Genomic DNA, 115,343 nt, shown 5'->3' with positions numbered 1-115,343 from the left:
CCTTTAAACAATTATTAATGGTGGGTGGTTTAGATAAGTATTTTCAAATCGTTAAGTGTTTCCGTGATGAGGATTTACGGGCAGATAGACAACCTGAATTTACACAGATTGATTGTGAAATGTCCTTTGTAGAGCAAGAAGATATCTTAACTATTTTCGAAGGAATGACTCGTCATTTATTAAAAACCATTCATGGTATTGAATTAGATCAATTCCCTAGAATGACATTTGATGAAGCTATGCGTACGTATGGAAATGATAAGCCCGATATTCGATTTGGTATGAAGTTCGGGGAATTAAATGAAGTGGCTCAACATAAGGATTTTGCGGTTTTCAACACGGCGGAATTAGTCGTAGGTATCGCTGTTCCTGCTGCTGCAAATTATACAAGAAAGCAAATCGATGAGTTAGTAGACTGGGTGAAGCGACCTCAGGTAGGTGCTTCAGGTATGGTATATGCAAAATATGAAGCGGAAGGTGCTATTAAGTCCTCCGTAGATAAGTTCTATGATCAAGAAGATTTAAGCCAATGGGCTGCCATTACAGGCGCACAGGTAGGTGATTTAATCTTAGTGTTGTCTGGACCAGCAAACAAAACAAGAGCGCAGCTTAGTGCATTGCGTATGGAATTAGGCAATCGCTTAGGGCTACGCAAATCGAATGAGTTTGCACCATTATGGGTGGTTGATTTTCCATTATTGGAGTGGGATGAAGACAGCGAGCGTTTCCACGCCATGCATCATCCATTTACCTCACCAAAATTAGAAGACATGGCATTATTAGATACAGATCCTGGAAAAGTAAGAGCAAATGCCTACGACTTAGTCTTGAATGGAAATGAAATAGGGGGTGGTTCTATCCGGATTCATGATAGAGATATGCAAGCTTTAATGTTTAAACACCTTGGATTTACACCTGAACAAGCACAAGATCAATTTGGATTCTTGATGAATGCCTTTCAGTTTGGTGCTCCTCCTCATGGTGGTTTAGCATTTGGTTTAGATCGACTTACCGCAATCTTGGGTGGACAAGAGACCATTCGTGATTTCATTGCATTCCCGAAAAATAATTCAGGTCGTGATGTGATGATCGATGCTCCTGCGACGATTGAAAAAGCACAATTAGACGAATTGAATATCTCCCTGTTGCGTACACAACAATAAGTAATACGCTAATCGCGTTAAGTAAATATTAAATTACTATATTTAAAAGTTGACTTAATTAAAGTCAACTTTTATTTTTGCAGAATAACGACACTCATTCCTATGGCGCAAACTACCGCTGATAAATTCTTACAAGAAAGTGCAAGCAAATCTTTTGATATGCAGCATCGTCAGATTATTCAAACTGCGATAGATAAATATACAGTGAGTGCAGAGGTAGGCCAACAAAAGTTTTTTGATTTAGACAATGCCAAGACCAAGGCGAATCTAATCAAGTGGAAAACCATGGAAAACCTAGACCGTTATTTGCTAGATTTTGAATCTAATTTTACCGCTAGAGGAGGGAAAGTGATTTGGGCAAATGATGCCAATGAAGCCCGAGAAGAAATTGCTCGGATCATGGAAAGGCATCAAGCGAATTCAGTTGTGAAATCAAAGTCTATGGCTACGGAAGAAATTGATTTAAATCATTTTCTAGCATCCAAGCAAATTGAATGCATTGAGAGTGATTTAGGTGAATTCATCATCCAGTTACTTGATCAAAAACCCTATCATTTTGTCACTCCAGCGATGCATTTAACGTTGGAAGAAATCGCCAAGTTATTTCATGAAAAGTTTGAGACCCCATTAGAGGCTACCGCGGAAGATATTACCATGAAAGCCCGGGAACTGCTTCGTGAAAAATATTTAACAGCCGATATTGGAATTACGGGTGCGAACTTCCTCTTAGCAGATTCAGGAAGTATAGCCATTTCTGAAAATGAAGGTAATGCCCGACTAACGACAACCTTTCCAAAAGTACATATCGCCGTTGTCGGTATAGAGAAAGTGATCCCAAGCATAAAGGATCTCGATTTGTACTGGCCTTTATTAGCTACCCATGGAACAGGTCAAAACTTAACCGTTTATAATTCAATAATTAGTGGGCCTAAATCACCTACGGAACGGGATGGTCCAGAAGAAATGTATGTTATCTTATTAGATAACGGAAGGACGAATGTATTGGAACAAAAGGAACAGCGACAAGGTTTATATTGCATACGCTGTGGAGCTTGCCTCAATGTATGCCCGATTTATCAAAATATTGGAGGCCATACCTATAAAACTACTTACCAAGGACCTATAGGATCCTTAATTTCTCCACATCTGAGTGGTATGAAAGAATTTAAGCATCTTAGTTATGCTTCCTCATTGTGTGGCAAATGCACAGAGGTGTGTCCAGTTGGTATTGATATCCAAAAAATGTTATTACTCAATCGTCGAGATGCGGTTCAGCAAGATTTAGTGAGTAATGTAGAAAAGAAAGGTTGGTCTTTATTTACTTGGGCAATCCAGAAAAGATCAATTATCGATCTTTTCGGAGGAAAGTTTAAGAACTTTTTTGTTAAGCGATTTTTTAAAAAGGCTTGGGGCGAACAGCGGGAGCTACCTCCAATAGCTGCAAAATCATTTAGCCAACAATGGAAAAAGAAACATAAAAAAGACAAATAAATGAAACAGGGTTATTCAAAAAATAACCCTGTTTTATTGAACTCGAATTCGTTTTATTCTTTCATAGTTTTTACAGCTACCTGATTTAAACCCATTAAAGACTTGCTGTTTTCAGCCATACGAATAAACTCCGCGCGATACCCTTCATCATCCTTTCCTTTCGACTGTTTCGCTCGGGCTATTAATTGATCAAAGTTGGCTTGCTGTTTATAATCCGATTGTCGAAGGAGCATACCTAACTCGGCCACTGAAGTCGCAAATCTGAAATCCTCCGAAGTAGAATTTAGCGGTGTTACGGTGTTTTTTACGACAACAAGTTGCATTTTACTTTGATCACTGGTAGGTTCTTTATACCTAAATTTAACCGTTGCTAACTCCGCATTGTTCGAACCTTTTTTACCAGGCGTATTTTGTTGGTACTTTAAGGGATCAATAGCCCCACTCCAATTGCTTTGAACCCCAACAGGAACAATTTCATAGATAGCAGTTACGGCATGTCCAACCCCCATATCACCTCCTAATTTTTGGTCGTTATTAAAATCTTCAGCAGCTAGCAGTCTATTTTCATAGCCTAGCAAACGGTACGCTTGCACATATGCTGGGTTAAACTCGACTTGAACCTTGACATCCTTTGCTACAGTGAATAACGTGCCTCCAAATTCGGTCACCATGGCCTTTCTAGCCTCTGCGATGTTATCAATATAAGCGTAGTTTCCATGGCCTTTATTTGCTAATAATTCCATTTTGCTATCTTTTAAATTGCCCATTCCAAAACCTAACACGGTGAGGTGAACCCCACTCTTTCGCTCATTGGTAATCAAAGACTCCATATCCTTATCACTGGAAACACCAACATTGAAATCTCCATCGGAAGCTAAAATAATTCGGTTATTACCTTGATCTTTAAAATTTTCTTTTGCCATTTGATAGGCCAGCATTATACCAGCAGCACCTGCGGTAGAACCTCCAGCCTGTAATTCATCAATGGCTTGTTTAATCTTCATCTTTTGAGAACCCGATGTACTGCTCAGTTTTATTTGCGAGGTACCTGCATAGGTCACAATCGCTACCTGGTCCTGAGGCCTTAATTGATCCACCAATAATTTTAAAGACGATTGAACTAATGGCAATCTGTTATAGCCATTCATGGATCCCGATACATCAATGAGGAAAACAAAATTTGATGCCGGTAGATTTGTTGAGGGGATATTTTTAGCCTTTAAAGCGATGCGTAAAAGTTGGTGCTTCGTATTCCAAGGGGCTGTAGTTAATTCGGTGTAAATCTTTACAGGATCACCATTGGTAGGAGCTTGTAGGTCATATTGAAAATAATTGATCATTTCTTCAATCCGGATGGCATCTTTTTCAGGTATACTTCCTGAATTTATAATGCGCCGAACGTTACTGTAAGAAGCAGCGTCTACATCCACAGCGAATGTAGATAATGGTTCTTTAGTAGGACTCATGAATTTGTTTTCTTCAATAGTTCCATAGGTTTCTGAAGAAGCCGCTGTTTGCAATCCTTTAAATACTAATCGTTCAGGCCTAACGCTATAGTTTCCCTTGGTCCTGATATTCGCTGTTAAAATGTTAGGCGAACTATAGGCAGCAACGACCACTTCTTCATCCAACAGAGTAGGGGCAGAAGTACTTATTGGAGAAAGATATATAATCAGTTTATTTTTCTTGCTCACTTGCACCGTACTGTTGTTGAAACCTAACAAGCTGATTGTCAGTTTATCATTTTCATCGGCTTCTATTTTAAAGTTTCCATCCTTATCCGTTGTGCTGTGAATGTGTTTATTCACTACCGTAATTGTAGCACCTGCTAATCCTATTTTTTTCTGGTCCATATGTCTTACAGATCCTATTATTTCTTTTGCGAAGCCAGTCTGCCATCCTACTAAGGACAAGAGCAGCATGATTATAATTGTTAATCTTTTCATGTTTATTCAATTTTTACAGAGGATGCAGGAAAAATCAAATTTCCATAAGCGAAAAGAAATATTTAATTTTCCAATTCATTTATAGCTAAATACACCTTGCGCAAGCTGACAAATCATACGGATGAAGAATTATTACAAGCCTATTTGGGCAATAATGACCTTCAATATTTAGGAGACTTGTATCAAAGGCATAGTGAAATGGTGTATTATGTATGTTTGCGTTATTTCAAAGAAACAGAAAGAAGTAAAGATGCAGTCATGCAAATTTTCGAAGAACTCATCCTAAAAGTAAAAAAACAAACCATTCAAGATTTCCCCCGTTGGCTTTATGTGGTTAGTAAGAACCATTGCCTCATGGCCCTAAGGTCTAAAAAGGGAAAAGTAGAAATTATAAGTGATAATTTTGTGGAATTTACTGTAAACCTGCATCAAGAGGAAAACGATGCAGAAAAGGAATTGCAATTGCAAAATTTAGAAAAGTGTATTGAACATTTGGTAGCACAGCAAAAAACGAGTGTTCAGTTGTTTTTTCTGGAACAAAAGTGTTATCAAGAAGTTGCTGAATTGACAGGTTATAGCTTAAAGGATGTGAAAAGTTATATTCAAAATGGAAAGCGAAATTTAAAGAATTGCATGGAAAGGAGGGGCGATGAATAATCATTTTGACTTGAATTACTTACGGAAATACATTCGCGCCGAATTAAGCGCGAAGGAAATGTATGAAGTAGAGCGCGCATCTCATGAAGATGAAATGTTAGCAGATCTAATAGCTGGGCTTGAACAAGAGCAGCAATTAAATGAGACTTTTCATAAAACGGATATTGATTCTGCCATTTATGAAAGAACGCATCCCAAAAAGAAGAACTTCCAAATTAATGTTAAATGGTTAGGTATTGCCGCTAGTTTGCTGGTATTACTGGGCTCCATATTAACTATATACTTGCAACAACAACCAGAACCGGTAGCCGCTGATGCTGTTATTGCTAGTGCTCCTCAGGAAGAAATTACGGCAGATTCCGCTTGGAATGATGTAGAAGTAGATAGTATAGACCAAGATCAGGTAGAAATTGCGGCAATTGCGCAACAAAAAAAGAATACGAACAGTCAGAAAGGCAATTTAAGTAGCACAACAACGGAAAAAACAGTCGAGAAGAAACGTATTGAAGAGTTATTAGCTGCGAATTTATCAGCAAAAAAGAACCCTGTTAATCAGGACTTTTTGAAACAAAGTGATCCTAGTTTGTTGGATGAAGACTTACAAGGGCGTGTAGCTGGTATAGCCAATAAAAAGAGCAATTACACAGCCAATTTGATGATCCGTGGAGGTGTTCCGCAAAATTCAAAAGAAGGAGAAAAAAACACAAACTCTTCGATTATAGTCGTTAATTTTGGCACTCAGCCTAAAAGCAATGTTGTAGGAGCTATTGCAGGGAGTAAAGTTTCATCAAATCAAAATAATGTCAGCTTTGCAACGGGTAGAGTTTTAGATCGATCCTCTGGTCGCCCGATTATAAATGCATCCATCAAAGATTTACAAAAGAACATGTTGGTCGTAACAGACTCTACCGGTCAATATGTATTACCTATCTCAAGTCCCAATGCAGAAATTGAAATTTTGTCCCTGGGCTATGAAGCGCAGCGCGTCATCGCTAGCACAAATAAAATAGTACAGCTTAGTCCCGAATCAAATTCGATCGATGAGGTCGTGGTTGTCGGTTATTCAGGTAAAAGTGAAAAATTTAAATCTGAACCTATAGTCGGTTGGGATACGTATAAAAAGTACCTCACAGAAAATGCCAGCGAATCGTTATTGGGCAGAGGAACGGTCACCCTAGTTTTTGATATTAATCCGTTTGGAAGACCTATGGATATAGTTATTAAAAGAGGAGAAACAGACGCGCTTAATCAAAAAGCCATACGCCTGGTTCAAGATGGTCCAGATTGGAGAAAAGGAAATGACGGTAAAAAAGTCGAAGTAAAGATCTCGTTTAAATAATCGGGGGAGGTGGAAATTACGGTGTTAACGTATCTTGAATCATTCATCATACGAAGCATCAACCAATCAAGATTTCTTTTTGGACCAGCGAAGAAAAGATTTCCCTGGCCCATCCTGACTAATCTTTTTCAATAGTTTATTTCGATTCTCCTTGTTTCAAAATTGCGAGGATTATTTTTTCAGGCTTTACAGCCATCGCACAGAAATCAATTCAAAACTTTCAATTCGAATAGCTCAACGCTATAGGTTTATAGCTCCCAGTTAATCGCTAAGAAACATGCATCCGAGCCATGGGAGCAATATCTTGCCCCACAAAATCTTGAGTTAAATATTTATGGTACCCGGCTATAGAAATCATAGCGGCATTATCGGTACAATATTCAAATTTTGGAATAAATACATTCCAATGATATTTTTCCCCCATTTCTTGCAAAGAGGTACGAAGACCAGAATTTGCAGAAACACCTCCAGCGATTGCTATATTTTTCACGCCAGTAATTTTGGCCGCTTTTTTAAGTTTGTTCAATAAGATAGATACAATCCGATCTTGTACAGATGCACAAAGGTCATTCATTCGCTCTTCCAAGAAATGCGGATTAGACTTCATTTCTTTTTGAACTAAATATAAAATAGCGGTTTTCAAACCTGAAAAACTAAAGTTTAAATCTGCTATTTGAGGTTCAGGCAATTGAAATGCCTTTGGATTACCAAGTGTTGCATGTTTATCGATTAATGGCCCACCTGGATAAGGTAGATTTAATATTTTAGCGGTTTTATCAAAGGCCTCACCTGCGGCATCATCCAAGGTTTCACCTAACAATTCCATTTCAAAATAATCTTTAATCAAAACTATTTGTGTATGTCCACCAGAAACGGTGAGGCACAAAAATGGAAATGTAGGTTTAGGGTTTTCAATAAAATGCGCCAAAATATGCGCTTGCATATGATTTACCTCGATTAATGGGATATTCATAGCCAAGGCGAAAGATTTTGCAAAGGAAGTTCCAACCAGTAAGGATCCTAAAAGTCCTGGACCACGTGTAAAAGCCACTGCATCTATCGCATTTTTGTGTATTTTTGCTGCAGCAATAGCTTGGTCTACCGTAGGAATAATATTTTGTTGATGCGCTCTAGAAGCTAATTCAGGTACAACGCCACCATAGATCGCATGGATATCTTGATTGGCTATAACATTTGATTTAATTTCTCCATCTATACAGATCGAGGCAGATGTTTCATCACAAGATGATTCAATTCCGAGTATGATTGCCATTTTAGGGAAGTAATAAATAAAGTACAAAAGTATCAAAAAAATACTTAAAATAACGTTAATTAGCTTGCTCAGCATGTTGGCCGTGTTGTCTATTTTGCTGTTTTCACTGCAATTTGCACCTGTGCAAACTTTTCTAACGAAGAAAGTCGCCAATTATCTTGCACAGGAACTTCAGGCGGAGGTATCCATAGCTCGTGTATATATCAAGCCCTTTTCTTCCATAACGCTGGGTGGATTATCCTTATCCGATCAAAAAGGACATACCATCCTTAAAGCGAAGGAATTGCATGCCAATGTAAGACTAAGACAACTTTTAAAAAATAAACTAATCATCGAAAAATTGACGCTTGATGAGGGTTTTGTGGATTTTCAAATTCATGAGGATGGTTCAAACTTCAAATTTCTCATTGATTATTTTTCGGATAAGAATACGACAGCCGATCAACGTAAAAAAGGTATTCAGTTACAGCTCCACCATATCGTATTTAAGAATAACCATTTCAAATACATTAATCACCGCAAAACGCATCATCAAAAGGGTGTGGATTTCAGTGATATTGAAATTCAACATTTGAATGGTGAAATTGCAAGCATTTCCTTGGATAGCACTCAATTTTCAGGAGATGTCAAGCGCATTAGTTTTGTAGAAAAGTCGGGTTTTCAGGTCAAGGAATTGAGTACTTCTGCAATCATTGGTGATCAATCCATGGAATTTGATCAACTAAAATTAATGACCAATCATTCCACTGTTGGCAGATACTTGAAATTCACCTATACCGATTTTAGCGATTTTTCAGACTTTATTCAAAAGGTACACATGGAAAGTACTTTTGATGATGTCTATGTAGATTCGCGGGATATTGAATATTTTGCTCCCGATCTAAAGTTTGTGCGTTTTAAAGCCAACTTATTGCAAGGCAAAGCAAGTGGTACGGTAAGTAATTTGCATGCGCAGCATGCACACATCAAAACGGGTAAGGAAACCGAGTTAATAGGCGATTTTAATATTGTAGGGCTTCCTAATATCAACGAGACCGTTTTTGATTTTCAGTTGCAATCCTTAAAGAGCTCAGCTACGGATGTAGAGCTTTTGGTTCCTCAATTGGCCAATCGTAGTCAATTTAAACTGCCTCAGCAAGTGCATCAATTTGGTAAAATAAATTATCAAGGGACTTTTCATGGTTTTTACAATGATTTTTCTGTGAATGGGAATTTCCAAACGGCTTTAGGCGATTTGACAACCAAAACAGGGATTAACTTAAAAAATAATATTGCCTATTCGGGGAATTTAATTGCTCCTGAATTTCAGCTTGGGAAATTGTTATTGAGCAACTCTTTACGTAATGCGAAATTAGATTTAAACTTTTCAGGAGAAGGCTTAACCCTAGCAAACTTAACTTTACAAGTAGATGGCGCAATAAATCATTTTCAATATGGCAACTATCAGTACGATAGCATAGCGGTACATGCTGATTTAGCCCATCAATTATTGTCTGCCCATGGGGATATTACCGATCGTAATGTAACGCTAGCTTATGAATCCCAAATTGATTTTCAGCACGATGAAACGGTCTATGATATCAATGCAGCCATTGATCAAATAAACTTTAATCGTCTAGGCTTATTTCAGCAGGACAGTATTATTGTTTTTGATACCTATATCAGTACCCAGCTTAAGGGAAATAACCTTAATAATTTAAATGGTAACCTTTCTACTGGTCAGATTTCTATGGCCACCAAAAGAGGAGAATTTACGATTAATAATTTATTCTTTTCTGCAGAAGGGAATGAAAAAGATCGCTTATTAATACTTACGTCAAATGTGCTTGATGCAGAAATGAAAGGTGTTATTGACTTGAACAGCATTGTCCCCTATTTTAAAGCCCTGGCGATGCGGTATGCTCCGGCCATAGGCTTCGATATGGAACCCTATCGGGAACAAGATTTCGACTTGAAGGTTAATATTAAATCTTTTGACCCAGTATCCGCATTTTTAGATCCAAATTTAACCTTACAGGATGGCGCACGATTGAATGCGCAATTTTCATCTAATGATTACACGGCTAAATTTTTGGCCTTTAGTCCTTTGGTAAAATATAAAGGATTTCATTTGCAGAATCTGGAAGTGGAAGAAAGTGCGGATGAGCAGGAATTTTCCTTAAAATTAACCGCCGATAAATTCTTCTTGAGTGATAGTCTATTTGTTAATAAAATTGTCATCAATAATGTATTAGCAAAAGATAGTTTGTTTTTCCAAATAAATGCTTCGAATGAAAATGACCCTAATATCTTACGATTAAATGGAAATATTCATTTTGCACAAAATAAACCTGCCTACATTCAATTTAATAAATCGGATATACTTATCAATTATGAACCCTGGGCTTTGAATACCGATGCCCAATTGCGGGTTTCGAAAGGGAAGTTTTATTTGAATAACTTAAGGGTGAGCCAAGGAAAGCAATTGGTGGCGTTAGACGGCATTATCTCCAATGAAGATGATCAGCTGAACGTAAGCTTTGACCATTTTAACCTGCGATCCTTAGCCTCTATGTTAGAGCCTTTGGGTATTCAATTAGATGGGGAGTTAAACGGAAATTTTGAATTGCATTCTATTTTCAAAAAACCCTATTTATCAGCCAATATTCATACTTCTCCTTTAGTCTATAATAAAATACCTATAGGCCAATTGAAGCTTTTGGCTGATTATGTACCGGAACATAAGAAGGCGAATTTGGATATTCAATTATTGGACGATCGTAATCGTGGATTAAATCTGAAAGGATTTTATCAGGAAGACAAAGGAGATCAATCGATCCAATTGGCTGGCAGCCTGAAAGAAGCGGAGTTGATTTTATTGCAACCATTTGTGAAGAATTTAGCGTCTAACCTAGAAGGGAAAGTCAATGCTGATCTTGAAATTGGAGGGACCCTAAAACAACCCAAAATAAAGGGAATTGCTAAAATTCAATTTGCTTCCTTAATGGTCAATTACCTTAAAACGACCTACCAACTTCATAATGAAACGGCAATTATCGATCAGAACAATATTTTGATTAATAACTTAAAGATTGCGGATGCAAATGGTCATTTGGCACATGCTTCTGGTATTATCAATTTGAATAATCTTCGAAATCCTTACATCGACGTGGACATATCCACGAATAATTTCATGATATTAAATACCAATTACAAGGATAATAACCTGTATTATGGGAAAGCATATGCAACGGGAACATTTGCATTTAAAGGGCAAACTTCAGCGATAGATATTAATATCAAAGCACGATCGGAAGATAATACCTCGATCAGCATTCCGTTTAATAATGCGATGACGGTTACCGACAGTGATTTCATCTATTTTGTCAGTAAGGATTCAAGCGAAAATAAAGTCAATGCTTCTAAATATTTCTTAAAAGGCTTGACCATGAACATGGATTTGACCTTTATGCCTAGTGCGGAAGTGAATTTACAAACAGACTTAGGTTCGTTGAAAGGGAATGGAACAGGCGAGATCAGTCTGAAACTTTCTACCTTGGGCGATTTTGAAATGTTTGGCGATTATGTAGTAAATTCTGGAAAATTCCATTTTACGGCGCAAGATTTCATCAATAAGTATTTCGATATCAAACAGGGAGGTACCATTCGTTGGACAGGTTCACCTTCAGCTGCTACGATTAATTTGGTGGCCATTTATCAACAACGAACATCTATAGGAGCATTGTATAATGCAGCAGGACGAGCAGGGCAGGATGAACGCGTATTGGCTCAAGCGGATATGAATATTAAAGGAACTTTAAGTAGGCCCGATGTAACTTTCGATTTAAATTTTCCTCAAAACCCCTATGTACGCGATGAATTACAAACCTATTTGTTAGATGCAAATAATGTCAATCAGCAAGCGCTCAGTTTAATCGTGCGCCGTAGTTTTACAGCAAGTTCCTCCAATGAAATTGGCCGGGAAGTGAATAATACCTTATTGTCTGCAGGAACTGAAATTGCCTTTAATCAGCTCAACAATATCTTAGCGCAATCGCTTAATATTAACTTTTTAGATTTTAACATCCGTTCCCTAAATGACGCTTCAGCATCCTTCCGGTTCTTTAATGATCGATTAGTACTAACGGGAGGAATTGTTGATCGAAGGAATATACAAACCACCGATTTAACGTTCTTTTCTAATCAAGTTGCTACAGATGCTGAATTAACTTATAAAGTTCGGCGAGATGGAAGTTTAATGTTTAGAGCTTATAACCGCTTGAATACCCGCAATATTCTATTTACACCAACGGATGACTATATCAATGCCGTGGGTATTGTATACCGGCAAGAATTTAATACCTTACGGGAGTTCTGGAAAAAAATGTGGATGATTCGTTTGCGCAAGGAATCGGAAACTTCCATACAAAGAAGTTTGGATTCAGCACCGCAATCCAATTAAGGCAGTAAGCTGCTTATTAATGCATCTCTTTCTTCCTTTAAATCGAGTCGACATTCCGGTTGTTTGGCGCGATTATACCAATACCTTGCATTCCATTGATCTCCTTCTACACGGTGCAAATAGGCATGAACATGTGCTGATTTGCGATCTTCTAATAGATCTACTAAATCATGCGCATTTTTCCAATCTCCTTTGGCGTCAAACCATAAAGATTGAAGTTGAACCGACCAATGTTTGGCTGGTTGATCCTCCGATAGGCTGTGGTAAAAATCTGCTAGAGTCATTGCTTAAAATTACTATAAATTATTAAAAAAAATAGCCCTTTATCCTTATAATTCCCGATTTAGGATGCTAAGATGGGTCAATAAGACCATGACTAAACCTATTCCTTTAATTATTTCTAATGAGGATGCGATGGCCTTTTCTATGCAGGCTTTGGAACTTAAGAATCGTGTAAAAGGGTGGTTTTAGTCATCGATCTGCTTATCCGTTCATTAAACTTAAGCGCATTTTAGACGGATCTACTTTGGATCTCCATCGGATCTTCTTCGGAAAAAAGCGAATCATCTCCGAAGGAGATACGTCGATGAACCTATGGATGTTCCTAATAATACAGATGAAATTTGGGAAGTAGGACCGAAGATTTAGGGCAAGGTATACAGCAGCAGAAGGAGTGGGAAAGTAGGAGATTTTCATCGTCAGAATTTTGTTTTTTTTAATAAATATTTAAATATGTCATGATATTTTTAATCAATACTAATCTTTGATAAATTTTGCTAAAAATTTAGGTTTAAGGGTCAGCAAAAGACCTCGGAATTTTAGTAAATCTATACCTTAATAAGGCTTGTTTTTAACCACTACCACTTTGCCCCACTACAGCGATATTTTTCGAATTTTTCTTCTGAAATAGAGTGATTTAGCGCTTTAAAATAGGGGGAAATAAAGGAAATGATACAAAATCTAATGGGTTGAAATTCAATAGTATCCTTGGTTTTTACGGTCTCTGAGCGAATTTTTGTGGTTAAATCTGTATGTGGAAAACTTTTTTGTGGGGCATTGTGGGAGATTGTGGGAGAAAGTGTATACTTTTACATTATAATTAATGTAGGGTAATACTATATGATTCAATTAATCGGAGAATTCGAATGCAAGTTGGACACCAAAGGAAGAATGGTGGTTCCTGCTGCGCTTAAACGGCAACTGCCGGAAGCGGAGCGGGAGGGGCTTGTAGTGAATCGCGGTTTTGAGAAAAATTTAGTGATTTATACCCGAGAGGAATGGAATAAGAAAATGCAGCAATTAGCGAAGTTGAATCAATATAATTTGAAGAACAGAAATTTTGTTCGGCAATTTATGCGTGGTGCAACCGAGCTTGCTTTGGATGCTGCGGGTAGGGTTTTGCTTCCGAAAGGTTTGTTAGAATATGCAGGCATAGAGGGGGAAGTGGTGTTGGCATGTCAATTTGATAAAATTGAAGTGTGGTCAAAACCTGTATACGATCAATTGATGGGTGAAGATATGGGCGAAGACTTTGCGGCACTAGCGGAAGAAGTAATGGGTGGATTTGATTTTGGAGGTATGGATAATGAATAAGGAAATCGAATATCATGTTCCTGTGATGTTGCAGGAATGCATAGAGGCATTGGCTATTAATCCAAATGGTATTTATGTGGATGTTACGTTTGGTGGCGGAGGTCATTCAAAAGAAATTATAAAGCATTTGGGGCCTAAAGGTCGATTGATTGCTTTTGATCAGGATCCTGATGCTATTCATAATGCCATTCAAGACGATCGCTTTACGCTGATTCATCAGAATTTTAGGTTCTTAAAAAATTATTTACGTCTGGAGGGGGTGAAGCAAGTGGATGGGATTCTGGCAGATTTGGGCGTCTCTTCGCATCAATTTGATGCAGCGGATCGCGGTTTTTCCATTCGGTTTGATGCAGATCTGGATATGCGTATGGATCAGATTTCCGATTTAGATGCCAGAAAAGTATTGCAAACGTATTCTGAGGAACAGTTGCATCGGATATTCGGGATGTATGGAGAAATCCAAAATGCGAAATCGTTGGCAAAAACTATTGTTACAGCAAGATTGACGCGTGAAATACAAACCGTTGATGAGTTGAAATCGGTTATACAAAAACACGTTCCTAAAGGAAAAGATCATAAATATCATGCGCAAGTGTTTCAAGCTTTGCGTATTGAAGTAAATAAAGAGTTAGAGGCTTTACAAGAATTTTTAACACAAACGACGGCTGTTTTAAAAGAAGAAGGACGCTTAGTCGTGATGTCGTATCATTCGTTAGAGGATCGCTTGGTGAAGAATTTTATGGCAAAAGGAAAATTCAAAGGAGAGGTGGAGAAAGATTTTTTTGGCAATGAAATTAAACCCTTTAAAGTAATAAGTAGAAAAGCCATTGTTGCTACTTCGGAAGAGGTGCTTCGAAATAATAGAGCGCGAAGTGCGAAGCTTCGAATTGCGGAGAAATTAAACGTGGAGGAATAAATGGCGAAGCAGAATACGATAAAACAAAAAGAGCTCAGTGAAGAAGTTCAGGAGGAATTGTCGGATGCTGTAGAAGAGAAAGTCGAGGAGACGGAAAATTTTATAAAAACGTTTTTTTCTCAACAAAAAATCTCTGCCTACCTCGTAACGAAGAATTTGCCATTTGTGGCATTTCTTGCTTTTTTAGGGTTATTGTATATCAGTAATAGGCATTTGGCAGAAAATACCGTTAGAAGAATTGATAAGTTGGGGCGAGAAGTGAAGGAATTAAGTTGGGATTTTAAATCATTGAATGCGGAGTTGATGAAATTGACTACGCAAACGGAAATAGCAAAACGTGCGGATACCTTAGGGTTAAAAGAACGCACAGAACCACCTATAAAACTAGAAATTGTAAAAGAAAACAACTAAAGCGTACCAATAAATGAATATTAGGAAATCCATATTGATTAGGGTCTACCTGGCGTTCGGGCTAATGGTATTTGGTGCTTTGTTGGTATTCGGGAAATTATTGCATTTACAATACATTGATGGAGACCGATGGCGCGATATCGCAGATAGTTTGACCATAAAAGAGCGCGTAGTTGAAGCGGCTAGAGGGAATATTTATTCCAACGATGGCAGTTTATTGGCTACTTCAGTTCCGGAATACGATATCCGTTTTGATGCGATGGCAATCCCTATTACGCATAATGATGTGTTTAATGCTCATGTAGACTCCCTAGCGGTACGGATGTCTAAATATTTTGCTGATAAATCTTCTAGGCAATACTTGGCGCAATTGAAAGAAGCGAGAGCCAAAAAACAACGTTATGTTTTGTTGAAACGTGCGGTAAGTCATCAGACTTTAAAAGAATTGCGGAAATTTCCATTATTCAAAACCTTTAAAGAAGGGAAGCAGCGGTTTTCAAGTAGTTTAATTGCCGTACGTGAGAATAAACGCATTTTGCCATTTACCAATCTTGCAGCGCGAACTATAGGCTATAAGAATACAAAAGGAGATACGGTACGTGTAGGATTAGAGGGGGCGTACGGAGATTATATCGAAGGAAGAAGTGGGGTGCAGTTGATGCAGCGTATAGCAGGTGGGGTATGGATTCCTGTAAATCGGGAAATGGAAGTAGCACCAACCGATGGTTCTGATATTATTGCGACGATCGATGTAAACATGCAAGATATGGCGCAAAGGGCATTGGAAAAACAATTGATTGAAAGTGATGCCGATAATGGTTGTGTGGTCTTGATGGAAGTGAAAACGGGTGAGGTTCGAGCAATAGCCAATTTTACAAGAGATGCTGAAGGCGTGTTTAGGGAGAAGTTTAATTATGCCATTGCGCAAGGAGCGGATCCTGGCTCGACTTTTAAAGTTGCCTCCTATTTGGTCGCCTTGGATGATGGAAAAATAGATACCAATACGATTGTTGATGTCGGTAATGGCACATATAAAGTACCAGCACATACGATTAAAGATTCGCATGCACCAAAAAAATCAAGAATGACAGCCAAAGAGGCTTTTGAAGAATCTTCGAATGTAGGTGTTGCGAAATTAATAAATCAGCATTATGGGAATGATCCAGCAAAATTTACTGGAAAACTACATAAATGGGGATTAAACCAACCCTTAGGGCTTCAAATTCCTGGGGAAGCGAATCCTTGGGTAAAAATGCCAAGTAGTCGTTCATGGAGTAAATTATCATTAGTTCAGATGGCTTATGGGTATGAATTGAAATTTACGCCTTTGCAAATGTTAACCTTGTTTAACGCAGTAGCCAATGATGGAAAAATGATTGCACCATTATTTGTAAAAGAAATTCAACATTTAGGAAGTACCGTTAAGAAATTTGATGCACGCGTGATAAATGATCAAATCGCGTCTAAAGATGCAATCAAGAAAATGCAAGAGATGATGGTTGGAGTGATGGAAGAGGGGACTGGAAAGCGGTTAAGAAGTCCATTATACACTTCTGCTGGAAAAACGGGAACAGCGCAAATGGCGGATGGTGATCGGGGATATGGCGCAAGACGGTACCAGTCTTCATTTGCAGGATACTTTCCCGCGGAAAATCCGAAATACTCAATGATCGTAGTCATTCGTAACCCTAGGAAAGGATATTATGGAGGAGCGATTGCTGGTCCCGTATTTAGAGAGCTTGCGGATATGGTATATGCAAATGATTTATCCCTACATCATACTTTTAATCAACGGGTAGTAAATAGTAGCGGCTCAAAGACGCCTTATACATTGAAAGGTTCCAAAGAAGCTACAGCGAAAGTATATGAACAACTAGGTTTTAAAACGATAAACTGGAATGCCATAGTGCAATCAGAAAAAGATAGTGCCAATCAAGTTGCGGCGGCATTTACCGAAGTACAATTTCAAGAAGGAGTGGTACCTAATGTCAAAGGGATGGGATTGGTAGACGCGTTGTTTGCCTTAGAAAACTCAGGATATAAAACAACTGTCAAAGGAAAAGGAAAAGTGGTCAATCAATCATTGGCTGCGGGTCAACGTTTAAAAACGGGAACTCCGGTCTTAATCGAATTGAATTAATATGATTTTAAAAGAACTGTTACACGCTATACCAGTAAGGGACTACAAGGGTGACTTGGAGACTCCAGTAGAAAGTATCTGCTTGGATTCTAGAAAAGCTGCTCCCGGCGGATTGTTTGTTGCAGTTCGTGGTCATCAAACAGATGGGCATCTTTTTGTTGAAAAAGCTATTGCAGCTGGTGTTTCTATTGTGGTAGTCGAAGAATATCCAAATACCTTCTTAGCCGATCGAGTGTACATTTTAGTCGATGATTCTTCCTATGCATTAGGGGTTATATCCTCTAATTTTTATGGTAGACCTTCTAACAAATTAAAGTTGGTAGGGGTAACAGGTACCAATGGGAAGACGACGATTGCTACACTTTTGTTTAATTTATTTAAGAAATTAGGCTATCAAGTAGGATTGCTTTCCACTGTTCAGAATCAAATTGCTGATCGAATAATCCCATCTACCCATACGACTCCAGATCCGGTGTCCTTAAACGCTTTGTTGCAGGAAATGGTGGAAGAAGGCTGTGATTATTGTTTTATGGAAGTCAGCTCACATGCCATCATTCAACAGCGTATCGCTGGACTTCGATTTGCAGGTGGAATTTTCAGCAATATCACGCATGATCATTTAGATTTTCATGGTACTTTTTCTAATTACATTGCAGCCAAGAAAAAGTTTTTCGATGATTTGGATCGCTTTGCTTTTGCATTAACCAATACCGATGATAAGAATGGGATGGTGATGTTGCAAAATTCATTTGCACATAAAAAAACCTATGGTTTACAGCAATTAGCGGATTTTAAAGCGAAGATTTTAGAAAATCATTTTGACGGGATGTTGTTGGATATAGATCATCAACAGGTCTGGGTGAAATTGGTGGGTGAATTTAATGCCTATAATATCCTAGCTGTATATGGAGCTGCGATTCTTTTAGAGCAAGAGACGATCAAAGTGTTAACTGCATTAAGTGAGGTTTCAGGTGCTGAAGGAAGATTTGAAACGCTCAAATCTAGCCATGGAGTGATTGCTATTGTCGATTATGCACATACGCCAGACGCTGTTGAAAATGTATTGGAAACCGTTCAAAAATTACGTCAACCGAATCAGCAGATTTTTACGGTTTTGGGTTGTGGAGGCGATCGCGATAAAACGAAACGTCCAGAAATGGCCGAAGTGGCAGTCCGATTAAGTAATAAAGTGATCCTGACCTCTGATAATCCAAGATCTGAAGATCCCAATGTGATTATTAAAGAAATGGAAGCAGGTGTGCCAGTAGATCAAAAAAAACATGTCTTTTCTATTACGGATCGTCGCGAGGCAATTCGTGCGGCTTTTCATTTGGCGCAACCAGGAGATGTTATTCTAGTGGCAGGAAAAGGGCATGAAAAATACCAAGAAATAAACGGAGTGAAAAACCACTTTGATGATAAAGAAGAACTAATAAAGATTTTTAACGAACATAACGCATAGCATGTTATATTATTTATTCACTTGGCTTAACGAACATATTCATATACCTGGAGCTGGACTATTACAGTACATCTCCTTCCGTACGGCTATGGCGGTGATTGTGTCGTTATTGATTACAACCGTTTATGGTAGTCGATTAATTCGATTATTGCATCAAAAGCAAGTGGGAGAAACTATTCGTGATTTAGGATTAGAAGGAGAAAAAAAGAAGCAAGGTACCCCAACGATGGGTGGTTTAATTATTATAGCAGGTATATTAATTCCCACCTTGTTGTTTGCCAAAATTACCAACATCTATATCATTTTGATGATTATAACGACTGTTTGGATGGGTGCTATTGGTTTTTTAGATGATTATATCAAGGTTTTTCGTAAAAATAAAGAAGGACTAGCGGGTCGATTTAAAGTTATTGGTCAGATCGGTTTAGGGATTATTATAGCTTGTACGATGTATTTTCATCCGGACATTGTCGTTCGTCAACAAGTTACGAACCCTACTTCTTCTACACCAGTGGAGGTTATTATTAATCCATCTACAGGGGAAAAGACCTATGCAGAGAATGTAAAGTCTACAAAAACAAATATTCCATTGTATAAGAATAATGAGTTTGATTATGCAAAGGTGTTGAATGTATTTGGGTTGAATAATCCTTGGGTAACCTTTATGTTGTTTTTAGTGGTTATTGTATTCATCATTACGGCCGTTTCCAATGGCGCGAATCTGACCGATGGAATAGACGGATTGGCCACGGGCACTTCAGCCATTATGGGTATTACATTGGCCATCTTAGCGTATGTGTCGGGTAACATTATTTTCTCTGATTATTTGAATATTATGTATATCCCAAATTCCGGCGAGTTGGTAATTTTCGCAGGAGCATTCATAGGAGCATGTACTGGGTTTCTATGGTATAATGCCTATCCAGCTCAAGTTTTTATGGGCGATACGGGAAGTTTGACTATTGGAGGGATCATCGCCACATTTGCTATTTTAATTCGTAAGGAATTATTAATCCCAGTGCTGTGTGGAATCTTCCTAATTGAAGAATTGTCGGTAATTATTCAAGTGGCATATTTTAAATACACGAAGAAAAAATATGGGGAGGGAAGGCGTATATTTTTGATGTCGCCTTTGCATCATCACTATCAGAAAAAAGGATATCACGAGTCTAAGATTGTGACCCGATTTGTTATCGTGTCCATCATCTTAGCCATATTAACAATAGTTACATTAAAAACGAGATAAGTATTACAGGAATGTCAAATATTGCACATACATATTATCCACAAACAGGTCGCTTAGTCATACTAGGTGCAGGAGAGAGTGGCGTAGGCGCAGCAATTCTTGGAAAAGATAAAGGCTTCGATGTGTTTGTCTCTGATATGGGCATGATCACTGATCATTACAAAGCACTGTTGAATGAAGAAGGTATTTCATTCGAAGAAGGGATCCATACGAAAGAAATCATTTTACAAGCGGACCTGATTATTAAAAGTCCTGGGATTCCTGAAAAGGTGGCATTGATTCAAACAATTCGTGAGGCAAAAATTCCCATGATTTCGGAGATTGAATTTGCAGCACAGTATACGGATGCAAAATTATATTGTATTACGGGATCGAATGGAAAAACGACCACCAGTATGCTGACCTATTACTTGTTAAAGAATGCAGGTGTGGATGTGGGTTTAGCGGGGAATATCGGGAACAGCTTTGCTTGGCAAGTGGCTCGTGAACAACATGAGGTGTATGTATTGGAAATATCCAGCTTTATGTTGGATGACATGTATCACTTTCGTGCAGATGTGGCTGTGATCTTAAATATTACCGCAGATCATTTAGACCGATACGATTACCAGTTGGAAAAATACGTGGCTTCTAAATTTAGAATGATACAAAATCAAACTAGCAAAGACGCCTTTATATATTGCTTAGACGATCCAGAAACGATGAATGCTATTCAACGTTTTCAAACTCCTGCTATGCATTTGCCTTTCACCCAAGAAAAAGACTTGAGTCAAGGAGCTTATGTTGACGCAGATCATAATTTAAAAATTATACTACCTAATAGCGAGATTTTTACCATGAATATTGAAGAATTATCATTACAAGGAAAGCACAATGTGTACAACAATAGTGCAGCGGGATTGATTGCCAAAGTACAAGAACTTCGCAATCAAACGATGAAGGAGAGTATGGGTTCCTTTGTGAATGTGGAGCATCGTTTAGAGCATGTTGCAGGTATTGGTGGGGTTAATTATATCAATGATTCTAAGGCAACGAATGTTAATTCCGTTTGGTATGCATTGGAAAGTTTTCCTGCAGACATCGTTTTAATCATGGGGGGTGTAGATAAAGGTAATGATTATGAAATGTTGCGGGATTTAGTACGTACTAAAGTGAAAGCAATTATTTGTATAGGTAAAGATAGCACTCGTATTCATGAGGCTTTTGAAGATGATACAGATGTAATTGTAAATAGCGCTTCCATGAGTGATGCTGTTCAAATAGCTTCGCACTTGGCGAAAAAAGGTGATACCGTTTTGTTATCCCCTGCATGTGCAAGCTTCGATTGGTTCAAAAATTATGAAGATCGAGGAGATAAATTTAAAGCGGCTGTAATGACTTTGTAAAAATGAGTATGGATTTAATTTTTTCTAAACTTAAGGGCGATAAATGGATTTGGATAATAGTTATTCTATTGTCTATCTGGTCTCTATTGGCCGTTTATAGTTCGGTAGGTACACTTGCTTATAAAGAAGGCAAAGGGACAGAGATGTACCTGTTTAAGCACTTTTTTATCATAGTTGCCGGTTTAGGATTAATGTATTTATCCCATAAATTAGATTATCGGTACTACGCAGGCATATCCAAATTACTGATGGTGATTACGATTCCATTGCTGTTTTACACGTTGGTTTTTGGAGAACAGGTGAACCAAGCGAGTCGTTGGTTGACCATTCCGATTATCAATCAAACGTTTCAAACATCGGATTTAGCCAAGTTAGCGTTAATTACTTTTTTAGCTCGGATGCTATCTCGTAAACAAGAGGAGATTAAGGATATTAAAAAGTCATTTATCCCCATTATGGGTGCGGTATGTGCGGTTTTTGTATTAATCGCATTAGCAAATTTATCGACAGCACTGATGCTGTTTAGCGTGAGCATCCTGTTATTAATGATTGGACGGATAGACTTTAAACAAATTGCTGTGGTTTGTGTTGGAGGCGGTTTGTTATTGACTTTAGTAGTTTTCTTAGGACCTAGAAGTGAAACCTATGTGAGTCGTGTGAATGGATTTTTTAATAATGAGCAGGTTCATGCAGGGAAAAGTAGTTTTCAAGATGATAAAAACTTTCAGGCGAATAATGCCAAGATAGCTATTGCTACAGGACAATTATTTGGTAAGGGAGCTGGAAATAGTGTGCAGCGGAATGTTTTACCTCACCCGTATTCAGATTTTATTTTTGCAATCATTATTGAAGAGTATGGGACCATAGGAGGGGCAGTACTTTTGTTTTTATACATCGCACTCATGTACCGTTGTATTCGAATTGTCACCTTAAGTCCTAGGGCATTCGGCGCATTTTTGGCAGCAGGCTTAGGGTTTAGTTTAACCATTCAGGCATTAGCGAATATGGCTGTTGCAGTAGGCTTGGGTCCTGTAACAGGAGTTCCACTACCCCTAGTTAGTATGGGTGGAACGTCTATCTTATTTACATCTGTGGCCTTAGGGATTATCTTGAGTGTGAGTAGGAATATTGAAGAATTGAAACAAAAAGAAGATTTAGTACCTACGAGAGGTTCGAAAAAAGTCGTAGTAGGCACTATTTAATATAAAGAAATATGGCGCATAAAGTAATTATCAGTGGTGGCGGTACAGGAGGACATATCTTCCCGGCTATTGCTATTGCCAATGCGTTAAAACAAATTGCTCCAGATACTGAAATTTTATTTGTTGGCGCAAATGGAAAAATGGAAATGGAACGGGTACCTGCGGCAGGCTATGAAATTGTAGGTTTGGATATCGCAGGAATCAACAGGCAATCGATGTTGAAAAATATCGCTTTACCTTTCAAAATGCTTAAAAGTTTATGGAAGGCTAGAAAAGTTCTCAAACAGTTTAAAGCAGAAGCGGCAATAGGAGTAGGTGGATATGCTTCAGGTCCCTTGTTGATGATGGCCAACATGATTGGTTTGCCAACCATTATCCAAGAACAAAATTCATATGCTGGATTGACGAACAAGAAATTAGGTCAAAAGGCTAGGAAAATTTGTGTTGCTTATGAAGGTATGGAACGTTTTTTTCCTAAAGAACGGATTCTTTTAACCGGAAATCCTATTCGTAAAGCGGCTGTAAAAATAGCAGGTAAACGTGAGGAAGCTATTCATGCCTTTCAAATGGATCTGAATAAGAAAACCCTCTTAGTTACTGGCGGTAGTTTGGGCGCTTTGACATTAAATGATTGTATCGAAGCTGGAATACCGCAATTGGTAGATGCGGGTATCCAAGTGATATGGCAATGTGGTAGTTATTACTATGAACAATTGCAAGCAAAATGGGGTGAAAATCTACCGGTAGAAGTAAAGCTTATGCCATTTTTAGATCGTATGGACTACGCCTATGCTGCAGCAGATATCATTGTAGCTAGAGCAGGTGCAGGAACTATTTCTGAATTATGTGTGATTGGTAAGCCAGTTGTATTGGTTCCATCACCAAATGTTTCGGATGATCACCAAACGAAAAACGCAATGGCACTCGCGAATCATCATGCAGCAATCGTTGTTAAAGATCAAGATGCACGTCAAGATTTAATTCAACAAATAGTGCATTTGATTAATCATCCGAATGAACAAGCGGTATACGGAGAAAATATAAAAAAATTAGCATTGCCTGATGCAGATGAAGTTATTGCAAAGGAAATATTAAACATTATAAAGAACTAGGTAAGATGAAAATCGATCAAATAAAACGTGTTTATCTGTTGGGTATTGGTGGAATCGGGATGAGCGGATTGGCACGGTATTTCTTTCATTTGGGTTGCGAAGTTGCGGGCTATGACCGTACCTCTACTGAATTGACTAGAACTTTAGAATCTGAAGGTATTTCAATTAGCTATACAGATGATCAGGAGACCGTACCTACTGCGTTTCAATCGTTGAACGATGATATCTTGTTGATATTTACGCCTGCTATTCCAAAGGATTTGCAACTCAAGGCTTATTTCTTGGGTTTAGGATTTGAGTTGTATAAACGTTCTCAGGTACTGGGCTTGATCTCGGAAAGTAGGTTTACCATTGCGGTCGCAGGAACGCATGGGAAAACGACGACTTCGAGTATGGTGGCTCATATCTTAAAAGACAGCGGGTATGATTGTTCGGCCTTTTTAGGAGGAATAAGTACGAACTATAATAACAATGTGCTATTTGGGGACAATAATGTGGTGGTAGTGGAAGCCGATGAATATGATCGTTCATTTTTAACATTACATCCTAATATTGCCATCGTAACTTCTGCCGATGCTGATCATTTGGACATTTATGGTGATGCCAATGAATTGATTACATCGTTTAAGTTGTTTTTGGATCGAGTAGTTCCAGGTGGCGAGCAAATCGTGAAAACAGGCTTACCTTTTTCAGGAACCATCAGTTATGCTAGGGAACAGCTGGCAGATGCTTATGCAACGAATGTACAAGTTCAAGATGGAACATTTTACTTCGATTACATCGCTGCCGATTATCAAATAAAAAATATAGCCTTGGGGATTCCGGGTTTGCATAATGTAGAAAATGCAGTGGCTGCAATTACAGTTGCTAAATTATTAGATATTTCTACAGATAAAATTGTTCAAGCGCTAGGAAACTTCAAAGGAGTTAAGCGTCGTTTTGAATACCTGGTAAAATCCGATTCTTCGGTTTACATCGATGATTATGCGCATCACCCTGAAGAGTTGAGGGCATTTTTAACATCCATGAAAAAACTGTATCCGAACAAAAAATTGACGGTTGTTTTTCAACCACATTTATTTAGTAGGACCCGAGATTTTGTCGATGGATTTGCGGAAGTATTGGCATTGGCTGATGAGTTAATGTTGATGGAAATTTATCCGGCACGAGAATTACCAATCGAAGGGGTAGACTCTTCTTGGTTATTAGCTAAAATTAACATGGAGCATAAACGCTTGGTTAGTCCTGAAGCTGTGCTACAAATCATAACAGAAGAAAAACCGGAATTAGTCGTAACGGTAGGTGCAGGAGATATCGATAAATTAGTCAAACCCATAAAAGAAATACTTTCATGCTAGAACGTATTAAAAACATCCAATGGAAGCAAGTTGCTTTTTTCTTTCTGGGTCTAGTGGCCTTAGGAGGGATTACGATGTTGATGAGTTTAGTGGGTAAGAAAGATGAAGTTCAAGTATGTACTTCCTTAAAAGTGTTGGTGGAGGGAAAGGAAACATTTATCGATCAACAAGATATTTCGACGATTATCAAAGAGAAATTTGGGACAGTGGTTGGTCGCTCCTTAAAGGAAATCCCATTGCAACAAATTGAAAATGAATTGTTGAAGTCACCTTACGTATCGGCTGCAGATGTGCATATGGATATGGATGGTAAAATGCAGGTGGCTGTGCAACAAAGGGATGTCGTAATTCGAATTATTAACCAGCAAGGTCGTGAGTATTACGTGGATTCAAACAATCAAAAAATACCGGTGACTTTAAAATATGTTCCGCATGTAATGGTTGCTAATGGAAATATTTCAGAAGGATATCAAAAGGCTTTAGAACCAGTGAAGTCGAATTTGGTAAAGGATTTAATAAAGATAGTGCAGGAGACTAAAGAAGATGATTTATGGTCCAATCAGATCGTTCAATTATATGTAAATGGGGACCGGGATATCGAAATTGTTCCAAGGGTTGGAAATCAACAATTAATCATTGGAAATGCAGATTCCTTGCATTATAAATTGGATCGATTAACCACATTTTATAAACACATCTTACCCAAAGTGGGTAGCGATGCGTACAGCAAAGTGAATGTGAAATATGGAGGACAAATTGTTTGCGAACGTAAAGGAGATTGGTTCATGGATAGTTTGCAAATGAAAATGAATAAGAAAGTATTATAAGAAATTGAGTAAAGTAATATACAGCATCAAACACAGCATATGAAACCTAGAATTGTAGAAAATGAAAAAGAAAATCCAATCGTAGTTGGATTGGATATCGGAACAACAAAGATTTGTGTTACGGTAGGTCGTCGTAGTGGTTCTAATAAGGTGGAGTTATTGGGTGTAGGTAAAGCGGAGTCTGCAGGAGTTAATCGTGGTGTGGTTGCCAATATCCAAAAAACCGTAACTAGTATTCGAGAGGCCGTATCGGTGGCAGAAGGACAATCGAATGTGGATATCAAGATTGTGAATGTGGGCATTGCGGGGCAGCACATCAAAAGTATTCAGCACCGGGGAATTTTAACGAAAAATGACGATGATGAAATCGGTCGTTTGGATATAGAACGATTAATTTCGGATATGTTCAAATTGGTTTTACCTCCAGGAGAAGAAATTATTCATGTTTTGCCTCAGGAATTTACCATCGATAATGAACCGGGAATTAAGGAGCCGATTGGAATGGCTGGAAGACGTGTGGAAGCGAATTTTCACATCATCTCTGGTCGTGTAACCGACATTAAAAATATTAAACGTTGTGTAGACAATGCAGATTTAGAAGTTTCAGAATTAATTCTGGAGCCTTTAGCCTCTTCTGAAGCTGTATTGGATGAGGAAGAAAAAACTGCAGGCGTTGTACTCGTGGATATTGGTGGTGGTACTACGGATGTCGCTATTTTCCATGAAGGTATAATTCGTCATACGGCTGTAATTCCTTTAGGAGGAAACATCGTGACGGAAGATATTCGTCAAGGATGTGCTGTATTACGTAACCAAGCAGAACAACTTAAGGTTCGTTATGGTTCGGCATTAGCGGATGAAAATAAAGATAATGAAGTGATTTGTGTTCCTGGAATTCGTGGTAGAGATGCAAAAGAGATTTCGATTAAAAATCTAGCGTATATTATTCAAGCTAGAATGGAAGAAATTATCGAGCACGTATACTATGAAATTAAATCTTCTGGGTATGAAAATAAATTGATTGCTGGTATAGTAATCACTGGTGGTGGAGCACAATTAAAGCATTTAGTTCAGTTGGTGGAATACATTACAGGGATCGATTGTAGAATCGGTTATCCAAATGAGTATTTAGCGAAAACGGACATGCTGAATAAACAAGCATTGGAAGAATTAAAGAGTCCACTATATGCAACAGGTATTGGTTTATTAATAAAAGGTATTCAGTCCATTGAGGAAGATGAGAAACGGAATGAAGAGAAAATTGTTAAAAAAGCAGGTCCTGTAAACGAAAAAGCGAAAGCTGGCGTTAAAGAAATAATGGATACGAAGAACAGAACAGACAGTTGGTTGACTCGTATTTTAGGAGATTGGATTAAGGATGGTGCCGACATTGATGACGATACTTTTATCGGAAAAAAATAATTATCCACATGCCTATGTTTTTTCCACATTCTAACAAATGTGGAAAACTGTTGTTAAGAATTTGCTAATATTACATTAGAATTGTTGAGTCAAGATACGTAAACGTAATCGATTGATGAAGAATTAAATAGGAAAATTATATGTCGATACAATTTGAGATGTTAAAGGAGAATTCATCAATTATCAAGGTAATTGGTGTTGGTGGTGGCGGTGGAAATGCCGTTAATCACATGTACAAGCAAGGAATAAGTGGTGTAGATTTCATCGTATGTAATACGGATGCGCAAGCATTGGAATTAAGCCCGATTCCAAATAAGGTACAATTAGGAGTTAGTTTGACAGAAGGTATGGGTGCGGGTGCAGATCCAGACGTAGGTGAGAACTCAGCGATTGAAAGTATTGAAGATATCAAACGTATGTTAGGTACCAATACCAAGATGTTGTTTATTACTGCGGGTATGGGTGGTGGTACCGGTACTGGAGCCAGTCCTGTCTTAGCGAAAGCTGCGAAGGAGTTAGGTATCCTTACGGTGGCTATAGTTACTACTCCCTTTACATTTGAAGGAAAAAGACGACGCATGCAAGCCGAAGATGGTTTGGAAGAATTGCGTAAGTATGTAGATTCCTATTTAGTAATTTCAAATGATCGTTTGCGTGAGATCTTTGGTAATTTAACGATGACCGCTGCTTTCGCAAAAGCAGATGATATTTTGACTACAGCGGCAAAAGGTATCGCTGAAATAATCACCATTCCTGGCTATGTGAACGTCGATTTTAAAGATGTTAGAACGGTTATGAATGATAGTGGTGTCGCCATTATGGGTAATGCTGTCTCTAAAGGTGAACATCGCGCATTGGAAGCGGTAACTGGCGCATTAGCTTCGCCATTATTAAAAGATAATGAAATCGAAGGAGCTCGCTATATCTTATTAAACATTACCTCTGGAACGCGTGAAGTGACGATGGATGAGGTGGCTATTATTACAGATTATATCCAAGAAAAAGCAGGCTTATCTGCTGATTTAATTTGGGGTAATTGTATTGATGAAAATTATGAAGAGGAACTTTCTGTTACCATTATTGCAACGGGTTTTCAAACCGCAGAACAGCGTGTAAAAGAGAAAGAAAAGGAGAAAATTGCTATTCCCTTAACTCCGGAAGTGCAAACTTCAGCCTTCGTAAAGCCCGTAGTAACGAATCAATTTGCAGAACGTACGGCTGTTAATCCAAGTAATTTTGTGAAAGCAGCTCAGCCGGTAGAAACGACGACACCAGAACCTCCTCAAACGGATTTGTTCTCAAACAAGGTGAATGTACCTACACAAGCGGTTGTTGTTGAAAGTGCAGATCCTCAGTTGATTCGCCATACCTTGGAAATGGATCAAACATCAGATATGGAAGAGGTAGAAGAAGACCCTAATCCACATGGATTTGAGTTAAAAACTTCGGCATCTTTATTTGAGTTTAAGTTGCCTACCGTATTTGATGCCTACCAATCTACTGCGCAAGAGGAACAAGAATTAGAAGAATTTCAACCCAAAGCGGAACTAGAATTAGAAGAAGCAAAAATAGAAGAGTCTAATTTTGAAGATCAACTGCTAAAAACTAAAGAACGTATTTTGCGTTTGAAAGAATTAAGCATGAAATTGAAGTCTTCAAATGGCCTTCAAGAATTGGAAAGTGAGCCAGCTTACAAAAGGAAACAAAAGACCTTAGATGATGTGCCTCATTCTTCACAGTCTCAAGTTTCTCGTTTTACATTATCATTTGATGATGGTGAAACAGAGATTAGACCAAACAATTCATTCTTACATGATAATGTAGATTAACATAATCCTATTTAATTAAAAAAGGGCAATCATTCGGATTGCCCTTTTTTGTTTTTTATTTTTAAATATCAAAAAAGATATTAATTTTAAGGTAGTTACTATAAATTAATAAATAAATCTTAAAGTTATGGCAAGTATTGATAAGTTTAAAGAATTGAAGTCTCTAATAGACGGTTTGGAGGGTGATGCGGATAAATTTTACAGCAAAGGAAATAGTACTGCAGGTACGCGAATCAGGAAAGGATTGCAAGACATTAAAAATTTGTCGCAATCGTTGCGATTGGGAATCCAAGAGTTGAAAAATAAGAAATAGTATTTTTTATACTATGTACAATAAAGCCCATTCATGGGCTTTTTTTCTGTAATGCTAGCTGTAAATTAGGCTTGTTAATCTTTTCCTACTTAGGTTAATACTGGTTATTTTTGTTTAAATCAGAAATTATAAAAAATTGAATGAATAAAATACAAAATCCGATCTGGTTGATGAGTTCGGCATACAACCAACTGACACAAGATGAATTGTTGCAAAGTGCGCGTGAAAGTGGAGCTCAAGGGATCGATCTATGTGTCTTTCGAAAAGATGGATCTCGTGTGGATCATACAGCGACCCACCTAGACTATGAGGGCTTTGCCTTGGAACAAGCGAAAGTCACCTTGTCAAAGTTTAATGAGGCTGGTCTTCGTTTATCGCTAGGAGCATTTGAAAATATGATTGGTGGTCCTGAAGACGAGCAATTAAAGAATCAAAATCATTTGTTAAAATTGATTCGCATAGCTTATTTACTAGGCGGGGATGAAAATGATGTTAAAGTTGGAACTTTTGTAGGCTATAATCATGAACTTGGTAATGAGATTGATGGCTTTCAGAAGAATTTAGACAAGTATAAGCGTGTTTTTTCTCCGATTGTAAAGTATGCGGAAGACTTAGGGGTAACCCTTGTGTATGAGAATTGTCCGATGGAAGGTTGGCGTTCAGCGAGGTATTCGACGACCTATAATAATTTGCCTGGGGTGTTGGCTGCACGCAAAATAATGTATGCGATGATCCCTAGTCCTGCTCATGGGGAAATTTATGATCCTTCGCATGATATATGGCAAAATACCAATCCTGTGGACGTAATTCAATTAATGGATATTGATCGATTAAAACGCATTCATGTCAAGACCACTCGAATGAATCATGGGAAATCATTGACCGAGTGGGGAGGGATGTATCCGATGCAAATGCTCGATGAGGACTTGGCAGCGATCGCTGGGGTAAGTATTCCGCAGCATGATTGGGATAGACACCATTATACAGCCATGCTGCCGGGTTTTGGCGGAACAGACCATATGGACTGGAGCAGTTTTGTGAACGTTCTCCATAAGCGAGGATTTGCGGGTGTATTTGAAATTGAGAATGAGGCTAAGAATTCCAAGGATACGCATAATATGGCGGCGATCAATCAAGGGGCTAAGGCCTGTATAAATTTCTTAGCACCATTGCTCTGGGAATTAGGGGAAGAGGGGTATCAATATACTGAACAAAAAGCGCTGAAGGAAATTAATCGCGCAGATATTCCTGTGCGCACCATGTCCGAATTTTAGTTGTATAAGGATAAAAAAAAGGAATAAGTTAAACTTATTCCTTTTCGGTATTCATTTTAAACAGGGATATTAAATCTGGAATATTGGTAACCCCTAGTTTTTCAAATATTCTGCTTTTATAAGTACTCACAGTTGAAGAGCTGAGGTTTAAACGGCTAGACACTTCAATGATACCTAATCCTTCGATCAGATGCCTAGCAACGTCCATTTCGCGGTTAGATAATTTAAACAAAGGGTTTAAACTGTCTACTTTAGATTTGCTTGTTGTTAACTTTTGAACGTAAAGGTCTTTTATGGCATCAGACATATACCTTCCTCTTTCGAATATGGTATTGATGGCATTGGTGAACTCAGTCATGCTGGTGGTTTTATTGACGTATCCAGCAGCTCCAGCTTCAATATACCTTAAGGCATAGAGGCTTTCATCATAAGAAGAAAAAACTAAAATCTTTAAATCAGGTTGAATTTCTAATAATTCTTTAATCACCTTTATATTGTTTCCTCCTGGCATGTTGATGTCCAAAAGTAAAAGATCGTATCTATTGTTTTTAAGTTGCTCAAAAACTTCGTCATAAGTTTGAGCGTGGGTGATTTCGACAGATTTAATGGTTTCTTTAATTGCTGTCGAAACTCCTAAGCGTACAATAATGTGGTCGTCAGCTATTAGAATTTTTTTCATATGTTGATTGTCGCATTACTAGCTAAATATATTTTCAAGTAAGAAGTGTAATAAGTTTTAGCGGCTGAAAAATTGTTTTTAGCAGTTAATTAGTTTCTTCAAATATAATAAATTTAGTCATATTCGAATGGTTTTAATTTTTTTTTGATATTAGTAAGCTAATTAAAATTCTAAAGTAATATTTATTTTTAAAATAATTTTATTTTACGGTATTAAAGCATTTTTTTTGTTAAAATTTTATATTTTAATAGTTGCAATTAGCTATTTTATTCACAATTAATTCAATATAGGAAATGGGATTTTTAAAAGAGTTTAAAGAATTTGCAATGCGCGGTAGCGTCATTGATTTAGCAGTCGGTGTGGTAATTGGAGGGGCATTTGGTAAAATTGTGACCTCATTAGTGGATGATATTATTATGCCTCCAATTGGATTTGTCACTGGAGGGGTCGACTTTTCTGCATTGAAATATGTATTAAAGGAAGCTAATGAAGCTGCTGGCGTCACAGAGGTAGCGGTAAACTATGGTAATTTCATCAATGTATTAATCCAATTTATCATTGTTGCATTCTGTATTTTTATGGTGATCAAAGGGTTGAACTCGATGAAGAGAGAGAAGCCTGCGGAACCTGAGGTGGCTCCGGCTCCAACTAAGGAAGAAGCATTGTTGACGGAAATCAGAGATATTTTAAAGAATAAATAAGCTTGATATTCAAGCTTTGAAGCAAGTAAACCAAGATTAATGGCTTGGATTTACTTGCTTTTTAAATTTAAATCCAATATAGTGTTGCGGAATTGTGAAATAAACTTTATTTTTGCATTCCTGTTTAGGGACAGATATTGAATAAACGTATTAAAACAAGCATACAAGCGTCATGAAGAGAACATTTCAGCCTTCACAAAGAAAAAGAAGAAATAAGCACGGTTTTAGAGAGCGTATGAGCTCAGCTAATGGTAGAAGAGTATTAGCTTCTCGTAGAGCTAAAGGTAGAAAACGCCTTTCAGTTTCTGACGAATACCGTCACAAAGGTTAATTTTAAATTCGCCGGTGATAGGAAGACCGCGCTAATATAGCCGGATTAATGGTCATCGAGATGAAAAAAAATACATTTACTAAAGAAGAACGATTATGCAGTAAAAGGAGCATAGACTACCTTTTCCTTAATGGTTCTTCTTTTGTTGTGTATCCTTTTAGGATTGTATATACTGTTTCCTCCCAGGAATCGACAGGAGCAATTCAAGCCATCATTTCAGTTTCAAAGCGTAGATTTAAACGTGCAGTAGCTCGTAATCGGATAAAGCGTCTGATGCGCGAATGCTATCGTTTAGAAAAACACAAGCTATATGATTTTTTGGCGGATCAATCCTTACCTTTGTTATTAGCTATGCAATACATCGGGAAAGAGGTTCTTCCCTATGAGGAACTTCGAGAAAAGATGCATAAGCTATTAGATAAATTAGCAAATGAATTGGATAAATCTAATTTGGGAAAAGGGGATTAAATTACCTATTAAGTGGGTTTTCCTTCTTATTATTCGGTTTTATCAACTATTTATATCTCCATTGTTGGGGGCCAATTGTAGGTATACACCAACATGTTCTCAATATGGGAAAGAAGCAATTTTAAAACATGGTCCATTTCGAGGGGGGTGGTTAACGCTTAAGCGAATTGTTCGTTGTAATCCTTGGGGTGGTCATGGTCATGATCCAGTACCTTAATTTATGTCTACTACTTATATTTTATCGATAGAAACTGCTACTCCTGTGTGTTCTGTTTCTTTATTCTCGGAGCAACAGCTAATACATACCGTTCGCGCATCTGCTGAAAATATGCATGCAAATGAGTTGACCCTATGCATGCAGCGATTACTTGATGAAACGGAAGTCTCGTTTAATCAACTAAGTGCCATTGCCGTAAGTAAAGGTCCTGGTTCTTATACCGGATTAAGAATTGGAGTATCAGCGGCAAAGGGATTATGTTACGCATTGGATATTCCATTAATAGGGATCAATAGTTTATCGGCAATGTTAGGGGGTTACCGGTCGAATAATCCGAATGATGATACAAACCTTTTGTATTGTCCGATGATTGATGCGAGAAGACAAGAAGTTTATACCCTTATGCAGCATGGAGAACTTGGTTTAATAAAAGAAACACATGCATTAATTGTAGATGCAGATACGTTTACATCTTACACAGATCAGGGATGGAAGCCCGTGTTATTTGGGTCTGGGGCAGATAAATTTATCCCGCTATTTGAAAACAATAAGCAAATTCAAATTATACCTCAATTTGAAAGTTTAGCATCGTACCAGATGGAAATGGCTTATGCCTGCTATCAGGCTAAACAGTTTGAAGATATCGCTTATTTTGAACCTTATTACTTGAAAGATTTTATTGCCACTCAGCCTAAGAAAATCTTGTTATAACCATCGTTTTCTTTTAAACCAGATGAAAATGATAAAAGAAATTAAGATCATCACGACCATTAGAAAAGGGTAACCATAATACCATTCTAATTCAGGCATGTTTTTGAAATTCATGCCATATACGCCTACAATAAAGGTTAAAGGCATGAAGAATACAGAAATAATGGTCAAAATACGCATGATTTCGTTTGTATGGTTCGACTCAATATTGAAATATAAGGAAAGTAATTGGGCGGTATTTTCTCCAGTGTTTCTATACAAAGTGTTTGTCCTGGAGTAAATATCGCGTAGATCTTGGGTATAGATGTTTTTATACTCCGGCATATGAAAATAATCTACAATGTCTTTATAAAGTGTTATAATGATTCGGATAAGATCAATCTGCCTTTTGAGGTAATATAATTTTTGGAGAAATGGTTTCCTTCGACTATGTAAAAATACGATTTCCTCATAATCATCTAATTTCAGCGATAAATCTTCAATAATGAGCTTCTCAAAGGTTTTTATTGAAGAAGATACCAGGGAGTTTACGAGACTTTTGCTAGATTTTAATCGTTTGTTTGTTTTATCTAGGTTGATGAGTTCAGAAAGCAAAGAGAGTTGATGCCGATGGACCGTAATGATAAAATCTTCATTGTAAAAAATGGAAATTCTGTTGGTTAAGTCTGTGAGCGTATCGGAGTTTTCAGGGAATTTTTCAGCAATGGAGCGAATAATCAAAAAGTGATAATTCTCAAATTCTTCAATTTTTGGCAAATGACCTATTTCTAAGCAATCTTTGATGGATGCATCATGCAGTTTGAATTTGTCCTTAAGGGTTTCAAAATCCTCCATGCTTGGATTAAAGATATCATACCAATCATAACCATGCTCTTCTTTACTATTGATTTGAGTTATCATAAGTTGTTATTACAAATAGGAAATTAAATAGATTTTATCAACATTCAAAACGATATTCAATTTTATCGACTTAAAAAGTTAAAGTCCTTGCTGATCGTAAAAAATAAAAGCGTTGTTTGATTTCTTCAAACAACGCTTTTAAAAAGGCATTTACTATTTTAATTATTTTTTAGCCGCTTTTTTCTCGGTGTATTCTTTGTTTAACGCATCTACAACAGTGCTGGTGATATCCATAGCAGGATCTGCATAAAGTACAGTTGGATTTGTTTTAGAATAGGTCAAGACGATTTTATAACCTTTTTCTTCGGCATGTTTTTTCATGTAGTCCGTAATCGCGGTATAAACTTTCGTCATTTCAGTTTGTTCTTCTTGCGCTATAGATGAGGAAGCATTCTGGTCCATTTTACCAAGATCATTTTGATGTCTCACTAATCTTTCTTCAGTTGCTTGACGTTCAGTTGCACTCATAGTCGCAGCCTTTTGTTGGTAATCTGCTAATTCTCTTTGGTATGCTTGGCCTTTAGCTTGTAAGTCAGCTTGTGCTTTTTTCACTTTCGCTTCAAGAGTAACACGGATATCTTTAAAATATTGGTATTTCTCTGAAAGGGTGTCAGAATTTACATATACAATTTTTTCTGGTTGAGGGGTTGCTTCAGTAGAAGCAGTAGGCGTTGTGGCCGCAGTTTCAGCACTAGGCTTTTGATTACAAGACATCATTGCTGCAGTAGCTACAATTCCTAAAGTCAGGTTTAAAAATTTATTCATTCTTATCGTATTTTCATTTTTTATTAAACAACAAACTTAAGATAATAAAATGAATTTTTACAAATGCAGGATTAAAACATGAAAAAATAGCAGAATAATAGGGTTATTTTTTATGCGTGTTTTAGCTGTTTATTTGACATCTTAAAGTTTGATAATTAGCCATTAATTTCGTATTTTTGAAAGTTAATCAACAGTAATTTTAATAGTTTTTCATGAGCGAAGAAAATAAAAAAGCATCAACGTATTCTGCCGATAATATTCAGGTTTTAGAAGGATTAGAAGCCGTACGTAAGCGTCCTTCTATGTATATAGGTGATACTGGGGTTAAAGGCCTACATCACCTGGTTTATGAAGTGGTCGATAACTCCATCGATGAAGCTGTTGCGGGTTATTGTAACGATATTCTAGTCACTATACATCCAGATAACTCCATATCTGTAAAAGATAATGGTCGCGGTATTCCGACTGGTATCAATAAAAAAGAAAATAAATCAGCATTAGAATTAGTAATGACTGTGCTCCATGCTGGGGGTAAATTTGATAAAGATACTTATAAAGTTTCTGGAGGATTGCACGGTGTGGGTGTTTCCTGTGTGAACGCATTATCTACGCTATTGCGTGCTGAAGTGTATCGTGATGGAAAGATTTATGTTCAAGAATATGAAAAGGGTAAGCCAAGATTTGATGTGAAGGAAATTGGCGAAAGTGATGTTACGGGTACAATAGTAACCTTTCATCCAGATCCTGAAATTTTCACCACAACCGTTGTTTATAATTACGATACATTGGCCAATCGCTTACGCGAATTGTCTTTCTTAAATAAAGGAATTACATTGACTATTGTGGATGAGCGTGAGGTGTTGGATAATGGTGAGCTTAAATCACAAGTATTCTTCTCTGAGGGTGGACTTCAAGAATTTGTTAAGTTTTTGGATGGTAACCGACAATCCATAATACCAGATCCAATTTATGTGGAGGGTATAAAACAAGGGGTTCCTGTGGAATTGGCCTTACAATATAATGATACCTATACGGAGAATGTACATTCTTACGTCAATAATATTAATACGATAGAAGGTGGTTCACACGTAGCTGGTTTTCGTCGAGGATTAACCCGTACCCTTAAAAAGTATGCGGATGACTCGGGTTTGTTAAAGAATTTGAAAGTTGATATTACAGGAGATGATTTTCGTGAAGGATTGACCGCTGTAATATCTGTAAAAGTTGCTGAACCGCAGTTTGAAGGACAAACAAAAACGAAATTAGGTAACTCTGAAGTAATGGGTGCTGTGGATGTAGCGGTAGGTGAAATCTTAAGCTCCTATTTAGAGGAAAACCCACGTGAAGCGAAGCAGATCGTTCAGAAAGTAGTAATTGCTGCGCAAGCACGTGCAGCAGCACGTAAAGCTAGAGAGTTAGTTCAACGTAAAACGGTGATGGGTGGCTCTGGTTTGCCTGGTAAATTAGCCGATTGTTCTGATAATGATCCTGTAAAATGTGAAATATTCTTCGTGGAGGGGGATTCTGCAGGGGGTACTGCAAAACAAGGTCGTGATCGTAAAACGCAAGCAATTATGCCTTTAAGGGGTAAGATATTGAATGTTGAAAAAGCGATGGAACATAAGATCTATGAAAACGAAGAGATCAAAAATATGTTCACTGCCTTAGGCGTTAGTATTGGTACTGCTGAGGATTCCAAGGCTTTGAATATAGATAAATTGCGTTATCATAAAATCATCATCATGACGGATGCGGATGTGGATGGTTCTCACATCGCTACCTTATTGTTGACTTTCTACTTCCGTTATATGAAAGAGTTAATTGAGCGTGGATATGTTTACATTGCTACGCCTCCTTTATATATGGTGAAAAAAGGGAAAGAGTTTGAATATGCTTGGACTGAGGATCAACGTTTATCAGCCATTCAGCGCTTAAGAGGAGCTGGAAAAGAAGATAGCGTTCACGTTCAACGGTATAAAGGACTTGGAGAAATGAACGCAGAACAATTGTGGGATACGACCATGGATCCAAATAGACGTACCTTACGTCAAGTTACGATAGACAATGCGGCGGAATGTGATCGTATATTTTCGATGTTAATGGGCGATGAAGTTGCTCCACGTCGAGAGTTTATTGAGAATAATGCGCGATATGCAAAAATTGATATTTAATCAATGAAATATAATTTAAAGTAAAGCCGGCTATTTATAGCCGGCTTTATTTTTTGTATCGATTTAGGCCACTCAGCTAAACCAAACTTTTAAGTCAAATATTATTAATTTAAAAGATAATTAATTTCAAGTAAATTTAAGTCAGTTACCTTTAGTCTAATGATCGATTTTGCTCATTATTTTGTCTTGTAGGTATGTCTGCTTCATTTTGGTTGACTATTGTTTTTTTTCTTGCATCCCATAGAATTCTTGCCCAACAGGATATGGAGGACGTTTTGGCGTTTCAATTGTTGGCATCTATGAAGGATGAAGAAAGTTATGAATTCTATTCTGAACGATTGAAAGAATTGATCCTTCATCCGTTGGATTTAAACCAGGTAAACGAAGAAAATTTAGCCTATCTTTTTTTTCTTAGTCCTTATCAGATTCAACAGTTGCTAGATTATCGATCGTTTGCAGGGCCTTTCTTTTCCCCATTGGAATTGCAAGCCATTCCAGGTTTTACGTTAGAAACTATTCAATTGATGCTGCCATTTGTACAGGTAGGAACCGGTGTTTCCAGCAGTAAATTGATGAATACGAATTGGAAATCCAATATTAATGGTTCTTTAATGAGCACTTACAGCCGGGTTTTACAATCGCAAAGAGGATATGAAATAACCGACCCTCATCGGTCTGCATATTTGGGTAGTCCTGATCGATTAGCCATCCGATTGAGGATGTCCATTCAAAAGTATATGCAATTGTCTTTGAATATGGAGAAAGATGCGGGAGAGCCATTCTTTGCCTATAAACAACGAATGGGATTTGATCATTATTCAGGATCCATTTTAGTTAGACCTGGAAAAAGAATAAACAAAGTACTGGTTGGGGATTATAATTTACAATTTGGACAAGGCCTTTGGTTGTGGACAGGGAATCGATATTCGGCAGGGGAAGGTGTTGGGCAAGTAATCAGTCATCCAAATGGTATTATCCCGCATACCGGCATGGCAGAGAGTAGGTTTATGCGGGGAGTTGCCAGCAGCGTAACATTTGGACAATTGATGCTGTCCCCATTTTTGGCGTATAATCAATACAGCGCTACGGTTCAACAACATGAGGATGGTTTTGTGCGTAGTATCAATTATTCTGGATTGCATCGTACCCCGAGTGAACAACGGAATAGAAAGGCTTTGGGGCAGTGGGTTATGGGGACTCATCTTTTGTTTACGACAGGTTCTTGGAAATTTGGAACTGGATGGTCCAGTTTGTTTTTTGATAAGGAAATTAGGCCCAATACCAGCAATAATTTAGGGTATCGTTTTCAGGGAGATCAATTGGAATCTTTCTCTTTAGACTTTCAATACCACTGGAAGCAGGTTTTAATTTTTGGGGAATCCGCACATAGTGTGGGAGCTGGATTTGCGCATTATTACGGTTTGATTACTGGATTGGGAGAGAAGTTTTCTATCGCTGTGAGTTATCGGGATTACCAGAAAAACTACCTGCAATTTTTTGCTCAATCATTTCAAGAACAAAGTAATTTGGGAAATGAACGCGGCTTGTTTTTGGTGGTTGATTATCATCCTTCCAAATGGATGACCTGGAGTCATAGTATAGATAGAATGTACGCTCCGGGAATTAGGTTTCGTGCAAAGGAACCGAGTTATGGTTGGCGATTTCAATCGCAGTATACGTATCGCTGGCATAAAAGAGGAATTCTAAAATTGAAATATCAGATTAAATCCATGGAAGAGAATTACCGGTCTAACCTTCAAATTCCTGAGGGTTTGGCGGAGGTGACTAGGCATCAATTTCGAGTGATGAATCAACTTAAATTAACGGAAACTTGGCATATTGCTCATGGGTTTGAATATAAATTTTTCTCCAAGGATGCTGAAGATGATTCTCAAGGCTATTTAATTTATCAAGATATTTTATGGAAGAATGTATGGAACTGCTTTTATGGCAATATTCGTTTTTCCTATTTTGATACTTCGGACTATAATTCAAGAATTTATATTTATGAACGGGATGTATTGCATGCCTTTTCTTTTCCCGCATATTATCGAAAGGGAATAAGGCTTTACAGTAATCATCGATTTAAAGTAATAAGAAACCTTGATTTTTGGGCTAAGTTTGGTTGGAGTAATTATTTTAATGAAGAATCCTTAGGTTCTGGGCTGGATATTATCAAGGGGCCGAATAAATCAGAAATTAAGTTTCAAATTCGATATTCCTGGTAGTTATGGATGTTCGGAAACTTTCCATTGGGCACCTGCCTTTTTTGCGCATATTATTGATTTATATGCTAGGTTTAGAATTGGGATCAGGAATACCCTGGACACAAAACCTTCAAATAAATTTTATTGTTGCTGGATTTTTTAGCTTAATCATCCTTTTGATGCTGCAAGCATTCGGGGAGAAGAGGGTTTTGACATTTAGTTGCTATTTTGTATTGTTCGGACTATCCCTCTTGTGTGGTTCCAAAAATTATGCAATGGGATATGATGAAACAGCTAACAAAGGGCAGTTTATTGCGGAAGTTGTTTCTTTAGCTTCTGAAACGCAACATCAAATTAGGGTTGAGGTTGTATTGAAAAAACAAATCAAAGATGCAGGGGTTCATGCTATTCGTATCCCTGCATTGGCCTTGTTCTGGAAGGATGCTGAAAATATGCAGGACTATTCAAGCGGAGATCTTATTCAATTTGAAGGACTATTGACGCCAGTACAAGGGCCTTTAAATCCCCAGGAATTTGATTATGCAAATTATTTAAAAGGGAAATCGATTAGGTTTCAAGTCCAAGGTTCGGCTAAAGAGCTCCGTTTATTAAGGAAGTCTACTTCATGGTCTATTTATAATACAGGTCAGCATATTCAACAAATACTGGCGGAAAAGTATAAAAAATTTTTTCAAGAGGAAGAGGTATTTCAAGTCATCGCTGCCATTAGTATTGGTTTAAGGACAGATTTTTCAAAGCAACTTTTGAAAACCTATATTAATACGGGTACGATCCATGTATTGAGCGTGTCTGGCATGCATATAGGCTTATTGTACTTAGTATTAACATTTCTTTTAAAACCAATCGATTACCTTAATCATGGTCGAAATATGAGGTTTTTATTGACTATGCTATTCATTTGGTTTTATGCAATGATCTGTGGGTTTTCACCTGCAGTTTTGAGGGCTACGGTGATGTATAGCTTGTTGTTATATGGGTATTGGAAACATCAATCCATTATCTCGTTTAACCTGCTATTTGCCTCTGCTTGGATTTTATTAATCATAGATCCAGATATGCGTTATGATATAGGTTTTCAATTATCCTATTTAGCGATTTTGGGAATCATGCTTTTTGTTCCCATTTTTCAAAAAATAGGCTACTCTTCTAAAAAATGGAAAAAATCACTACTGAATTTAATTTACAGTGCTATTGCAGCTCAACTCATCTGCAGCCCTTTAACCTTATATTATTTCCATCAGTTTCCGCTTTATTTTCTCGCTGCAAATATCTTGATGGCAATTCCATCAGCAGTGATTTTATACCTTAGTTTAATTCTTATGCTTTCTCCATTTCAGGTTTTAAATGAAATACTTGCAACTTGCATGACTCAGTTGATAGAAGAAATTCATATGCTGTTAAAATTTATAGAAGGACTTCCATTTTCAAGTTTTGAAGGTATTCATTTTAGCTTTTCCATGATGATAATAAGCTATGGTGCCTTGTTGGCATTTTTCTTTTCATATGCGTTAAGGTATAAATATTTATTTCTACTGGCCCAAATGTTCATGCTTTTTTTGATCGTCTTGTTCTGTTTTGGTATTTATCAAGATGCCGTGTATAAAGGATTGATTTTTTACCAAGTGAAAAAGGATATTGCAATTTCATATATCCATCAAGGGGAAGTCTTATTGGTATCAACTTTTGATTCCCTTCAGCATAATCAACTTCAGTATGCAGTAATGCCTCATTTAAATCGATATCAACAGTTTAAACCTTGGAAGGATAATCAATTGATCAAATTAAGTCGGAATCAAAATGTTAATGAATTGTTGACTTTTGGATCTTCTTTAAAATTGTTTATACTGAACCAAACTTGTCAAAGGATTCCAGAGGTTGATGTCTTATTGATTCGCAATAATAGCGAGTTGGATTCCATACCATATTCAAAAATATGTATTCTTGATGGTTCAAACCATGATGAATACCTAGTCCAACTTAAATTGAAAATGGATTCCATAAAGCAACCCTATTACCTATTGAAGGATAATTTTGCGTATGTTTGGGATAGGTAGTTATCATGGAACAAACGGCATTATCAATTTTAAAACAATATTGGGGTTATGATAAATTTCGTCCTTTACAAGAAGAAATTATTCATGATGTATTATTAGGAAAAGATACCCTTGCTTTGTTGCCAACAGGTGGTGGTAAATCCATATGCTTTCAAGTACCCGCCCTATTAAAGGAAGGGATTTGTATCGTCATAACACCTTTGATTGCCTTGATGAAGGATCAGGTTGAAAACTTGCGTAAAAGGAATATTCCTGCTATCGCCATCTTTTCGGGCATGTCTCCCCGGGAGGTTGATATCGCTTTAGATAATTGCATATTTGGTCAAATAAAGTTTCTCTATTTATCCCCAGAACGATTATATTCTGATTTAGTACAAGAACGCATCAGGCATATGAAGGTTAATTTATTTGCGATCGATGAAGCGCATTGTATTTCTCAATGGGGTTATGACTTTAGACCGCCATATTTAGAATTGGTTAAACTTAGGGACTTACAAGCTCAAACAACTTTTCTAGCATTAACAGCTACGGCTACGCCTTTGGTTGTGGAAGATATTCAAGAAAAGTTGGGATTTAAAGAGCAGCATGTTCTTTCTAAAAGTTTCAAGCGAGATAACTTAGGATATATGATCTTTGAGGAAGAGGATAAGATGGGTAGAATGATGCGTATCGTTCAGAAAATGGGCGGCACAGGCATCATTTATGTTCGTAACCGACGAGAAACGCAAGAGGTCGCCCAATATCTTTTCAATCATGGTGTTTCCGCAGATTATTACCATGCAGGTTTAGATTTGGCTATTCGAATGAAAAAGCAAGAGGCATGGACTGCAGGGAAAACTAGAATCATTGTCGCCACAAATGCATTTGGAATGGGGATTGATAAGGCAGATGTTCGATTTGTAATTCACCTGGATATTCCGGACTCTTTAGAGGCTTATTATCAGGAAGCTGGAAGGGCAGGAAGGGACGGTAAGAAGGCCTATCCAGTTCTCTTATATAATCAATCGGATCGCGATGGCCTATGGGAAAATATTGAATTAAATTTTCCGGAAATTTCATTTATACAACAAGTGTATCATCAGCTTTGTAATTATTTTCAAATCGCTTTTGGAGCTGGTAAAAATATGACCTTTGATTTTGATGTGCTGGATTTTTCGAAGAGGTATAAATTGGAAGTTTTAAAAACTCTTGCTGCGTTAAAGTTTTTGGAAGGGGATGGTTGGATCACATTGACAGAAGCGGTATACATCCCAGCACGATTTAAATTTGAGGTAGATTATCAAGAGTTATACAAACTTCAAGTTCAAAGTGCAATTTATGATCCCATTATTAAGGCTATCCTTAGATTTTATGGGGGAGTATTTGATTTTTTTGTTCCTATTAATGAATTTGAAATAGCGAAGAAATTAGGCAAGTCCTATGATGAAATTGTACAAATTCTCCAAAAATTACAACAGCTTGAATTAGCTACCTATATCGCAAAAAAAGATTCTCCTCAATTGCAATTCTTAGCGTCAAGAGTAGATTATAAACATTTACACATTGATGCCCAATTCATAGCCAGCAGAAGGCAATTAAAGCAGGAACAAGTAAAAGCTATATACGGTTATTTAGATCAGAAAACCTGTAGGAGTATTGCTTTACAGCGCTATTTTGGAGAAGAAACTGATGAACCTTGTGCTGCATGTGATTTATGTTTGGTTAGGGTACATCAAACTAATCAAGCTAAAGTAATTGAAGAGCAATTCAAAAATTTGCTGATTGAAAGGCCTTTGTCTTTACATAATTTAATAGAGTCAGCCACTGTAGGAAAGGAAAGTTTACGTTTAAAAGTCCTCAGAACGTTAATAGATCAAGAAAAAATCTTAGTCGATAATGATTTATACTCTTGGAAAGCATTCTAACTATTTTTAGTCCAAGTAATCATAGGAATGCATCTAATTTTACCTTAGCTGCCAACTAGTAAATACTGTTTTTAGTTGGTAAATTATTAATATTGAGTAAAATACACTATTTTTAATTAGCGTTGTGGAATCCCGTTATTTTCTGCATCCATAAGGAACATGTATCAAATTGTTCTATCAAACTAACATTTAAATTATGAAAAAAGTCTTTTGGATTTTTGTTTTCATGCTTCCTATTTTAATCATGGGGCAGACTAATAAAACGGATTCTACACAAATAAAACGATGGTTAGAAGTTGAACGTTTAATTAGCATAAAGAACTATGCAGAAACGATGCCTATCTTACAAGATATCAAAGCGCAAGCTAAGCAAGAAAAGGATGAGGCTACTCATATCAAAGCGACGCTTGCGTTATTCCATACTTTCAAAATTAATAACGGAGATGCCTTATCTTTTGAAAAGGTAGTTGAAAGTTTTGAGCAAGAAATAGGGAACGCTAAGGGCGTTACAAAAGCCTTGTATTATAACCTTTTTGCAAGTTACCTACTGGCTAATAACTATCGAAATGCGAGTAAAAGTGATCATTTTTTTATTAAGGAAAACAACAAGGGTAAAACGCGAATTATTGATTCTTTATTTCAATTGTCAATTCAAGAGAAAACCTTATTGGAAAATGAACAGACAAAAGATTGGTTAGAATTATTTGAGGATAGTACAAACAGGATTTTAACCCCTACATTATTCCATTATGTAGGCTATAACTATATTAATTTCTTAGGGACTTCGACGATTGAGCAAAATCAACCTAAAATTGATTCAATTAGCGCAAGTTTATCAACAATCAATGAAAGTAGGAACTTTCCTGATGCGGAATCTTTTCTTCGATCTCAACGCTTGATAGATTTAAAATCAAATAATCTACTATGGTTTGAAGCTATCAGGAAGCAGATTGATTCTTATAAAAGTGATTATAATGTATTTTTATTGTATGAGCTAGCAACGGCCAAAAGATTTATTTCTAAGGCCTCAGAGATCCTTAATTTAATTGATGAAGGACGTGAAAATTACCCTAATTCACCTTGGTTAATTAATTTGGAAAATTTGTATAAGCAAATCAAAAAAGTTCAATTATCTCATTCTCATAAAAATTTTCATCCTGCTGATCAATACATTCCAATTAAAATTTCTGTTAAAAATGTTGATTCAATATATATTAGGGTTTTCAACACGAAACAAACACTCAAAAATCCGAAGAAAATTGTAACAAAGTATGATTCTTTAAGTCATCGTGTTACTTTGGCAGCAGAAGTCGTTTATGAAGAAATACTAAAATTAAAACATTTCGATGATGAATTGCTGCATGAAACCATTTATAAATTGAATCCATTACCATATGGCCATTACACTGTACATATTTCTAATAATAAAGATTTTATAGATGATGGTTTATACCAAGAAGTCTCAAAAAGTGAAATTTATTCATCCGATATTTTTATATCAAGCAGCTTGGAAAAAGAATCAAAGAACATTCAAATTTTCAATGCATTGTTAATTAACAGGAAAACCGGTAAACCATATGCAAATAAACATGTGAAGTTATATGAATTGTACAAAGATGAACCACTAAAAAAAATTATTAAATTAACAACAAATCAGCAAGGTATCTTTGAATTTAAATCAAAAGATGCTAAAGATCATTCAGCATTAGATGATTATTTGTTATACCTCGAAGATGAAAAACAATTAATAGATTTATTTGAACTGAACCATATTTCAGATGATTTTTCAAATAAAAATCACATTGACAACAACGATTATCTTGTTGCTACCGTATTAACTGACCGTGCCATTTATAGACCAGGACAGCAAGTTTTTTTTAAAACTATCCTATATAATAATCATTATACAAAAGGCGCGGTACTGGCCAATAAAAAATTTAAAGCGATTCTATTAGATGCCAATAGAAAGGCTGTAGATACTATTGAAATAAAGAGCAATGCTTTTGGGTCAGCTGATAGTAGCTTTTTTATTCCTAAAATAGGTTTGAATGGATGGTTTCGAATCGTAATAAAAGATAAGGAAGATGATTTAGGAAATCAAAGTTTCCAGGTTGAAGAATATAAACGACCAACTTATAAGGTTCAATTTGAGATCAATAAAGAGACTTATACGAAGAAGGATACCGCGAAGTTTATTGGTTCCGCTGAAATGTTATCAGGTGCTAAAGTGATTAATGGAGAGGTGCGCTATAAAGTTCATATCAACGGTATTCAACCATGGTATAGAAATCAATTATATGCAGATAGTACTGTGTTTACCGATGAGTCTGGACGATTTGTAATACGCATTCCATTGATGGATACGATATTCAAAGATTTTAAGGAATTCACTATTCAATTGGTTGCCGATGTGGTTAATCAAACTGGTGAGTTACAATCTACCAGGATGAATTATACTTACAGTTCTAAACCTTGGATGATATCTATTGAAACCCCAAATCAGTTAGAATATCCAAATTGGAAATCAGTGAAGATTAATACCACGAATAAGAATGGTCAACCTTTTCAATTTTCAGGAAAAGTTGATGTGTATAAATACAAAAGCACTGACGCTGTAATCACCAATGAGGAACGATTATTTTTTGCCAACACAGGGTATCATTTGTTAAGCACTGCCGATTATAAAAAATACTTCCCTACGATTTTCGATGAACTGATTTTAGATAGTAATAAAAAAGAGTTCATTAAATCGTATAATTTTGACACCAGAGATACGAGTGTTTTGCGGCTTGATTCCAATCTATTTACTTCAGGGAAATATTACTTGGAGGCTTACACGATGCAAGGAGAGGATACAATTCGTACAGTCCGAGATATTTCAATTTTAGATCCAATAACAAAAAAATCTGACAGCAGTACCTTTTTCACGTATCATTTTGATAAAGAATTTTATGACGAAGGGGATATAGTTACTTTGACTTTTCAGACGGATGCCAAGGCAGCACAGGTTTTGTATTTATATAAATTAACGGGTAATGGTAAAAAAGAACTGAGTTTACATCCATGGAAGGAGGGTAAAATAACCCATCAATTCAAATTAAGTAAGGAGGAAACGGATCTAAATTTATCCTTTCAGTCTATTTTCTTAGTAGAAAACAAGTTGTCAAATGTCAATATTTATGTTCCTATTTTCCGTTTTGATAAAAATCTTCATATTACTAAAACAACTTTTCGAGATAAAATTACTCCTGGTCAAAAGGAAACTTGGAGTTTTACAGTACTTCAAAAGGATACAGTAATAGCTACCGAAGTTCTAGCAACAATGTACGATAGTTCATTAGACGACTTTAGGAACCATTCATTCCCCTCTCAATTTATGAGAAAGTATCCTAATTTTAGTTATGCTAATTTCTATCATATAACCAATGAATTTTATGATCTTAAAACCTCATACGACATTTTTAATCAAGATTTAAATATATTATCAAGAGGAAATGAAATCATTCAAATCAATAATTTCAATCTGTGGTATATCCATAAATTTATGAACTATTCTGTCGGAAAAATTGGAAGAAACGTTCAATTTGACAGTGAAAATTCATTGGATGAGGTGGTTGTAGTCGGATATGGATCGTTGAAAAAAGAGTCTGTAGTCGGTGCAGTAGAAGGTAGGGTATCTGGTCTTGCAGTAAATCAATCAGCAGGCAGTCCCGGTAACAATTTTTTTATTCGAGGTAATAACGACTTTGGTTCTAATCAGAAGCCTTTAATCGTGTTAGATGGTGAGATTTTTGAAGGTGATATGCAGTCAATAAATCCAGAGGATATCGAAAGTTTTTCGATCTTAAAAGATGAAAAATCAACTTCGATCTATGGTTCTAGAGGAACTAATGGTGTCATATTGATTATTACCAAATCTGGGAAAAAGAAGTCGGACCTTTTAAATCAAGTCCAAGCAAGAACCAATCTGCAAGAAACAGCTTTCTTCTATCCAACCTTGTATACGAATGAAAAAGGAGAAGTTAGCTTTCAGTTTGACAGCCCAGAGGCATTGACGAAGTGGAAATTGTTATTATTTGCACATGGTAAGAACTTAGAGGCGAGTTCAGGTATGTTTTTCGCTCAAACACAAAAACAGCTTATGGTAAGACCGAACTTACCTCGATATTTTAGGGAAAAAGATGAAATAGTTATCAAAGCGCAGGTTCAAAACCTCAGTGAAAAAGGGTTGAAAGGCGTCGCTAGAATTGAACTATTGGATCCTGAAACGAATCAAAATATCAATGCAAAATTTGAATTGACTAGCGTTACAACTGAATTTGAAGTTGCTGCTGAGAATAATACAATCGTTTCATGGCGCATAAAAATTCCGGAACATCAACATATGGTTCATGTGAAAATTATTGCAGCGAATGAAGAGTTTTCGGATGGCGAACAAATAGAAGTACCTATACTTTCCAATAAAATCTTTATTACAGATTCAGAGAAAGTAATATTAAAATCGAGTCAGCAAAAAGAATATAAATTGGAAATCACATCCAAGGATAATGTGCAGGCTAAAATACAAATTCAAAGCAATCCAATTTTAGAAATTATTTCAGCATTGGATTACTTGAAAAATTATCCATATGAATGTTCGGAGCAATTAACCAGTAAATGGTTTGGACTGCAAATGGTTCGTTACATAGATAAGTTTTATCCAAAGATCTCCACATACTTCAAGTCATTGAATGTAGAAGAATCTACTAGTAAATTATCGAAGGGTAGCTCACTTAGTGAACTGCAGCTGAATGAAATGCCATGGTTAAGGGAAATTGAAAACGATGAGCAGAAGATCAAAGAATTAGCGACATTATTCAATAGCAATATCAATGAGGAAATCTCCGATTTAGAGAAGAAAATGTTTAAAAAACAATTGAAATCTGGAGGATTTACCTGGTTTGATGGCGGTCAAGAAAACATCTCCATTTCCATTCGTATTTTGGAGATCGTTGGAAAGGTTCTGTACTTAGACAAATCGCTTGTTAGGAATGAAATGCATGCTGCTATGAAGAAATTAAGTGAATATTTGGATCAAAATGAAGAGATCTATGCAGCAAAAGCTTCAGCAGAGGTCGCATTGGATTATTTATTTGCACGCAAATATTGGACGGCATTCTTCCCTCTTGAAGAAAAAAATATCGAAAAACTAAAAGTACGAATTGCTGCAGCACCTTTTCTTACTGCGGAGCAACCTGCAGGTTTAGCTGCGAAAGCATGGATTGTCAATCAACTATTTGGTGCTAGCAAACAATCCAATGAAATTAAGAATCGGTTAAGCCAAGAAGTGATCTTTGATGCAGATAAGGGGATGTATTGGGAAAGTAATGATAGGAGGTATAACAATGTCAGTTTACATTCCTACATGGTAGAAGCTTATAAATTAAATGACCCTAGTCAGTTAAATGAAATTACACAATGGTTGTTCTATAAGAAAGAATCTACTTACTGGTATAGTACTTGGATGACTGTTGATGCCATATATGCTTTGTTATTAGCGAATAATCCAGAAGATTTTGCAATGGAAAATACCGTTAATGTATGGGTAGATGCTAAAGAAGTTCCGATGGATAAATCCAGTTTAGGACAAGTGGAGAAAGTACTAAAGAAAGAGGATTTAAGTTCAAATAAGTTAATTGCTATTAAGAACAATAATATTAGGACAATTTATGGAGGAATCTACCATCAATATTTTGTTGCCGCAGAGGATATAAAAAGTAGTGCTAATAGCATATCTGTTCGTAAGGTGTTCTTAGTGGAACGAAATGCTGTTTGGGTGGAAACAAACACGGCAAAAATAGGAGAGAAAGTGAAAGTGAAAATAACGGTGATCAATGACAACCCAATTCAGTATGTGCACTTAAAAGATAACAGGCCGGCGGGTGTTGAACCTGAGTTTGTAGCCTCTGGTCAATCCTGGTGGAGAGGGTATTACTTCACGCAGAAAGATGCCTCGAATAATTATTTCTTTGATGTAATGAATAAAGGGAAATTCGAATATGAATATATCGTGAAGACAAATAATGTAGGCGTGTTTAATTCAGGAATAACGACGATATCCTGTATGTATGATCCAACAGTGAATGCGCGGTCTGAAAACATCATGTTAACCATCGAAGAATAATACGTAAGAAATACCTATTCAAAAGAAAGGCTTCTGAATGTAATTCAGAAGCCTTTCTTTTGAATAGCTACGGGTTAATAATTTACTTTTTTAATTGATCAACCACGACTATTTTTTCCTTAAGGATTTCTTTACTGTTATTTTTTGCATGATTTACTGTATGACCTCCAAGAATAGGTGCAATGACTAAACCTACCAAACAAGTTAATTTAATCAATATGTTCATGGAAGGGCCTGAAGTATCTTTGAATGGATCACCTACCGTATCTCCAGTCACTGCCGCTTTATGGGCATCTGAACCTTTATAGGTCATTTCTCCATTGATCATAACACCTGCTTCGAAGGATTTTTTCGCGTTATCCCATGCTCCACCGGCATTGTTTTGAAATATCGCCCACAACACTCCGGATACAGCAACTCCCGCCATATAAGCGCCTAAAGCTTCTGCGCCCATAACAAATCCTACGATGATAGGAGTAATGATGGTCATTGCTCCCGGCAGCATCATTTCGCGCAATGCAGCTTTGGTCGAAATATCCACGCATTTTTCATAATCTGGTTTTCCAGTTCCTTCCAAAATACCAGGAATTTCCTTGAATTGCCTACGTACTTCATTCACCATGTCCATGGCAGCCTTACCTACCGATTGCATAGCAAGCGCAGAAAATACCACCGGAATCATCCCGCCTATAAACAAAGCCGCTAATACATCAGCCTTGAAAATATTGATGCCGTCTATGCCCGTAAAAGTAACATAGGCGGCAAATAAAGCGAGGGCAGTCAAGGCTGCGGAAGCAATCGCAAAACCTTTTCCTACAGCGGCAGTCGTATTCCCAACCGAATCCAGCACATCCGTGCGTTGACGTACCTCCTTTGGAAGCTCACTCATTTCGGCAATACCACCAGCATTATCAGCAATAGGACCAAAGGCATCTATAGCCAATTGCATGGCTGTAGTAGCCATCATCGCGGAAGCTGCTATGGCTACACCATAGAACCCTGCTAAGGAATACGAACCCCAAATAGCAAAGGCAAATAATAAAACCGAAGAAAAGGTGGATTTCATCCCTGTAGCTAAACCAGCAATAATATTAGTCGCTGCTCCTGTCGAGGAGTTTTGAACAATATTAAGTACAGGTTTTTTACCTAATCCTGTATAATATTCCGTAAATGCAGAAATTAAACCTCCCACTGCTAAACCCACAATGGTAGAATAAAAAATATTGATCCTAGGAATATCTTTAAATCCTTCACCGAAAAATTTCATATGGATAACCTCTGGAAGCATGTATTGAATTAAGAAAAAACACGACAGTACCGTTAATAAGATAGAAACCCAATTACCCATATTTAAGGCTTTCTGAACTTGCGCTTCTTTAGCGTCGTTATTGCTTATTTTAACAAAGAAAGTCCCTATGATGGAGGCTAATATCCCTACACCAGCAATCACTATCGGTAATAAGATAGGTCCCATACCGTTGAAAGCATCAGTGTACACGGTGCCAGTAGATTCCGACATTTCTTTTATAATGTAATTCCCTAATACCATAGATGCCAATACCGTTGCGACGTATGAGCCAAATAAATCAGCACCCATGCCTGCAACATCACCCACATTATCCCCTACATTATCCGCAATTGTTGCTGGATTTCTTGGATCATCTTCCGGAATTCCGGCCTCTACCTTACCGACTAAATCCGCGCCCACATCTGCCGCTTTCGTATAAATACCTCCACCCACACGCGCAAATAAGGCTATGGATTCCGCACCTAAAGAGAAGCCAGCTAATGCTTCCAGCACTATGGTCATTTCATAATTGAAATTACCTTGATCGGTGATGAACATGTTTAGAAATAATAGGAAAAAGATACTTAAACCTAAAACGGCTAATCCAGCTACCCCCAGTCCCATCACAGTGCCACCTGAAAAGGAAACTTTTAAGGCTTGAGGTAAGCTCGTTCTTGCGGCTTGTGTTGTTCGCACATTTGCTCGTGTCGCTATGCGCATCCCGATATTGCCTGCCAAGGCGGAGAAAAAGGCACCAAACACAAAGGCAACAACAATAATCCAATGTGTGGTTTCCACGACCGTAGAAACTACAAATAGTGCGATTGAAGCAATGATTACGAAAATAAATAAAATTCGATACTCGGCCTTTAAAAAGGCTAATGCACCATCTTGAATACTTTTGGAGATCGTATGCATACGACCGTCCCCCGCATCTTGTTTAGCCACCCAACTTGCTTTCGAAAGCATGAAAAGTAAGCCTAAAACCGCTAGGCAAGCCGGTAAATAGATTATAAATTGTTCCATAGAAAGTTTATTTGGTTACTTCTAAAGTTATTAATTTTTTTATCAATAACGTGTGTTTAGAGCGAAGATTTTTAAGGACTTAGCTTATTTTGCAGATCGGTGGATTGCGCGGTTTTAAGCTGGTTTTTTTAAAGAAATTACCCCTTATTCGGGACTGGAAGTAGGTTGTGTAACTGGATGTGTTTTATAAAAGATTAGGCTACTCCATTTATGGAGTAGCTGATTTTATTTTTTTAATGGTGTTTAGGACAAAGGGAACTGCTGGATTTAGATTATCACTATTCCAGATTAAGTATAAGGTAGTTCGCTGCGGTATATGGTTCAATTCGATAAAATCTACGTGTGTATAATAACCTTTTTTTAGGGATGTCGGCACGATAGCCACGCCTAAGCCTTGACTAACCAGATTAAATATACTTAATGCATTGACTGTTTTTAAGGATACATGAGGTTCAAATCCATGATCTTCAAAAATGCTCATCACCAATTCATAATAAGAATTACTATAATCTTTAGAAAAGAGAATAAACGACTCCTGTTTAAAATCACGTAGGTCTACAGGTTTGTTTAGTTTATTCCTGAAACCTTTTGGAACGACTAAGGCGAATGGATCAGTCATGATGGGTATAGATTTTAGGGGTTGAGGGCAATTCTTTGTCCGTACAAACCCAAAATCCAGCTCATTGCGCATGAGCATCTCCAATTGTCTTTCGTTCGGTAGTTCATTCAAGGATATTTCCAACTGTGGCTGTTCTTTCTTAAGCGTAACCAATAGTTCTGGCAATATGACTTGTACAGCAGAACCTATAAATCCAAGCTGGAGGGTTTTGATCAAACCCGAATCTATTTTTCCAATTTGATTTTTAATAATTGCTAAATCTAAAAAAAGCTGTTCTAGATTTTTTTTCAAAAATACACCTGCATCCGTCAATTTAACATTCCGGTTATCTCTGATTAATAAAGCTGTCTGGTAATACTGTTCCAATTCTTTGATCTGACGAGACAAGCCTGGTTGTGAAATAAACAAGCGTTCCGCTGCTTTCCTGAAATGCAATTCTTCCGCCAATACCGCAAAATATTGAAGGTGTCTAAGTTCTATTTGATAATTCATAGTTATCAATTGTTGATAAAGATGGTATTATTTATAATCAAATATACCCGCTAATTTTGATAAATACATACGACAATATGAAAATATTTAGATACGGCGAAGACTATTTAACTAGTTCATTAGCATTGGATATTGCATCGGGCAATGTTCAGGGAATTTTAACCGAAGAAACCAAAATCCGCATTCATCAAAGTGCAACCTATGTGCAGGCCATTGTCGATGCAGGGCAAGTAGTTTATGGGATTAATACAGGTTTTGGACCTTTATGTACGACCCTTATTGATGCACAAGACAGCAAGAAATTGCAAGAAAACATTTTAAAAAGCCATGCAGTTGGTCTAGGAGAACCTATTAGTAAAGAGTTGAGTAAATTGATGCTCATCCTAAAGGTGCATGCATTAGCTAAAGGGTATTCAGGCATCCAATGGAGTACCATTGAACGAATATTATGGCATATTGATCAGGATGTTATTCCAATAGTTCCCAAACAAGGTTCTGTTGGTGCATCCGGAGATTTAGCACCACTTTCCCATTTATTTCTTCCATTGATTGGTTTAGGAAGGGTATGGGAAGATCAAGAAATAGTTTCTACAAGTACCAGTTTAAGCAAACATGGTTTACAACCCATTACTTTGGGGCCAAAAGAGGGTCTTGCACTCATTAATGGCACCCAATTTATGGCGGCTCACGGAGTTAAAGCGGTGGCTGAAATGAAGCGTTTAATGCATCATGCAGACCTCATTGCTACCTTGATGATTGAAGGCCTCAATGGATCTATAAAACCCTTTTTTGCCGAGTTACATGATTTAAGGCCTTTTAAAGGAAATCGATATGTAGCTTCTCATATCTTTCAGCTATTAGATGGATCTGATGTTTTGGCATCGCATAAAAATTGTTCACGTGTACTGGATCCTTATTCCTTACGCTGTATTCCACAAGTGCATGGAGCCAGTAGAAATGCTTGGCTACACTTGAAAGAAACCATAGCAATTGAAATTAATTCGGTTACGGATAATCCTATTATTATTAACGATGAATTGACGATCAGTGGAGGTTCATTTCATGGGCAACCCATTGCTATGGTTATGGACTATGCCACGCTTGCTGTTTCTGAAATAGGTAATATATCCGACCGAAGAGTTTATTTATCCTTGGCAGGCGAAACCAATGGAGTACCTAAATTATTAATGAAGAGTACCGGTTTGAATTCAGGGTTTATGATTTTGCAATACACTACAGCCGCGATTGCAAGTGAAAATAAAGGCTTGTGTTTTCCGGCAAGTGCAGATAGTATCCCGACTTCTTTAGGCCAAGAGGACCATGTTAGTATGGGTTCAATCGCTGGAAGAAAATTACTTCAAGTGATTGACAATGTTGATAAAATCTTGAGTATTGAATTGCTTTGTGCTGCTCAAGCTAAAGACTATCATCAACCGTTAAAATCTACACCTATCATGGAAGCGATCCACCAACATATTCGTAAAACCATTCCGCATATCGAAGAAGATCAAGCCATGGAAAATATGCTGACTGAGGCCTTGCGACTTATACAGTCAGGGGAAATCATTGAAACGGCGAAGCAAATCCAACAGCAACAAGCAACCTTGTTAGTTCCTATCGAGGCATCTACCTTTGAAAACTACTAGCTATGGAAAATCAAATCAAACTGATAGGTCCATTTAAACAACTGTTGACGATGGATCATCTTCCTGAAAAAGGAGCAATTCTAGACGCTCAGTTGGAAATTATTGATGCAGCTGCTATCTGTATTTCAAATGGAAAAATAATCGATATAGGCCATTTCCAAGCGCTCCAGGACAAATGGGCCAATCAGGCGCAAATGATCGTTTTGGAAGCTGATTATGTTGCTTTACCCGGATATATTGATTGTCATACACATATTGCATTTGGAGGAAATCGAGCCCAAGATTTTGCCATGCGCAATGCAGGACAATCTTACCTTGCGATTGCCGCTGCAGGGGGTGGCATATGGAGCACTGTGGCACATACCCGTGCCTGTCATCAAGCTGAATTACGCGATTTAACCATCATGCGGTCCAGAGATTTAATGAAGCAAGGCATTACAACCATAGAAGTCAAAAGCGGCTATGGATTGTCCATACTGGAAGAATTAAAGATCTTGAGGAGTATTAAAGAAGCCAATGAAGCCTGCGAAGTAGACTTAATTAGTACCTGCCTAGCGGCGCATATGAAACCAAAAGATTTTGACGGTTCTGCAGAAGCTTACTTACAGGAAATTGCTGAGGAGCTATTTCCTGTTTTAATCGCTGAAAAGTTAACCCATCGTATGGATGTATTTATCGAAGAATCTGCATTTACTGCAGAAGAAGCCAAAGGGTATTTGCTTCGGGCAAAGGATCTAGGATTTGATATTAGCATACATGCCGATCAATTTACCAATGCAGGTTCTGCTTTAGCAGTGGAATTAAAAGCGGTATCAGCAGACCATCTAGAAGCTTCTAAAACGACTGAAATAAATCGAATTGCCGATTCTGATGTAGTCGCTGTCGCATTGCCAGCAGCATCTTTAGGATTGGGATGTGCATTTACTCCTGCTCGACAATTACTGGACGCAGGTGCCTGCTTAGCTATTGCCTCCGATTGGAATCCCGGATCTGCACCAATGGGTAGATTGATGGAAGGGGCAAGCATATTGGCCAGCATGGAGAAATTGTCTAATGCGGAGGTACTTTCTGCACTAACTAACCGTGCTGCGAAGGCTTTAAGATTAGCAGATCGAGGCAAACTCAAGGTAGGTTTAATCGCTGATTTTATGCTGTACAAAACAGCTAATTATCAAAATATTACGTACCTGCAAGGTGGTCTTCAACCAGAACAAGTGTGGAAGAATGGGCAATTAATCTATACGAATAAAACCAAAAGCTAATGAAAGAAATCACGTTTATAGAACTCATAAAACAAGGTATACCCCTAAATTTACCCGAAAAGTTGCCATTGGATCCAACCGTTAGTCATGCTCCAAAGCGGAAATCCATATTGAATTTCGAAGAAGAAAAGTTAGCTATTCGTAATGCATTACGATATTTTCCTGAAGCTTGGCATCAGGAATTGGCGATCGAATTTTTAGAGGAATTACGAACCTATGGAAGAATCTACATGTACCGATTTAGACCAAGTTACGACATGTACGCTAGACCCATTACAGCTTATTCGACCACGAGTCTGCAAGCAGCTGCAATTATGTTGATGATACAAAATAATTTAGATCCTAAAGTTGCGCAGCATCCGCATGAATTGATTACCTACGGCGGAAATGGTGCAGTCTTTCAAAACTGGGCCCAGTATCTTTTGACTATGCAGTATTTAGCGATGATGGATGATAGACAAACCTTGCATATGTATAGTGGACATCCTATGGGTTTATTTCCATCTTCGGAGTTGGCCCCTCGGGTAGTGGTGACCAATGGAATGATGATTCCCAATTATTCCAAGCCAGACGATTGGGAGAAATACAATGCGCTAGGAGTTACTCAATATGGTCAAATGACTGCTGGATCCTATATGTATATTGGTCCACAGGGCATTGTTCATGGCACGACTATCACCGTAATGAATGCCTTTCGTAAGGTCTTAAATTCGTCAGATTCCATGGCAGGTCAAGTATTTCTGACTTCTGGTTTAGGAGGTATGAGTGGGGCGCAACCAAAAGCTGGTAACATCGCAGGTTGTATTACAGTTTGTGCGGAGGTAAATCCTATCGCTGCACGTAAAAGACTTGAACAGGGTTGGGTAGATGAATTAATCGAGGATTTCAGCCAATTGGTGACCCGTGTACAGACTGCTGTAATTCATAAGGAAGTTATTTCTATCGCCTACATTGGGAATATTGTGGATGTTTGGGAAGGTTTTTATGATGCTCAAATTTATATTACTTTAGGATCAGACCAAACTTCTTTGCACAATCCTTGGTCAGGCGGATATTACCCGGTTGGACTATCGTATGAAGACGCAAATAGCATGTTAGCTCATCATCCTGATCAGTTTAAAATCGCTGTACAGCAAAGTTTAATTAGGCAGGTAGAAGCGATCAATAAACATGTGGCGAAAGGAACCTATTTCTTTGATTATGGGAATGCCTTTTTGTTAGAAGCCAGCCGTGCAAATGCCGATATATTTGCAAAGGATGGAGTCAATTTTAGGTATTCATCTTATGTTCAAGATATATTAGGCCCCATGTGTTTTGATTATGGCTTTGGTCCATTTCGTTGGGTATGCACTTCTGGAGATCCTGAAGATTTAAAGGTTACCGATCAGATAGCATTAACAATCCTTCAGGAGCTACATCAAAATTCTTCCGATCATATTAAACAACAAATGGCCGATAATATCCGTTGGATTGAAGAGGCCGATAAAAATAAGCTAGTCGTTGGGTCTCAAGCACGGATATTGTATGCAGATGCGCTTGGAAGAATGAAAATTGCTGAGGGATTTAATGATGCTATTCGAAATGGATTGCTCAAGGCACCGGTAGTTTTAGGCAGAGATCACCACGATGTAAGTGGGACAGATTCTCCTTATCGTGAAACCAGTAATATTTATGATGGAAGTCGCTTTACTGCCGATATGGCCATTCACAACGTCATTGGCGATAGTTTTAGAGGAGCTACTTGGGTGTCCATTCATAATGGTGGTGGCGTAGGTTGGGGAGAAGTGATTAACGGTGGCTTCGGACTCTTATTAGATGGCAGTGTAGCATGTGCCGATAAACTGCGGCAAATGTTGTTTTTTGACGTGAATAATGGGGTTACTAGACGAGCTTGGGCTAGAAATAAGGAGGCGCAAGAAGCTTTGACTACGGAACTTGAACGTAGTCCTAATTTTAAAATTACCCAAGCAAGGATTGTAGAAGATCAAATTATAGAAGATTTATTTAAACAAGTTTAATATGCATCGAGATCAGGAAACCTGTTACGAGCCAGTAGACATTAATCTATGGCAGGGTCGAATAGATGGCGATGAAACGGATTATCAACGTTGGCATCAAGTCATCGGCGTCCATGATATACGTAAAAATCCCGATATGCAAGGAGCTGCGGTATTTTTAGGTTTTTGTTGCGATGAGGGAGTTCGAAGAAACCAAGGAAGAACTGGAGCTAAAGCAGGTCCAGATCATCTAAGGAGAGTTCTAGCGGGCTTACCAGTTCATTTTTCTCCTACATTAAGGCTTATGGACATTGGTAATATTAGTTGTCATGAGGAGGAGATGGAAGCAGCTCAAGGAATGCTATCCCAGTGTGTGGAATACCTGATTAAGGTTCATGCATTTCCGATTGTATTAGGTGGTGGGCATGAAATCACCTACGGACATTTTAAAGGTATTCGTAATGCCAAAGCTGGAAAAATTGGAATCATAAATATAGACGCCCATTTAGATATACGGCAAACAGAACATCAGCAAGGAAACTCAGGAACAAGTTTCTATCAAATAGCTGAGGAGGCAGCTTTAAACAATGAGGAATTTCATTATTTAGCGATCGGTATACAGGATATTTCAAATACCAAAGCACTCTTTAATTATGCAGCCGCTAAATCAGTGGCCATGATAAAAAGGGAAGATATTTATGCCGATAAGCTACCTGCCTTGATCAATCAAATCTTAGCGTTTGCGCAATCGGTCGATCATATTTATTTGACTATTGATTTAGACGCATTTTCTGCAGCACATGCCCCTGGAGTGAGTGCGATTTCTTTTAATGGGATCATACCAGATCATAGTTTTCATCGTTTGTTTTCCACCCTTTTGCAATTGCCCAATTTGATTTCTGTTGATATTGCCGAGTATAATCCGCGATTTGATATCGATCATAGAACCGCTAAATTAGCGGCAGACCTCATTTTTCAGATTGTTCAAAAACGCTAAGTTTTTGTTAGCTTTAAAGAATGTTCACACTAAGAAGTACATAATATGTCAAATATCGATTTTATCAGAGAAGAAACAGCGGCTAATATTGGTAATTTTATGGTGGGGAGATTACTTCCATTTCGCCAAAAAAGATCGATTGGCCCTTTTGTTTTTATTGATCATATGGGCCCAGCTTGCCTTGCAGATCATGAAAATTTAGACGTTGGTCCTCATCCGCATATCGGTTTATCTACATTGACTTATCTTTTCGATGGATCTATTTTTCATCGAGATAGCTTAGGGACTGCGGTAGAAATTCAACCGGGTTCGGTAAATTGGATGACCGCAGGGAAGGGGGTCGTGCATTCCGAACGTACACCTGAATATTTGAGAACGAAAGACAAGTTCCTTCATGGACTACAAATCTGGGTGGCATTACCAAAAGAGTTGGAGTTTATGGAACCTGAGTTTCACCACATCGAAGCGGCCACTATTCCTGCTTGGACTGATCAAGGCGTTCACTATAAACTGATAGCAGGGGAGGCTTTTGGTCGAAAATCACCAGTGCCAGTGTACAGTCGCTTGTATATGATCGAAATAAAGGTTGCTGAAGATACATTTATTGACATCCCAAATGAATTGTATGGGGAAAGTGGATTGTATATTTTAGAGGGGGAAGTTGTACAGAATAACATCAGTTATGGCGCAAAGCAGATTCTAATCACGTTAGATGCTCATTTATGCTCATTCACATTGAAAGGAGGATCAACGGTATATTTATTCGGAGGAGAACCTTTTCCTGAAGAACGATTCATCTATTGGAATTTTGTAGCCACGAGTAAAGAAACGATTGAGGAAGCTAAGCTGAAGTGGAAGAATCATGAATTTCCAGCAGTACCAGATGACGATGGCTATGTGCCTTTGCCTGGGTAAGCCTACATTTCGATAGCTAACTAATCCTGAATACCATGAACTCGTGTTCAGGATTAGATTACTAGCATGCTATTTTTCTATCCTAGCCTTGGGATCTGACGCCCATTCTGTCCATGAACCATCATAAACTGAAATTTGCCTATGACCTAGGTGATAAGCAGCTAATGCTAAAATGGAAGCTGTAATGCCAGAACCACAACTAAATATGGTTGGCTTATCGCGTTGAATACGATCCTCAAACAATTTTTTCAATTCGAGGTCATCTTTAAAATAATAGCCATGAAGGAGCTTATCGAAAGGAAGATTTTTTGATCCAGGAATATGACCTGAGGGTAATCCTGCTCTCGGTTCTGCAGCTGTAGCGTCAAATCGACCTTCACTTCTGGCATCTAAGATTTGGGAGGTATTCGAATCCAAAAGCTTCTCGATAGCTTCTTTTGTTGTTAGCCATGCTTGCTGAGCTTTTGCCGTGAAATTCCCTGGTTTTGAAGCTTTGCTATACGCATGTGCTATCGATCGACCACTTTCCTTCCACGCAGGCAGTCCTCCATGTAGCACAAATACTTTTTCAAGCCCCATGTAGGTTAACATCCACCATGCCCGAGGACTGGAATACAGGCCCCATCGATCATAGACAATAACTACTGAATCTTGATTAATACCTATTTCCTGCATCACTGCAGTGAAAACCTGTTCATTGACCATGCTGTGGGGCAAACCGGTATTATGATCGGAGAGCGCACCTTCGATATCAAAAAAATACGAATTAGGTAGGAGCTCGATAGGGTTGTTGTCTAATTTTTCATTGACTTTATCAATACTAGCATCTAACAGTATAGCGCCCTTTTGAATAAGATCAGCAGCTTCTGAAACTGAAATAATAGGGGAAGTATTCATGGTTTAATACATTTTTAGCATAAAACTAAGGATTTATTCCAACAATAAAAAAGCCCCGATCAAAACGATCGGGGCTTTAGGAATATTTGAAAATCTAATTATTTAGATTTTTTTTCATCATCTTCCATTTGCTCTTTTAATTGAGCAAGAACGTCAAGATCTCCTAAAGTAGATTTCTCTACAGAATCTTTCACTTTCTTCACTGCAGAGTTAGCTGCTTTAGCTTCTTTCTTGCGAGCGTTGAACTCTTCGATACGAGCTTCTGCTTTAGCATCTTCCCAAATACGAGAGTGTGAAATCACTAAACGTTTGTTTTCTTTGTTGAATTCAATGATTTTGAATTCAGCAACTTCGTCAACTTTCAATGAAGAACCATCTTCTTTTACAGAGTGTTTGTTTGGACAGAATCCTTCAACACCATATTGTAAAGCTACGATATCTCCTTTGTCACCAACTTTGATTACTGTACCTTCGTGAACAGATCCTTCAGTGAAGATTGTCTCAAAAGTATCCCAAGGGTTTTCTTCTAATTGTTTGTGACCTAAAGAAAGTTTACGGTTATCTTCATCTAATTCTAATACCACAACATCTAATTTCTCACCTACTTTAGTGAATTCGTTAGGGTGGTTAACTTTCTTAGACCAAGATAAATCAGAGATGTGGATTAAACCATCGATACCATCTTCTAACTCAACGAATACACCGAAGTTAGTCATGTTTTTAACAATTGCTGATTGTTTAGAACCGATAGGGTAACGCTCAGTAATGTTTTTCCATGGATCTGGAGTCAATTGTTTAATACCTAAACTCATTTTACGCTCTTCGCGATCTAAAGTTAAGATTTCCGCTTCGATCTCATCACTAACTTTCAAGAACTCTTGTGGAGAACGTAAGTTTTGTGACCAAGACATTTCAGAAACGTGGATTAATCCTTCTACACCTGGGATGATTTCTAAGAAAGCACCATAATCAGCTACAGTAACGATTTTTCCTTTTACTTTAGAACCGATTTCTAAACCTTTATCTAAAGATTCCCAAGGATGCTCAGATAATTGTTTTAATCCTAATGCGATACGTTTTTTCTCATCATCAAAATCAAGTACTACCACATTGATCGTTTGATCTAATGCTAATACTTCTTTTGGATGCTCGATACGACCCCAAGAGATATCAGTAATGTGAAGTAAACCATCAACACCACCTAAATCGATGAACACACCGAAGTCAGTAATGTTTTTAACAGTTCCTTCTAATACTTGACCTTTTTCTAATTTAGAAACGATTTCAGATTTTTGGTTTTCTAAATCGTCTTCAATTAATACTTTATGTGATACAACAACGTTTTTGAATTCGTGGTTAATTTTTACCACTTTGAATTCCATTGTTTTACCTACATAAACATCGTAATCACGAATAGGCTTAATGTCGATTTGTGAACCAGGTAAGAATGCTTCAACACCTTTGATATCTACGATTAAACCACCTTTAGTACGTGATTTAACGAAACCATCAATGATTGCATCATTTTCTAATGCATTGTTGATATCTTCCCAAGATTTTTGTGTTTTAGCACGTTTGCGTGATAATACCAATTGACCGTTTAAGTCTTCTTGAGACTCAACGAATACGTCAACCGTATCACCAACTTTTAAGTCAGGTAAGTCACGGAACTCAGATAATGCTACAAGACCGTCTGATTTGAAACCGATGTTTAAAACAACATCTTTATTATTGATAGATACCACGATACCTTCAATAATTTCGCCTTGATTGATTTGGTTGAATGTGCCAGCGTATTCTTCTTCTAACTTTGCACGTTCTGTTTCGCTGTAATTACCGAAAGCCTTCTCATCAAGATCCCAGTCGAAGTCTCCTGTTGGAGTACTCCAGGTATTAGATTTAATCTGATCGATTAAATTTGAATCTGCCTCAGACTCAATCTTTTCAGTGTCTTTCACAACTTTTGTGTCAGCACCTTGTAGCTCTGCGTTTTTCGCCGCTAATTCTTTTTCTGCTTCTTGTTTTTTTGCCATTAATTAATAATCTCCTTTTCCCTACTGTGTAGGGACTGCAAAGATACGAAAAACTTTTATTTACAATAGTTTAGATGAAAAAAAGTTTTATTTAACTCCTTTAATCCCTAAGACCTCATTCGAATCTTCAAATATTGGATAGATGGTTTTCAAAATAACCTCGGTTAATTTTCGCTCATTAAATGGCTTGATTAAGATCCCGTCAAATTTCACCTTTCTTTCTTTCTCTAGTTTTTTAACCTGCTCATTATCAGATGATGTAGCAATTATTTTGATTTGATTATGGACTGGGTTATTCCGGATATTCCAAAGTAATTCATCCCCCCGCATGATCGGCATGTTAATGTCTGTTACCACCACATCAATGGTTTCCTTCTCGATAATATCCAAGGCTATTTTTCCATTGATCGCAGTAAAAACGTGCTCATGTGCGGAGAAAAATTGTTTGAGGTATAATAAGTTTAACGCGTTGTCATCTACGATTAGCCAATTGATGTCTTTTGGCAAATCATTTATCTTATGGATGTTTAACGTGGTTTTACGTCTGAATTTTGGTTCGGGTATGGGTAATTCTACCGTAAATGTGGTGCCTGATCCAAAGGTAGATTTAAACGTAATTTTACCATTCAACATGTTGACAATGTTTTTAGTAATGTATAATCCCAAGCCAACACCACTTTCAATTTTAGTGGATTTATTTACGGTATAATATTTTTTGAAGATATTTTTCTTAAGATTATCTGGTATCCCTTGGCCTTCATCAGAAACAACGATTGTTAAAATATGATCCTCCGTAATATGGATGTTGCAATTAACAGTTCCTTTGGCGGAATATTTAATGGCATTACTAACTAGGTTGCTTACAATTTGCCTAATTTTTATTTCATCACTAAATACGATCGAGGGGCTATGGCCATCGATCTCATACGCTAATCGAATATTTTTTTGTTCGGCCTGATTTTGATGGCTTTCAATTATTTCTGAAAATAAATCATTGATATCAAAGTAATTTGCTTCTATACTATCGTGCTGATCAATTTTACTCAGATTTAAGATATCATTGATGGTTTTGGAGGTAGAGACAATGTTTGAATAGGCGGAGTCCAATAATAAGATGTCTTTGGCCTCATACAGGTCTTTACGGCTTTTTAAAAGATCAACGATTCCGATAAGTGAGTTTAATGGTGTTCGAATTTCATGCGTTATTTCCGCTAGGATATCTGTTTTCTGTTCGGCAAGTTTGGATGCGTAAATGCGCTCTTCCATTAATTTACGTTCATAATACGCCGAGAAAAATTGGTAATAAACCAAAATACAAATCATGATAAATACGAAGGTGAGGGAAATAATAATTTGCCATTTGAACGTATCTGTATTCGTGATTAAGGTGTTGAGCTCCCGATCGGTGTTTTCGCGTTGTATTTGTATCCTTACATCATGAATTACCCGGATGAGTTGATTCGCACTTCGCAATAACGTGAAGTTATCTGCTAATAAAGACCGTTCATTTTTGCGCAACTCAGATAAGGTCATCTGAAGTTCATTCAACTTCGCTTTCGTGAGTGCATTATTCTTATTGATTGTTTTTTGATAGGATTGTTTTACTTCCGTCTGTTGGGTTTGATAAGAATCAAAATTGTCTATGCGGATGGTATCTTTCTTTTTTTGAAATACACGTTTGAAAAAAGGCTTTCTTTCAATGACCACTTCCGTGGACTTTGGTTGAACTTGGATGTTAGTTACAGTTTTTTGAGTGCCTGGAATTTGAAATAGCTTTTTATCGTTATTTTCTAAATGAAAATCCTTCAATTGCTCAGACGCCATAAGGATGGAGTCAAGTTTAGTATTTAAAGACTGATATTTCGGTACTAATTCTTTGATCTTTAATTCCTGCTCATTCGAATATTTTTGATTCGCTTGAATCGCATTTCTATGCTGGCTTAATGAATCTACAGAAGACTTTAGTTTGATTAAGTGCTCCCGATAAGATAAATAATCCTCATGATCATAGGTGATCGAGAAAATTCTAAAATGATTTTCGGTTTCGTTAAATAAGTTTAATAATTCACTAAAATCATTTTTATCGTTGTTGATCGCATGATAAATATTCTGTATTCGGGTATGAATAGATTTATACTGGATATACGAAAAAATGAATACTATTAGGAAAGTAACAAATAGTATTAAGATAGATATGAGTAATACATTTCTAACTTTTTTGTTGCGCTTACTATTACTGAGCAATTCTTTATCTTCCATGGATGATGATTGTAGATTTCAATTAAAATTATTAACCCATTTGGGTAATAATTTTAGGGTTTAAAAGAATTATAAACTCTAGGTTTTACAATTTTAATGCTTTGTTTTGATAGGGCAATGCTTGCGTTTAATTCGAATCCAATAATTAAGATAAGGGCATTAATATACATCCAGATCATGACCACGATTAACGTGCCTATGGAACCATACAATTTATTGTAAGCTCCAAAGTTATTGATGTAGAATGTGAAGAAGGAAAAAGATAACATGGCAAGAAGGGTGGCCAAAGTTGCTCCAGGTGTAAAAAGCTTCCATTTTTTACTAGAGCTTGGTCCAAACTTGTATATTAAACTTACGGTAAAAAAATAAATACTGAATAAAATTAACCATTGAGCTAGTTTGATTAACATAGCCCAAAACCATTTAAGATCGTATTCTATATGAGTTTTTAAATAATTAATCAAATAATTTGACGAGGCATATAAGGCAATGCCTACGGCCAATGCAAAAACGATCGCTATGGATAAACCCAATGCGATGATTCGCCTTTGACCCCAAGTTCTCGATTCTTTCGATAAAGATGATTTATTAAAAGTCATCATGAGGGTCGTCATGCCATTGGTGGCGAAAAAGGTACATAAGATAAAACCCGCTGATAATAATTCTCCATTTTGCCTTTTAATAATATCTTCTAAAGTAGCTTGAAGTATAGCAAAGGCATTGTCTGGAATAGCCAGCTGAATTAAATCCAACAATTGTTCTTGAAAATTATCAATTGGAATATAAGGTATTAGCGTAAATAAGAAAATAATTCCGGGGAAAACGGCCAACATAAAATTATAGGCCAGGGAAGACGCTTTATTGATAATGGATTCACGAGCAATTTCTTGAAAAAAAAAGACCATCACCGTATATAGGGGCAATTTGCCAAAACCTGGCAAAGTAGCTCCTTTAGTCCATTCGATCAGTTGATCGTATGGCTTTACATACAATAGACGTTGATGAATTTTTTTCATTTATTCTCCAAAATACGGAGCCATCTTCTCTTGGAAAATTTTTGGAGGTCTACAGGGTCTATTTTTAATCATATCCACAAAAACTAATTGAGTAGAACCGGTATTTAATAATTCTCCATCCTGGTTAGATAGCTCATATTCAAATTTAATTCGAATACTTGGTTTTTGTCGAATATAGATATTAATGGTAATTAAATCATCATACTTTCCGGGTTTTATAAAATTACATAGTAATTCAACCACAGGAAGCATAACTCCCATCTCTTCCAGCTCCTTATAGGAAAGCCCGGTACTGCGTAACATTTCGGTTCTAGCTTCCTCATAATAACTAGCGTAATTGCCATAATAGACATAGCCCATTTGGTCTGTTTCTGCGTAACGGACACGGATTTGATGTTGAAAGGAGAACATATTATTTATTTCTTAATATTTCTTTCGTCTAATGCTTTTTGAAATTTACGGGCGTTTAGTAAGTGATCAGCCATATTATCAGCAAATAAATGATATCCTGAAAAATCATCTTTCGCACACATGTATATGTAATTATGATGCTCATAATTCAGTACAGCATCGATAGATGCGATACTAGGCATCATGATAGGCCCTGGAGGCAAACCTTTAAACCGATACGTGTTGTATGGATTATCAATGGTTAAATGTTTATTCAATACGCGACGAATCGTAAAATCATTGTTTGCAAATATCACAGTAGGATCCGCTTGTAATAGCATTCCCTTCTTTAATCGATTGAGGTAAAGACCTGCAATTTTAGGCATTTCATTAACATGTAAGGCTTCACCTTTTACGATCGAAGCAAGTGTACTGACTTCTTGCGTTGTTAAATTTAAGGCCTTAGCTTTGGCTTTTCGATCTTCATTCCAAAATTTATCGTATTCGCTCGCAAATCGTTTTACAATTTCCTGAGGTGCGCTATTCCAATAAATTTCATAGGTATTGGGAATAAACATGGAAAAGAAATTATCTTTTGTAAATCCATATTGTGCTGCCAACGCAGGATCATTTAATAAATTTATAAATACAGTAGAGTCAGATTCGAAGTTTTTTCCTAGTAAACCTGCAAAATTTTCTTTTAATCGAATGTTTTGAAACCGAAAGGCTACTGCTTCTTGATATCCTGCCCGTAGATTACCTATAAATCTTCGGTTGCTTAAATCGGAAGAAAGTTTGTATCGACCCGCTTTTATTCCAGATTCCTTCAAATCCATCAACTGACTTGCATAGGTGAATAACGGAAAGGATTTGACGATTCCTTCCGATTCGATTCGTTGGAGCACCTGCTCATACGTTTCTTCACTGTGGACATAGAAATACTTTTCCTTTGTCGCAATACTTGCTGCAAAAAATGTGTAGTAAGCTAATGCTGCAGCGGTAATGCCTGCAAGGAAAATTAAAATTCCGATGGCTAAAATCCCTTTATTGTTTTTCTTGTGCTCTGGCATATTATGGTGTTTGTGGAACAGTAGACGATGGAGTTGAGGGTTTAGATAAAGTAACATGGACAGCACTTCCAATGGAAATAATTCGAGCGCTGGTGTCTGGGTTTTGGCGAACAATCACCGAATTAATGCTGTCTTTTATTCCGTCAGAAAAACTAACAGAGCCTAACGTTAAACCAACTCCTGCCAATGCAAATTTAGCCTCATCCAAAGAGAATCCTACAAGATTTGGAATTTCCACTTCACTATCTCCACGTCCATTTCCTAAAATCAAACTGATATTCGACCCTTTTGAAACCATTCGACCTGCTTTTAATGGCTGCCCAGCAAATTTTACATCCAATACAACATCCTTAGCGATATCATTGATATAAGATGTATCTGCAATTTTTAAGGAATGATTTTTTAATATCGCGGAAGCCTCAATGAACGTCTTGTCGATTATTTCCGGGAAAGCGATTTCTGGAGCACTCTGGGTAATAATGGTCAAATAAATAGTTCTTCCACTTTTAACATGGGATTGGGGATCTGGATCTTGATCTATCACTATGCCTGGTTTGGCATCCAATTGATACACCGAGTCGATTTCATATTCTAAACCTGCTTGATCTAAAATCTCTAATGCTTTACTAATGTGTAATCCTTTTAATACTGGGACTTCTTGAGAATCTCCGTGTTTGGTATACATCTGTAGACCAAAATAAATTAAAACAAATAGGAATAATAAGAAAATTAATCCGCCGATTAGGTTTTTTCTAAAAACTGCGGTTTGTAAGTATAAAAAGAATTTAGACATTGATATCTTGCTTTTTGGTATATCTTCTAACAATATTAATTCCACTTTTGCTATTCACTTGTGGAGAGTGTAATATTAAGGCAAAAATATTCGTTTTTCCTCGTATCGCAAATTATATTTGTTACTTGATAAATACATATGAAAACTAAAGTAGCATTAATCACGGGTGGATATACCGGAGAAGCGGAAATATCCTATAAAAGCTCAGCCTTTGTCTATTCAAAAATAGATCAAGACAAATATGATGTTTATTTAATTAACATTGGGATCAATAGCTGGTTTTATGAGGATAATCAAGGTGTTAAACATGAAATAAATCGGCAAGATTTCTCCATATCGACCCCGGCTGGAAAATTAAGCTTTGATGTTGCCTTCATTATTATTCATGGTTCTCCAGGAGAAGATGGTCGATTGCAAGGTTATTTTGATATGATAGGATTGCCTTATACTTCTTGCAATGCACTGACTTCTGCATTGACCATGAATAAGGGATATACTAAAGCCATTATTCAAGATTTGTCGAATTTATATGTTGCGCAGTCTGTTCTTTTGTTCCAAGAAAATGAATCTCAAGCGTTTCATATCGTACAAGATAAACTGAAACTTCCCTTATTTGTGAAACCAAATGCGGGTGGAAGTAGTATCGGTATGAGCAAAGTAAATAGCTGGGAAGAATTGCCTCAAGCATTGGAAAATGCTTATCAAGCAGAAAATACAGGAAATCAAGTATTGGTGGAAGAATTCGTAAGTGGGCGTGAATTTTCTCAAGGTATATTTAGAGATTCCAAAGGTGAATTGCAATTGTTGCCTGCCACAGAAGTAAAAACTACTCGGGAATTTTTTGATTTTGAAGCGAAATATACGCCTGGATTAACAGAGGAAATTACACCTGCTGATTTGACAAATGAACAAAAAAACCGTGCGGATGCTATAATAAAGGAGATTTATGTGCGACTGAATTGCAGAGGTATGGTTCGTGTAGATTTCTTTTTAGAAAATGATACGGATAAATTTTATTTTATTGAGATCAATACCATTCCTGGACAAACAGCTCAAAGTTTCATTCCACAGCAAGTTAGGGCTTCAGGTAGAAATGAGTCTGATTTTTATGCTGAATTGATTGAAGCAGCTTTGCTAATTCAATAAAACCATTATTATCTTTTCATAAAGCTTAACAAAGCGGAAAATTTATAATAATAAATTTTCCGCTTTTTTTTTGTTGCTATCTGAATCAAAAACAGCCTGAACCACTTTTTGTCTACCGGATGATTTATTGTCCAATTCAGTGCATCTTCTGCGCCTCTCCTTCGGATCTCCTTCGAACTTTTCCCTTGATTATCCATTGCATCTCCGAACAAGATCCGAAGGAGATCAAACACAAAGCAATAAAAAAGGTATCATGAACCCCTTATTTTTAGAATAAGAGGTTCATGATACCGGTAATTGTAATGCTAATTTTTGTTATTGAAGCTGATTGAATAATAGTTTAAAAGTACCCTGGGTTTGCGCTCTAAAAGTAATATCGTTAGCAAAGGTTACTAATTTTCCTTTGCCCACATTGGCTTCAAAGGCTAAAACAGTTTCTTGTAAATATTTTTCGCCCCATGACCAGCCACTTTTCAATATCGCGCCTTTGTCAAACCATATTAGTGGTTTGATATCGGGATGGTTCAGCTTAAAAACGTTATCATTGTTGTAGTAAACGTCAATATCTCCTTCGTACCCTTTGGTGCTTGCTGATTCTTGGCTTACTTTCGCCATTAATACAGAGCCCGGTGTATAAAATTCTGTTCGTTTAAGGGCTTGCTGATCAGCAGAAACAAGTGCACTTTGTACCGCTAAGCCTAAGTGTTGGGCTAAATCAGAACTATTGCCTATCGTAACAATTTTACCTCCTTGTTCTAGGAACGTTTTTAATATTGGAATTGATTTTTCTAAAGTTAATCGGCCAATACGTTCTTTATACGGGCTTGGAATATTATCAGGCATTTCTAGGCTGGGGCGGTATGCATTGGAGTTACTTGTCGTTCCGGCTAATCGAGGGATGGAATTACCTGGAAAAATCAATACGTCAAATTGCTTGTGTAAGTCTCCTTGGTCAATGTCTGTTGGATACACAACTTTAAAATCGTACTGATGTTGTTCTAGTATTAATCTCAACCAACCAGAGGGCATACTTCCTCCGTATGTATCCCATAAGCCGATTCGCAGCTTTGTGATTTTTTGTGCAGTCTTAGGCAATTTATTCTCGGCTTGAACTGGAATAGTTGAGTGTTTTAGCGATTTGCTTTCAACATAAAAATTTCCTGTTTGCTGATCTCTCCAAACTGGAATTTTTTGTTCTAGTAATTGGTTTACCCTTGCAAATGTTTCATTGATGGCGGTGGAAAGTATACTGTATTTGGTTTTTGGAATGGCAAAGGAGGTAGGGCTTATTTGTTGTCCATATGGTAATAACTCAAATGGGCCTTCAAAATCTGTTAATAAGCGGTCAAATTTTACATCCATAATATAAGCCAAGGTCCATCCTGCGGCATCATACGGTGGAATAGGGGGGCCTCCAGGATACTCAAAATCATCTGGATGATCTTGTGGTTCAAACATATCTAAAATATGCGGACGGAAGGCTTGATTTGTTTTGACGATATAACTGCCTGCAGGATAGTTTTTTCCATTTGCGGTGAACGCATTCGTGGCTTTACTAACTTCTATACCGTTTTGAATTAGCGCATTTAAAAATTTAATCGCTTTAGTAAAGTCTGGTTGATCTGCGCTAATGATATATCCCCTTGGATCTTTCATTGCTGGATTGCCATAAAGTTCTTGAAGTACCTTACGTTCCTCAGTTCGGTTTGCAGCTAATTTGGGATTGGCTTTAATCGCTTTTTTTAGTGCAGAATCAATTAAAGCAACTTTGGAAGGCGATAAGGACCAAAAATCGGTAGATCCTCGTTCGATCGAGTTCTTCCCCATTCTATAAATGTTGTATAAAACCTCATTTTTATATTTGCTCGCATAGCTCATTACCGCGTAATTTAGCGAAACCGAATAATCTATAGATTGTTTAAAATGCCATTTCTGCGGTAATACTGGGTTTTGTGTATTGCTAGACGGAATTAATCGACTCGGTACCACTGGGATTTCAAAGGGGGTAGGGTTTCCGATAATTTCCGTTAATAATCCAATCATGTTGTGAAAGTAGGTGGTTGTTCGCAAGCCTCCATTATACCAAGTGGAAAATACAGATCCGTTTTTTGCAGTGTAACCAGGTTTGTTTTCTGCATTCAATCTTGAAGACATTGCTGCTCCTAAGGCATCTATACCAGACATTAACAAGGGGTCGAATACGTAATTAAATGGATCTCGGTAAGGAGCTCCTGCTACCACCGCTCCAGCTGGTGCCGTCTGATGGTGATTGTACATAATTTGAGGGACCCATTCAATAAATAATTGTTTGGCTAGGTTTTGACTTTCTTTTAAATTTAGCATAAAGAAATCCCTATTGTTATCATGTCCGGCATACTTTTGATATAAATAAGGAAGAAAATTCGTTGATCTTTTCGTCGGATTCTCTTCTCGCATGTACCAGTTTCCCATCATTTCATGCCCATCTGGATTGGCATGTACCATTAAAATGATGCAGTTCTCTAGGATGTTTAGAGTTTCTGGATCGTTCATCGTTGCCAAAGAATAGGCTGTTTGAATCAATTGATTGGTTGCTACCACTTCGTTAGCATGTAATCCTCCATCAATCCAAACGACACTTTTACCTTCATTGGCTAGCATCTTGGCTTCTTCATTGCTCATTTTTGCACGAGCTAAACTGCGGGAAATCTGTTTGTAATGATCTAATTTTTTCAGGTTTTCTTCAGAACTAATGATTAACATCGGCTGATCTCGCCCTTCTTCTGTTTTTCCGATCTGAACATACTGCACTCTTGGGGATTCTTGATCTAATTTTTTAAAATAGGCTTCTGTCTGTGAAAAATTACTTAGCTGATAATCTTCACCGATTTCAAAACCAAAATGTGTTTTTGGACTAGTAATGTGTTGTGCAAAACTGTATTTTATAGATACAACTAAGCAAATCATTACGCTGAGGAGAGTAAATGTGCGTTTCATGTTTAGATGTGGTTGGTTTTTTTGATAAATATAGGTAAATGCTATAAATAATCATCCTTTGTTCTTGTAAAAGTTTGGTTATTTATACTTTTTACAATAATTTTTATGAAATAGGGCTTGGTAATTGAATTATATTAATGGAATATGGGTTTTTTGCTGATTATTTCACTATTTATCGGTTTATTTTGGAAATTTTTAATACCGCTGCATTATTTTTGGTTACTAGGTAATTTCGTATATTTGAATAGGATGATAATAGTAAATTATGATATTAGTTGCAGATAGTGGTTCGTCTAGGTCTGATTGGATGCTTCATCTTCCAGACAGCAAACCTTTAAGTTTTAGTACCAAAGGTTTAAACCCGTTCTTTGTTAGTGAAAAGGAGATTACATCCACCTTATCGGAGGTTCAAGAAATAATTCCATATATCGCTGAAATACAAGAAGTTTATTTTTTTGGGGCGGGTTGTTCGACACCAGATCGTAGAGAGCTGGTATCAAATGCCTTATCCCAAATATTTCCAAATTCATTCGTAGCTGTAGAGAGTGATCTGTTAGGTTCTGCTTATGCCACCTTTGGTGAAGAGAAAGGCCTAATAGCTAATATTGGTACAGGCTCTGATATTAGTTTTTACGATGGGGAAGTGTTATCATCGAGTATTCATGGAATAGGTTATGTATTAGGAGATGAAGGATCGGGGGCATGGTTTGGTAAACACTTAATCACGACTTACCTCTACGAGTCGATGCCTAGGGATTTAATGCGAAAGTTTAAAGAGTCTCATCCTATTAATAAGGATGTGATCATTAAAAACGTGTATCAAAAGGATCGTCCGAATGCCTATTTGGCAAGTTTTGCAACTTTTATGGCGGACAATCGTTCTCATCCTTATATAGATACCTTGCTCAGGAATGGTTTTGATGAATTTGTAAGAACCAATATTATGACCTATCCAAATTATTGGGAATACCCTTGCCATTTTGTGGGGCGTATCGCCTATCATTTTGATATTCACTTGCGTGAAATATGTGCATTACATGGAGTTAAAGTTGGGGTTATTTTGAAAAGTCCAATTGAAGCATTATTTCATTATATAGTGAACAGAGAGTTAAAAGCTGTTTTATAATTTTAAAATTAACGATATGATTTATTCTATGTTATTGATGTTCAGTATGCTATTAAATCCGCCAAGCATTTACGATTATAGTTTTAAAACTATTGATGGTAAGAAGGTTTCTTTTTCGCAGTTTAAGGGTAAGCAATTATTAATCATAAATACAGCTTCCAAATGTGGTTTTACGAAACAATATAAGGAATTGCAGGAATTGCATGAGACTTATGGGAAGCAATTGGTGATCATAGGTTTTCCTTCGGATAATTTTGGCAATCAGGAATTTGAAAACAATACAGCGATTGCGGAGTTTTGTGAAAAGAATTATGAAGTTACGTTTATGTTAGCCGAGAAAGTTGACGTGAAAGGAGAGCACACGGATCCTCTATTTAAATACCTTACTACGGCAAAAAACCCGGATTTTGTAGGGGATATAAATTGGAACTTTGAAAAATTCTTGGTAGGGAAAGATGGAAAATTAGCGCACCGGTATCGCTCTAAGGTGAACCCATTGGCAAATGAGATTACGCAATATCTAAAAAAATAAAGGATTTATAGAAACCCCATTTACGTGTAAATGGGGTTTCTTTTTAGGAGTTATTTCGAGTCAAGTAAGTAATAACAACTTCGACATCTAGGTTCATAACTTTCTTTTTCACCTAATAATATTCGGGATTCAATCATTTCTTTACGGTAAGAATAGTTTGCTGGAGCGCCACATTGTACACAAACGGCATGGACTTTCGTTACTTCCTCGGCAATCGCCATCATATTAGGCATAGGACCGAATGGTTGGCCTAAATAATCCATATCTAAGCCTGCTACGATTACTCGAATTCCTTTATTGGCTAATTCGATACAAACTTGAGGCAACTGATCGTCAAAAAACTGAGCCTCATCAATGCCAACGACTTTCGTGTCTGCACTTAATAGTAAGATGGATGAGGAATTTGAGACAGGTGTAGATGGAATCGAATTGCTGTCGTGTGAAACGACTTCATTGACCGCATAGCGTATATCAATAGCAGGTTTGAAAATTTCTACCGCTAATTTGGCAAATTGTGCCCTTTTTAATCGTCGGATTAATTCTTCTGTTTTTCCAGAAAACATGGATCCACAAATAACTTCTATACTCCCTACACGGTCTCGCCTTTCTATGAAATTATGTTCTGAAAATAGCATCATGGATTTTATTTTTTATCGACAAATGAACCGTTAAAAGTTAATAATTAACTAAAATTGTTGTCGTTAATTGGGTACGAATATCGAAATTTAATCTTATTTTTGATTGTACTAGAACAAATAAAAACTCAAAGAGTTTAGCTATCAGCCTATTTGATTTAGGGTACATCAACAAGCTACACAAACAAAATTTGAAAATAATAGATTAAAGCTATGGCTTATACAGAACAAGATATTTTAGGTAAAATTGGTGATTTATTGGTCGATGTCAATGAGCAATTTGCTTCTATACAAAAGAATGGCTCCAATCTTCCTGCAAATGAGGTGAATTTTTTAGCGGCAAAAGTAAAATTTTTAGCAGCTCATATGGATTTATGGTCTGCGCTATTACGCCCTAATAGTGAGGAATCTGTCGAAATTGCAAGTCAAGAAGTTTTCACTCCTGCTGTTTTGATAGCAGAAGAGGAAGCAGATGATCAACCCGTGATTGAAGAAATTCAAGAACAAGAGTTTGTGTATGAAGAAAACCCTGAGCTTGAAGTATTACCGGAAATCGAAACCGTAACTCCTGAAGTTTCCCATACGAATGCTGAGGCAGTTGTGGACCATGAAAGTGAGAAGCTGGAGGACGATCAAATCGCTGCTGTCGTTGAACCGGAAGTCGTTGCAACCCATGTGGAAGAGCCTAAGGAGAGTTTTACTTCTGCTAGTCATACATTTACCCCAGCTAGCCCAATACATACGTCGAGTTCGGAGTATACAGCGGTCAAGTCGGCTCATGAATTAGAAGAGCAAGCTATTCAAGAAACACCTTCTACCGAATCGGAGAAAACTCCTGAACCGTTCCCATCAACGGCAAATTCTTGGTCTTCTACACCTGTTCCTGAACAGCATGTTCAAACGAAAGAGGTAATCATTGAAGAAAAACAAGTGAATCTTACAGAACAAACAAAGGAGGATGTAACTTTAAATGATTTGGCTAAGCAAGCAGAGGTTCGTCCAAATAGACCTTTGACCTTGAATGAGTTAATTCAGCAACAAAAACAAGCTGGAGTAACTAATGCGCAACAATTTGTAACGCAATCCAGTAAATCTGTGGATGCGGTGGTCGATTTGAAGACAGGTGTTAGTTTGAATGATAAACTGTTGTTTATTAAAGATTTGTTCAATGGTTATAGTTTGGCTTATAGTGAAGCTATCGAGCTGTTAAACCGCTTTGATAATTTTGCGGAAGCAGATGCGTTTCTACAAAGCAATTATGCCTTAAAAAATAATTGGTCCGCTAAACCGCAAACGGTAGATAAGTTATATGGAATTTTAAGAAAAAAATTCATTTAATTTTTGAAATGATATAAAAAAGAAAGAGCTTGTTTGTTAGAAACAAGCTCTTTCTTTTTATTATTCTTTTAGGTTTTAAAGCATAGCCTTTATAAACCAATACACTCTTAAAGTAAATCAAATTTAATCCAATATTGTCCCTCATGTCCGTAGTGGAAGTATTTGGATTGAATAATCTCTGCTAAAATTTCTGTGTCGACTAAGAAATTTTCTCTTATTTGTGCAAACTGAGGTTTCTGAATCACATAAATTTGGTTGTTAGCGACTGCATTAGAGATTTGAACTTGTTGACCAAGCCATTTTGGGATCTCGTTTAAGAAAGAATCGCTGTCATTAATAAATAATACGATATCTTCTTGCATTTGTTCTTGCGTTTGCTCTTGGACTTGAGCGCCAGCAACACTTAATAATTCCGTTATATAGCTAGTATCTATGTTTGCCTGATTTTGTACGATCAGGTTGACACGCGGTCTATTTTCTTGAGGAATAAATTTTAATTTATGAATTATGATATTGATTTCTTCTTCAAGGTATTCATAGGCTGCCGGATCTTGTACCATAAGATCTTTAGCTAAAGAATGATAATGTTGGAGTTGACTCATTATGCTATTTAAATTATCTTGCAAAGGTACTTAAGGTTTACAAAAGAACCTAAATAATAGGGGAGATTAGTAAATTATTTGTATTTTGGAAAGGTATAAAATTGAATAATTATGTTTGATAAATTATTAGAAGCGCAGCAAAAAGCACAAGAAATTAAAACAAGATTGGACCATGTGTCGGTTTCTGGAGAAGTGGAAGGTGGTAAAATTCGTGTAATTTCCAGCGCAAATAGAGAAATTAAAGAAATTCATATTGATCCTGATTTTTTCAAGGATTTAGATAAAGAAGATTTGGAAGAGTTGTTGATCGTAGCCTTGAACAAGGCTTTGACGCAGGCTGAACAAATCAGCAATACGGAAATGCAGGCTGCTTCTCAGAGCCTTCTAGGTGGATTAGGCGGTTTGGGTAATTTATTTGGTAAATAAAATAGGCAAGATGAAGTTTACTTATTATGGGCATTCCTGTTTTGAATTAGAGTTTGATGGTGTTAAAGTTTTATTGGATCCATTTATTACCTACAATACCTTAGCTTCGGAGATTGCTGTGGATCAAATAGCTCCCGATTACATCTTTATTACCCATGGTCATCAGGATCATGTGGCTGATTTAAAGCAAATTCAAGCACAAAGTGGAGCTACAGTGGCTGGAATTTTTGAAATTGCAGCTTGGACTAGAAAATTAGGGGTTCCAGAGGATAAAGTGATTGAGTTTAATGTAGGTGGTACATTGAACCTTCCTTTTGGTAAAGTAAAAATGGTTTATGCTGTTCATTCCAATAGTTTGCCAGATGGGAGCTATGGTGGGTTTCCAGTAGGCTATTTGTTTTTTGTGAATGGTAAGACCCTGTATTTAGCTGGAGATACTGCACTTACCCTGGAAATGAAATTGCTTGAGCGGTATGCTATAGATTGGGCATTTTTACCAGTTGGGGGACATTATACCATGGATGCTGAAGATGCAATAATTGCAGCTGATTTCATACAATGTACGAATATCGTTGGGGTTCACTTTAATTCATTTCCGCCGATCGCTATAGATCTAGACAAAACGGCTGTAATGTTTGCTGAAGCTGGCTTGAACTTGATTTTACCTAAAATAGGAGAGACTTATCCTTTATAAATTTACAAGGATAAATAGCGCTTGAGCGTCGTTTGTTGTTTTATCAGTGCGTAAAACGCATAAAAAAGTCCTTTAGAATTTCTAAAGGACTTTTTTTAATTATTTGAATAGGTTGAATTACTCAACAGTACTTTTTGATCTATTGATATGAAATTGAACTAAATCGTCAATAGGTGATCTTAAAATCTTTCCTACTCTCATTCCATATTGAGAAGCTTTGTCTTCAAGAACATTTCTGAAATTGTATCCTACTGATCCAATACAGTTGAATGTATAGCTTTGATAATCTGGATATTTACTTACTAAATTATTGAAGAAGGCTTCGAATGCATCATCAACAATTTTACGAGTATATTGAATGTTCGTATTGTTATCGTATACAAATTTGCTGAAACTTGCACAAAAGCGATTTGCTAGAGGTTTTGTATAGACATTGTCCATGATTTCATCAGGAGTAAGTTTATACATGTCGAAGAAGGCTTCAGCTACTTCTTTAGGCATTAAACCACGGATAAAATCTGTTAGTAGTTTTTTGCCAATGTAACTACCACTTCCTTCATCACCTAAAATATAAGCTGCGGAATCAATGTTGTGTGTGATATCTTTACCATCATAAATACAGGTGTTTGTTCCAGTACCTAGGATTGCTGCAAAACCAGCTTCAGTGCCTAACAATGCACGTGCCGCTGCTAATAAATCATGACCTACTTCTACTTTAGCTTGAGGAAATACAATTTGAATTGCTTCTTCCACAATTTTGGCTTTCTCTTCATTATGTACACCAGCACCATAATAATTTACCTCAGTAATTTTTTCGAAAGGAATATCTTGAGGTAGTCCTTTTTTAAGGGATGCAACAATGTAATCGCTATCTACAAAATATGGGTTATATCCTTCGGTGTTGAAGTAGATTTTTTTATTAGAATCATCTAACAAACACCAGTTTGTTTTTGTAGACCCTCCATCTGCAATTATTATCATTATTTTTTATATTTAATTTAAGTAACTTGTTTTTGTGTTTTACAATGGCTTTTATTAATGTTCTTAATCCAAAATAAACGATTTAATAATAAAAATAAGAATTTTTATTACATATAATCAAAAAAATTGCGATTTGTTGCTTGGGTTTCAAAAACAAAACCCTCTTAATCTTTTGATTAAGAGGGTTTTGTATGTTAAAAATAGGTGTTATAACTTAGTGTAAAAATTACAATTAGTTAGCTATTTAATGTGCTGCATCGGCTTCTACCTCATCGATGTTAATACCTTGTTTCGTTAAGAACTTACGAACAAGGACCGCAAATACGATAATATAGATAAATCCAATAACTGGGATGATATAGGAATTATGTATTCCAATAATATCGGATAGTTTACCTTGGATAGGAGGAATGATACCACCACCTAAAATCATCATGACTAAAAAGGCAGATCCTTGCTCAGTGTATTTTCCTAAACCTACGATCGATAAGCTGAAAATAGAACCCCACATAATCGAACACGCTAAACCACCTGCTAGGAATGAATATATGGCTACTGTTCCGGATGTTAATAAACCTACAACCATTGCAATTAAGCCAAAACCACCGAAAATAATTAAGGTACGAACAGGCTTATCTTTACTTAAGAAGAAAGCAACAATTTGTATAAGGACACAAATAACATAAAAATACAATACCGACATATCAAACCCGGCTAATACGTTTACACCAACGATGACAGAGAAAGCTACTAATGGAACTATGATTAACAATATTTGCTTTTTGGATGAAGTCATGTTGAAGGCAGAAATGGCACCAGCCCAACGACCAATCATCATACCGCCCCAATACATGGATACATATGGCGTGATCTGGGATGATTGTAAGTTTCCAAATTCTTCTAGTGTCAATAACTCGCCTAAATTACTTCCTATAGCAACTTCAATACCTACATATACAAACAAAGCCAGCATCCCTAGTACTAATTGAGGATATTTCATTGCTCCCCATCCTTCTGCATTTTTTTGTGCACTGCGGTACGCGAAAAGTAAACCACCCACCACAACTGCTAGGGCACCTAATAGCCAGAGCATGCGGGTAATTTCTAATTCATGGGTAATATCCTTCAATTGGGCTGTTAGGCTAATGTCTGAGCTTGTTTTCAATTGCTCTTTCAATTGTTCTATTTGGATAGCGGCATCGGAATTGTAGCTAGTGAAAACTGGAATAAATGCAACTAATAATAAAACGGTCATCACAATTAAGGTGGTTCTCGCTTTGTTTGCAGGTTCCATTTCTTCTAAATTAAATCCTGCAGGAACTTTTTTCGAGAAATGGAATAATCCAGCGGCTAGAATAAATAATAAACCAACACCTACATAGAGATATACGACTTTATTTAAAGGTAAGTTGGCAATTTGAGAATCTGAAACGGTTTCAAATGTTCCAAATAATGCGAAACCAATGATCAGTGGTCCTATGGTTGTTCCTAACGAGTTAATACCTCCCCCTAAATTTACGCGGGAAGCACCCGTCTTTGGGTCTCCTAATAATACCGCAAAAGGATTTGCCGCAGTCTGTTGGAGTGAAAAGCCTAAAGCAACAATAAATAAACCAATAAGCATACCTACATAGACATTTACCTCAACCGCTACAATCATTGCTGCTGCACCTAGAGCTGAAAATAATAAGCCATAAACGATACTTTTTTTGTAGCCCCATTTGCCGACTAAGTCTTTTCCTGATAAGGTTCCGAAAATAAATAATAGGAGCGCCCCTATATAATATGCCGTATAGAAGGCAAAATCTATAAGTTGGGATTGAAATTGATCCAAATGGAAATAGTTTTTACAAAAAGGGATAAAAACGCTATTTCCCGCGGCAATAAAGCCCCAGAAGAAAAACACGACAATTAGGGTGTATAGTGCTGGGTAATTTGTGTTTGTTTGTTGGTTATTCATATAAAATAGAACTGATTTTAGTTTTTGACCTTACAAATAAAGAATTTTTTTTTGATTTTTTGAAGTATATATATGGATTGCTAAAACAATTTATTAGAAATAAATGTTTACAATTTTGAAATAAGTTGAAAAAAAAACCTATTTTTCTTTTGAATTTACATTAGTTATTTTTTTCTTTGTGGCAGTTCTTAAAATTTGTCTTTCAAAGAGGGTAGAAAGAAATCATAAATAGTTTCAACAAACATCGATATCTACATCCTCAATAGGTGAAGATTTGAAAGATACAATTTCGATAAAAGTAAAAATCCTTAAATCATAAATAAAATTAATGGATATTAATGAATTGAATACGAAACTCGTGTCTGAATTACGCGAGATTGCGAAAGTTCTGGGCATTCCTGATTCTGAGAAATTAAGAAAACAGGAATTGATTGATCGTATTACCGAAATAGCTAAAGAGGCACAGCCGGAAGAAGTAGCTGAAGATGCTGCCGATTCAGACAGTTCCGATCGACCTAGAAAACGAATGCGAACTGTAAAAGTCGCAGAACCCGTTTCAGTCGGTCGTAAAAAGCCAACAGCTGAGGAGGAACAAATCATATTGGATCTTCCCGTAGCACAGGAAATAGAAAAAGTAGAACAGGTAAAACCTATCATAGAAACCCCTCCAACTAAGTCATCATCCCAAACAGATTTCGATAATGTTATAGTCAACGAAGGCGTCCTTGAAATTATGGCGGATGGTTATGGTTTCTTGCGTTCTTCAGATTATAATTATTTAACATCCCCAGATGATATTTATGTCTCGCAATCACAAATTAAATTATTTGGATTAAAAACGGGAGATAATGTACGCGGTTGTATTCGCCCTCCAAAAGAAGGGGAGAAATATTTTCCTCTTGTTCGTGTGGAAGCAATCAATGGACAAGATCCTGCAGAAGTGCGCGATCGTGTTCCTTTTGATTATTTGACACCTTTATTTCCTGATGAAAAATTAAATCTTGACTTAGGAACAGGAAATTATTCTACTAGGATAATGGATTTGTTTACACCGATAGGTAAAGGTCAACGTGGATTGATCGTTGCTCAACCTAAAACTGGTAAAACGAATTTATTAAAAGAAGTAGCAAACGCTATTGCTAAAAATCACCCGGAAGTTTATTTGATTATTTTATTAATTGATGAACGCCCAGAGGAGGTGACCGATATGGCAAGAAGTGTACGCGCTGAAGTGGTATCGTCTACCTTTGACGAGCCTGCAGACCGTCACGTAAAAATCGCAAACATTGTTTTGGAAAAAGCAAAACGTATGGTTGAATGTGGTCATGATGTGGTTATCTTATTGGATTCTATTACACGTTTGGCAAGAGCGTATAACACCGTAGCACCTGCTTCTGGTAAGATTTTGTCGGGTGGTGTGGATGCGAATGCCTTACACAAACCTAAACGCTTCTTTGGTGCTGCACGTAATATAGAAAATGGTGGTTCATTAACTATTTTAGCAACTGCACTTACTGAAACAGGCTCCAAAATGGATGAGGTAATTTTTGAAGAATTCAAAGGTACCGGTAATATGGAGCTTCAATTGGATCGTAAATTGGCGAATAAGCGAGTTTTCCCTGCTATTGATTTAACAGCATCTAGTACAAGAAGAGACGATCTATTGGTTGACCGTGAAGAATTACAACGTATGTGGGTATTGAGAAATCACCTTGCAGATATGAATTCACAAGAAGCTATGGAATTTTTACTGACGCAAATGCGAGGTACTAAATCCAATAATGAATTTTTAATTAGTATGAATGGCTAAAAAACCATAAGAAATTAATAATTTTAAGCCATCTTTTCGATAAAGATGGCTTTTTTATTTATGAAGAAATATATTCCAAATACGATTACCTCCCTGAATTTATTTAGCGGGTGTATAGCTGTGTTGTTTGTTTTGCAAGGTTCCTATTGGAATGCGTTCTACTGTGTGGTTGCTTCTGGTGTGTTTGATTTTTTTGATGGAATGTCTGCAAGGGCGTTGCATGTGAAATCGTTAATTGGCAAAGAATTGGATTCGTTGGCTGATGTCATTAGTTTTGGATTCGTGCCTGGGGCCTTATTGTATATGCTGTTGAAGAGCCAAGATTTACATCCATATGTGCCTTATTTGGGATTTATAGTTACTGTATTTTCCGCATTGCGCTTAGCAAAATTCAATATTGATACGCGTCAAACAACTGATTTCATCGGAGTAAATACGCCGATGAATACCTTTGTTATTATGTCAATCCCATTTATTGCAGAAAATTACCCAATGGTGTTAAGTCCATATGTTTTGATTCCTGTAATTTTTCTTTCCAGTTTTTTATTGGTATCAGAAATTAAATTGTTCTCGATGAAATTGGATAGCTTGAGCTGGAAGATCAATCAATATAAATACATATTTCTGTTGTTGAGTGTTTTGTTATTGTTTGTATTTAAATTTTTAGCTCTTCCAATTATTTTGGTTTTTTACATCGTACTATCTAAAATACATTTTAATTCAATGAAGAATTAAGCGATTGTTTGATAGTAAGCTTCTAATTCTTGCATCGCTTTTTGGAAATCTACCTTTATTTCTTGAAAAAGAGAATGAATAGGTAAGGAATTTTCATTGGACAATGCTAATTGCTCCAGTTGTTGCATTTTCAACCGTAAATCTGATGCACCAATATATTCCATAGTCGGTTTTATGTGGTGCGCTGAGGCTTTTATGGTTTCGTTGTTATTTTGATTTACAGCTTGTTCTAGGTTTTGGAAATCTTCTACACCTTGAGTAAGGTATAAATTGATCATTTGTTTTACAATATCCAGGTTGTTCATCATACTTGATAAAATCATTTCTGGATTAATAATTTGATATGTACTCATATTAGATTTTGTTGACTTTTAGGTTATCTTCTGATTCTTGTTCTAGTTGTGTGTTCGTTTTTCCAAGTATTGGATGGATCAAGTTGGGAGCGATTTCTACTAAAGGGACTAAAGTGAAATTACGTTTATGTAAATATGGATGTGGGATGATTAAATGGTCGAGTTGTATAATTTCATCGTTAAAATATAATAAATCAATATCAATAATTCTTGCTCCCCAATGTTGTGTTCTTACTCTTCCTAGTTTTTGCTCAATTTGTAAGGCAATAGTTAATACATCTAAAGCGGCTAATGGAGTTTCTAAGGCTAAAACTTGATTGTAAAATTTCGGTTGATCTTCTACACCCCATGCTTCAGACTCATAAATACTTGAAATTTTTGTGACATGACCTATTTGTGTGGAAAGTTCAATGATAGCTTCTTTTAACTGCTGGATTGGATTCCCTAAATTAGCACCAAGTAGGATGTAGACAAAATTCATAGGTTGAATATAGGAATAGTTTAGTATAATTGGAATAATACGTTAAATTTACACTCAACTAAATATTTTGTATGAGATCATTTTTTAAATATGTTTTAGCTACAATTACAGGTATTGTGGTTTCTACACTATTATTGTTTTTTATTGTAGTGGGCATCATAGGTTCAATGGTTAATTCAGTAGGGAGCGGAAAAGAGGCTATCACACCCAATAATGCCGTGTTGTACATTAATTTGGATCATGTGATTACGGAAAAAACTGAACCAAATCCATTTGAAGATTTAGATATGCCAGGATTTAGTGGCGCGAAGAGCTTGGGTTTAAATGATATCCTTGCGCGAATTGAAGCTGCAAAAGCTGATCAAAATATTAAAGGTATATATTTAAATGTTTCAGGCGCAAATGTTGGATTTCCAACGGCGAAGGCTATTCGTGAAGCAATTATAGATTTTAAAAGTTCAGGTAAATTTGTTGTTTCGTTTGCAGATGTAATGACACAAAAGAGTTATTATATAAATGCAGCGGCTGATGAGATTTATTTGAACCCTCAAGGTACCTTGGATTTTAGGGGCTTGGCGACTTCGGTTATGTTTTTTAAAGAAGCATTGGATAAATTGGGCGTTGATGTTCAAATCTTAAAGGTAGGAACTTACAAAAGTGCCGTGGAGCCTTTTATGATGAATGCAATGAGTGAGGCTAATAAGGAACAAGTTAATTCTTATTTAGGAAGTATAAATAAAACTTTTCTAACGGACATTTCAAATTCTCGAAACATTTCTACAGATTCTTTACAGTACATCGCCGATCAATATTTGATTCGTGATCCTGAAGACGCAAAGAAATATGGTTTTGTTAATGATCTGTTTTATAAGGATCAAGTTTTAGACCTTTTGAGAAAGAAATTGGACCTTGCTGAAGGTAAGGAAGTGCCTTATGTTTCTTTAGTGGATTATAAAAATAAAACGAATGCAGGTGCCGCAGGAGCGAGCCGCATCGCAGTTTTATATGCTTATGGAGACATTGTAGATGGAGAGGGTTCTGATGGGCAAATCGGTGGTGATTATTTTTCTAGAGAACTGCGAGCTTTACGTACGGATGATAAAGTGAAAGCTGTTGTTTTGCGTGTGAATTCTCCTGGTGGATCAGCATTAGCCTCTGAATCGATTTGGAGAGAAGTAGAATTGACTAAAAAGGTTAAACCTGTCATCGTATCTATGGGAGATTATGCTGCTTCAGGGGGTTATTATATAGCTGCTGCTGCGGATTCTATTTTTGCTGATCCAACAACAATTACGGGTTCTATTGGTGTTTTTGGAATGATACCTAATTTTAAAAACTTGTTTAACGATAAGTTAGGGATTCATTTTGATGCGGTTAAAACTGCGAAATTTGCTGATATGGATGTGGATATGGATAGAGCGTTGACAGAAGAAGAGAAAACTATTTTGCAAACTGGTGTAAATAAAATATACCAAGTGTTTATGAAACGTGTCGCAGATGGTCGTAAGTTAAGTTTAGCAGCAGTAGATAGCCTTGGGCAAGGTCGTGTTTGGACTGGTGAACAAGCTCTTAAACTGGGTTTAGTTGATAAGTTAGCGGGCTTGGATGAGGCGGTGGAAGCTGCTGCTAGTAAAGCGAAATTAACAGATTATCGTGTTTCTGAATATCCAAGAACAAAAGAACCTTTTGCTAATTTATTGTCGAGTTCGAAAGATAAAATCAAACTTTGGTTTCTAGAGGATGAATTAGGAGCTTATGTGAATTACCTCAAAGAGATAAAGAAAATAACTTCGCAGACGGGTGTTCAGGCAAGGATACCCTATCGTGTCGAGATTTATTAATTTAAAACAAAACGCTGATCTGATTAAGATCAGCGTTTTGTTTTAATTCCATAGGCTATTAAAGAAATGGGATTTTTATTACTAATATACAGGCATAAGGAAAAATGAAAGTTTTTTTTATCTTTAGACTCTAAACTCAACCGCAAGGAATAATATATCATGAAAACTATAGAAGATTTAAATTTTAATGACAAAAAAGCGTTAATCAGAGTTGATTTTAACGTGCCACTTGATGAGAATTTTAATATTACCGACGATAATAGAATACAAGGTGCATTACCTACAATCAATAAAATTTTAAAAGATGGAGGTTCTGTTATTTTAATGTCTCACTTAGGTAGACCTAAAGATGGACCTACAGATAAATACTCGTTAAAACATATTGTAGCTTACTTGTCAGAAGTGCTGGGTGTTGAAGTTCAATTTGCAGACGATTGTATTGGCGAACAAGCAAAAGAAAAAGCAGCGGCTTTAAAACCTGGAGAAGTGTTGTTGTTAGAAAATCTTCGTTTTTATAAAGAAGAAGAAAAAGGTGATCAAGATTTTGCGAAGAAATTAGCTGCATTAGGCGATGTGTATGTAAATGATGCCTTTGGAACAGCGCACCGCGCGCATGCTTCGACAGCAATTATTGCAGAAAACTTCCCTGGAAATAAATACTTTGGCTATTTAATGGCGAAAGAAATTGATAATGCTGAAAAAATACTTAGTCGTCCAGAAAGACCATTTACAGCGATCATGGGTGGAGCTAAAGTGTCTGATAAATTAGAACTTATTGAAGCTTTACTAGATAAAGTGGATAATTTAATTATCGGTGGTGGTATGGCTTATACATTTGTGAAAGCTAGAGGTGGTGAAATCGGTAAGTCATTAGTAGAATTGGATAAATTGGACTTGGCTAATGAATTGGTTAAGAAAGCTGAGGAAAAAGGTGTTAATCTAGTACTGCCTACTGATGCTCAAATCGCTGATCGTTTCGCTAATGATGCGGTCGTATACGATGGTCCTAATGATCAAATTCCTGCTGAATTACAAGGTTTGGATATAGGTGCAGATTCTGCATCGCATTTTGCTGATGTAATCAACGCTTCTAATACCTTGCTATGGAATGGTCCTATGGGGGTATTTGAAATGGAAACATTTGAAAAAGGTACTAGAGCAGTAGCCAATGCGGTAGTTGCAGCAACAGAAAGAGGTGCGTTTTCATTAATTGGTGGTGGAGATTCAGCAGCTGCAGTATCTAAATTTGGTATGACGGAGCATGTGAGCTACGTAAGTACTGGTGGTGGTGCTTTGCTAGAATATATGGAAGGTAAAACACTTCCAGGTGTTAAAGCGATTTTAGATTAGTATATATTATACGAATTCAAATATATGTTAAAGGAGAGCCATTGGCTCTCCTTTATAGTTTATGACGATTGAAACTTGATTAATAACTGTAATTAAAGCTGAAGCTAGGTACGATCTTGCCCTTTGCACTGGGGTGATTAATATAGCTAAATTTGGTGCCTATACCAAAATCGGGTAGTATATATCGAAATAAATTGAAGTCTGCGGATAAACCAATACCAAAGGAAACTGGAGCCATTGTTTTTCTTTGTATATCTTGGTAATCTGCGAAAAAGTACCCATGAAATCGCTTAATGTACGCAATAGAGCTTATCGCCCAGTCCGGATAGGCTATTGGGAAACGGTAATTTAAAAGTAAGGTATTATTAAACTTTCCAGCATTAAATGATGAAAAGCCAGAAACTAAAGGAATTTCGTACATGCCCTCGTACCTCCCTGTGCTGCTTTGATAGGAGAATCTCGCTTGAAATCCATGATTATGAAAGATGCCCGGGAAATAGAAATTCGATTTTAGCACAAACATTTGGCCATCTGCGGCATCTTCAAAAGGCACATGTCTATAGGTGAAATTGATATTTTGACCCCATTTTGGTATTAAATCTAATTGACTTCTTCTGGTATTTCTATTGAAGTACACTAAATAGTTTAAGGGGAAAGAGAATTCATAATTAAAGTTTCTAAGGGTACTGATGCTTAAATCGTATCGCTGCTGATAAGAGGTGCCAAAGCTTAATCCATAGCTGTAAAGCAGGTTTCCTCGATAGATGCTGATCGGGATTTGCATATCGAAACTGTATACGTTTTCTCTAAAATCAAAGCCTATGATTTGATTGCTATTGCCAACTTTAGCTTGACCAATCTGACCTCTGTTTAGGTATTTTAGGGTAAATTTTGGAAAGAACTTATTGTAGGAAATCTCTGCTGAATAATTGCTTTTCTCCATTTCTAGATCATACTCATAGCCTAATTTAAGTTGTGTGGTATTCAACAAATCGTTCGATAACCAGTAAATACTTGGCTTATAATTGTCGAAATTTTCGAAGTTATTTGCACTTATACTTAAGCTATGAAAGTTGAATAAATGACTTAAACTGTTGTAATTTGTTACTTCATAGGCTTTGTCTTTTCCTCTAGATAGGGGTGGATTGAACTCCTTTAATTGCTCATCAATCAGTTTTAAGGAAGATAAATTAGGTTTGAATACAGGCTTATTATCCTGGTCTAATCCTATTGAATTTACCTTATAGCCGTTGTATTGATAGTCGTTATAGAGCAGATTTTCATCCCCATTTACGCTGGGATAGAAGGCTCCAAAGGAGGCGTCGGTGAGTCGATGAATGGTTTTTTGTTCTCGATTATATTCAAAAATATTGTCAATTTTTTCATAATTGGCCTTATAAATGATCCTATCTTTATGGTAAATGGGTCTGTTAAATTCGAAATTTGACCAGTCAAATAGGAGATTCCAGCTTAAATTAAGTAGATCAATTTCTATTAAATTAGTCCCTTTCCCACTCATTGCGATCGCAATAATTTTGTTGTTTTCACTATTTAAATTTGGCTGTTGTATGAAAATATTTACTGGAAAATCAATCAAATTGACGATTTTCTTAGATTTTACATCGATATATATGAGGCTAGATCGATTATTTTTATCTACTTGGATGCTATAGACCTTGTCTTCTTTTTCGTTCAATATAGGGCTGTATAAGCGTGATTTCTTGGATAAGGATTGGATCTTGCCTGTTTCGATATTGTATAATTGAATAATATTGTAGGTTTGTTTACCAAAACGGCCATCCTTTCTGATTTCATCCCAAACAATAAATTTATTTTTCACCTGATAATATGGTGTCAATTGAAAGCCTATATTCACCAGTTTTTCTTCTTTTTCATTGATTTTTCTAATGAGTGCTGGCGTTGTTTGAGGAGATTGTTTGAGGTAAAATAGAGTTCCTGCTGTCGTTGTTTGTGGTAAAAAATAATCGGTAGGAAACCGATTTTTATCAGCTTTTGCTTCGGCAGAAATGCTCGAGTTTGACCAACTTGACCAAGTAGAATCTAGCTGTTTTTGCGACAGTTTATAGAGCTTGTTGATGCGGAGTCCGGTGGTTTTTTTAAGCGCATAATTTAAGTTAAATGGCCTCCATAAATGAGCTCTAATATCCCGCATGATTTCTTCATGAATTCCATACCCATAATGATTCGTGAGGTAGGTGTTTAAGAGGTAACCCGTGAGGTAATAACCTGCAGTATTATCTTTAAAAGAACCCAAGATGTTTTTGTCTAAATTGTACTTTTTGTTCGAAAGTTGATTGGTTCGATAGGGCATCATCCAGGAAGACGACCTTCCTCTACCGCCATTGGAATATTGAGTTTCTATCGAAACGGCGTCCCCTTCAAAGTACCATGCTGGAAGATGAAGTCCGTAAAAAGCTAGGGCTAATTGTTGTAAAAAAGGACCTTGAATACGACCTGTCAATTTGTCAAATTGAGCAACATGCCGCAATTCATGAATGACTAAATTAGGTAACCATTCTGTGTTGTCACTTGCAGGGCCAGGTGTAGTAAATGCCTCTACTTTTCTAGGTGCAAGTTGTGCAAAACCATTTTGTTCGATGTGGTTGCTTTGCAAAATTATCGAAATCTTTTTAGGCTTTACTTTTAAATCTTGACTTGTCCTGATGAGCATACTATCAATTTGCTCAGCGAGTAGGAGGGCAGAGGATTGGAATTCTATGGGGAAAATAAGTTGAAAATCTGGACTGTTAATTTGCTTCCATTTAATGCTCGAATGCGCTTGTTCATTGTCTATTATTTGCGCATTTAAAATAGGTAAAGGTAATATTGAAAGAAAAGAACTTAAAATACTGAATATTATGAGTTTATATAGACTATTTTTGATCATATTTATGGTTTGCTAAATATATTAGTAGAAATAACCTTATTTTATTGAATGATGTGTTTAATAAATGTTATGTAATGAATTGATAAAAAGAATTATATGATTAATATTAAGTTTGTTAAAATATTCAATAAATCAGGTCTATTACGCGTATTTTATACAGTTTTAAAAGACTTCCATAGAAATATTTTGCTACGAATAATGCGCGATTAAATGTATGAAATATTAAATTTAAAAACCGTATTAGTTGTGATTTTTTAAAGAATTTTTCCTTGGATTATTTTGAGCGATTTTAGGAAGGAGAAAGTCCGTCGATATTTTCAACTTTCGTGGACGTGTAAAAATAGACTCTATATTTACCGTTTGACAGTTGAACTTTGTACCCTAGTAAGTTGGTTTATGTAAGCATCGGTTTTAAGTCATTGCCTAGATTCCAATTGCAATAACTCTTAAATGACAAACTGACATGTATTTTGTTTTTAGGCCTGAACAATCCCTAGGCTCAGAAGCCTAATTTTTAGCTGAATCGCTTAAGTTGAAAAGGAATAAAAGGCATGATTTTTTCAATGGAAAAAGAAGGAATGCTTAGTAAAAATTTAATTATTTATTTACAGTAAAAAAAGCGACTTTTGCAAAAATGATTTTTTAGCACCAATGTAGGATTGAATAAATAAAGGAGTCGTATGGAAGAATTAGCAATGCTTGTAGCACATGTAGAGCAACTGATTGATCGTGGTGACCGAGCCGAGCTTGCAGAATATTTGAACGAATTGAACATTTCTGATGTTGAAGAGCTCATCGATGAACTTCCAGAAAGTGGCCCTTTATTTCTTGAAATTTTAAGCCTCAAAAGGGCGGTTAACGTTTTCCGAATTCTAGACTTTCCAACTCAGGAAAGGATCGTCAAAAAACTTCCAAATTCTAAGATCAGAGAACTCTTAAATGAGATGCCTCCAGATGACCGGACTTCCTTCTTTTCGGAGTTGTCGGGCGATGTGGTCAAGCGACTCATTATTCTGTTGACACCTGAAGAACGAAAAGAAGCCTTGTCTTTATTGGGGTATCCAGAAGATTCCGTCGGTCGTTTGATGACGCCCGATTATATCACGGTAAAAGAACATTGGACCATGCCTCGTGTATTGGATCATATTCGTCGCTATGGAAGTGCCTCAGAAACGATCGATGTATTATACGTCATTAATGCCGAAGGAAAATTGATAGACGATATTCGGATAAAAGATGTTCTCGTTGCAGAGCCCGATACGATAGTTTCGGACTTGATCGATAATCGACTGATTTCCCTATTAGCAAATGCACCCCAAGAAGAGGCCGTGACCATCTTCCGGATGAACAATCGAGTAGCCTTGCCGGTGGTAGATGAAAATGACATCATGTTAGGGATCGTGACCATTGATGATATACTTTGGGTTGCCAACGAAGAGTACACGGAAGACATGCAACGGTTAGGGGGTACAGAGGCCTTGGACGAGCCTTACTTGGATGTGTCGGTTTTTCATTTGGTGAAGAAAAGAGCAGGTTGGCTGATCGTGTTGTTTTTAGGGCAGCTGTTGACGTTTTTCGTACTCAAGAACTACGAGTCTAAGTTCAATGCACTTCTTGTTATCCTGATGCCTGTAATCATGTCTAGCGGAGGGAACTCAGGTACCCAAGCATCATCCCTGATTATTCAAGCGATGGCTATGGGCGAAGTGACTTTAAGAGATTGGTGGTTTGTCATGCGCAGGGAGATATTATCGGGTTTACTCTTAGGATTAATATTGGGCGTGTTAGGATTTTTGAGAATTGCTACAGAAGAAGCATTTCAACATGCTTATGGAGAATATTGGTACTTGGTCGGTACAGCAATCGGGCTTTCTTTAGTGGGCGTGGTATTGTGGGGCTCTTTGGTTGGAGCGATGCTTCCATTTATTTTGCGAAGATTTGGTGCTGACCCAGCAAGCTCATCCGCTCCATTTGTATCCACGATTTTGGACGTAACCGGTTTAATTATTTATTTTTCATTTACAACTTTCATACTAGGCGATCTGCTATTTTAATTATTCCTGTTGGTTCTGAATAACTTGCATAATTTGATAAAAAAATATTTGCACTTTTCATTGAATCTTCCGATAATTGCATCACCAAAACAAAAGGGAATAACAAATTCCTGAATAGCTCAGTTGGTTAGAGCATCTGACTGTTAATCAGAGGGTCGCTGGTTCGAGCCCAGCTTCAGGAGCAAAAGAAGAAAGGTCATCATTCATGGATGACCTTTTTTTATGCCTTTTCTTTTTCCATTTTTCGTTCCCAATATTTTTATTTTAGGAGGCAATCCTTAAGCGATATGATATTAAAATATACACTATACTAATTTTTTGTAACTTTGATTTTGAATATGAAAATCTTTTCATCAATCATGGCCATTTATATGTTGGTATTGTTTTTAATACCATGCTCTGATTCGTTTGAACAAGATGCGCTAAATTATCCAACAAATTCCCAAGAACTTTCCGATCAAGGAGTACATCAGCACAAGGAGCATTCTGATTTCTGTTCCCCATTTTGTGTTTGCGGTTGTTGTGGTGTATTGTCCGCTGTTTTTCATCACTGGAATTTTAATACATTTGATTTCAAGGTAAAATCCTTCGATTTACCTAAAACAGAAGCTAGCTATAGTTTCATTTATATCCCTTCCTACATGGCTGAAATATGGCAGCCGCCACAACTTATCGTTTAATTTCATAGAACAATGCATTCTCATGTTTGTAGTTTACCTACAGGCATAATTTGCTGTATTTAGCTTGAAGCATCGAGTTTTCTAATGCTTAAGCAGGTTGTTTTAACTAATTATTTATTTAATTAATTATCAATACGTTGTGTTAGATCAGATTATAAAATTTTCTATAAATAATAAGTTTATTATTGGATTAATGACCTTATTACTAATTATTTGGGGTGTATGGAGTGCTAGTAAAATACCCATCGATGCGCAACCTGACATTACCAATAACCAAGTACAAATCATCACCTTATGTCCTACTTTGGCAGGTCAGGAAGTCGAGCAGTTAGTTACATTTCCTGTAGAACAGAGTATAGTAAACCTTCCAAAGGTCGAAGAAATCCGTAGTATATCCAGGTTTGGACTTTCGGTAGTCACGGTAGTTTTCGAAGATGACCTCGATATTTATTTTGCCCGGCAGTTGGTCAATGAAAAATTGAAAGAAGCAGAGGAAGAAATTCCAGACGGCATAGGAGTGCCTGAATTATCACCTGTAAGTACCGGTTTAGGGGAAGTATATCAATACATCTTGCATCCTAAAAAAGGAAGTGAATCAAAGTATTCTGCAATGGATTTACGGACGATGCAAGATTGGATAGTCGCAAGACAGCTGTATGGCACCCCAGGTGTTGCAGAGGTGAATAGTTTTGGGGGGCAATTAAAGCAATACGAGGTCTCTGTAGACCCCGAAAGGCTAAAGGCGATGGATATCTCCATTTCAGAAATATTCGTTGCCCTAGAGGCTAACAATCAAAATACGGGCGGTGCATATATTGACAAGAAACCCAATGCCTATTTCATACGTGGCGTAGGTTTAGTCAGCAGTTTGGAAGATGTAGGAAATATTGTGGTTAAACAGTTGGGATCTGTTCCTGTTTATGTAAAAGATGTTGCTACCGTGCAATTTGGATATGCTACTCGTTATGGCGCCATGACCTACAATGGGGAAGTGGATGCCGTAGGAGGCATAGTGATGATGTTGAAAGGCGAAAATAGTGCTGCAGTGGTCAATCGAATTAAGGAGAAAATACCAATCATTCAGCAATCTCTTCCCGAAGATGTAGTCATCGAGCCTTTTTTAGATCGAACAGATTTAGTAGGTCGAGCGATCAGTACCGTTCAGCGCAACCTCATCGAAGGCGCGTTAATAGTCATTTTTGTGTTAATCATCTTTTTGGGCAATATGCGTGCAGGTCTCATTGTAGCTTCTGCCATTCCACTTTCCCTCTTATTTGCTTTAGCGATGATGCGCCTTTTTGATGTGAGTGCTAACCTGATGAGCCTTGGGGCCATTGATTTCGGTTTAATTGTAGACGGTTCATTGATAGTCGTCGAAGCCACCATGCATCATCTAGGCTTGCGAAAAGGCACACATCAGCTCAGTCAAAAAGAGATGGATGAGGAAGTGTATGAGTCAGCTCGGAAAATTCGAAACAGTGCTGCATTTGGTGAAATTATTATTCTGATCGTGTACATTCCTATTTTAACTTTAGTAGGCATCGAAGGGAAAATGTTTGCACCAATGGCTCAAACAGTAGGATTTGCAATTCTAGGCGCTTTAATCTTATCCTTCACATATATTCCTATGATGAGTGCCCTATGCTTGTCTAAGAAGCCAAAGGTCAAAAAGAACTTTTCCGATAAAATGATGGAGAAATTGCAGCAGCTTTACCAACCCATGTTGGCTAAAGCTATTCGATTTAACTATTGGATTATTGGTTTCTCTATTGTTTTGTTTAGCATCAGTATCCTGCTTTTTAACCGTATGGGAGGCGAGTTTCTGCCAAAATTAGGCGAAGGAGATTTTGCTTTTCATTGTATTTTACCACAAGGGACTTCCTTAAGTCAAAGTTTAGAAACCTCCATGCAAGCCTCTAAAATTTTAAAGCAGTTTGACGAAGTAAAGATGGTCGTAGGTAAAACGGGTGCTGCAGAAGTACCAACCGATCCTATGCCTCCTGAAGCAACGGATATGATGATCATATTAAAGCCTCAAAAAGATTGGAAAACTTCCAAAAGCTACGATGAATTAGCCAATGAGATGATGGAGAAATTGGAAGTAATCCCTGGAGTGTTTTTTGAAGCTAATCAACCCATTCAGATGCGATTTAATGAGTTGATGACAGGGATAAGGCAGGATGTTGCTGTTAAAATATTTGGAGAGAATCTAGATTCGTTATTACAATACGCCAATCAAGCACAAGCGATTATTCAGCAAATAAATGGGGTGACGAGCCCTCAGGTGGAGCGAGTTGCGGGTCTTCCGCAGATTAATATTGAATATGATCGGGTACGTTTGGCAAATTATGGGCTAACAGTAAATCAAGTCAATGACTTAATCAGTACCGCCTTCGCTGGTAAAAAAGCCGGTGTTGTTTACGAAAATGAAAGAAAATTTGATCTCGTCGTTCGATTAGATAAATCCTATCGAAGTTCCATTGATGACGTCAATAATTTATTCATCAGCCTAGCCAACGGCGAGCAGATTCCTTTATCGCAGGTCGCAAATGTTGACTTTAAATTAGGGCCTGCGCAAATTAGTAGAGAAGGTGGCAAAAGACGTATATATGTAGGTTTTAACGTGCAAGATCGCGATGTAGCAAGTGTGGTAAAAGAAATCCAAGAAAAATTGGCTAATCAAGTCAAACTACCAAATGGGTACTATTTTACCTATGGGGGCCAATTTGAGAATCTTCAAAAAGCTTCCAATCGGCTATTGGTTGCAGTACCTATTGCGTTATTGCTCATCTTCATTCTTTTATATTTCACTTTTCGGTCTTTCAAAGAGGCTATATTGGTTTTTACTGCAATTCCGATGAGTGCTATCGGAGGCGTGTTTTCCCTGTTGATTCGAGATATGCCATTTAGTATCTCTGCAGGAGTGGGTTTTATTGCTTTATTTGGAGTAGCAGTATTAAATGGTATCGTGTTAATAGCCACTTTTAACCGATTGGAAAAAGAAGGATGGAAGGATATCATACCTCGAATTATGGAAGGGGCGAAGTTAAGACTACGACCCGTACTAATGACTGCTGCCGTTGCCTCCTTAGGATTTTTACCCATGGCATTAAGCAATTCTGCAGGAGCTGAAGTACAAAAGCCCTTAGCCACCGTGGTCATCGGTGGATTAATTTCTGCGACTGCATTAACCTTATTTGTTTTACCCTTATTGTATTTGGTAGTTATGCGTGTAAAAAATAAACCCTTTCGTTCAGGGCTTGCAAAATTAGGAATTCTCCTTGCACTATGTGTCGGGTTTAGTGGCATGGAAAGTGCTTCAGCGCAGGAAATAACATTAAGTCAAGCCATAGATAGTGCCTTGAAAAACAACAGTAACCTACAGGCAAAGACTTTAGCTATAGCTTCTTCAAAACAGTTAATTTCTTCAAGTTTCGAATTGCCTAAGACGGATGTTCAGTTTCAATATGGAAATACTGATGGATTTGAAAAGAACGATGGTATTCAAATTGCGCAGAGCATTCCCTTTCCAGGTTTATTCTCTGCCAAAAGAAAGTTGTTTAAGGAGGAAGTGAAAAACAAAGAACAACAAAAAAAATTATCGGAACAGGAACTATCAAAACAAGTAAGAACTACTTATTCTGATTTAGCATATTATTTACACAATGCCGACGTTCTAAAAAAACTGCTGGAAATATATGAAGATTTTATTCGTGTGGCCGAACTACGGTACAAAACTGGAGATATAGCAAAGTTGGATGTGAATACAGCCATTACTAAAAAAGGAGAAATCAATTTGCTTGTTCAGCAAAATGAAGTATTTCGGGAAAATGCATTTCAACAATTGCAACTCTTGACAGGAATAACTTCTGATTTTAAAATTGCATTAGATGCAAACTATGAACCTAGCTTATTGACAGAGAATTTGAGCGAGCAAGATATTTCCAATCATCCCAGTATACAGCTGTTGTTGCAGGAAGCAATCGTTATGGAACAGCGAAAACAAGTGGAGCGCACATCTGGGCTGCCAGAACTTACTTTAGGCTATAACAATATTTCCTTAGTCGGCAATCATCGTAAAAATGGAGTAGAACAATTTTATGGTCGAGGACAACGATTTAACTCCTTTCAAGTTGGACTCTCCCTACCATTGACTTATGGGGCTACTAAGTCGAGAATGAAATCCATTGACCTGCAAAAGCAGGCTTTGCAATCCGATGCAAAGTGGCAGCGACATCAACTCTCTACAGCACTTAGGACTGCTTTAAATCAATATGAACACTATTTGGTTCAGTACCGTTATTTTAAAGATCAGGCGTTAACCAATGCTGCTGAAATGATCAAGGCCGCTCAATTGGGTTATCGTACAGGAGAAATTTCTTATGTTACTTATCTGTATACCCTACAAACGTCTACCGATATCCAATTAAATTATTTAAAAAGTATTCAGCAGATCAATGAGTCTGTTGCATTAATCCAATTCATCATTAACAACTAATACTATGAGCAATCATTTCAAATACCTCATTCGTTTCTTCCTGCAAGCCTGTATATTACTGCTGTTTATGGCTTCTTGTCAATCAAGTTCTAACCAACAAGCCGCTTCCAGTCCGGAAGAAACTAAGGAAGAAAGTGATCATGATGAAGCAAATCATGAAGAAGGGGTCACTACCCTAACTGCGGAACAAATGAAGTCTGTAGGGATTGAGTTGGGGTATGTTGAACAGAAACAACTTGGGGGCAATCTCAAAGTAAATGGGCTGTTAACCGTGCCAAATACAAATAAAGCTAATGCAACTTCCTTGTTCTCGGGAGTTATTCAAACCTTAAAAGTAGAATTGGGTGATCAAGTCCGAAAAGGCCAAGTGATTGCGAGTATTGTAAATCCAGATTTTATTCAATTACAAGAAGAGTATATTACGATCAATAGTCGCTTGGCATTAGCAGAACAAGAGCAGTCTCGGCAACAAGAATTATACGATGGAAATGTAGGGGCCAGGAAAAACTTGCAAGCAGCGACCACTGAACTAAATGCATTGAGAGCGAGGAAATCTTCTTTAAGCCGACAGATACAAATGATGGGAATAAACCCTTCCTCCATATCCAATGCAAATCTTCAATCGACAATTTTAGTAAAAAGTCCTATTAATGGTGTAATAAGTCAAGTATTTGCTAAAATTGGTAGTTATGTGGATGTATCTTCAGCTATTATAGAAATCGTAGAGAATACAGCTTTGCATCTCGATTTGCAGGTGTTTGAAAAAGATATGCCTTACATTCATATTGGTCAAAAAATAGATTTCGTCATTACTAATAATCCATCAAAAACATATGCAGCAGAACTTTATAACATTGGTGCTTCATTTGACGGGAACAATAAGACCATTGCCGTACATTGTCGAATTATTGGTGATAAATCAGGGTTGATTGATGGGATGAATGTGACAGGCTTATTGCATCAGGGGACGCAGTTAGCAGATGCGGTTCCTGACGATGCAATCGTCAATGCTGATGGAAAATATTATGTGTTTTTGGTTCAAGCGGGAGAGGAGCATGTGCATGAGGAAACGGAAGCTCCTGATCATGCCCATGCCGATGAAAAAGGAATGCGTTTTGAGCGGATTGAAATACAAAAAGGAGCTTCTGAAATGGGGTATACAGCCATCACGCCAGTTAAAGAAATGCCCAAAGCAGCACAAATAGTCGTAAAGTCAGCCTTTTTTGTCAATGCAAAAATGAGTACGGTAGGTCATGAGCATGCGCATTAAAGGTTTAAAGATGAAATAATTACGGAGGAATGTGTAATTTCAATATTGAATTTACGGTCAAATAGCCGGCCGCATAAGTATAAATAGACGATTTAAGATTGTTTTATGGAACATAAACATAAATATGATGAATCTGGGAATCAACTTTGTTGTACCCAAGAAAAGAAAATATATAAAAATGCGGATGCATCAACACGATTAGAACATCATCATACACAGACAACAAATACGATGAGCAATAGGTATACGGCTGCCGAATACGCTAATGAACATCAAGGGGAGCAAGGAGAAGACCATGAAGGCCATGAACATGCCCATGAACAAGGAAGTAAATCTACGTTTGAACTTTTCCTCCCTGCCATCCTATCATTAGTCTTTCTTTTAACGGGTTTACTTTTTGATCATGTGTTTGTATTTTCTTGGTTTAGTGGTTGGATCCGAATAGCTTGGTATATTTTGGCCTATATTCCAGTCGGTTTACCAGTGATAAAGGAGGCCTGGGAAAGCATCCTAAAGGGCGCATTTTTCTCCGAGTTTCTTTTAATGAGTATAGCAACTTTTGGTGCATTTGCTATTGCTGAGTATCCAGAAGCTGTGGCAGTCATGTTGTTTTATGCAGTTGGAGAGGTATTTCAGACCTTGGCAGTGTCTAAAGCAAAATCAAATATCAAAGCATTATTGGATGAACGACCAGATGAAGTAACTGTACTGGAGTCGAGCGGTTTAAAAATAGTGAAAGCAGAGACTGTTGCCGTTGGATCAACAATTCGATTGAAACCAGGCGAGAAGCTTGCCTTGGATGGGGAATTATTGACGGATACCGCTTCATTTAATACTTCGGCGTTAACAGGGGAGAGTAAGCCTGATACTAAAAATAAAGGGGACCTTGTTTTAGCAGGTATGATTAATTTGCAACATGTAGTCGAGGTGAAGATCACTACGGCCTATGCAGATAGTAAGTTGAGTAAGATTTTAGAATTGGTGCAAAATGCCAGTTCCCAGAAAGCTCCAACAGAGCTTTTTATACGCAAGTTTGCGAAGGTGTATACCCCTATTGTGGTATTGCTAGCAGTCATGATTTGTTTATTGCCTTATTTTTTTGCGACAGATTATCAGTTTAAAGTTTGGTTATATCGCGCTTTGGTGTTTTTAGTTATTTCTTGTCCTTGTGCGTTAGTTATTTCGATTCCTCTAGGTTATTTTGGGGGTATAGGGGCGGCTTCACGCAAAGGGATTCTATTTAAAGGAAGTAATTTTTTGGATGCTATGGCAACGATCAAGCACGTGCTGATGGATAAAACAGGCACGATGACCGAAGGAGTTTTCAAAGTTCAGGAACTCTTTATAGATCCTTCCTATGATCAACAAGAAATATTAGACCTGGTCAATGCGATCGAAAGTCATAGTACGCATCCGGTGGCTAGTGCTATTCACGATTATGTAGGCCCCATAAATCCGGCCATCTCTTTAACGGATGTACAGGAAATACCAGGCCTTGGATTGCGTGGAATGCGAAAAGATCAGCTGCTGCTAGTTGGCAATTTCAAATTGATGGATAAGTTTGGTATTGCTTATGCTGTTGATATTGATGCTATTGTTTACACGAGTATCGCGATTGCACTAGACGGAAAGTTTATCGGTTATTTAACCATTGCAGATCAAATTAAGGCAGATGCTGCTGAAACCATTAAACGATTGCATGCTTTAGGGGTTAAGGCAACGATGCTTAGTGGAGATAAAAACGCTGTCGTACAATTTGTGGCAAAAGAACTTGGTATAGATCAGGCCTATGGAGATCTACTACCAGAGGATAAGGTAAATCGCTTAAAAGAAATTATAAGCCGACAGGAATCAACTGCATTTGTTGGCGATGGAGTCAATGATGCTCCTGTTGTAGCGTTAAGTGATGTGGGTATAGCGATGGGTGGATTGGGATCTGATGCCACCATAGAAACTGCCGATGTAGTGATTCAGGATGATCGACCAATTAAAATACCGATGGCAATTCAAATTGGTAAGAAAACGAAACAAATCGTATGGCAAAATATAGGTTTAGCATTTACAGTGAAGGCTATCGTGCTTATTCTTGGTGCAGGTGGTTTGGCAACTATGTGGGAAGCGGTTTTTGCTGATGTCGGCGTTGCTTTACTCGCTATCTTAAATGCCATTCGAATTCAACGAATGAACTTCGATTAACATAATCAATAATTGGCCCATCATTTTACCAATGGCAAGCGGATTTGCGTGATCTGCTTGCCATTTTTTATTTGTCCGATTCTGAATTGATGTCTCTATTCTTTCTACTGCATTTTTTAAAGAGTTATTCCGAAGATTTAGGTTTCCTTTCAGTTATTCAACCTCTTACAGCTTAAGCTAATCATGGTCTGTTACGTATTCAATCAATTCATTTAAATAGGTGAATTCTATTGGCTGTAATTTGTAGCCTGTCAAGGATCTAGCGCAGCAAGAATGTAGGTTCATCGGTTCTTATTCGCAATTTTGCATTGCATTTCCGTGTATGATCCGAACAAGATCCGAAGGAGATGCGTTCGAGTGAGCATGCATTGTAAATCTTCTTAAGATTTACTTTAAAATAGACCGTGATTTTTAACAATTGTCGTTATGGCAAAATCTAAAAATTTTGGATATTTTTTTTGTGAATTTTCATAGTATACTGCAATCAAAGCGGAGTAGATGCACCTTGAAGTATCCTGTATGAATATCCCTATGCATGCTCAGCATAATTGGTCGTATTAATTAATAGATACATTTAAGACAAGTACCTGATGGAGGTAATTGTTTAATAGATTAATTTAGAGCGCCTTGTCAATTCGTATTGAGCAGAAATTATAAAATATTAGTTATTGTATAAATCATTACCTGTTAATTATCAATAGGTTGCATAGCTAATAAAAGGCAGATATGGTAAAAATTGGCTTTGCTAAATCAGGTAGTTTTTACGAATGATGGATGGTATAGTTGAACTATATCCTAATTAAATATATATAATCTCTATGTTTTTAATATAGAATAAGTGATTTTGATAAAATTATTGAATATAATTCGGTTTAATCGTTTTGACTAAATAAGTTTAAAATTCGTATGAATTTCACTTGTTTTTTAAAAATATGTGTTTTTATGCCGGTTTTTCGCCAACTGTTGTAAAAATAGTCAAGCAATTTTATGAATAATTTCTGTTGTATTAATTAATTGATATTTGAAAATTCTAAACCTTTAGGATATTTTACGAACCTTGTTCTTGAGCAATTAATTATAGGGAATTCTTAGTTAATTAGGATGATTTAAGGTTTTAGCTAGAGGCGGGATGCCACAGGACAGTTGGGTTTTTCTAATCCATGATATTTGGAAATCAACAACTTTTTTATAACAATTATGCTCAAATTTAAATTAGGAAAGAACAATTCTTTCTTACTGGGAATTTTGTTTGTGTTTATTACAAACCTCACATTTGCCCAGTCAGATCGTAGTGTTCGAGGAACTGTTGTCCATGCTACAACAGGTGCGCCGATCGGGGGGGTGTCGATTTCTGATTCTGCAACAAAAAATGCAGTCGCAACTGCAAATGATGGATCATTTGAAATTGGTACCAAAACAAATTCGACTTTATCATTTAGGTTTATGGGCTTTCTTAGCAAAACAGTAGTCGTTGGAGCAAACAACGATATTCGCGTGGAGCTTTCGGAAGATGAATCTGAATTGGAAGAGGTGGTTGTCGTAGCGTATGGTACGGCAAGAAAGAAAGACTTGACAGGCTCTGTTTCTACAGTAGATAACAAAGTGTTAAGTTTACAATCAAACTCTACGGTGAGTAGAGCGTTAGAAGGTGCAGCTCCAGGTATTCAGGTAGCGGCTGTAGATGGTCAACCAGGAGTGGATATGGGTATCCGTGTTCGTGGTTTAGGTTCTGCGAACCAAAACACCTCCAATGCCTTAGTCGTTATTGATGGAGTTCCTGCTCAAAATGAGAATCCACTTTCTTCTATCAGTCCTAAAGACATCGAAAGTGTAACCATTTTAAAAGATGCAGCTTCAACAGCTCTTTATGGTTCACGTGGTGCAAATGGAGTTGTGTTAGTGACTACAAAAAAAGGAGCTAAGGGTACTTCCCGTGTTGGGTTTGAGGCCAAAGCTGGTGTAAACCAAGTAGGACCTTATCAATTTGATAAGATTTCTGATCCTAAAGATGTGTACGAATTTACATGGCAATCTATTTACAATTCTGTTCGTTATGGAAATAACGGAAATGGCGGAACTAAAGATTACACGACGAATTTAAAAAATCCAAACATGTCACATGAGGATGCTGCAAAATTCGCATCTGAACACCTTTTTAATTATACGGGTAATACCAATGGTGGTTTTGGAGTAAACAAATTGGGTAACTGGATGCTGTATGATGTTCCAGGCGCAACTTATACCCCTACAGGGTCAGGTGCTAGTGCTTCTTCTACAATGACTGGAGCTTACCTGGTTAATACAGATGGTAAGTTGAATCCAGAGGCACGCTTATTATACAACGATCGTTACGATGATTATTTATTGGAAAACCGGTTAAGACAAGAATACAATGTGTCTGTTGCAGGTGGAACGGATAAAGTTGATTATTTCGTGTCTGGTGGATATTTAGAAGATCCATCGTATATCCGTGGCTCAGCATTTAAAAGATACAATGGTCGTGCAAATGTAAATGCGCAAGTGTATGACTGGTTAAAAATAGGAACAAACGTTGCATATGCTAATCGTAATACGCAATCACCAGCGACACGTTTTGGTCGTAATCCAGGTAGTGTAGTAGCCAATGTGTTCCGTTTTATCAATGGTCAAAGCCCATTAGTTCAATTGTATGCGCGTGATAAAGATGGTAACATCATTCAAGAGAATGGTCGGAACAAAGTTCATGTGGCGGCTGGAGACACTTATTCTCCACTAGGTTTAACGGCCAATTCATTAAGTTCTGCAAACATCTTAACGATCTTGGATAACGATATAGATACGCGTACAGCCGATGATATAAGTACAAGAACGTATGGTACGGTAAAATTCTTAAATGATTTTACCTTCACAGCAAATTTTTCATTAGATAAATTTATCGATTGGAGAACACGTTATTGGAATAGCGAATCAGGACAATCAGCAGGTGTGGGTGCATTCGGAAAGGTTTCTACCATGACAACCATCATGAATTCTCAACAATTGTTGAACTATAATAAATCTATTAATAAACACAGTATTGAAGGTTTATTGGGTCATGAGTACGATTCATTCGATTTTGAAGGATTAAACTACAATTCTTCCCATGCATTAATCGATAATTTCCCTACCTATGCTAATTATGTAGGCCGTTATAACGGTGGTACATTTGCCAATCCAGGGGGTAGTTTAGATACTCGTCGTATGGAAAGTTATTTTGCTCGCGCAAATTACAATTATGCAGATAAGTATTTTGGACAAGCATCCGTGCGTCGTGATGGTTCTTCTAAATTCAAATTGGCTGACAAACGTTGGGGAACTTTCTGGTCAGTAGGTGCGGGATGGAGAATCAACGCTGAAGATTTTATGGCTAATACGTCCGATTGGTTAGATAACTTAAAAGTTCGTGCGAGTTACGGGGTTATTGGAAACCAAAATGGTGTTTCCAACTATTCAGGTTACCAAACTTGGGGTTACTCTGCAGTTTACCAATCGACTACCGCTGGTAACGGGATTCCTGCATCTTATGTATTGAATCAAAATGCCTATGTAAATGATCAATTAACCTGGGAGAAAATAAGCACATTTGATGCAGGTATTGATTTTGCATTATTAAACCGTGTAAGAGGATCATTTGATTATTACAGTAGAACGACTACCAATGCTATTTGGAGTCAGCCTATGTCTTTCTCAAAAGGTCAAGGTTCTATTTTAGCTAACTCAGCGCGCTTAAATAACTACGGTTTTGAAGTGGAATTATCAGTTGACTTAATCAAACGCGAAGATTTAAACTGGACAGTGTCAACTAATGGTACGCATTATAGAACAACTTTGAAAGAAGTTCCTAAAGGTGTTGGTTCTGCTGCATTGGGTGGTAACTGGACTGGTGGAGTAGATGGATGGAGTTCTGCAGGAACAAGTTCTACAGGTAATATTGCTTATTTACGTGGAGTTGGTAAGGACTATTACAACATGTACTTGTTTAAATATGCGGGTGTTGACCAAAATTCTGGATTACCACAGTTCTACCGTAAGGTTACGGAATCTGATGTTAATCAAGGCTTATACAATGGTGCTAAAGTAGGTGAAGATGTGGCTACTACAGATTATTCAAAAGCTAGCCGTTACGAGATGGGTTCTGCAGTTCCAAATTGGATTGGAGGATTTAGTACTTCTTTACGTTATAAGAACTTTGATTTATACGCTTCATTTGCTTACCAATTGGGAGGTAAATTCTTAAGCATCGAATATGCAAATAACTTATATGTAACAGATTCTCCTGCAAAAGCATTATCTGAAGAATTACTTGGAAATACTTGGACTCCAGAAAATCCAGGTGCGAAATTCCCGATGACATTCTACAATGGATCTTTCAACAATGGTTCGACTACCGGTAGTTGGCAGTATTCTGATTTAGCGATGTTCTCTGCTTCTTATTTGAACTTTAAGAACATTACATTAGGTTATACTTTACCTGAACAAATCTTATCAAAAACTAAGTTTAAACGTTTAAGAGTGTATGCTTCTGGAGATAATTTATTCATGGTGACTTCCCACAGTGGAATTGACCCAAGAATGTCTCTTGTAGGTGGTTGGGAAGTTGGTGCATTTAGCTATCCTTCCATGCGTACGTTCTCAGCTGGTATTAATTTAGATTTTTAAAAAGGGGGACGAAATTTTATGAAAAAGATATTTTTATTCTTAATAGGTGGAACATTGTTTTTCTCGTGTAACAAGAAATTAGATGTTGCTCCACCAAATAATATCACCGACGAGCAAATTCAAGAATTGCTTAAAAGCGGAGATGAAGCTACGATCAATTTGATCTTAGGTAGTATGGCGAATAATATGCCAAGAATGTTGAATTTTACAGGTGTAAACGGTGTTGGTTCTGCAGATTTACGTTATGTTGATGCGCAAGGTTTACTTGTCGTTAGAAACTTAGAAGGTAATGATATTGTGTTTGGGGATCAGTCCATTACCTCATTTGGAGGTGCGGAATACCGTTTTGAAGATTTTATTTCTGAATCTTCTGATCGCAATAGTCCTTACTGGTTTTATGCTTGGAATGCTATTACTACAGCAAACAAGATGTTGAATTTCTTGGATGATGCTACCGTAGGAAATAACGTTAAATTAAAAGAGTTTAAAGCAAGAGGTTTAATCCTTAGAGGATATGCTTATAACTATTTAATGGAAAACTACCAGGATGCTTATACGCAAGGTGGAAATGCTAAGTTAGGAATGCCATTATACGATAAGTATTTGCCTATTCAAGAAAGCAAAGCGCGATCTACTGCAGAAGAAACGTACACGTTCATCAAAAATGATTTGGAAACTGCGGTTCAATTGTTGAAAGATGCTGGGGTTGGGTACACAAGCAACCTGTCTGATTTTGATTTAGGAGTTGCTAATTTCATCTTAGCAAGAGTGTACTTATGGACAGGTGATTGGGCAAAAGTTATTGCTACTACAAACGATATCTTGGCAAAGTACCCTACATTAATGGGGCAGTCCGTTTATGGAGCTACCAATGATGGAACTCAAGCAAACCCAATAATGAGACCTGAAAAGAATGGTTTCTTAAATAATGCTGTGAATCCAGAGGTTATCTTTGGTTTTCCGCTAGGGGAAGCTTTAATTACTCATAATTTATGGATGAACCCTTTTGCGGAAAGTAATGGTGGACTATCTCGTGGCTATCAACGTATAGATAACAGGTTGTATGATGCTATTGCTTCTTCAGATTTCCGTAAAAATAGTTTCATGGCAAGTGAATGGGGTGATTATACTTACCCAACGAATGGAGAAATTCGTTTAATTCCTTCGTTTACAAACTTGAAATTTGCTGCTACACATGGTTTAGGTTCTGACGATAAGAAGAATGTAGGTAGAACATCTGCATATTACTTCCGTGCTTCGGAAGCTTTATTAATGAAAGCAGAAGCGCAGGCTCATAATAATGATGGTGAAGGAGCAAAAGCTACTTTAAACCAATTGTTAGCTGCTAGAACGCAAGCTGGTTCTGCAACTTTAACTTGCGATAACTATCCTGGAATGGCGGGTTTAACGCCTCTTCAGATGGTTCAATTGCAAACCCGTATTGAAATGTGGGGAGAGGGTGGACGTGAGTTCTTCAACAACAAGCGTTGGAATAACCCGGTCAATCGTACTACATCTACGAACCATATCGATAAATCGCAGTATCCAGTGAACAGGATGACCTTACAAATCCCATTGGATGAAATTCTGTATAACGATAAAATGCAACAAAATTAAACAACTATAAGCAGGGTTGAGAGACCCTGCTTTTTTTTCTATCTATTGAACGAAATAATATGAAGTATCAAATTAATTCCGAGCAAGTAACCTTTTACCGTGAAAATGGATATTTAATCATTGAAGACTTTCTTTCTCCTGAAGAATTGGAAAATTGGAGAAAAGTCGTTTTTAATGCTGTTGAAATGCGTGCCGGTCAAAAAATGCCAGGCAAGAATACGCAAGTAGGTGAAGAAGATGGTATCAATAAAGACGCTGATTACTTTGGAAAAGTTTTCGATCAATTATTAAATCTTTGGCAAACGGATAACGGAGTTAAAGAATTGATGCTGGATAAGCGCATTGGGGAACTTATAGCGAACTTAGCGCAAGCTGATGGCGTCCGTATTTGGCATGATCAGGCTTTATTTAAACGTCCATTTGCCAATCCAACGGCATGGCATTTAGATACGCCTTTTTGGTCTTTTTCTGATAGAGAAGCGCTTTCTATATGGATTGCATTAGATGATGCAACATTAGAAAATGGCTGCATGTATTTTATTCCAGGGTCTTTTAAAGTTACTGATTTTACCAATATTGGAATTGGTAAAAACATGAATGGTATTTTTGAAGTATACCCTGAATTAGCACAAATAAATCCTGTTTCTGCACCTTTAAAAGCAGGAAGTTGTTCGATCCATAATGGATTAACTATACATGGCGCAGGTCCTAATATGACCAATGGATTTCGCCGAGCCATGACCTGTGCATATATGCCTGATGGCAATGTGTTTAATGGTCAGGCAAACATATTACCTGAAGCGTACTTATCGACTTTAAAGGTCGGTGATGTATTAAATAATGATAGTCAAAATCCACTGATTTATCATAAAGAATGGTAGATGTACAATTCTTTTACCCTCGTTGGGGAGCTGAACATGTACCTTGGATTGATTTTTTAAACCGTGTATCGGAAGAGGGTTATCATGGAATGGAATGGTACCCTTTCGCTGAAAAAGAGGCTAATAATTATCCAATTATCTTTCAGGCCATGGCCGACCGAGGATTGCAATTTAGTATTGTTTTTGCTGTATTTGGAGAAACTCCCTCCTTTGAAGCATATCTTATTGCATTGGAAGAACAATTGTTTGAAATGGCATTCCTTGGTCAATATGGTATAGCCCCACAATTTATTAGTGCACAAGTAGGTCGGGAATATTTTAGTCAAGAACAAATATTAACTTGTTTGGCAATATGTTCAAAGGTGGAACAAATGTCAGGTATCCCGATTTATCAAGAAACACATCGTAATAAATGGACTTATGGGGTTCATCGAATTCCTGCAATTAAAATGGCTTTTCCAGAATTAAAACTAACCTTAGATATTTCGCATTGGTATTGTGTTTCCGAAAGTTACTTGGAAGATCAACAAGACCTTGTGCTGGATTTACTGCCCCATGTACATCATGTACATACTCGAGTTGGGCATACTCAAGGATCTCAGATTCCGGATGTCACTCTTGAAAGCAATGCATGGATCGTTGGAAAGCATCTGGAAGTATGGCAACAGTATGTAAATTTACAATTAACAAATGGTCGTAGTAAGTTCACTTTTACGACTGAGTTTGGGCCTCCACCTTATTTAATAAGCTCTGGGAATCTGGAGCAGGATTATGAAGAACAATGGAGGCAAAATAAATGGATCAAAAATTACTTAATGAACCATTTGATATTTAATATTTCATGAATAGAAGATCATTTATAAAAAATTCCTCTTTATTAGGTACAGGTTTCATGTTAGCCAATTTAACGGAATCATTTGCCTATGCCAATAGTTTTACTAATAAAGAAGATTGGTACAGTATATTTAAAAATCCAAGCAGCCAATATCGCCCCTTTGTGCGGTGGTGGTGGAATGGTGATAAGGTTCAAGCAACAGAGCTTTCTAGGCAATTACGTCTTTTGAAAGATGCTGGAATAGGTGGGGTTGAAATCAATCCGATTGCCTTCCCTAAACGGGCAGACGATATGGGGATTCCATCGGTGAAGTGGTTAAGTAAGGAATGGATTGATTTAGTGAAGCACGCTGCAAACGACGCCAAATCATTGGATATGACTAGTGATTTAATCGTGGGTTCTGGATGGCCATTTGGATCGGAAGATTTAAAAGAAGAGGAACGAGCACAGGTGGTCGTTCTTTTTGCAGATAAAATCAATGGGCCTATGCAATATGAAACCTCTCAGTTTCATATTTTTGATGCCGTTGATCCTGGTGTGACGGACAAAAATCCGATGAGAACAGCAGAAATTATTTCTTTACACTTGGCGAAAGATCCTATGGATAGTTTGGAAAATGCAATAGATTTTTCAACTAAAAAAAATGATCCAAGCATTGTCATTCAAGTTCCTGAAGGAGCCCATGTATTTTATGCTGTTGTAAAATTTAATGCTTTTGCACAAGTAATCAATGGTGCTCCGGGAGCCTCAGGTTCTATTTTGAATCACATGGATAAACAAGCTGTTGAAAGTTACTTAAACCGAATGTCCAATACGATGGAAAATCAAATTGGCGCTCTAAAGAGTTATTTTCGCGCCTTTTTTACCGATAGTATGGAACTGGAAGGATGTAACTGGACTCATGATTTTGCCGCAGAATTTCAAAAACGTTGTGGGTATGATTTAATGCCATTCTTACCTTTTATTATGTTTAAGGTAGGGCGTTTAGGTGCGGTAGTCGATGAACAATATGGTGCCGCAAAATCAGCAACCTTTAAAGAACAATTAAACCGAGTACGGTTTGATTTTGAATATGTAAAAGCCTGTCTTTTACGTGAACGATTTACAGAAACTTACCTGGCTTGGTGTAAAAAACAAGCGGTCAAATCACGTGCGCAAGCTTATGGAAGAGGATTTTTTCCTTTAGAAACATCTTTAGGCTATGATATTCCGGAGGGAGAGTCATGGACTACGAATTACCTTCGACATAAGTTAGGCGAAGAAATGTCCGATGAAGATTACAGACGTGGAAGAGGATACACGATGATTAATAAATATGTGTCGTCAGCAGCACACTTAACCGGCAAGCGTGTCGTGAGTTGCGAAGAAATGACGAATACCTATTTGGTATTCAATGCCACCTTGGAATTGTTGAAATTAGGCTCCGATCAAAGTTTGTTATCTGGGATTACCCATTCCATATGGCATGGTTTCAATTATTCTCCTCAAGATGCTCCATTTCCAGGTTGGGTACAGTACGGCTCCTATTATTCCGAAAAGAATAACTGGTGGAATTATTTCAAATACCTCAACAATTATAAAGCGCGATTATCCTCTCAGCTGCAGCATGCAGATGTATATACCGATATGGCTATCTTGCCTGCAAACTATGATTTATGGGCAGAAAATGGCGTACAAACAGATCCTTTTCCCGAAAAATTAAATGTGCCATACACCTCCTTACTTTGGGAAGCTATTCACAAAACTGGTGGAGCAGTGGATTATGTGACCGAGCTTATTCTTAAGGATGCAAGCGTACAAAACGGTAAAATTACCTATGGAAAGAAAGCTTATGGGGTATTGTTTTTACCTGGCGTTAAAAGCTTAGGAATAGATACCGTCAAGAAATTATACGATTTTGTACAGCAAGGAGGAAAACTAATTTGTATAGAGTATGTTCCAAGTAAAAGCTTAGGCTTTAAGGATATGCAAGCTCGCGATTTAGAAATTCAGGATTGGATGTTAAAAATTGAAAACCTAGGCAAAAACTTTGTCTATGTTGAGAAACCGCTAAACAATAAATTTTTAGAGTGGTATCAAGCATTCCATCAAGCACAAAAATTGCCTAAGTATGTAACAATCCAAAAACCAAATCGGTTTTTTATGCAGAATAGGTACATTCGAGATGATCGTAGCGAGTTTATTTTCTTCCAAAATGCCCATAGATTTGATAGCTATCAAACTTACCTTCAATTTGATGCTAGCATCAGCAAAGGTAAGCAAGCATGGATTTGGGATGCCGATACCGGCGAGCGATGGAAGTTGAAATTAGATGCTAACCATGGATTTAATTATGATTTCGGTCCTACGGAATCCCTATTGGTGGTATTTGATCAGCATAAAAAAGGGAACCCATTTGTACCTCTAAAAACGGCAGGTGCCCATAGTATTACCTTAAATGACGATTGGAAATTAGAATTAAAACACGCTCAAGAAAAGACCACTAAAAGCTATTCGTTAAGTAAATTACTGGACATGAAAGAGGATGAAAATTTAAGAGATTTCTCCGGAACAGTCATTTATAAAAAGTCAATTGAAATCGCCGACCCAAAAGAGTTAGTTTTAAATCTTGGAAAGGTGTTTGGAATCACGGATTTATACATTAATAAGCAACTCGTTGGGGTCAAATGGTTTGGTCGTCGACTTTACGATTTATCCACTTACTTAAAACCTGGGAAAAATGATATTGAAATACATTTAACCAGCACAATGGGTAATTATTTAAAAACACTTAAGGACAATGAGAATGTTCAAAACTGGGTCAATAGACCTGGTAGAGAACAAGAAATACAATCCATGGGTATTGTAGGTCCAGTAGAATTATATAGTAAATAAACATGATAAAAATGAAAAAATTAGTAGCCTTACTTCTCTGTTTCTGGAGTGTAGTAAGCTATTCCAAAGATTACGCAGTAAGTGATTTTGGAATAGAAGGTAATGGTAGTACCCTAAACACGAAGTCTATACAAGCAGCCATAGATTATGTGACTGAAAAAGGAGGTGGACGATTGGTTTTTAGTGCTGGAGAATATGTCACCGGTACCATCTATTTAAAATCTAATGTTACCCTGCACTTAGAACGAGGAGCAAGCATTGTGGCCTCTTTAAATCCATTTGATTTTGATAAAGATCCATATATCAATTGGAAATCATTAATATATGCGATCAAACAAGAAAATATAGCTATCACCGGACAAGGAATGATCAATGGTAGAGGATTTACCAATGCGATTAACACCCTTAATTTAGTGCATAGGGGTTTTATAGAAGATGAGTTAAAATATGACCGTGTTCGCGAATGGAATCGTCCTGAAAACATCTATTTCCGTGAATGCAAAAACATTAAAATCATTGGAATAACCCTAAAAGATCCAGCAAGCTGGAATCAAACTTACGATCAATGCGAAAACTTATTAGTCGATAGCATCACGGTAGATAGTAAAGCCTATTGGAACAACGATGGAATCGATATCGTAGACTGTAAAGATGTCATCATTCGAAATTCCCATTTTGATGCAGCAGACGATGCAATATGTTTTAAATCTCATGATGTAAATTCCATCTGCGAAAATGTATTGGTAGAAAATTGTACCGCTCGCTCTAGTGCAAGTGGACTAAAATTCGGTACAGTTTCTAGAGGAGGATTTCGCAATTTTGTAATCCGAAATTTAACGGTGTACGATACCTACCGTTCAGCCATTACATTTGCTGCGGTAGATGGAGCCATTGTAGAAAACATTCTGGTGGATGGTGTTCGCTCCATCAATACAGGAAATGTTATTTATTTACGCATTGGAGATCGTTGGAGCAAAGGAAAACGTCCTGTTATGCGCAATATTACGATCAAAAATGTCTATGCGGAAATTCCAATGAGCAAACCTGATAAAGGCTACAACTATGAAGGACCTATTGAAGATATGCCTAGAAATATATCTCCGGCAAGTATAGTAGGCTTACCAAACCATTTGATAGAAAATGTAACCTTAGAAAACATCGAGTTTGTATATCCAGGTGCTGGAAATCCATTTTATGCAAAACGTGGACTTACTCCAGAAGAATTGGATAGTATCCCTAATATGAAAGTTGCTTATCCAGAATTCTCTCAATTTAAAGAATTGCCAGCTTGGGCATTTTATATCCGCCATGCAAAAAATGTCAATTTCAAAAATGTGAAATTTGTTGCTAAAAAAAGTGATTACCGTCCAGCGATTGTCACTGATAACTTAGATTCTGGCTCCTTCAGTCAAATGAAATTTGAAGAAGAAAATGCCGCGGATAAACAACAGATATTCCTTCACAATAGCAAAAATGTTTCAATTCAACCTTAAAAACAACATGAATAAAATTACATTCATTCTATTATTCTTCACATTGACTTTTTCTAAAGCTTTTGCTGTAGAATACAATGCATCAGCTTTTGGTTGTGTTTCCGATGGTCAAACTAATAATACCAAGTCGATACAGGCTGCGATAGATTTTATTTCTTCAAAAGGTGGAGGTACTTTAAATTTCTACGTGGGGAGGTATTTAACCGGAGGTTTAACCTTGAAATCTAATGTCACAATCCAATTGCACGAAGGAGCTATTTTACTGGCAAATCCATCGTTTTATGACTTTATAAAGCACGAAGGAAAACATTACTTTATCTTTGCTCAAGATCAAACGAACCTAAAAATTATAGGGAAGGGCGTCATCCTGGGGCAAGCGAAAGCTACTTTGCAACAAATTCAAAAACTACAGCAAAATGGAATCCTAGATGCTGCAGTTGCGAAACCCATCTTAGTAGGATTATTAAATTGTAAAGATGTGACTATAGATGGCATTCATTTAGAAGATGCGGCCTCAGATATCTATGCGATTCAACAATCATCCAACATTGTACTGAGTAATCAAATTATTCATAGTACATCAACAGCGACCTCCAATGCTGTGAATTTAACAGCAGTACATGGAATCCTGTTGGAAAAATTGTACGTTGATGTAACAGGAAAAGCTTTAATTAAAGATGGATTGAGCAACGATATTTCCATTAAAGCAAGTGTGAATAAAGATGGTAAATCTATTAAATAGGATTAAAATGATTAAAATAAAATTTTATATAAGTTTAATACTTGTTGCATTATTGGGGATTTCTCCCTTAATGGCCAAGGACTATAATGCTTCTTTTTTTGGAATTAAATCCAATGGAACTACGCTTAATACGACGTCCATACAGCGAGCAATTGACTTTATCAGTGCGAATGGGGGCGGTCAATTAAACTTTTACGTGGGCCGTTATTTAACAGGAACGATTCATTTAAAATCTAACGTGACTCTTAACTTCTCGGAAGGGGCTGTTTTGGTAGGTTCTACAAATATTAATGATTATAACGTTGGGACACCCAATAATGCGTTGATCTATGGAAAAGGTGTAGAAAATGTTGCTGTTATAGGTAAGGGAGTGATAGACGGTCAAGGAAAAGAGGTTGCCTACAACCTGTTAGATAATATTCATAAAGGAATCATTAAAGATCCACTTGACTACGATAGACCCCGTAACAACAGGCCCAAAGCCATTTACTTAAGAGAATGTAAAAACGTATTGATCAAAAAGATCACTGTAAAAGATGCCGCAGATTGGGTAACAGTATATGATCAATGCGAAGATGTTTTGGTAGATAGTATAACGATAGATAGTAAAGCATTCTGGAATAATGATGGTATTGACATCGTGGATTGCAAAAACTTTGTGTTGAGCAATTCATTTATTGACGCTGCAGATGATGCTATTTGTTTGAAATCGCATGATCGTAGCAAAAGAAATGAAAACATTGTCATTCGCAATAATGTGGCTAGATCAAGTGCCAATGGAATTAAATTTGGTACCGTATCTGCTGGAGGCTATAAAAACATAAAAATTATAAACAATAA

General features: G+C 37.1%; 81 protein-coding genes and 1 tRNA gene (2 of these 82 only partly in view). 59 read left to right on the top strand and 23 right to left on the bottom strand.

From position 1 onward, the window contains the following. Both aspS and ACFRAE_RS02325 read left to right on the top strand, forming a co-directional pair. Positions 1-1,163, top strand: the 3' portion of a protein-coding gene (gene aspS / locus ACFRAE_RS02330) for an aspartate--tRNA ligase (protein ID WP_422795503.1). 592 nt of this gene lie to the left of the window's left edge; only the last 1,163 of its 1,755 coding nucleotides appear in the window; its start codon lies beyond the left edge, outside the window; its stop codon occupies positions 1,161-1,163. 102 nt (positions 1,164-1,265) lie between these two features. After that, a complete protein-coding gene (locus ACFRAE_RS02325) occupies positions 1,266-2,654 on the top strand; it encodes a lactate utilization protein B (RefSeq protein ID WP_422795502.1) in 1,389 nt (462 codons plus the stop codon). Between the two features lie 53 nt (positions 2,655-2,707). Here the strand turns inward: ACFRAE_RS02325 and ACFRAE_RS02320 are convergent, their stop codons facing one another. Then, positions 2,708-4,600 carry a YfbK domain-containing protein gene (locus ACFRAE_RS02320; RefSeq protein ID WP_422795501.1) on the bottom strand — a complete coding sequence of 631 codons (1,893 nt, stop codon included), beginning with the start codon at positions 4,598-4,600 and terminating at the stop codon, positions 2,708-2,710. A 96-nt stretch (positions 4,601-4,696) separates the two neighbouring features. On the opposite strand from ACFRAE_RS02320, the gene ACFRAE_RS02315 reads away from it, so the two are divergent. Both ACFRAE_RS02315 and ACFRAE_RS02310 read left to right on the top strand, forming a co-directional pair. Next, on the top strand, positions 4,697-5,257 hold the full coding sequence (locus ACFRAE_RS02315) for an RNA polymerase sigma factor (protein WP_422795500.1): 561 nt from the start codon (positions 4,697-4,699) through the stop codon (positions 5,255-5,257). Then, positions 5,250-6,596, top strand: coding sequence for a carboxypeptidase-like regulatory domain-containing protein (locus tag ACFRAE_RS02310; protein ID WP_422795499.1), 1,347 nt, complete (start codon positions 5,250-5,252; stop codon positions 6,594-6,596). Before ACFRAE_RS02315 ends, ACFRAE_RS02310 begins: the two co-directional genes overlap by 8 nt. A 268-nt stretch (positions 6,597-6,864) precedes the next feature. Here ACFRAE_RS02310 and tsaD read toward each other — a convergent pair whose 3' ends face one another. Next, positions 6,865-7,869, bottom strand: coding sequence for a tRNA (adenosine(37)-N6)-threonylcarbamoyltransferase complex transferase subunit TsaD (gene tsaD, locus ACFRAE_RS02305; protein WP_422795498.1), 1,005 nt, complete (start codon positions 7,867-7,869; stop codon positions 6,865-6,867). 73 nt (positions 7,870-7,942) lie between these two features. On the opposite strand from tsaD, the gene ACFRAE_RS02300 reads away from it, so the two are divergent. Next, the gene (locus tag ACFRAE_RS02300; RefSeq protein WP_422795497.1) at positions 7,943-12,310 is read left to right on the top strand and encodes a translocation/assembly module TamB domain-containing protein; all 4,368 of its coding nucleotides are present in this window, start codon (positions 7,943-7,945) and stop codon (positions 12,308-12,310) included. On the opposite strand, the gene ACFRAE_RS02295 is transcribed toward ACFRAE_RS02300, so the two are convergent. Then, complete coding sequence (locus ACFRAE_RS02295) at positions 12,307-12,594, bottom strand: hypothetical protein (RefSeq protein WP_422795496.1); 288 nt, start codon at positions 12,592-12,594, stop codon at positions 12,307-12,309. The two genes, ACFRAE_RS02300 and ACFRAE_RS02295, sit on opposite strands and share 4 nt — an antisense overlap. A gap of 835 nt (positions 12,595-13,429) precedes the next feature. Here ACFRAE_RS02295 and mraZ point away from each other — a divergent pair. The 15 genes from mraZ (at position 13,430) to ACFRAE_RS02220 (ending at position 30,800) form a co-directional block, all read left to right on the top strand. Continuing rightward, positions 13,430-13,903, top strand: a complete 474-nt coding sequence (gene mraZ, locus ACFRAE_RS02290) for a division/cell wall cluster transcriptional repressor MraZ (protein WP_422795495.1) — start codon at positions 13,430-13,432, stop codon at positions 13,901-13,903. Continuing rightward, a complete protein-coding gene (gene rsmH / locus ACFRAE_RS02285; protein WP_422795494.1) occupies positions 13,896-14,819 on the top strand; it encodes a 16S rRNA (cytosine(1402)-N(4))-methyltransferase RsmH in 924 nt (307 codons plus the stop codon). Before mraZ ends, rsmH begins: the two co-directional genes overlap by 8 nt. Next, on the top strand, positions 14,820-15,230 hold the full coding sequence (locus ACFRAE_RS02280; protein WP_422795493.1) for an FtsL-like putative cell division protein: 411 nt from the start codon (positions 14,820-14,822) through the stop codon (positions 15,228-15,230). A gap of 13 nt (positions 15,231-15,243) precedes the next feature. Then, positions 15,244-17,370 carry a penicillin-binding transpeptidase domain-containing protein gene (locus ACFRAE_RS02275; RefSeq protein WP_422795492.1) on the top strand — a complete coding sequence of 709 codons (2,127 nt, stop codon included), beginning with the start codon at positions 15,244-15,246 and terminating at the stop codon, positions 17,368-17,370. 1 nt (position 17,371) lies between these two features. After that, positions 17,372-18,832, top strand: coding sequence for a UDP-N-acetylmuramoyl-L-alanyl-D-glutamate--2,6-diaminopimelate ligase (locus tag ACFRAE_RS02270; protein ID WP_422795491.1), 1,461 nt, complete (start codon positions 17,372-17,374; stop codon positions 18,830-18,832). Position 18,833: 1 nt separating this feature from the next. Next, positions 18,834-20,078 carry a phospho-N-acetylmuramoyl-pentapeptide-transferase gene (gene mraY / locus ACFRAE_RS02265; RefSeq protein WP_422795490.1) on the top strand — a complete coding sequence of 415 codons (1,245 nt, stop codon included), beginning with the start codon at positions 18,834-18,836 and terminating at the stop codon, positions 20,076-20,078. A gap of 11 nt (positions 20,079-20,089) precedes the next feature. Then, positions 20,090-21,463 carry a UDP-N-acetylmuramoyl-L-alanine--D-glutamate ligase gene (murD, locus tag ACFRAE_RS02260; protein WP_422795489.1) on the top strand — a complete coding sequence of 458 codons (1,374 nt, stop codon included), beginning with the start codon at positions 20,090-20,092 and terminating at the stop codon, positions 21,461-21,463. An 8-nt stretch (positions 21,464-21,471) separates the two neighbouring features. Next, entirely contained in the window at positions 21,472-22,665 is a 1,194-nt protein-coding gene (locus tag ACFRAE_RS02255) for an FtsW/RodA/SpoVE family cell cycle protein (protein ID WP_422795488.1), read from the top strand. A gap of 11 nt (positions 22,666-22,676) precedes the next feature. Continuing rightward, positions 22,677-23,777, top strand: a complete 1,101-nt coding sequence (gene murG, locus ACFRAE_RS02250) for an undecaprenyldiphospho-muramoylpentapeptide beta-N-acetylglucosaminyltransferase (RefSeq protein WP_422795487.1) — start codon at positions 22,677-22,679, stop codon at positions 23,775-23,777. 5 nt (positions 23,778-23,782) lie between these two features. Beyond that, positions 23,783-25,135 (top strand): UDP-N-acetylmuramate--L-alanine ligase, encoded by a 1,353-nt coding sequence (gene murC, locus ACFRAE_RS02245; RefSeq protein ID WP_422795486.1) that lies wholly within the window; start codon positions 23,783-23,785, stop codon positions 25,133-25,135. Then, entirely contained in the window at positions 25,129-25,962 is an 834-nt protein-coding gene (locus ACFRAE_RS02240) for a cell division protein FtsQ (protein ID WP_422795485.1), read from the top strand. Before murC ends, ACFRAE_RS02240 begins: the two co-directional genes overlap by 7 nt. Before the next feature lie 39 nt (positions 25,963-26,001). Then, positions 26,002-27,384: a cell division protein FtsA gene (ftsA, locus tag ACFRAE_RS02235; RefSeq protein ID WP_422795484.1), complete on the top strand. Its 1,383-nt coding sequence runs from the start codon at positions 26,002-26,004 to the stop codon at positions 27,382-27,384. A gap of 140 nt (positions 27,385-27,524) precedes the next feature. Beyond that, positions 27,525-29,213, top strand: a complete 1,689-nt coding sequence (ftsZ, locus tag ACFRAE_RS02230) for a cell division protein FtsZ (protein WP_422795483.1) — start codon at positions 27,525-27,527, stop codon at positions 29,211-29,213. A gap of 127 nt (positions 29,214-29,340) precedes the next feature. Beyond that, positions 29,341-29,526: a histone H1 gene (locus ACFRAE_RS02225; protein ID WP_422795482.1), complete on the top strand. Its 186-nt coding sequence runs from the start codon at positions 29,341-29,343 to the stop codon at positions 29,524-29,526. A 140-nt stretch (positions 29,527-29,666) separates the two neighbouring features. Beyond that, positions 29,667-30,800: a sugar phosphate isomerase/epimerase family protein gene (locus ACFRAE_RS02220; RefSeq protein WP_422795481.1), complete on the top strand. Its 1,134-nt coding sequence runs from the start codon at positions 29,667-29,669 to the stop codon at positions 30,798-30,800. Between the two features lie 34 nt (positions 30,801-30,834). Here ACFRAE_RS02220 and ACFRAE_RS02215 read toward each other — a convergent pair whose 3' ends face one another. Beyond that, positions 30,835-31,479 (bottom strand): response regulator, encoded by a 645-nt coding sequence (locus ACFRAE_RS02215; RefSeq protein ID WP_422795480.1) that lies wholly within the window; start codon positions 31,477-31,479, stop codon positions 30,835-30,837. A gap of 293 nt (positions 31,480-31,772) precedes the next feature. Here ACFRAE_RS02215 and mscL point away from each other — a divergent pair, with 293 nt between their 5' ends. The 5 genes from mscL to tsaB all read left to right on the top strand — a co-directional run bounded on the left by mscL (position 31,773) and on the right by tsaB (position 33,907). Beyond that, complete coding sequence (gene mscL / locus ACFRAE_RS02210; protein ID WP_422795479.1) at positions 31,773-32,180, top strand: large-conductance mechanosensitive channel protein MscL; 408 nt, start codon at positions 31,773-31,775, stop codon at positions 32,178-32,180. Positions 32,181-32,352: 172 nt separating this feature from the next. Then, positions 32,353-32,511, top strand: a complete 159-nt coding sequence (rpmH, locus tag ACFRAE_RS02205; RefSeq protein WP_086947645.1) for a 50S ribosomal protein L34 — start codon at positions 32,353-32,355, stop codon at positions 32,509-32,511. A gap of 60 nt (positions 32,512-32,571) precedes the next feature. Beyond that, the gene (gene rnpA, locus ACFRAE_RS02200) at positions 32,572-32,979 is read left to right on the top strand and encodes a ribonuclease P protein component (protein ID WP_422795478.1); all 408 of its coding nucleotides are present in this window, start codon (positions 32,572-32,574) and stop codon (positions 32,977-32,979) included. Continuing rightward, entirely contained in the window at positions 32,942-33,196 is a 255-nt protein-coding gene (yidD, locus tag ACFRAE_RS02195) for a membrane protein insertion efficiency factor YidD (protein ID WP_422795477.1), read from the top strand. The genes rnpA and yidD overlap by 38 nt, the downstream gene beginning before the upstream one ends. A gap of 3 nt (positions 33,197-33,199) precedes the next feature. Next, positions 33,200-33,907: a tRNA (adenosine(37)-N6)-threonylcarbamoyltransferase complex dimerization subunit type 1 TsaB gene (tsaB, locus tag ACFRAE_RS02190; RefSeq protein ID WP_422795476.1), complete on the top strand. Its 708-nt coding sequence runs from the start codon at positions 33,200-33,202 to the stop codon at positions 33,905-33,907. On the opposite strand, the gene ACFRAE_RS02185 is transcribed toward tsaB, so the two are convergent. Next, a complete protein-coding gene (locus ACFRAE_RS02185) occupies positions 33,902-34,807 on the bottom strand; it encodes a CorA family divalent cation transporter (RefSeq protein WP_422795475.1) in 906 nt (301 codons plus the stop codon). The two genes, tsaB and ACFRAE_RS02185, sit on opposite strands and share 6 nt — an antisense overlap. Before the next feature lie 162 nt (positions 34,808-34,969). Continuing rightward, positions 34,970-35,572 carry an OmpH family outer membrane protein gene (locus tag ACFRAE_RS02180; protein ID WP_422795474.1) on the bottom strand — a complete coding sequence of 201 codons (603 nt, stop codon included), beginning with the start codon at positions 35,570-35,572 and terminating at the stop codon, positions 34,970-34,972. Between the two features lie 212 nt (positions 35,573-35,784). On the opposite strand from ACFRAE_RS02180, the gene gyrB reads away from it, so the two are divergent. The 5 genes from gyrB to ACFRAE_RS02155 all read left to right on the top strand — a co-directional run bounded on the left by gyrB (position 35,785) and on the right by ACFRAE_RS02155 (position 50,092). Next, the gene (gene gyrB, locus ACFRAE_RS02175) at positions 35,785-37,743 is read left to right on the top strand and encodes a DNA topoisomerase (ATP-hydrolyzing) subunit B (protein WP_422795473.1); all 1,959 of its coding nucleotides are present in this window, start codon (positions 35,785-35,787) and stop codon (positions 37,741-37,743) included. Between the two features lie 194 nt (positions 37,744-37,937). Beyond that, positions 37,938-39,971 carry a helix-hairpin-helix domain-containing protein gene (locus ACFRAE_RS02170; RefSeq protein WP_422795472.1) on the top strand — a complete coding sequence of 678 codons (2,034 nt, stop codon included), beginning with the start codon at positions 37,938-37,940 and terminating at the stop codon, positions 39,969-39,971. A 2-nt stretch (positions 39,972-39,973) separates the two neighbouring features. Further along, positions 39,974-42,025, top strand: a complete 2,052-nt coding sequence (locus ACFRAE_RS02165) for a ComEC/Rec2 family competence protein (RefSeq protein ID WP_422795471.1) — start codon at positions 39,974-39,976, stop codon at positions 42,023-42,025. A gap of 5 nt (positions 42,026-42,030) precedes the next feature. Beyond that, the gene (locus ACFRAE_RS02160; RefSeq protein ID WP_422795470.1) at positions 42,031-43,929 is read left to right on the top strand and encodes a RecQ family ATP-dependent DNA helicase; all 1,899 of its coding nucleotides are present in this window, start codon (positions 42,031-42,033) and stop codon (positions 43,927-43,929) included. A 196-nt stretch (positions 43,930-44,125) separates the two neighbouring features. After that, positions 44,126-50,092: an alpha-2-macroglobulin family protein gene (locus ACFRAE_RS02155; protein ID WP_422795469.1), complete on the top strand. Its 5,967-nt coding sequence runs from the start codon at positions 44,126-44,128 to the stop codon at positions 50,090-50,092. A gap of 82 nt (positions 50,093-50,174) precedes the next feature. Here ACFRAE_RS02155 and ACFRAE_RS02150 read toward each other — a convergent pair whose 3' ends face one another. Then, on the bottom strand, positions 50,175-52,406 hold the full coding sequence (locus ACFRAE_RS02150; RefSeq protein ID WP_422795468.1) for a sodium-translocating pyrophosphatase: 2,232 nt from the start codon (positions 52,404-52,406) through the stop codon (positions 50,175-50,177). Between the two features lie 208 nt (positions 52,407-52,614). Continuing rightward, positions 52,615-53,517, bottom strand: a complete 903-nt coding sequence (locus tag ACFRAE_RS02145; protein WP_422795467.1) for a LysR substrate-binding domain-containing protein — start codon at positions 53,515-53,517, stop codon at positions 52,615-52,617. 77 nt (positions 53,518-53,594) lie between these two features. Here ACFRAE_RS02145 and hutH point away from each other — a divergent pair, with 77 nt between their 5' ends. From hutH to ACFRAE_RS02120, 5 genes are read left to right on the top strand one after another with little or no spacing between them, the layout of a single operon-like run. Then, on the top strand, positions 53,595-55,163 hold the full coding sequence (hutH, locus tag ACFRAE_RS02140) for a histidine ammonia-lyase (protein ID WP_422795466.1): 1,569 nt from the start codon (positions 53,595-53,597) through the stop codon (positions 55,161-55,163). Between the two features lie 2 nt (positions 55,164-55,165). Then, positions 55,166-56,425: an imidazolonepropionase gene (gene hutI / locus ACFRAE_RS02135; protein WP_422795465.1), complete on the top strand. Its 1,260-nt coding sequence runs from the start codon at positions 55,166-55,168 to the stop codon at positions 56,423-56,425. Then, complete coding sequence (locus ACFRAE_RS02130; RefSeq protein ID WP_422795464.1) at positions 56,425-58,443, top strand: urocanate hydratase; 2,019 nt, start codon at positions 56,425-56,427, stop codon at positions 58,441-58,443. The genes hutI and ACFRAE_RS02130 overlap by 1 nt, the downstream gene beginning before the upstream one ends. A gap of 1 nt (position 58,444) precedes the next feature. Then, the gene (gene hutG / locus ACFRAE_RS02125) at positions 58,445-59,419 is read left to right on the top strand and encodes a formimidoylglutamase (RefSeq protein WP_422795463.1); all 975 of its coding nucleotides are present in this window, start codon (positions 58,445-58,447) and stop codon (positions 59,417-59,419) included. Positions 59,420-59,464: 45 nt separating this feature from the next. Beyond that, positions 59,465-60,334 (top strand): pirin family protein, encoded by an 870-nt coding sequence (locus ACFRAE_RS02120; RefSeq protein ID WP_422795462.1) that lies wholly within the window; start codon positions 59,465-59,467, stop codon positions 60,332-60,334. A 69-nt stretch (positions 60,335-60,403) separates the two neighbouring features. Here ACFRAE_RS02120 and ACFRAE_RS02115 read toward each other — a convergent pair whose 3' ends face one another. The 7 genes from ACFRAE_RS02115 to ACFRAE_RS02085 all read right to left on the bottom strand — a co-directional run bounded on the left by ACFRAE_RS02115 (position 60,404) and on the right by ACFRAE_RS02085 (position 68,792). After that, positions 60,404-61,231 (bottom strand): sulfurtransferase, encoded by an 828-nt coding sequence (locus ACFRAE_RS02115; RefSeq protein ID WP_422795461.1) that lies wholly within the window; start codon positions 61,229-61,231, stop codon positions 60,404-60,406. Between the two features lie 98 nt (positions 61,232-61,329). Then, positions 61,330-63,264, bottom strand: a complete 1,935-nt coding sequence (gene rpsA / locus ACFRAE_RS02110) for a 30S ribosomal protein S1 (protein ID WP_422795460.1) — start codon at positions 63,262-63,264, stop codon at positions 61,330-61,332. A gap of 87 nt (positions 63,265-63,351) precedes the next feature. After that, a complete protein-coding gene (locus ACFRAE_RS02105; protein WP_422795459.1) occupies positions 63,352-65,523 on the bottom strand; it encodes a hybrid sensor histidine kinase/response regulator in 2,172 nt (723 codons plus the stop codon). 53 nt (positions 65,524-65,576) lie between these two features. Continuing rightward, positions 65,577-66,539 (bottom strand): YihY/virulence factor BrkB family protein, encoded by a 963-nt coding sequence (locus ACFRAE_RS02100; RefSeq protein WP_422795458.1) that lies wholly within the window; start codon positions 66,537-66,539, stop codon positions 65,577-65,579. Next, positions 66,540-66,950 carry an acyl-CoA thioesterase gene (locus tag ACFRAE_RS02095; RefSeq protein ID WP_422795457.1) on the bottom strand — a complete coding sequence of 137 codons (411 nt, stop codon included), beginning with the start codon at positions 66,948-66,950 and terminating at the stop codon, positions 66,540-66,542. A 5-nt stretch (positions 66,951-66,955) separates the two neighbouring features. Continuing rightward, a complete protein-coding gene (gene mltG, locus ACFRAE_RS02090) occupies positions 66,956-67,999 on the bottom strand; it encodes an endolytic transglycosylase MltG (RefSeq protein ID WP_422795456.1) in 1,044 nt (347 codons plus the stop codon). A 1-nt stretch (position 68,000) separates the two neighbouring features. Continuing rightward, a complete protein-coding gene (locus tag ACFRAE_RS02085) occupies positions 68,001-68,792 on the bottom strand; it encodes a PASTA domain-containing protein (protein WP_422795455.1) in 792 nt (263 codons plus the stop codon). A 138-nt stretch (positions 68,793-68,930) separates the two neighbouring features. On the opposite strand from ACFRAE_RS02085, the gene ACFRAE_RS02080 reads away from it, so the two are divergent. Beyond that, positions 68,931-69,938 (top strand): D-alanine--D-alanine ligase, encoded by a 1,008-nt coding sequence (locus tag ACFRAE_RS02080; RefSeq protein ID WP_422795454.1) that lies wholly within the window; start codon positions 68,931-68,933, stop codon positions 69,936-69,938. A gap of 315 nt (positions 69,939-70,253) precedes the next feature. Here the strand turns inward: ACFRAE_RS02080 and ACFRAE_RS02075 are convergent, their stop codons facing one another. Continuing rightward, positions 70,254-72,914 (bottom strand): M14 family metallopeptidase, encoded by a 2,661-nt coding sequence (locus ACFRAE_RS02075; protein WP_422795453.1) that lies wholly within the window; start codon positions 72,912-72,914, stop codon positions 70,254-70,256. 265 nt (positions 72,915-73,179) lie between these two features. Here ACFRAE_RS02075 and ACFRAE_RS02070 point away from each other — a divergent pair, with 265 nt between their 5' ends. After that, positions 73,180-74,040 carry an N-acetylglucosamine kinase gene (locus ACFRAE_RS02070; RefSeq protein WP_422795452.1) on the top strand — a complete coding sequence of 287 codons (861 nt, stop codon included), beginning with the start codon at positions 73,180-73,182 and terminating at the stop codon, positions 74,038-74,040. 16 nt (positions 74,041-74,056) lie between these two features. Beyond that, entirely contained in the window at positions 74,057-74,572 is a 516-nt protein-coding gene (locus tag ACFRAE_RS02065) for a glutathione peroxidase (RefSeq protein ID WP_422795451.1), read from the top strand. A gap of 50 nt (positions 74,573-74,622) precedes the next feature. Here the strand turns inward: ACFRAE_RS02065 and ACFRAE_RS02060 are convergent, their stop codons facing one another. Then, positions 74,623-75,207 (bottom strand): thymidine kinase, encoded by a 585-nt coding sequence (locus ACFRAE_RS02060; RefSeq protein WP_422795550.1) that lies wholly within the window; start codon positions 75,205-75,207, stop codon positions 74,623-74,625. 213 nt (positions 75,208-75,420) lie between these two features. On the opposite strand from ACFRAE_RS02060, the gene ACFRAE_RS02055 reads away from it, so the two are divergent. Beyond that, positions 75,421-76,545, top strand: coding sequence for a hypothetical protein (locus ACFRAE_RS02055; protein WP_422795450.1), 1,125 nt, complete (start codon positions 75,421-75,423; stop codon positions 76,543-76,545). 107 nt (positions 76,546-76,652) lie between these two features. Here the strand turns inward: ACFRAE_RS02055 and ACFRAE_RS02050 are convergent, their stop codons facing one another. After that, complete coding sequence (locus ACFRAE_RS02050) at positions 76,653-77,105, bottom strand: hypothetical protein (protein WP_422795449.1); 453 nt, start codon at positions 77,103-77,105, stop codon at positions 76,653-76,655. Between the two features lie 153 nt (positions 77,106-77,258). On the opposite strand from ACFRAE_RS02050, the gene ACFRAE_RS02045 reads away from it, so the two are divergent. Beyond that, entirely contained in the window at positions 77,259-77,573 is a 315-nt protein-coding gene (locus ACFRAE_RS02045) for a YbaB/EbfC family nucleoid-associated protein (RefSeq protein WP_422795448.1), read from the top strand. Between the two features lie 10 nt (positions 77,574-77,583). After that, positions 77,584-78,267, top strand: a complete 684-nt coding sequence (locus ACFRAE_RS02040; protein WP_422795447.1) for a metal-dependent hydrolase — start codon at positions 77,584-77,586, stop codon at positions 78,265-78,267. Between the two features lie 117 nt (positions 78,268-78,384). Here the strand turns inward: ACFRAE_RS02040 and ACFRAE_RS02035 are convergent, their stop codons facing one another. Both ACFRAE_RS02035 and ACFRAE_RS02030 read right to left on the bottom strand, forming a co-directional pair. Further along, entirely contained in the window at positions 78,385-79,248 is an 864-nt protein-coding gene (locus ACFRAE_RS02035; RefSeq protein WP_422795446.1) for an N-acetylglucosamine kinase, read from the bottom strand. Positions 79,249-79,492: 244 nt separating this feature from the next. After that, positions 79,493-81,208, bottom strand: coding sequence for an MFS transporter (locus ACFRAE_RS02030; RefSeq protein ID WP_422795445.1), 1,716 nt, complete (start codon positions 81,206-81,208; stop codon positions 79,493-79,495). 328 nt (positions 81,209-81,536) lie between these two features. Between ACFRAE_RS02030 and rho the strand changes: the two genes are divergently transcribed. Further along, on the top strand, positions 81,537-83,018 hold the full coding sequence (gene rho, locus ACFRAE_RS02025) for a transcription termination factor Rho (RefSeq protein ID WP_422795444.1): 1,482 nt from the start codon (positions 81,537-81,539) through the stop codon (positions 83,016-83,018). 45 nt (positions 83,019-83,063) lie between these two features. Continuing rightward, positions 83,064-83,753 (top strand): CDP-diacylglycerol--serine O-phosphatidyltransferase, encoded by a 690-nt coding sequence (gene pssA, locus ACFRAE_RS02020; RefSeq protein WP_422795443.1) that lies wholly within the window; start codon positions 83,064-83,066, stop codon positions 83,751-83,753. Here pssA and ACFRAE_RS02015 read toward each other — a convergent pair. Beyond that, positions 83,750-84,106 carry an Hpt domain-containing protein gene (locus ACFRAE_RS02015; protein ID WP_422795442.1) on the bottom strand — a complete coding sequence of 119 codons (357 nt, stop codon included), beginning with the start codon at positions 84,104-84,106 and terminating at the stop codon, positions 83,750-83,752. The two genes, pssA and ACFRAE_RS02015, sit on opposite strands and share 4 nt — an antisense overlap. Position 84,107: 1 nt before the next feature. Further along, positions 84,108-84,587, bottom strand: a complete 480-nt coding sequence (gene folK, locus ACFRAE_RS02010) for a 2-amino-4-hydroxy-6-hydroxymethyldihydropteridine diphosphokinase (protein WP_422795441.1) — start codon at positions 84,585-84,587, stop codon at positions 84,108-84,110. Between the two features lie 71 nt (positions 84,588-84,658). On the opposite strand from folK, the gene sppA reads away from it, so the two are divergent. Next, positions 84,659-86,428 carry a signal peptide peptidase SppA gene (gene sppA, locus ACFRAE_RS02005; RefSeq protein WP_422795440.1) on the top strand — a complete coding sequence of 590 codons (1,770 nt, stop codon included), beginning with the start codon at positions 84,659-84,661 and terminating at the stop codon, positions 86,426-86,428. Positions 86,429-86,587: 159 nt separating this feature from the next. Further along, positions 86,588-87,778, top strand: a complete 1,191-nt coding sequence (locus tag ACFRAE_RS02000; protein ID WP_422795439.1) for a phosphoglycerate kinase — start codon at positions 86,588-86,590, stop codon at positions 87,776-87,778. Positions 87,779-87,857: 79 nt separating this feature from the next. Here the strand turns inward: ACFRAE_RS02000 and ACFRAE_RS01995 are convergent, their stop codons facing one another. Then, complete coding sequence (locus ACFRAE_RS01995; RefSeq protein ID WP_422795438.1) at positions 87,858-90,686, bottom strand: hypothetical protein; 2,829 nt, start codon at positions 90,684-90,686, stop codon at positions 87,858-87,860. A 680-nt stretch (positions 90,687-91,366) separates the two neighbouring features. Here ACFRAE_RS01995 and mgtE point away from each other — a divergent pair. The 14 genes from mgtE to ACFRAE_RS01925 all read left to right on the top strand — a co-directional run. Continuing rightward, on the top strand, positions 91,367-92,740 hold the full coding sequence (gene mgtE, locus ACFRAE_RS01990; RefSeq protein ID WP_422795437.1) for a magnesium transporter: 1,374 nt from the start codon (positions 91,367-91,369) through the stop codon (positions 92,738-92,740). A gap of 108 nt (positions 92,741-92,848) precedes the next feature. After that, positions 92,849-92,922, top strand: a tRNA-Asn gene (locus ACFRAE_RS01985). A gap of 156 nt (positions 92,923-93,078) precedes the next feature. Next, on the top strand, positions 93,079-93,420 hold the full coding sequence (locus ACFRAE_RS01980; RefSeq protein WP_422795436.1) for a DUF6660 family protein: 342 nt from the start codon (positions 93,079-93,081) through the stop codon (positions 93,418-93,420). 139 nt (positions 93,421-93,559) lie between these two features. After that, complete coding sequence (locus ACFRAE_RS01975; protein ID WP_422795435.1) at positions 93,560-97,918, top strand: CusA/CzcA family heavy metal efflux RND transporter; 4,359 nt, start codon at positions 93,560-93,562, stop codon at positions 97,916-97,918. Positions 97,919-97,922: 4 nt separating this feature from the next. Beyond that, a complete protein-coding gene (locus tag ACFRAE_RS01970) occupies positions 97,923-99,188 on the top strand; it encodes an efflux RND transporter periplasmic adaptor subunit (RefSeq protein ID WP_422795434.1) in 1,266 nt (421 codons plus the stop codon). Between the two features lie 105 nt (positions 99,189-99,293). Then, complete coding sequence (locus tag ACFRAE_RS01965) at positions 99,294-101,384, top strand: heavy metal translocating P-type ATPase (RefSeq protein WP_422795433.1); 2,091 nt, start codon at positions 99,294-99,296, stop codon at positions 101,382-101,384. A gap of 1,197 nt (positions 101,385-102,581) precedes the next feature. Then, positions 102,582-106,061: a SusC/RagA family TonB-linked outer membrane protein gene (locus ACFRAE_RS01960; protein WP_422795432.1), complete on the top strand. Its 3,480-nt coding sequence runs from the start codon at positions 102,582-102,584 to the stop codon at positions 106,059-106,061. An 18-nt stretch (positions 106,062-106,079) separates the two neighbouring features. Continuing rightward, positions 106,080-107,678: a RagB/SusD family nutrient uptake outer membrane protein gene (locus ACFRAE_RS01955; protein ID WP_422795431.1), complete on the top strand. Its 1,599-nt coding sequence runs from the start codon at positions 106,080-106,082 to the stop codon at positions 107,676-107,678. A gap of 59 nt (positions 107,679-107,737) precedes the next feature. Beyond that, positions 107,738-108,559, top strand: coding sequence for a phytanoyl-CoA dioxygenase family protein (locus ACFRAE_RS01950; RefSeq protein WP_422795430.1), 822 nt, complete (start codon positions 107,738-107,740; stop codon positions 108,557-108,559). Next, positions 108,553-109,404 carry a sugar phosphate isomerase/epimerase gene (locus ACFRAE_RS01945; RefSeq protein WP_422795429.1) on the top strand — a complete coding sequence of 284 codons (852 nt, stop codon included), beginning with the start codon at positions 108,553-108,555 and terminating at the stop codon, positions 109,402-109,404. The genes ACFRAE_RS01950 and ACFRAE_RS01945 overlap by 7 nt, the downstream gene beginning before the upstream one ends. Continuing rightward, complete coding sequence (locus ACFRAE_RS01940) at positions 109,401-112,268, top strand: glycosyl hydrolase (RefSeq protein WP_422795428.1); 2,868 nt, start codon at positions 109,401-109,403, stop codon at positions 112,266-112,268. The genes ACFRAE_RS01945 and ACFRAE_RS01940 overlap by 4 nt, the downstream gene beginning before the upstream one ends. Positions 112,269-112,279: 11 nt before the next feature. Continuing rightward, positions 112,280-113,761, top strand: coding sequence for a glycoside hydrolase family 28 protein (locus tag ACFRAE_RS01935; protein ID WP_422795427.1), 1,482 nt, complete (start codon positions 112,280-112,282; stop codon positions 113,759-113,761). Positions 113,762-113,768: 7 nt separating this feature from the next. Further along, complete coding sequence (locus ACFRAE_RS01930) at positions 113,769-114,503, top strand: glycosyl hydrolase family 28 protein (RefSeq protein ID WP_422795426.1); 735 nt, start codon at positions 113,769-113,771, stop codon at positions 114,501-114,503. A 7-nt stretch (positions 114,504-114,510) separates the two neighbouring features. Continuing rightward, positions 114,511-115,343, top strand: partial view of a glycoside hydrolase family 28 protein gene (locus ACFRAE_RS01925; RefSeq protein WP_422795425.1) — the 5' portion only. Its footprint extends 646 nt past the window's final position; only the first 833 of its 1,479 coding nucleotides appear in the window; the start codon lies at positions 114,511-114,513; its stop codon lies beyond the right edge, outside the window.

The organism is Sphingobacterium sp. HJSM2_6, from assembly GCF_049316305.1.
Lineage (GTDB): Bacteria > Bacteroidota > Bacteroidia > Sphingobacteriales > Sphingobacteriaceae > Sphingobacterium.
This window is presented reverse-complemented; position numbering and strand designations above follow the sequence as displayed.

What these genes read in the sequence shown, in the direction of transcription:
- ACFRAE_RS01945 (WP_422795429.1), top strand. Translation starts at nt 108,553, where the DNA reads ATGGTAGATGTACAATTCTTTTACCCTCGTTGGGGAGCTGAACATGTA.
- ACFRAE_RS01940 (WP_422795428.1), top strand. Translation starts at nt 109,401, where the DNA reads ATGAATAGAAGATCATTTATAAAAAATTCCTCTTTATTAGGTACAGGT.
- ACFRAE_RS02130 (WP_422795464.1), top strand. Translation starts at nt 56,425, where the DNA reads ATGAAAGAAATCACGTTTATAGAACTCATAAAACAAGGTATACCCCTA.
- mraY (WP_422795490.1), top strand. Translation starts at nt 18,834, where the DNA reads ATGTTATATTATTTATTCACTTGGCTTAACGAACATATTCATATACCT.
- gyrB (WP_422795473.1), top strand. Translation starts at nt 35,785, where the DNA reads ATGAGCGAAGAAAATAAAAAAGCATCAACGTATTCTGCCGATAATATT.
- ACFRAE_RS02225 (WP_422795482.1), top strand. Translation starts at nt 29,341, where the DNA reads ATGGCAAGTATTGATAAGTTTAAAGAATTGAAGTCTCTAATAGACGGT.
- ACFRAE_RS02180 (WP_422795474.1), bottom strand. Translation starts at nt 35,572, where the DNA reads ATGAATAAATTTTTAAACCTGACTTTAGGAATTGTAGCTACTGCAGCA.
- ACFRAE_RS02015 (WP_422795442.1), bottom strand. Translation starts at nt 84,106, where the DNA reads ATGAGTACATATCAAATTATTAATCCAGAAATGATTTTATCAAGTATG.
- ACFRAE_RS01930 (WP_422795426.1), top strand. Translation starts at nt 113,769, where the DNA reads ATGAATAAAATTACATTCATTCTATTATTCTTCACATTGACTTTTTCT.
- ACFRAE_RS02105 (WP_422795459.1), bottom strand. Translation starts at nt 65,523, where the DNA reads ATGGAAGATAAAGAATTGCTCAGTAATAGTAAGCGCAACAAAAAAGTT.
- hutI (WP_422795465.1), top strand. Translation starts at nt 55,166, where the DNA reads ATGGAAAATCAAATCAAACTGATAGGTCCATTTAAACAACTGTTGACG.
- ACFRAE_RS02145 (WP_422795467.1), bottom strand. Translation starts at nt 53,517, where the DNA reads ATGAATTATCAAATAGAACTTAGACACCTTCAATATTTTGCGGTATTG.
- ACFRAE_RS01995 (WP_422795438.1), bottom strand. Translation starts at nt 90,686, where the DNA reads ATGATCAAAAATAGTCTATATAAACTCATAATATTCAGTATTTTAAGT.
- ACFRAE_RS02185 (WP_422795475.1), bottom strand. Translation starts at nt 34,807, where the DNA reads ATGATAACTCAAATCAATAGTAAAGAAGAGCATGGTTATGATTGGTAT.
- mgtE (WP_422795437.1), top strand. Translation starts at nt 91,367, where the DNA reads ATGGAAGAATTAGCAATGCTTGTAGCACATGTAGAGCAACTGATTGAT.
- ACFRAE_RS01965 (WP_422795433.1), top strand. Translation starts at nt 99,294, where the DNA reads ATGGAACATAAACATAAATATGATGAATCTGGGAATCAACTTTGTTGT.
- ACFRAE_RS02295 (WP_422795496.1), bottom strand. Translation starts at nt 12,594, where the DNA reads ATGACTCTAGCAGATTTTTACCACAGCCTATCGGAGGATCAACCAGCC.
- ACFRAE_RS02165 (WP_422795471.1), top strand. Translation starts at nt 39,974, where the DNA reads ATGGATGTTCGGAAACTTTCCATTGGGCACCTGCCTTTTTTGCGCATA.
- ACFRAE_RS02075 (WP_422795453.1), bottom strand. Translation starts at nt 72,914, where the DNA reads ATGAAACGCACATTTACTCTCCTCAGCGTAATGATTTGCTTAGTTGTA.
- rnpA (WP_422795478.1), top strand. Translation starts at nt 32,572, where the DNA reads ATGAAAAAAAATACATTTACTAAAGAAGAACGATTATGCAGTAAAAGG.
- ACFRAE_RS02325 (WP_422795502.1), top strand. Translation starts at nt 1,266, where the DNA reads ATGGCGCAAACTACCGCTGATAAATTCTTACAAGAAAGTGCAAGCAAA.
- ACFRAE_RS02255 (WP_422795488.1), top strand. Translation starts at nt 21,472, where the DNA reads ATGGATTTAATTTTTTCTAAACTTAAGGGCGATAAATGGATTTGGATA.
- ACFRAE_RS01970 (WP_422795434.1), top strand. Translation starts at nt 97,923, where the DNA reads ATGAGCAATCATTTCAAATACCTCATTCGTTTCTTCCTGCAAGCCTGT.
- ACFRAE_RS02115 (WP_422795461.1), bottom strand. Translation starts at nt 61,231, where the DNA reads ATGAATACTTCCCCTATTATTTCAGTTTCAGAAGCTGCTGATCTTATT.
- ACFRAE_RS02150 (WP_422795468.1), bottom strand. Translation starts at nt 52,406, where the DNA reads ATGGAACAATTTATAATCTATTTACCGGCTTGCCTAGCGGTTTTAGGC.
- rpsA (WP_422795460.1), bottom strand. Translation starts at nt 63,264, where the DNA reads ATGGCAAAAAAACAAGAAGCAGAAAAAGAATTAGCGGCGAAAAACGCA.
- ACFRAE_RS02275 (WP_422795492.1), top strand. Translation starts at nt 15,244, where the DNA reads ATGAATATTAGGAAATCCATATTGATTAGGGTCTACCTGGCGTTCGGG.
- ACFRAE_RS02155 (WP_422795469.1), top strand. Translation starts at nt 44,126, where the DNA reads ATGAAAAAAGTCTTTTGGATTTTTGTTTTCATGCTTCCTATTTTAATC.
- ACFRAE_RS02045 (WP_422795448.1), top strand. Translation starts at nt 77,259, where the DNA reads ATGTTTGATAAATTATTAGAAGCGCAGCAAAAAGCACAAGAAATTAAA.
- ACFRAE_RS02040 (WP_422795447.1), top strand. Translation starts at nt 77,584, where the DNA reads ATGAAGTTTACTTATTATGGGCATTCCTGTTTTGAATTAGAGTTTGAT.
- murG (WP_422795487.1), top strand. Translation starts at nt 22,677, where the DNA reads ATGGCGCATAAAGTAATTATCAGTGGTGGCGGTACAGGAGGACATATC.
- ACFRAE_RS01950 (WP_422795430.1), top strand. Translation starts at nt 107,738, where the DNA reads ATGAAGTATCAAATTAATTCCGAGCAAGTAACCTTTTACCGTGAAAAT.
- ACFRAE_RS02095 (WP_422795457.1), bottom strand. Translation starts at nt 66,950, where the DNA reads ATGTTCTCCTTTCAACATCAAATCCGTGTCCGTTACGCAGAAACAGAC.
- murC (WP_422795486.1), top strand. Translation starts at nt 23,783, where the DNA reads ATGAAAATCGATCAAATAAAACGTGTTTATCTGTTGGGTATTGGTGGA.
- ACFRAE_RS02310 (WP_422795499.1), top strand. Translation starts at nt 5,250, where the DNA reads ATGAATAATCATTTTGACTTGAATTACTTACGGAAATACATTCGCGCC.
- ACFRAE_RS02070 (WP_422795452.1), top strand. Translation starts at nt 73,180, where the DNA reads ATGATATTAGTTGCAGATAGTGGTTCGTCTAGGTCTGATTGGATGCTT.
- ACFRAE_RS02030 (WP_422795445.1), bottom strand. Translation starts at nt 81,208, where the DNA reads ATGAATAACCAACAAACAAACACAAATTACCCAGCACTATACACCCTA.
- ACFRAE_RS02170 (WP_422795472.1), top strand. Translation starts at nt 37,938, where the DNA reads ATGTCTGCTTCATTTTGGTTGACTATTGTTTTTTTTCTTGCATCCCAT.
- ACFRAE_RS01980 (WP_422795436.1), top strand. Translation starts at nt 93,079, where the DNA reads ATGAAAATCTTTTCATCAATCATGGCCATTTATATGTTGGTATTGTTT.
- ACFRAE_RS02085 (WP_422795455.1), bottom strand. Translation starts at nt 68,792, where the DNA reads ATGTCTAAATTCTTTTTATACTTACAAACCGCAGTTTTTAGAAAAAAC.
- hutH (WP_422795466.1), top strand. Translation starts at nt 53,595, where the DNA reads ATGAAAATATTTAGATACGGCGAAGACTATTTAACTAGTTCATTAGCA.
- ftsA (WP_422795484.1), top strand. Translation starts at nt 26,002, where the DNA reads ATGAAACCTAGAATTGTAGAAAATGAAAAAGAAAATCCAATCGTAGTT.
- ACFRAE_RS02320 (WP_422795501.1), bottom strand. Translation starts at nt 4,600, where the DNA reads ATGAAAAGATTAACAATTATAATCATGCTGCTCTTGTCCTTAGTAGGA.
- ACFRAE_RS02215 (WP_422795480.1), bottom strand. Translation starts at nt 31,479, where the DNA reads ATGAAAAAAATTCTAATAGCTGACGACCACATTATTGTACGCTTAGGA.
- rho (WP_422795444.1), top strand. Translation starts at nt 81,537, where the DNA reads ATGGATATTAATGAATTGAATACGAAACTCGTGTCTGAATTACGCGAG.
- pssA (WP_422795443.1), top strand. Translation starts at nt 83,064, where the DNA reads ATGGCTTTTTTATTTATGAAGAAATATATTCCAAATACGATTACCTCC.
- ACFRAE_RS02065 (WP_422795451.1), top strand. Translation starts at nt 74,057, where the DNA reads ATGATTTATTCTATGTTATTGATGTTCAGTATGCTATTAAATCCGCCA.
- ACFRAE_RS02270 (WP_422795491.1), top strand. Translation starts at nt 17,372, where the DNA reads ATGATTTTAAAAGAACTGTTACACGCTATACCAGTAAGGGACTACAAG.
- ACFRAE_RS02160 (WP_422795470.1), top strand. Translation starts at nt 42,031, where the DNA reads ATGGAACAAACGGCATTATCAATTTTAAAACAATATTGGGGTTATGAT.
- ACFRAE_RS01960 (WP_422795432.1), top strand. Translation starts at nt 102,582, where the DNA reads ATGCTCAAATTTAAATTAGGAAAGAACAATTCTTTCTTACTGGGAATT.
- tsaB (WP_422795476.1), top strand. Translation starts at nt 33,200, where the DNA reads ATGTCTACTACTTATATTTTATCGATAGAAACTGCTACTCCTGTGTGT.
- sppA (WP_422795440.1), top strand. Translation starts at nt 84,659, where the DNA reads ATGAGATCATTTTTTAAATATGTTTTAGCTACAATTACAGGTATTGTG.
- ACFRAE_RS01955 (WP_422795431.1), top strand. Translation starts at nt 106,080, where the DNA reads ATGAAAAAGATATTTTTATTCTTAATAGGTGGAACATTGTTTTTCTCG.
- ACFRAE_RS02120 (WP_422795462.1), top strand. Translation starts at nt 59,465, where the DNA reads ATGTCAAATATCGATTTTATCAGAGAAGAAACAGCGGCTAATATTGGT.
- ACFRAE_RS02280 (WP_422795493.1), top strand. Translation starts at nt 14,820, where the DNA reads ATGGCGAAGCAGAATACGATAAAACAAAAAGAGCTCAGTGAAGAAGTT.
- hutG (WP_422795463.1), top strand. Translation starts at nt 58,445, where the DNA reads ATGCATCGAGATCAGGAAACCTGTTACGAGCCAGTAGACATTAATCTA.
- ACFRAE_RS02050 (WP_422795449.1), bottom strand. Translation starts at nt 77,105, where the DNA reads ATGGTACAAGATCCGGCAGCCTATGAATACCTTGAAGAAGAAATCAAT.
- ACFRAE_RS01935 (WP_422795427.1), top strand. Translation starts at nt 112,280, where the DNA reads ATGAAAAAATTAGTAGCCTTACTTCTCTGTTTCTGGAGTGTAGTAAGC.
- tsaD (WP_422795498.1), bottom strand. Translation starts at nt 7,869, where the DNA reads ATGGCAATCATACTCGGAATTGAATCATCTTGTGATGAAACATCTGCC.
- folK (WP_422795441.1), bottom strand. Translation starts at nt 84,587, where the DNA reads ATGAATTTTGTCTACATCCTACTTGGTGCTAATTTAGGGAATCCAATC.
- ACFRAE_RS02080 (WP_422795454.1), top strand. Translation starts at nt 68,931, where the DNA reads ATGAAAACTAAAGTAGCATTAATCACGGGTGGATATACCGGAGAAGCG.
- yidD (WP_422795477.1), top strand. Translation starts at nt 32,942, where the DNA reads ATGAATTGGATAAATCTAATTTGGGAAAAGGGGATTAAATTACCTATT.
- ACFRAE_RS02060 (WP_422795550.1), bottom strand. Translation starts at nt 75,207, where the DNA reads ATGCTATTTTCAGAACATAATTTCATAGAAAGGCGAGACCGTGTAGGG.
- ftsZ (WP_422795483.1), top strand. Translation starts at nt 27,525, where the DNA reads ATGTCGATACAATTTGAGATGTTAAAGGAGAATTCATCAATTATCAAG.
- ACFRAE_RS02220 (WP_422795481.1), top strand. Translation starts at nt 29,667, where the DNA reads ATGAATAAAATACAAAATCCGATCTGGTTGATGAGTTCGGCATACAAC.
- ACFRAE_RS02055 (WP_422795450.1), top strand. Translation starts at nt 75,421, where the DNA reads ATGGCTTATACAGAACAAGATATTTTAGGTAAAATTGGTGATTTATTG.
- ACFRAE_RS02300 (WP_422795497.1), top strand. Translation starts at nt 7,943, where the DNA reads ATGTTGGCCGTGTTGTCTATTTTGCTGTTTTCACTGCAATTTGCACCT.
- ACFRAE_RS02035 (WP_422795446.1), bottom strand. Translation starts at nt 79,248, where the DNA reads ATGATAATAATTGCAGATGGAGGGTCTACAAAAACAAACTGGTGTTTG.
- ACFRAE_RS02240 (WP_422795485.1), top strand. Translation starts at nt 25,129, where the DNA reads ATGCTAGAACGTATTAAAAACATCCAATGGAAGCAAGTTGCTTTTTTC.
- mltG (WP_422795456.1), bottom strand. Translation starts at nt 67,999, where the DNA reads ATGCCAGAGCACAAGAAAAACAATAAAGGGATTTTAGCCATCGGAATT.
- mraZ (WP_422795495.1), top strand. Translation starts at nt 13,430, where the DNA reads ATGATTCAATTAATCGGAGAATTCGAATGCAAGTTGGACACCAAAGGA.
- murD (WP_422795489.1), top strand. Translation starts at nt 20,090, where the DNA reads ATGTCAAATATTGCACATACATATTATCCACAAACAGGTCGCTTAGTC.
- rsmH (WP_422795494.1), top strand. Translation starts at nt 13,896, where the DNA reads ATGAATAAGGAAATCGAATATCATGTTCCTGTGATGTTGCAGGAATGC.
- ACFRAE_RS02100 (WP_422795458.1), bottom strand. Translation starts at nt 66,539, where the DNA reads ATGAAAAAAATTCATCAACGTCTATTGTATGTAAAGCCATACGATCAA.
- ACFRAE_RS02000 (WP_422795439.1), top strand. Translation starts at nt 86,588, where the DNA reads ATGAAAACTATAGAAGATTTAAATTTTAATGACAAAAAAGCGTTAATC.
- rpmH (WP_086947645.1), top strand. Translation starts at nt 32,353, where the DNA reads ATGAAGAGAACATTTCAGCCTTCACAAAGAAAAAGAAGAAATAAGCAC.
- mscL (WP_422795479.1), top strand. Translation starts at nt 31,773, where the DNA reads ATGGGATTTTTAAAAGAGTTTAAAGAATTTGCAATGCGCGGTAGCGTC.